Origin of the sequence: uncultured Pontibacter sp., from assembly GCF_947499215.1 — a bacterium.
Classification (GTDB): Bacteria; Bacteroidota; Bacteroidia; order Cytophagales; family Hymenobacteraceae; genus Pontibacter.
Map to the genome: position 1 here is coordinate 1,095,296 of NZ_CANMNI010000001.1, position 115,343 is coordinate 1,210,638.

The 115,343-nt window shown below is 50.5% G+C and carries 105 protein-coding genes and 1 tRNA gene (1 of these 106 cut by a window edge); 58 read left to right on the forward strand and 48 right to left on the reverse strand.

The window, feature by feature from the left end; all coding sequences use genetic code 11:
• Positions 1-441 carry the 3' portion of an SH3 domain-containing protein gene (locus Q1A04_RS04775; RefSeq protein WP_299701931.1) on the forward strand. 249 nt of this gene lie to the left of the window's left edge, so 441 of the gene's 690 nt are visible here — the last part of the coding sequence; its start codon lies off the left edge, out of view; it ends in the stop codon at positions 439-441.
• A gap of 137 nt (positions 442-578) precedes the next feature.
• Positions 579-1,856, forward strand: a complete 1,278-nt coding sequence (locus Q1A04_RS04780; RefSeq protein ID WP_299701934.1) for a hypothetical protein — start codon at positions 579-581, stop codon at positions 1,854-1,856.
• Between the two features lie 87 nt (positions 1,857-1,943).
• Here the strand turns inward: Q1A04_RS04780 and Q1A04_RS04785 are convergent, their stop codons facing one another.
• A complete protein-coding gene (locus tag Q1A04_RS04785; protein WP_299701936.1) occupies positions 1,944-2,753 on the reverse strand; it encodes an SDR family oxidoreductase in 810 nt (269 codons plus the stop codon).
• 174 nt (positions 2,754-2,927) lie between these two features.
• Here Q1A04_RS04785 and thiL point away from each other — a divergent pair, with 174 nt between their 5' ends.
• The gene (gene thiL / locus Q1A04_RS04790; protein WP_299701939.1) at positions 2,928-3,953 is read left to right on the forward strand and encodes a thiamine-phosphate kinase; all 1,026 of its coding nucleotides are present in this window, start codon (positions 2,928-2,930) and stop codon (positions 3,951-3,953) included.
• 66 nt (positions 3,954-4,019) lie between these two features.
• On the opposite strand, the gene Q1A04_RS04795 is transcribed toward thiL, so the two are convergent.
• Together Q1A04_RS04795 and rlmD are read right to left on the reverse strand one after the other, a co-directional pair.
• Positions 4,020-4,391 carry a hypothetical protein gene (locus Q1A04_RS04795; RefSeq protein ID WP_299701942.1) on the reverse strand — a complete coding sequence of 124 codons (372 nt, stop codon included), beginning with the start codon at positions 4,389-4,391 and terminating at the stop codon, positions 4,020-4,022.
• A 6-nt stretch (positions 4,392-4,397) separates the two neighbouring features.
• Entirely contained in the window at positions 4,398-5,810 is a 1,413-nt protein-coding gene (gene rlmD, locus Q1A04_RS04800; protein WP_299701945.1) for a 23S rRNA (uracil(1939)-C(5))-methyltransferase RlmD, read from the reverse strand.
• 276 nt (positions 5,811-6,086) lie between these two features.
• On the opposite strand from rlmD, the gene Q1A04_RS04805 reads away from it, so the two are divergent.
• The 5 genes from Q1A04_RS04805 (at position 6,087) to Q1A04_RS04825 (ending at position 9,385) form a co-directional block, all read left to right on the forward strand.
• Positions 6,087-6,773, forward strand: coding sequence for a hypothetical protein (locus tag Q1A04_RS04805; RefSeq protein ID WP_299701948.1), 687 nt, complete (start codon positions 6,087-6,089; stop codon positions 6,771-6,773).
• A 73-nt stretch (positions 6,774-6,846) separates the two neighbouring features.
• The gene (locus tag Q1A04_RS04810; protein WP_299701950.1) at positions 6,847-7,638 is read left to right on the forward strand and encodes a hypothetical protein; all 792 of its coding nucleotides are present in this window, start codon (positions 6,847-6,849) and stop codon (positions 7,636-7,638) included.
• Between the two features lie 139 nt (positions 7,639-7,777).
• Positions 7,778-8,242, forward strand: a complete 465-nt coding sequence (locus Q1A04_RS04815) for an META domain-containing protein (protein ID WP_299701953.1) — start codon at positions 7,778-7,780, stop codon at positions 8,240-8,242.
• A gap of 98 nt (positions 8,243-8,340) precedes the next feature.
• A complete protein-coding gene (locus tag Q1A04_RS04820) occupies positions 8,341-8,874 on the forward strand; it encodes a YceI family protein (RefSeq protein WP_299701956.1) in 534 nt (177 codons plus the stop codon).
• Between the two features lie 229 nt (positions 8,875-9,103).
• Positions 9,104-9,385: a hypothetical protein gene (locus Q1A04_RS04825; protein ID WP_299701960.1), complete on the forward strand. Its 282-nt coding sequence runs from the start codon at positions 9,104-9,106 to the stop codon at positions 9,383-9,385.
• A gap of 76 nt (positions 9,386-9,461) precedes the next feature.
• Here the strand turns inward: Q1A04_RS04825 and Q1A04_RS04830 are convergent, their stop codons facing one another.
• Together Q1A04_RS04830 and glgX are read right to left on the reverse strand one after the other, a co-directional pair.
• Positions 9,462-9,743 (reverse strand): GNAT family N-acetyltransferase, encoded by a 282-nt coding sequence (locus Q1A04_RS04830; RefSeq protein WP_299701963.1) that lies wholly within the window; start codon positions 9,741-9,743, stop codon positions 9,462-9,464.
• A gap of 28 nt (positions 9,744-9,771) precedes the next feature.
• Complete coding sequence (glgX, locus tag Q1A04_RS04835; protein ID WP_299701966.1) at positions 9,772-11,916, reverse strand: glycogen debranching protein GlgX; 2,145 nt, start codon at positions 11,914-11,916, stop codon at positions 9,772-9,774.
• A gap of 175 nt (positions 11,917-12,091) precedes the next feature.
• Here glgX and Q1A04_RS04840 point away from each other — a divergent pair, with 175 nt between their 5' ends.
• The gene (locus tag Q1A04_RS04840; protein WP_299701968.1) at positions 12,092-13,048 is read left to right on the forward strand and encodes a CvpA family protein; all 957 of its coding nucleotides are present in this window, start codon (positions 12,092-12,094) and stop codon (positions 13,046-13,048) included.
• 32 nt (positions 13,049-13,080) lie between these two features.
• On the forward strand, positions 13,081-13,311 hold the full coding sequence (locus tag Q1A04_RS04845; RefSeq protein ID WP_299701969.1) for a hypothetical protein: 231 nt from the start codon (positions 13,081-13,083) through the stop codon (positions 13,309-13,311).
• Positions 13,312-13,318: 7 nt separating this feature from the next.
• On the opposite strand, the gene Q1A04_RS04850 is transcribed toward Q1A04_RS04845, so the two are convergent.
• Positions 13,319-14,476 carry a PepSY domain-containing protein gene (locus Q1A04_RS04850; protein ID WP_299701971.1) on the reverse strand — a complete coding sequence of 386 codons (1,158 nt, stop codon included), beginning with the start codon at positions 14,474-14,476 and terminating at the stop codon, positions 13,319-13,321.
• Positions 14,477-14,558: 82 nt separating this feature from the next.
• The gene (locus Q1A04_RS04855) at positions 14,559-16,988 is read right to left on the reverse strand and encodes a TonB-dependent receptor (RefSeq protein ID WP_299701973.1); all 2,430 of its coding nucleotides are present in this window, start codon (positions 16,986-16,988) and stop codon (positions 14,559-14,561) included.
• Between the two features lie 107 nt (positions 16,989-17,095).
• Here Q1A04_RS04855 and Q1A04_RS04860 point away from each other — a divergent pair, with 107 nt between their 5' ends.
• From Q1A04_RS04860 to Q1A04_RS04885, 6 genes are all read left to right on the forward strand, one after another.
• Positions 17,096-18,082, forward strand: coding sequence for an AraC family transcriptional regulator (locus tag Q1A04_RS04860; protein WP_299701975.1), 987 nt, complete (start codon positions 17,096-17,098; stop codon positions 18,080-18,082).
• 283 nt (positions 18,083-18,365) lie between these two features.
• Positions 18,366-19,226: an ATP-binding cassette domain-containing protein gene (locus tag Q1A04_RS04865; protein ID WP_299701977.1), complete on the forward strand. Its 861-nt coding sequence runs from the start codon at positions 18,366-18,368 to the stop codon at positions 19,224-19,226.
• Positions 19,210-19,983, forward strand: a complete 774-nt coding sequence (locus Q1A04_RS04870) for a hypothetical protein (protein WP_299701980.1) — start codon at positions 19,210-19,212, stop codon at positions 19,981-19,983. The genes Q1A04_RS04865 and Q1A04_RS04870 overlap by 17 nt, the downstream gene beginning before the upstream one ends.
• A 14-nt stretch (positions 19,984-19,997) precedes the next feature.
• Complete coding sequence (locus Q1A04_RS04875) at positions 19,998-20,399, forward strand: GntR family transcriptional regulator (protein ID WP_299701983.1); 402 nt, start codon at positions 19,998-20,000, stop codon at positions 20,397-20,399.
• Complete coding sequence (locus Q1A04_RS04880; RefSeq protein ID WP_299701986.1) at positions 20,386-21,132, forward strand: DUF2807 domain-containing protein; 747 nt, start codon at positions 20,386-20,388, stop codon at positions 21,130-21,132. The genes Q1A04_RS04875 and Q1A04_RS04880 overlap by 14 nt, the downstream gene beginning before the upstream one ends.
• 14 nt (positions 21,133-21,146) lie before the next feature.
• A complete protein-coding gene (locus Q1A04_RS04885; protein WP_299701989.1) occupies positions 21,147-21,434 on the forward strand; it encodes a hypothetical protein in 288 nt (95 codons plus the stop codon).
• A gap of 78 nt (positions 21,435-21,512) precedes the next feature.
• Here Q1A04_RS04885 and Q1A04_RS04890 read toward each other — a convergent pair whose 3' ends face one another.
• Positions 21,513-21,968: a GNAT family N-acetyltransferase gene (locus Q1A04_RS04890; protein ID WP_299701991.1), complete on the reverse strand. Its 456-nt coding sequence runs from the start codon at positions 21,966-21,968 to the stop codon at positions 21,513-21,515.
• Between the two features lie 106 nt (positions 21,969-22,074).
• On the opposite strand from Q1A04_RS04890, the gene Q1A04_RS04895 reads away from it, so the two are divergent.
• On the forward strand, positions 22,075-22,275 hold the full coding sequence (locus Q1A04_RS04895; RefSeq protein ID WP_299701994.1) for a hypothetical protein: 201 nt from the start codon (positions 22,075-22,077) through the stop codon (positions 22,273-22,275).
• A 3-nt stretch (positions 22,276-22,278) separates the two neighbouring features.
• Here Q1A04_RS04895 and Q1A04_RS04900 read toward each other — a convergent pair whose 3' ends face one another.
• The 5 genes from Q1A04_RS04900 to nuoL form a co-directional block, all read right to left on the reverse strand.
• On the reverse strand, positions 22,279-23,193 hold the full coding sequence (locus tag Q1A04_RS04900) for a YihY/virulence factor BrkB family protein (RefSeq protein ID WP_299701997.1): 915 nt from the start codon (positions 23,191-23,193) through the stop codon (positions 22,279-22,281).
• A 222-nt stretch (positions 23,194-23,415) separates the two neighbouring features.
• Positions 23,416-25,308, reverse strand: a complete 1,893-nt coding sequence (locus tag Q1A04_RS04905; RefSeq protein WP_299701999.1) for an amidophosphoribosyltransferase — start codon at positions 25,306-25,308, stop codon at positions 23,416-23,418.
• A gap of 7 nt (positions 25,309-25,315) precedes the next feature.
• The gene (locus tag Q1A04_RS04910) at positions 25,316-26,854 is read right to left on the reverse strand and encodes an NADH-quinone oxidoreductase subunit N (protein ID WP_299702002.1); all 1,539 of its coding nucleotides are present in this window, start codon (positions 26,852-26,854) and stop codon (positions 25,316-25,318) included.
• A gap of 41 nt (positions 26,855-26,895) precedes the next feature.
• Positions 26,896-28,641, reverse strand: coding sequence for a NuoM family protein (locus tag Q1A04_RS04915; RefSeq protein WP_299702005.1), 1,746 nt, complete (start codon positions 28,639-28,641; stop codon positions 26,896-26,898).
• A gap of 346 nt (positions 28,642-28,987) precedes the next feature.
• A complete protein-coding gene (gene nuoL / locus Q1A04_RS04920; protein ID WP_299702008.1) occupies positions 28,988-31,171 on the reverse strand; it encodes an NADH-quinone oxidoreductase subunit L in 2,184 nt (727 codons plus the stop codon).
• Positions 31,172-31,417: 246 nt separating this feature from the next.
• On the opposite strand from nuoL, the gene Q1A04_RS04925 reads away from it, so the two are divergent.
• The gene (locus Q1A04_RS04925; RefSeq protein WP_299702011.1) at positions 31,418-31,711 is read left to right on the forward strand and encodes a hypothetical protein; all 294 of its coding nucleotides are present in this window, start codon (positions 31,418-31,420) and stop codon (positions 31,709-31,711) included.
• A gap of 376 nt (positions 31,712-32,087) precedes the next feature.
• Here Q1A04_RS04925 and Q1A04_RS04930 read toward each other — a convergent pair whose 3' ends face one another.
• The 5 genes from Q1A04_RS04930 to Q1A04_RS04950 form a co-directional block, all read right to left on the reverse strand.
• Positions 32,088-32,369 carry a hypothetical protein gene (locus tag Q1A04_RS04930; RefSeq protein ID WP_299702014.1) on the reverse strand — a complete coding sequence of 94 codons (282 nt, stop codon included), beginning with the start codon at positions 32,367-32,369 and terminating at the stop codon, positions 32,088-32,090.
• A 211-nt stretch (positions 32,370-32,580) separates the two neighbouring features.
• Positions 32,581-33,456: a universal stress protein gene (locus Q1A04_RS04935; RefSeq protein WP_299702017.1), complete on the reverse strand. Its 876-nt coding sequence runs from the start codon at positions 33,454-33,456 to the stop codon at positions 32,581-32,583.
• Between the two features lie 8 nt (positions 33,457-33,464).
• Complete coding sequence (locus Q1A04_RS04940) at positions 33,465-35,120, reverse strand: BCCT family transporter (RefSeq protein WP_299702020.1); 1,656 nt, start codon at positions 35,118-35,120, stop codon at positions 33,465-33,467.
• Positions 35,121-35,138: 18 nt separating this feature from the next.
• Complete coding sequence (locus tag Q1A04_RS04945) at positions 35,139-36,305, reverse strand: hypothetical protein (RefSeq protein WP_299702023.1); 1,167 nt, start codon at positions 36,303-36,305, stop codon at positions 35,139-35,141.
• Positions 36,306-36,603: 298 nt separating this feature from the next.
• Positions 36,604-38,787 carry a M3 family metallopeptidase gene (locus Q1A04_RS04950; protein ID WP_299702025.1) on the reverse strand — a complete coding sequence of 728 codons (2,184 nt, stop codon included), beginning with the start codon at positions 38,785-38,787 and terminating at the stop codon, positions 36,604-36,606.
• A gap of 173 nt (positions 38,788-38,960) precedes the next feature.
• Here Q1A04_RS04950 and Q1A04_RS04955 point away from each other — a divergent pair, with 173 nt between their 5' ends.
• From Q1A04_RS04955 to Q1A04_RS05005, 11 genes are all read left to right on the forward strand, one after another.
• Positions 38,961-39,419, forward strand: a complete 459-nt coding sequence (locus Q1A04_RS04955; RefSeq protein WP_299702028.1) for a hypothetical protein — start codon at positions 38,961-38,963, stop codon at positions 39,417-39,419.
• Position 39,420: 1 nt separating this feature from the next.
• Entirely contained in the window at positions 39,421-40,176 is a 756-nt protein-coding gene (locus Q1A04_RS04960) for a class I SAM-dependent methyltransferase (protein ID WP_299702031.1), read from the forward strand.
• Between the two features lie 88 nt (positions 40,177-40,264).
• On the forward strand, positions 40,265-40,504 hold the full coding sequence (locus tag Q1A04_RS04965; RefSeq protein WP_299702034.1) for a hypothetical protein: 240 nt from the start codon (positions 40,265-40,267) through the stop codon (positions 40,502-40,504).
• A 34-nt stretch (positions 40,505-40,538) separates the two neighbouring features.
• Entirely contained in the window at positions 40,539-40,790 is a 252-nt protein-coding gene (locus Q1A04_RS04970; protein WP_299702036.1) for a hypothetical protein, read from the forward strand.
• A gap of 128 nt (positions 40,791-40,918) precedes the next feature.
• Positions 40,919-41,221 carry a hypothetical protein gene (locus tag Q1A04_RS04975; RefSeq protein ID WP_299702037.1) on the forward strand — a complete coding sequence of 101 codons (303 nt, stop codon included), beginning with the start codon at positions 40,919-40,921 and terminating at the stop codon, positions 41,219-41,221.
• A gap of 155 nt (positions 41,222-41,376) precedes the next feature.
• The gene (locus Q1A04_RS04980) at positions 41,377-46,725 is read left to right on the forward strand and encodes a kelch repeat-containing protein (protein WP_299702039.1); all 5,349 of its coding nucleotides are present in this window, start codon (positions 41,377-41,379) and stop codon (positions 46,723-46,725) included.
• A 202-nt stretch (positions 46,726-46,927) separates the two neighbouring features.
• Positions 46,928-47,260, forward strand: coding sequence for a metalloregulator ArsR/SmtB family transcription factor (locus Q1A04_RS04985; RefSeq protein WP_299702041.1), 333 nt, complete (start codon positions 46,928-46,930; stop codon positions 47,258-47,260).
• A gap of 18 nt (positions 47,261-47,278) precedes the next feature.
• Positions 47,279-47,755 carry a DUF6428 family protein gene (locus Q1A04_RS04990; RefSeq protein ID WP_299703628.1) on the forward strand — a complete coding sequence of 159 codons (477 nt, stop codon included), beginning with the start codon at positions 47,279-47,281 and terminating at the stop codon, positions 47,753-47,755.
• A gap of 32 nt (positions 47,756-47,787) precedes the next feature.
• Positions 47,788-48,564, forward strand: a complete 777-nt coding sequence (locus Q1A04_RS04995) for a metallophosphoesterase family protein (RefSeq protein WP_299702044.1) — start codon at positions 47,788-47,790, stop codon at positions 48,562-48,564.
• 11 nt (positions 48,565-48,575) lie between these two features.
• Entirely contained in the window at positions 48,576-49,661 is a 1,086-nt protein-coding gene (gene arsB, locus Q1A04_RS05000) for an ACR3 family arsenite efflux transporter (protein WP_299702047.1), read from the forward strand.
• Positions 49,662-49,891: 230 nt separating this feature from the next.
• On the forward strand, positions 49,892-50,896 hold the full coding sequence (locus Q1A04_RS05005) for a fasciclin domain-containing protein (RefSeq protein ID WP_299702050.1): 1,005 nt from the start codon (positions 49,892-49,894) through the stop codon (positions 50,894-50,896).
• 85 nt (positions 50,897-50,981) lie between these two features.
• Here Q1A04_RS05005 and Q1A04_RS05010 read toward each other — a convergent pair whose 3' ends face one another.
• The 3 genes from Q1A04_RS05010 to Q1A04_RS05020 all read right to left on the reverse strand — a co-directional run bounded on the left by Q1A04_RS05010 (position 50,982) and on the right by Q1A04_RS05020 (position 53,954).
• On the reverse strand, positions 50,982-52,196 hold the full coding sequence (locus tag Q1A04_RS05010; protein WP_299702053.1) for a GAF domain-containing sensor histidine kinase: 1,215 nt from the start codon (positions 52,194-52,196) through the stop codon (positions 50,982-50,984).
• 84 nt (positions 52,197-52,280) lie between these two features.
• Positions 52,281-52,955 carry a CPBP family intramembrane glutamic endopeptidase gene (locus Q1A04_RS05015; protein ID WP_299702056.1) on the reverse strand — a complete coding sequence of 225 codons (675 nt, stop codon included), beginning with the start codon at positions 52,953-52,955 and terminating at the stop codon, positions 52,281-52,283.
• A gap of 117 nt (positions 52,956-53,072) precedes the next feature.
• Complete coding sequence (locus Q1A04_RS05020) at positions 53,073-53,954, reverse strand: LytTR family DNA-binding domain-containing protein (protein WP_299702059.1); 882 nt, start codon at positions 53,952-53,954, stop codon at positions 53,073-53,075.
• Between the two features lie 600 nt (positions 53,955-54,554).
• On the opposite strand from Q1A04_RS05020, the gene Q1A04_RS05025 reads away from it, so the two are divergent.
• Together Q1A04_RS05025 and Q1A04_RS05030 are read left to right on the forward strand one after the other, a co-directional pair.
• Complete coding sequence (locus Q1A04_RS05025) at positions 54,555-55,424, forward strand: hypothetical protein (protein WP_299702062.1); 870 nt, start codon at positions 54,555-54,557, stop codon at positions 55,422-55,424.
• A gap of 12 nt (positions 55,425-55,436) precedes the next feature.
• Positions 55,437-55,913: a hypothetical protein gene (locus tag Q1A04_RS05030; RefSeq protein ID WP_299702065.1), complete on the forward strand. Its 477-nt coding sequence runs from the start codon at positions 55,437-55,439 to the stop codon at positions 55,911-55,913.
• Positions 55,914-56,007: 94 nt separating this feature from the next.
• On the opposite strand, the gene Q1A04_RS05035 is transcribed toward Q1A04_RS05030, so the two are convergent.
• The 6 genes from Q1A04_RS05035 to Q1A04_RS05060 all read right to left on the reverse strand — a co-directional run bounded on the left by Q1A04_RS05035 (position 56,008) and on the right by Q1A04_RS05060 (position 60,106).
• Complete coding sequence (locus Q1A04_RS05035; RefSeq protein WP_299702068.1) at positions 56,008-56,949, reverse strand: DUF808 domain-containing protein; 942 nt, start codon at positions 56,947-56,949, stop codon at positions 56,008-56,010.
• A 387-nt stretch (positions 56,950-57,336) separates the two neighbouring features.
• Complete coding sequence (locus Q1A04_RS05040; RefSeq protein ID WP_299702071.1) at positions 57,337-57,702, reverse strand: hypothetical protein; 366 nt, start codon at positions 57,700-57,702, stop codon at positions 57,337-57,339.
• A gap of 500 nt (positions 57,703-58,202) precedes the next feature.
• Positions 58,203-58,286: transfer RNA gene (locus tag Q1A04_RS05045), tRNA-Leu, on the reverse strand.
• A gap of 23 nt (positions 58,287-58,309) precedes the next feature.
• Positions 58,310-58,840: a Fe-S protein assembly co-chaperone HscB gene (hscB, locus tag Q1A04_RS05050; RefSeq protein WP_299702074.1), complete on the reverse strand. Its 531-nt coding sequence runs from the start codon at positions 58,838-58,840 to the stop codon at positions 58,310-58,312.
• A 165-nt stretch (positions 58,841-59,005) separates the two neighbouring features.
• On the reverse strand, positions 59,006-59,296 hold the full coding sequence (locus Q1A04_RS05055; protein ID WP_299702077.1) for an antibiotic biosynthesis monooxygenase family protein: 291 nt from the start codon (positions 59,294-59,296) through the stop codon (positions 59,006-59,008).
• A 33-nt stretch (positions 59,297-59,329) separates the two neighbouring features.
• Complete coding sequence (locus tag Q1A04_RS05060) at positions 59,330-60,106, reverse strand: SAM-dependent chlorinase/fluorinase (RefSeq protein WP_299702080.1); 777 nt, start codon at positions 60,104-60,106, stop codon at positions 59,330-59,332.
• Positions 60,107-60,205: 99 nt separating this feature from the next.
• Here Q1A04_RS05060 and Q1A04_RS05065 point away from each other — a divergent pair, with 99 nt between their 5' ends.
• The 3 genes from Q1A04_RS05065 to Q1A04_RS05075 are packed head-to-tail and all read left to right on the forward strand — an operon-like array spanning position 60,206 to position 63,789.
• Positions 60,206-61,237: a PhoH family protein gene (locus Q1A04_RS05065; protein ID WP_299702082.1), complete on the forward strand. Its 1,032-nt coding sequence runs from the start codon at positions 60,206-60,208 to the stop codon at positions 61,235-61,237.
• Positions 61,238-61,255: 18 nt separating this feature from the next.
• Entirely contained in the window at positions 61,256-61,684 is a 429-nt protein-coding gene (locus tag Q1A04_RS05070; protein WP_299702085.1) for a GNAT family N-acetyltransferase, read from the forward strand.
• Positions 61,684-63,789, forward strand: coding sequence for a ComEC/Rec2 family competence protein (locus Q1A04_RS05075; protein ID WP_299702088.1), 2,106 nt, complete (start codon positions 61,684-61,686; stop codon positions 63,787-63,789). Before Q1A04_RS05070 ends, Q1A04_RS05075 begins: the two co-directional genes overlap by 1 nt.
• Positions 63,790-63,853: 64 nt before the next feature.
• Here Q1A04_RS05075 and Q1A04_RS05080 read toward each other — a convergent pair whose 3' ends face one another.
• The gene (locus Q1A04_RS05080; protein ID WP_299702091.1) at positions 63,854-65,188 is read right to left on the reverse strand and encodes an amidohydrolase family protein; all 1,335 of its coding nucleotides are present in this window, start codon (positions 65,186-65,188) and stop codon (positions 63,854-63,856) included.
• A gap of 24 nt (positions 65,189-65,212) precedes the next feature.
• On the reverse strand, positions 65,213-68,239 hold the full coding sequence (locus Q1A04_RS05085) for an amidohydrolase family protein (protein ID WP_299702094.1): 3,027 nt from the start codon (positions 68,237-68,239) through the stop codon (positions 65,213-65,215).
• 236 nt (positions 68,240-68,475) lie between these two features.
• Between Q1A04_RS05085 and Q1A04_RS05090 the strand changes: the two genes are divergently transcribed.
• The 13 genes from Q1A04_RS05090 to Q1A04_RS05150 all read left to right on the forward strand — a co-directional run bounded on the left by Q1A04_RS05090 (position 68,476) and on the right by Q1A04_RS05150 (position 83,345).
• Positions 68,476-69,609, forward strand: a complete 1,134-nt coding sequence (locus Q1A04_RS05090; RefSeq protein WP_299702097.1) for a BamA/TamA family outer membrane protein — start codon at positions 68,476-68,478, stop codon at positions 69,607-69,609.
• Between the two features lie 60 nt (positions 69,610-69,669).
• Positions 69,670-70,893, forward strand: a complete 1,224-nt coding sequence (locus Q1A04_RS05095) for a BamA/TamA family outer membrane protein (protein WP_299702100.1) — start codon at positions 69,670-69,672, stop codon at positions 70,891-70,893.
• A gap of 120 nt (positions 70,894-71,013) precedes the next feature.
• The gene (locus Q1A04_RS05100; RefSeq protein ID WP_299702103.1) at positions 71,014-71,964 is read left to right on the forward strand and encodes a putative sulfate exporter family transporter; all 951 of its coding nucleotides are present in this window, start codon (positions 71,014-71,016) and stop codon (positions 71,962-71,964) included.
• 48 nt (positions 71,965-72,012) lie between these two features.
• Positions 72,013-72,225, forward strand: a complete 213-nt coding sequence (locus tag Q1A04_RS05105; RefSeq protein WP_299702107.1) for a catalase-related domain-containing protein — start codon at positions 72,013-72,015, stop codon at positions 72,223-72,225.
• A gap of 294 nt (positions 72,226-72,519) precedes the next feature.
• A complete protein-coding gene (locus tag Q1A04_RS05110; RefSeq protein ID WP_299702110.1) occupies positions 72,520-72,831 on the forward strand; it encodes a metalloregulator ArsR/SmtB family transcription factor in 312 nt (103 codons plus the stop codon).
• 118 nt (positions 72,832-72,949) lie between these two features.
• Positions 72,950-73,345, forward strand: coding sequence for a rhodanese-like domain-containing protein (locus Q1A04_RS05115; RefSeq protein ID WP_299702113.1), 396 nt, complete (start codon positions 72,950-72,952; stop codon positions 73,343-73,345).
• Positions 73,346-73,524: 179 nt separating this feature from the next.
• Positions 73,525-73,842, forward strand: coding sequence for a hypothetical protein (locus Q1A04_RS05120; RefSeq protein ID WP_299702116.1), 318 nt, complete (start codon positions 73,525-73,527; stop codon positions 73,840-73,842).
• Positions 73,843-74,137: 295 nt separating this feature from the next.
• Positions 74,138-75,364 (forward strand): exonuclease SbcCD subunit D C-terminal domain-containing protein, encoded by a 1,227-nt coding sequence (locus tag Q1A04_RS05125; RefSeq protein ID WP_299702119.1) that lies wholly within the window; start codon positions 74,138-74,140, stop codon positions 75,362-75,364.
• 45 nt (positions 75,365-75,409) lie between these two features.
• Complete coding sequence (locus Q1A04_RS05130) at positions 75,410-75,946, forward strand: hypothetical protein (RefSeq protein WP_299702123.1); 537 nt, start codon at positions 75,410-75,412, stop codon at positions 75,944-75,946.
• 55 nt (positions 75,947-76,001) lie between these two features.
• A complete protein-coding gene (locus Q1A04_RS05135; protein ID WP_299702126.1) occupies positions 76,002-79,652 on the forward strand; it encodes an AAA family ATPase in 3,651 nt (1,216 codons plus the stop codon).
• Between the two features lie 215 nt (positions 79,653-79,867).
• Positions 79,868-81,907, forward strand: coding sequence for a tetratricopeptide repeat-containing sensor histidine kinase (locus Q1A04_RS05140; RefSeq protein WP_299702129.1), 2,040 nt, complete (start codon positions 79,868-79,870; stop codon positions 81,905-81,907).
• Between the two features lie 160 nt (positions 81,908-82,067).
• Complete coding sequence (locus Q1A04_RS05145; RefSeq protein WP_299702131.1) at positions 82,068-82,901, forward strand: thermonuclease family protein; 834 nt, start codon at positions 82,068-82,070, stop codon at positions 82,899-82,901.
• Positions 82,902-82,946: 45 nt separating this feature from the next.
• Positions 82,947-83,345, forward strand: coding sequence for a hypothetical protein (locus Q1A04_RS05150; protein ID WP_299702134.1), 399 nt, complete (start codon positions 82,947-82,949; stop codon positions 83,343-83,345).
• Positions 83,346-83,379: 34 nt separating this feature from the next.
• Here Q1A04_RS05150 and Q1A04_RS05155 read toward each other — a convergent pair whose 3' ends face one another.
• Together Q1A04_RS05155 and Q1A04_RS05160 are read right to left on the reverse strand one after the other, a co-directional pair.
• Positions 83,380-84,228: a universal stress protein gene (locus Q1A04_RS05155; protein WP_299702137.1), complete on the reverse strand. Its 849-nt coding sequence runs from the start codon at positions 84,226-84,228 to the stop codon at positions 83,380-83,382.
• Positions 84,229-84,406: 178 nt separating this feature from the next.
• Positions 84,407-85,474: a DUF6687 family protein gene (locus tag Q1A04_RS05160; protein ID WP_299702140.1), complete on the reverse strand. Its 1,068-nt coding sequence runs from the start codon at positions 85,472-85,474 to the stop codon at positions 84,407-84,409.
• 139 nt (positions 85,475-85,613) lie between these two features.
• Between Q1A04_RS05160 and Q1A04_RS05165 the strand changes: the two genes are divergently transcribed.
• Positions 85,614-87,095 (forward strand): nicotinate phosphoribosyltransferase, encoded by a 1,482-nt coding sequence (locus Q1A04_RS05165; RefSeq protein WP_299702143.1) that lies wholly within the window; start codon positions 85,614-85,616, stop codon positions 87,093-87,095.
• 55 nt (positions 87,096-87,150) lie between these two features.
• On the opposite strand, the gene Q1A04_RS05170 is transcribed toward Q1A04_RS05165, so the two are convergent.
• The 8 genes from Q1A04_RS05170 to Q1A04_RS05205 all read right to left on the reverse strand — a co-directional run bounded on the left by Q1A04_RS05170 (position 87,151) and on the right by Q1A04_RS05205 (position 94,297).
• Entirely contained in the window at positions 87,151-87,462 is a 312-nt protein-coding gene (locus Q1A04_RS05170) for an HNH endonuclease (RefSeq protein WP_299702146.1), read from the reverse strand.
• Between the two features lie 56 nt (positions 87,463-87,518).
• Positions 87,519-89,021 (reverse strand): carboxypeptidase-like regulatory domain-containing protein, encoded by a 1,503-nt coding sequence (locus tag Q1A04_RS05175; protein ID WP_299702149.1) that lies wholly within the window; start codon positions 89,019-89,021, stop codon positions 87,519-87,521.
• A gap of 213 nt (positions 89,022-89,234) precedes the next feature.
• Positions 89,235-89,573 carry a curli-like amyloid fiber formation chaperone CsgH gene (csgH, locus tag Q1A04_RS05180; RefSeq protein ID WP_299702152.1) on the reverse strand — a complete coding sequence of 113 codons (339 nt, stop codon included), beginning with the start codon at positions 89,571-89,573 and terminating at the stop codon, positions 89,235-89,237.
• 38 nt (positions 89,574-89,611) lie between these two features.
• On the reverse strand, positions 89,612-90,193 hold the full coding sequence (locus Q1A04_RS05185) for a hypothetical protein (RefSeq protein ID WP_299702155.1): 582 nt from the start codon (positions 90,191-90,193) through the stop codon (positions 89,612-89,614).
• Between the two features lie 75 nt (positions 90,194-90,268).
• Entirely contained in the window at positions 90,269-91,504 is a 1,236-nt protein-coding gene (locus Q1A04_RS05190; RefSeq protein WP_299702158.1) for a hypothetical protein, read from the reverse strand.
• A gap of 416 nt (positions 91,505-91,920) precedes the next feature.
• On the reverse strand, positions 91,921-93,234 hold the full coding sequence (locus Q1A04_RS05195; protein WP_299702161.1) for a CsgG/HfaB family protein: 1,314 nt from the start codon (positions 93,232-93,234) through the stop codon (positions 91,921-91,923).
• A gap of 164 nt (positions 93,235-93,398) precedes the next feature.
• Positions 93,399-93,827 (reverse strand): curli production assembly/transport component CsgF, encoded by a 429-nt coding sequence (locus Q1A04_RS05200; RefSeq protein WP_299702164.1) that lies wholly within the window; start codon positions 93,825-93,827, stop codon positions 93,399-93,401.
• A 35-nt stretch (positions 93,828-93,862) separates the two neighbouring features.
• Positions 93,863-94,297 carry a CsgE family curli-type amyloid fiber assembly protein gene (locus Q1A04_RS05205; protein WP_299702167.1) on the reverse strand — a complete coding sequence of 145 codons (435 nt, stop codon included), beginning with the start codon at positions 94,295-94,297 and terminating at the stop codon, positions 93,863-93,865.
• 474 nt (positions 94,298-94,771) lie between these two features.
• On the opposite strand from Q1A04_RS05205, the gene Q1A04_RS05210 reads away from it, so the two are divergent.
• Positions 94,772-96,028 (forward strand): MFS transporter, encoded by a 1,257-nt coding sequence (locus Q1A04_RS05210; RefSeq protein WP_299702170.1) that lies wholly within the window; start codon positions 94,772-94,774, stop codon positions 96,026-96,028.
• A 74-nt stretch (positions 96,029-96,102) separates the two neighbouring features.
• On the opposite strand, the gene Q1A04_RS05215 is transcribed toward Q1A04_RS05210, so the two are convergent.
• Genes Q1A04_RS05215 through Q1A04_RS05230 form a run of 4 tightly spaced genes read right to left on the reverse strand, consistent with a single transcriptional unit; the run spans position 96,103 to position 98,336 of the window.
• Positions 96,103-96,528 (reverse strand): response regulator transcription factor, encoded by a 426-nt coding sequence (locus tag Q1A04_RS05215; protein WP_299702173.1) that lies wholly within the window; start codon positions 96,526-96,528, stop codon positions 96,103-96,105.
• Between the two features lie 10 nt (positions 96,529-96,538).
• Complete coding sequence (locus Q1A04_RS05220; RefSeq protein WP_299702176.1) at positions 96,539-97,369, reverse strand: sensor histidine kinase; 831 nt, start codon at positions 97,367-97,369, stop codon at positions 96,539-96,541.
• Positions 97,366-97,992, reverse strand: coding sequence for a hypothetical protein (locus tag Q1A04_RS05225; protein ID WP_299702179.1), 627 nt, complete (start codon positions 97,990-97,992; stop codon positions 97,366-97,368). Before Q1A04_RS05225 ends, Q1A04_RS05220 begins: the two co-directional genes overlap by 4 nt.
• A 32-nt stretch (positions 97,993-98,024) precedes the next feature.
• Entirely contained in the window at positions 98,025-98,336 is a 312-nt protein-coding gene (locus Q1A04_RS05230) for a hypothetical protein (RefSeq protein ID WP_299702182.1), read from the reverse strand.
• Between the two features lie 106 nt (positions 98,337-98,442).
• Between Q1A04_RS05230 and Q1A04_RS05235 the strand changes: the two genes are divergently transcribed.
• From Q1A04_RS05235 to Q1A04_RS05270, 8 genes are all read left to right on the forward strand, one after another.
• Positions 98,443-99,249, forward strand: a complete 807-nt coding sequence (locus Q1A04_RS05235; RefSeq protein ID WP_299702185.1) for a bifunctional 2-polyprenyl-6-hydroxyphenol methylase/3-demethylubiquinol 3-O-methyltransferase UbiG — start codon at positions 98,443-98,445, stop codon at positions 99,247-99,249.
• 45 nt (positions 99,250-99,294) lie between these two features.
• Entirely contained in the window at positions 99,295-99,603 is a 309-nt protein-coding gene (trxA, locus tag Q1A04_RS05240) for a thioredoxin (protein ID WP_299702187.1), read from the forward strand.
• Positions 99,604-99,781: 178 nt separating this feature from the next.
• Positions 99,782-100,054, forward strand: coding sequence for a hypothetical protein (locus tag Q1A04_RS05245; RefSeq protein ID WP_299702190.1), 273 nt, complete (start codon positions 99,782-99,784; stop codon positions 100,052-100,054).
• Positions 100,026-100,478: a DoxX family protein gene (locus Q1A04_RS05250; protein ID WP_299702192.1), complete on the forward strand. Its 453-nt coding sequence runs from the start codon at positions 100,026-100,028 to the stop codon at positions 100,476-100,478. The genes Q1A04_RS05245 and Q1A04_RS05250 overlap by 29 nt, the downstream gene beginning before the upstream one ends.
• Positions 100,479-100,501: 23 nt before the next feature.
• Positions 100,502-102,373, forward strand: a complete 1,872-nt coding sequence (locus Q1A04_RS05255) for a peptidase M61 (protein WP_299702195.1) — start codon at positions 100,502-100,504, stop codon at positions 102,371-102,373.
• Positions 102,374-102,517: 144 nt separating this feature from the next.
• A complete protein-coding gene (locus tag Q1A04_RS05260) occupies positions 102,518-104,833 on the forward strand; it encodes a TonB-dependent receptor (RefSeq protein WP_299702198.1) in 2,316 nt (771 codons plus the stop codon).
• Positions 104,833-105,639: a DUF4249 domain-containing protein gene (locus tag Q1A04_RS05265; RefSeq protein ID WP_299702201.1), complete on the forward strand. Its 807-nt coding sequence runs from the start codon at positions 104,833-104,835 to the stop codon at positions 105,637-105,639. Before Q1A04_RS05260 ends, Q1A04_RS05265 begins: the two co-directional genes overlap by 1 nt.
• A gap of 64 nt (positions 105,640-105,703) precedes the next feature.
• Positions 105,704-106,429 (forward strand): CPBP family glutamic-type intramembrane protease, encoded by a 726-nt coding sequence (locus Q1A04_RS05270; protein WP_299702204.1) that lies wholly within the window; start codon positions 105,704-105,706, stop codon positions 106,427-106,429.
• 51 nt (positions 106,430-106,480) lie between these two features.
• Here the strand turns inward: Q1A04_RS05270 and Q1A04_RS05275 are convergent, their stop codons facing one another.
• The 4 genes from Q1A04_RS05275 to Q1A04_RS05290 form a co-directional block, all read right to left on the reverse strand.
• Positions 106,481-107,296: a purine-nucleoside phosphorylase gene (locus tag Q1A04_RS05275; RefSeq protein ID WP_299703630.1), complete on the reverse strand. Its 816-nt coding sequence runs from the start codon at positions 107,294-107,296 to the stop codon at positions 106,481-106,483.
• 217 nt (positions 107,297-107,513) lie between these two features.
• Complete coding sequence (gene sppA / locus Q1A04_RS05280) at positions 107,514-109,277, reverse strand: signal peptide peptidase SppA (RefSeq protein ID WP_299702207.1); 1,764 nt, start codon at positions 109,275-109,277, stop codon at positions 107,514-107,516.
• Between the two features lie 267 nt (positions 109,278-109,544).
• On the reverse strand, positions 109,545-110,813 hold the full coding sequence (locus tag Q1A04_RS05285; RefSeq protein WP_299703632.1) for a replication-associated recombination protein A: 1,269 nt from the start codon (positions 110,811-110,813) through the stop codon (positions 109,545-109,547).
• An 83-nt stretch (positions 110,814-110,896) separates the two neighbouring features.
• Positions 110,897-112,063, reverse strand: coding sequence for an AI-2E family transporter (locus tag Q1A04_RS05290; protein ID WP_299702211.1), 1,167 nt, complete (start codon positions 112,061-112,063; stop codon positions 110,897-110,899).
• 80 nt (positions 112,064-112,143) lie between these two features.
• On the opposite strand from Q1A04_RS05290, the gene Q1A04_RS05295 reads away from it, so the two are divergent.
• Positions 112,144-113,055 (forward strand): DMT family transporter, encoded by a 912-nt coding sequence (locus Q1A04_RS05295; protein ID WP_299702214.1) that lies wholly within the window; start codon positions 112,144-112,146, stop codon positions 113,053-113,055.
• A gap of 64 nt (positions 113,056-113,119) precedes the next feature.
• Here Q1A04_RS05295 and Q1A04_RS05300 read toward each other — a convergent pair whose 3' ends face one another.
• On the reverse strand, positions 113,120-115,171 hold the full coding sequence (locus tag Q1A04_RS05300) for a multicopper oxidase domain-containing protein (RefSeq protein ID WP_299702217.1): 2,052 nt from the start codon (positions 115,169-115,171) through the stop codon (positions 113,120-113,122).
• Positions 115,172-115,343: the final 172 nt, after the last annotated feature.

A 115,343-nucleotide genomic window follows, 5' to 3' on the forward strand; every position in this document is an offset into this window, starting at 1 on the left:
AAAAAGATGGAAGAACTGGGCCAGACGCACCGCCTGAATGGGTATGAATACAACGACCTGCAGTTCTTTAAAACACAATTCAGCAAGCACTACATGCGCATACTGGAGCTTATGCTCTTAGCCGCCGTGGTCACTGTAACGGTCATGTTCGTGAGCTGGCGTAAGGGCCACCGCTTTAGCCGGGCATTCAAGACCGGCTTTGTGCTATACCTCCTTTTCATCCTCTATTATATCAACTTCCTCAACCTAGGCGATGAGGGCATCATCCGAAACGACCAAGTGGCGATCATGTCGGCGCCGTCAGCCGGGGCCACATGGCTGGCAACCGTCTCACAAGGACATAAAGTGCCCATCATAGGCGAACAGGATATTTGGTACGAGATCCGCTGGAAAGGCCAGAAAGCCTATGTTCGCAAGCATAATTTGCTTGAACTGCCCTAGCATTACTCATTTTAGGCACTGACGCACTTCCTCTTAATTAGGCAGCAGGATATTTTTTTTATTAAATGCAGACAAGTATATAATTTTCAATATATTTATCAGCTTTATTAAATTATATCCATTCATCTTGCCTTTATATGAAAACAATCTTAAGTCTCGTACTTGCCCTCCTAATGGCAAACGTATGCCTTGCCCAATCCCCAACAACTAAAATTGACAACCTCCGGGTATTTATAGACTGCCAAGCCTACTGCGACACCGACTATATTAAGCGCGAGATCACCTTTGTGGATTATGTGAATGATCGATTTCAGGCCAATGTCTATATTCTGATTACCTCTCAGTCCACTGGAAGCGGAGGCCGTGAGTATAAGCTCCAGTTCGAGGGGCAGGAGAAATTTGCCGGAATGATTGAGACCAAGTCATACCTGAGACAGGCTGTCGCTACGGATGATGAGGACCGCAAAGAGGCTGTTGCAAAGATAAAACTGGGCCTCATGCCTTACCTACTCAAAACGGAGAAGGCAAAGGACATGATCATTTCCTTTAAAGACGCTAACAGCGATGCCCCCGAGATTGCCACCACCCCTGCTGAGGACCCTTGGAATTTCTGGGTGTTCAACCTCAATTTGCGTGGCCATTTCAGCGGAGACAGAAACTACTCCAGCAACAGCCTGAACGGGGGCATAAGCGCCAACAGAGTAACAGACAAACTGAAGACCAGCTTCTCCATAAACGCAAATGAGAACAACAACCGGTTTGGGGAGGGCGATGAGATGTTCACGTATACCAACAGGCGCTATAGCGCTAGCAACACCACGGTATGGTCTATCACCAACCATTTGTCAGCTGGTGGCTATGTCAGTGCCCAGAAGTCCGATTACAGCAACTACGACCTAGACCTAGCTGTAACCCCTGCTATTGAGTACAATTTCTTCCCCTACTCCGAGTCCAATAACCGCTATGTAGGCCTCATGTACAAGGTCGGTCCACGCTATTTAAACTACATAGAGGAAACCATTTTTTCTCAGATGAAGGAGTTCAGATTTCAGGAGAGCCTGTCACTGGACGTGAGCTTTAATCAGAAATGGGGGCAGATCAGCGGCTCGACTTCTTTCAGCCATTACTTCCACGACTTCTCCAAGAAGCGGCTTTCCTTTTCAGGCTACGGGGATATCCGCCTTTTCAAAGGCTTCTCCTTTAATGTGGGCGGCTATTATGCCATACAGCGGGACCAGCTGAACATTATAAAAGGTACAGTCTCTGACCAAGATTTGCTAACCAGAAGGCGCCAACTGGACTCCAACTATGACTTCTTTTTCAACTTTGGAATCCGGTACCGGTTCGGCTCTCTTTTCAACAACGTCGTAAATCCAAGATTTGACGGCGGCGGTGGCATGATGTATTTCTACTAACACTAACCTCTACTAATACTTACCACATAAAAAGAGCGGTCCGTCTCCCTAAGGCGGACCGCTCTTTTTTCTACTGTTCAGCAATTATTATTTCTTCAAAGGCGAGTCCTTCTCTTTCGCCATCACATTGTACACCAGTTTATCGGCCAAGCTCGGGAAGAGTTTGTTGATCCAAACGGCCATCTTGCCTTGGGTGGTCATCACGAGGTCGCGTTTGCGCTTGATGGTGGCTTGCAGAATGCGGTCGGCCACTTCTTCGGCGCTCATCATTTTTTGCTCATCGCGCGGGGTTTCGCCTTGTTGCTGCCCGTCAGCGGCGAGGGCGGTGTTGCGGATATTGGAGGCCGTAAAACCCGGGCAGGCGATCAGCACGTGCACGCCGGAATGCAGCAACTCCGTGCGCAAGGTCTCTAGGAAACCGTGCATCGCAAACTTAGAAGCCGAGTACCCCGTGCGGGCCGGCAGACCACGGTATCCGGCAATAGAAGAAATACCGATGATGGAGCCTTTGGCCGCCTGTATGTAGGGCAGGGCAAACTTGGTGCTGTACACCGTGCCCCAGAAATTGATGTCCATTACCTTGCGCAGCACGTCCAGATCGAGATCCGCAAAAAGCGCGCGCATGGAAATGCCTGCATTGTTGATGAGGATGTCCAGTTTCCCGTACTTGGCTACCGTCTCGGCTACCATGCGCTCGCAATCGGCCTCCACACTCACGTCAGCGTTAACAGCGAGGTTATCTATACCTGCCGCTGTCAGCTCTTGCGCCGTTTGGTCGAGGTTCTGTTGGTTGCGGCCGGAGTAGGCCACCTTCGCCCCTGCCCCGCCAAAGGCAAAGGCCAGCGCCTTACCTATACCGGATGTGCCGCCGGTTATCAGCACTACTTTATTTTTCATTTGAGTCAATTCAGATTATAAGGACTTAATTTCTTTCGTCCTTTCTCCCATCATCAAGAGTTAGCTACAAAACTACTATTTCTGAGGCAAATATTGTTTATGAATGTCGGTGATAGGTGGATTACGCCTATACCTTATAAATTGCGTACCTTTGCAGGTATAATTGAGAAAAACATGAGTGACTATACCCCATTAAGCGAAGTAGGCGAGTTTGGCCTCATCAAGCGACTAAAGGACAAAATAGAATTGCGCCAGCCTTCCACCATCACAGGCATCGGTGACGACGCGGCCATACTGGAGCCGGGCGAAAAGCAGATTGTAGTGACCAGCGACATGCTGCTCGAAGGCGTGCATTTCGACCTCACCTTCTGCCCTCTCAAGCACTTGGGTTACAAGGCGGTTGCCGTGAATGTGTCGGATATTGCGGCTATGTTTGCCAAGCCGACACAGATCACGGTTAACATCGCGCTGGGTGCCAAGTACACCGTGGAGGCAGTAGAGGAACTGTACGAAGGCATGCGCCTTGCCTGTGAGAACTACAACGTAGACCTAGTGGGCGGCGACACCACCTCTTCCCGCACTGGACTAGTGATCAGCATTACCGCGATTGGCGAAGTGGCTAAAGGCGAAGCAGTGCTGCGCAGCGGTGCCAAAGAAAACGACCTGATCTGTGTGACCGGAGACCTCGGTGCGGCATACCTCGGTCTGCAGATTCTGGAGCGCGAGAAACAGGCTTTTATGGCCGACCCGGAAATGCAGCCGCATCTGGAGAACAAGCAGTATATTGTGGGTCGTCAGCTGCGCCCAGAGGCACGCATGGATGTAATCCACGACATGAAGGAGCGCGACATCAAGCCGACTTCCATGATCGACGTGTCAGACGGACTGGCATCGGAGTTGTTCCATATCTGCGCTCAGTCAGGCGTGGGAGCCACTATCTACAAAGACAACCTGCCGGCAGACGAGCAAATGCTGGAGACGGCCATGGAGTTCAACCTCGACCCGATCACCTGCATCCTCAACGGCGGCGAGGACTACGAACTCCTGTTCACAGTGCCTATTTCAGATTACGACAAAGTAAAAAACCACCCGGATATCAGCATTATTGGCAAGATCACTGACAAGAGCGAAGGTATAAATCTAGCAAACAAACACGGGCAATCTTTCCCGTTGCAGGCACAGGGCTGGCAGCATTTTTAAGACAAACAAAAAAAGGAAAGCTTTACGGCTTTCCTTTTTTTGTTTTATGCTCTCGTGTATCTACAATCAATCCTCTGGGAATGGGATGAACACGAAGTTGGTGAAGTTCTCGCCATCCACTACAAACAGGCAGCAGAACTCATCCGGGTCTTTGTAAGCCGCGGCGAAGTCCTCTACTTTCTCCTCATCAACCAGTTTATGCTTAATGAAATCCTCCAAGTAAGAGGCGTAGATATTCCACTCCAATGCCAGTTCCTCCTTTGCCAGAAACAGCGAGCCGATTGGCACTTCTGTTCGGGAGAAAACGAAGATCGGGTACTTGGATATGTTGCGCTTGCGCACTTGGTAAGAAGCTTCGCGCAGCGTTTCGGCTACCACCACAAAGTCTTTTGAAATGGTGCCGAGGTATTTACCGTTTAATTCAGGATCGTTTTGCATACGCTTTTATTTAGCTGTTAACAGAACAATATTTTCTACGTGGTGCGTCTGCGGGAACATATCCACTGGCTGCACACGGGTAACGTCATATTTTTCAGAAAGCAACTCCAAGTCACGGGCCTGCGTGGCCGGGTTGCAGCTCACATACACAATGCGGTTGGCATGCACCTGCAGCAACTTGGCGACTACCTTCTCATCCATGCCGGCACGCGGCGGATCCGTGATCACCACATCCGGTCTGCCATGGCGCTCGATCAGCTCATCCGACAGAATGTCTTTCATGTCGCCGGCATAGAAGGTGGTGTTGGCGATATCGTTGATCTGCGAGTTGATTTTGGCATCTTCAATGGCGCTCGGCACATATTCTATCCCTATTACCTCTCGGCTCTGACGGGCCACAAAGTTAGCGATAGTACCGGCTCCGGTATAGAGGTCATATACCAGTTCATTTCCGGTCAGGCCCGCAAACTCGCGGGTCAGGCGGTATAGCTCGTACGCCTGATCGCCGTTGGTCTGGTAGAAGGACTTTGGCCCCACCCGGAAGCGTATACCTTCCATTTCTTCATGTATGTACGGCAGGCCTTTATAGCACACTACCTCCAAGTCGTGGAAAGTCTCGTTGCCTTTGCCATTCACGATATACTGTAGCGAGGTGATTTCTGGGAAAGTAGTAGCCAGATGTTCCAGTAAACCTGTCAGGGCTTCCTCGTCCTCGTGGTATACCTGCACAATCACCATCAGTTCACCGGTATTGGCTGTCCGGATGATCAGGTTGCGCAACCAGCCGGTCATGCGCAGCTTGTCAAAAAACACCAGATTGTTAGCTCTTGCATAGTCGCGCACGGCCAGTCGGATGCTGTTGGACGGCTCTGGCTGCAGGTAGCAGTTCTGGATGTCGAGGATTTTGTCGAAGCGACCCGGCATGTGGAAGCCCAGTGCCCGGCGCTCGTGCTCCTCCCCTGACTTGATCTGTTCGTTGGTCAGCCAGCCGTAGTTGGAGAAAGTGAACTCCAGTTTGTTGCGGTAGAACTTGTCTTTGGCTGAGCCCAGAATCGGGTCGAAAGGCGGAAGCGGCACTTTGCCAATGCGCTCAAGGTTATCCTGCACCTGCTTTTGCTTGTAATATAGCTGCGTGTCGTAGCCAATGTGCTGCCACTTGCAACCGCCGCAGGTTCCGAAGTGCTCACAGAAAGGCTGCACGCGCACCTCCGAGTAGGCGTGGAAATTCACCGCCTCGGCTTCCATAAAGCTCTTCTTTTTGCGGGTGATACGCAGGTCCACTACATCACCGGGGGCCACGCCGCCCACAAAAATCACCATGTTGTCATGACGGGCGAGGCACTTGCCTTCGGCCACCATCTCCTCTATTCTTATGTTTTCGAGTATCTCGAAATTGATCTTCTTCTTTTGCTTTCTCACAGTGCTGCAAAATTAGCTAAAATTCGGGAGATGTGAGAAGGAGGGTCGTATTATCCAACACACTGCTTACTTTTAAAAGGCGCTGCCCTCTTATACGCCAGCACGGACGTGGAGTCAAAACGTCGTGTTATTCAAAGAAGTGATGCTTTTTATGGAGGTTAACAGCGATTGCATACCTGTCTGGTATACTGGCACTGTTTGCTTTTGCGATACCTTGCGCTTGCTTGTTCCTTATTTGCGTATAGGCTATATCGACAAATTACAGGGAGGAGTCTTATGAAAATTATTTCGCTTGCATTACAGACAAGCCAGCCCGAGAAGCTGAAGGCTTTTTACACGCAAACGATGGGGCTGCCTCCACTAGCTGAGGCGGAAAACCAGTTCAGCGTACAGGCAGGCTTCAGCACCATCACATTCAGCACAGTGCCCGAAAGAGCAGAAGGTCCATATCACTTTGCCCTCAACATACCCAGCAACAGAATCAGGGCGGCGGCGGAGTGGCTGCAGGATCGAGTGGCCTTTCTACACGCTCCGGGCGCGACCAGTCCGATAGTGCAGCACGAAAATTGGGAGGCTTATGCGCTCTACTTCTACGATCCTGATTTCAATATTGTAGAACTCATTGCGCACAAAGCCACACCAGAAAGCCACGCACCATTTGGACCAGAACAGCTAATAGGTCTGGCAGAGGTTGGTTTACCAGTGACCGATGTCGCGGGCTTTAGTCGTGAGCTCCGTGAGCAGCTAGAACTGCCCCGCTGGAAATCGGCCACTACTCTGTTTGAGGCCATTGGCAACGAAGAGGGCATGTTCATTGTGGTTCAGGAGCAGCGCCCTTGGTTTCCGACACAGAATCTGGCCATGGCATTGCCTACCCGGGTGGAGGTGCAAACGGCTGGCACGGCCACGGTACAGCATGGTCCTTTTCTAATTGCGTCTGTAAGGGCCACTAACAAAGTATAGCCGGCCAAGGGAACACTGCCGGCTAAAGCCCGTTTAAAAAGCATAGTTGATCATCAACCCAAAAAACAAAACTATGAGAAACGACGAGCAAAATTTCGACAGAGACTACCGTAACCGGAGCCAGCGTTCCGGCCACAGGGATAACCTATCAAACTACCAGAGCCGCTACGAGGACAAAGGCAATTACTACGGTATGCCAGACCAAGGGCATGAGTACCGCAATGTAAGCAGCCGGAACCAAGACGAGCGCCGCACGCAAGGCCGCATGCACCAGAACGAGTGGGGCGGCAATGCAGACTATAACCGTGGCAGCCAAAGCAGCTCACAGGACGACCACTACCGCTACGGCGACCCAAACCCCTACATGAATTACCAGCGCCAAGGCGGCTATGAACGTGAACGCGGCACCGGCTGGCGCAGCGAAGGCGTGGACCATGGCAACCGCCGCTACGAACGTCAGGAGAACAGCTACCGCCAGACCGGCCACGGCCGCCGCTTTGACCAGTACGGTCGCGACGAAGAGTATAACTACGCACATGGCCGTCAGGACGGTCGACGCAGCGTAGATGATCCCGAAAGCCTCGACGACCGCTACTACGACCGCGGTGAGCACTCGCGCAGCAGCAGCGAGAACGACTATGGCCGGCAGTATGGCAGCAACTACGACCACCGCAACCGTGACCGCCAAGGCCGCAACGACAACTATGAGTCGCGCAGCTACCGCGACAAGAGCGAATTTGACCGCCGCAGCGACGAATCGCCTAGCCGCAGCCCAAGAGGGTACGGCTACCGCTCAGGCCCTGACTACTCGGCCAGCTCCCCTATCACCAATTACGGACCGGGGGTTCGCGGCTACCAGAAATAAAGCTTAAAACGAAGTCCACCACCCGGTGGACTTCCTGCTTTTCATGCAACATGTTTATCTTATCCTAGCTGTTTGCGTAAAAAGCATCTCAGCCCCTGCGCATCGTTCCAGTAGGGCTTATACTTAAAAATTATGCTGTATGAATAAAATGTTACGCCTTTCCTTTCTTACCATTCTACCCTTCTTGCTCGCTGCGTGCGGTTACGTCCGCGAAAAAAACCAACAGTTCGGCGAGGGCGATACTGTATTGCAGGGCTCCTACTGGATGCTGCTCTCCCTGCAGGACCAACAGTTCAAGGATAACCCGGAGACACGAACGGCCTACCTTCGATTTGAGGAGGGCAGCGATGACCTGAAAGGCTTTACCGGATGCAACCGTCTAATGGGCAAGTACCGCCTGAGCAATGGCTCCATTCAGCTTACCAACCTAAGTTCCAGCCGTGCGATGTGCCCTATCATAGAGCAGGAAAACATGCTGATGGATGTACTGGCTAAAACAGACACTTACAGAATTTCCGGTGAGGTGCTTACCCTTTATGCCCAGAATGAGGCTGTGGCTACCTTTCGAGCTGGAGCCGAACCGACGATTCCCGACACCCGCTAAACAAACCCAAACCAGACCATAACCATCTTGCCTGTGTTGCAGTATGCTTAAGACACTGGTACTTATATATATTTTCGTTCAAATAATCTACCTATACTATGGCAACAACTAAATGGATCTCAGACCCGGCGCACAGCGAAGTGCAGTTTAAAGTAAAACACCTGATGATCACCACCGTGACAGGGTATTTTCACAAATTTAATGTGGAGGTAGAAACTGATGGCGAAGATTTTCATACTGCCAGAAGCATTGTATTTACCGCGGATGTAGACTCTATCGGCACCAACAACGAGCAGCGGGACACCCACCTAAAGTCAGCTGATTTCTTTGATGCCGACAACCATTCCGAAATCAGGTTTGAAGGGAAAGGATACGAAGAGCTGAAACCCGGATTCGAGAAGCTGAATGGCGAACTGACCATACGCGGAACTACCCGCCCGATTACGCTGGATGTGGAGCACCATGGCACTGTGGTTGACCCCTACGGCCAGACCAAGGCTGGCTTTAGCGTAGACGGCAAGATCAAACGCAAAGAGTTTGGACTGATGTGGGACGCCGTAACCGAAGCCGGCAGTGTGGTGGTGAGCGACGAGATAAGAGTGCACTGTGAAATACAGTTGGTAAAACAATAAACCAAACGCTCCTATCGCACAAAATAGGTACTGTAGGAGCGTTTGCTATACCTGCAGGTCGCACCCCCCACATTTACGCTGCTTGAACTCCGTTCGCTCTGCCGCTTATGCCACGGCCCAGCGCTTCTGCCGGTTTCCGACCGCGCCGGCTACCTGACTCGAAATTTGAACCGGGCCCTGTTCGGAAAATCATCAGGCATGCCTGTTTGCATGAAATCCTCCTATTGTTATGCAAAAGAAAAGCGCCAGAAAAGCTATAAAAAACACGTTGCAGATCGACCTGAGTGAAAAAGCATCTCAGGAGCTATACCTGAACATCTGCAATTTTCTGCTTCATAAAGACGACAAGTGCTATATCAGCGTGATCAGGTATAAGTATCTATTATTGTGCGGCGAAATCAGTACGGCAGTAAGCGACTATTTGGTAATGGAGCAGCTTATTGAGAAGATGCAGTCGAAACACTCCCTTGTACTGTCCTCCCTTACCTACATTGCTCGCTATAAATCCTAAAAGAGGTATGGCCCGCCAAATAATAAGCGAGCCATACCTCTTTTTTAGATTTCCTGATCAACTATATTACTGAGGGTTACTCCTTCAGTAGCTTCTGATAGTTGGGATTCTTATGAATGAACTTCTTTACAACAGGGCAAGTGGCGATCACCTTTTTGCCATTCTCCTCGGCATAGCACAGCCCTTCTTCTATCAGTTTATTGGCCACGCCTTTGCCCCGTGCCGACTCCGGCACAAAGGTATGCGTAAAATCCAGCACCTCTTCTGAAGGAGTGGCATAGGCCAACTCGGCATCCTCCTCTCCCATATTGGCAGTAAACTGTTGGTATTCCTTATCGTGCTTTATATTCACTTCCATGATGTTCAAAATATAGTTTAGTTAATAATTAGCCTCCGACCAGCTGCCCTACGGAATGGTGCAACACCACCACCGAGCGACTTCCAATTCGAATGGTATCACCGTCGCTGAGAGAAGTGCTCTCATCACTCACTTCATAACTGTGCGTATCGAGTATTTTAGTCCACTGGGTGCCATACTTGGCATCCGGCAAGGTATAGTCGAGGTCCTCATGGTGCGCATTGAAGATAACGTAGAAACTGTCGTCGATGATCTGTTCGCCCTTGGGACCGACTGAGTGCAGACCGCGTCCGTTCAGGAAAACAGCCAGCGACTTGGCGTAATCATGGTTCCAGTGCTCGTCATCCATTTCAGTGCCGTCGGGTAAGAACCAGTTGATGTCCTCGACGCCCACCCCCTTGATAGGCTGCCCCTGAAACCAGCGTCGGCGGCAAAATACCGGATGATTGAGGCGAAGTGCGATCAGCTTCTGCGTAAATGCCAGCAAGTCCTTGTCGGCTGTCAGCCAGTTAATCCACGATATTTCATTGTCTTGGCAGTAGGCATTGTTGTTGCCCTGTTGCGTGCGGCTTATCTCATCGCCGGCGACAAGCATCGGCACCCCCTGCGACAAGAACAGCGTGGTCAGGAAGTTTCGTTTCTGGCGTTGCCGCAGTTCGTTTACCTCTTCATTTTTAGTAGGCCCTTCGGCGCCGCAGTTCCAAGAGCGGTTGTGATCGTCTCCATCGTTATTGTCCTCGCCATTGGCCTCGTTGTGCTTCTCATTATACGACACCAGATCGTGCAGCGTGAATCCGTCGTGGGCCGTGATAAAGTTGATGCTGGCCGTCGGTCGGCGCCAGTCGTCGCGGTAAAGGTCGGAACTGCCCGTGAAGCGCTCGGCAAACTCACCCAACATACTGTCGGCCCCACGCCAGTAGTCGCGTATGCAGTCGCGGTACTTGCCGTTCCACTCGGCCCAGCCCGGCGGGAACTTGCCCACCAAGTAGCCGCCCTCGCCAATGTCCCAAGGCTCGGCTATGAGTTTGACCTGCGAGATAACCGGGTCTTGGTGAATGATGTCGAAGAAGGAGCCCAGCCGGTCCACCTCGTGCAGTTCGCGGGCCAGCGTGGCAGCCAAGTCGAAGCGGAAACCGTCGATGTGCATTTCCAGAATCCAGTAGCGCAGGCTGTCCATGATCAGACGCAGCACGGGCGGCATCATGGCATTGAGCGTGTTGCCTGTACCGGTATAATCCATGTAGAAGCGCTTGTCCTCCTCCACCATGCGATAATAGGAGGAGTTGTCCACGCCGCGGAAAGAAAGTGTTGGCCCCATATGGTTTCCCTCGCCGGTGTGGTTGTATACCACATCAAGAATCACCTCTATACCTGCTTTATGGAGTTCCTTCACCATGTTCTTAAACTCCACCACCTGTTCACCCAGATTTCCACTACTGGAGTAGCGCACATCCGGTGCAAAAAAACCGATGGAGTTATAGCCCCAGTAGTTCGTCAATCCTTGGTCAGCCAAGTGGCGGTCGGTGATGAAGTGGTGTACCGGCATCAGTTCGATGGCGGTGATGCCCAGCTCTTGGAGATACTTAATGGTAACCGGGTGTGCGATGGCCGCATACGAACCACGAATCTCCTCTGGTATATCGGGATGGAGCTTGGTTAGACCTTTGACATGTGCCTCATAAATAACGGATTTATGGTACGGAATCTTTGGTTGTTTCACCCCCTCCCAGTCGTAGTTGGGGTCCACGACCACACTACAAGGTATAAAGGGCGCACTGTCGAGGGTACTCATCTTCAGGTCTTCTTCCGGGTGGCCCACTTCGTAGCCAAACATGGAATCGTGCCAGTTGATAGTGCCCGATACAGCCTTCGCGTAGGGGTCGATCAGCAACTTGTTTGGATTGAAGCGATGGCCGTTTTGCGGGTCGTACGGTCCGTAAACCCGAAAGCCATAGAGTTGCCCGGGCTTGATCTCGGGCAGGTACACGTGCCATATCTGGTGGGTACGCTCCGTCATTTTTACTTTCACCGACTCTGTTTCGTCTTCGGTCGTGTTGAAAAGGCACAGTTCCACGCCAGTGGCGTTGTCGGCGTACAGGGCGAAGTTCACCCCTTCGCCATCCCATGTGGCTCCTAACGGATAGGGGCTGCCGGGATATACAGCAATATTCATAAAATTCTAATCTTTGCGTTATCTAGATTCCCAATTGGGACTCTTCCGTCTACGCAGAAAACCGGCTAAGAGTCATAATGCACCCTCTTTAGATGCAAATGGCCAACAAAGCTTTGATTTGCACTGTTTAATCTTTATTTTAGACTTAGACGTAAAGCCCTATACCTGAAACGGAATGAACGTGCTTGACCTTCTCCTCATCCTGATCGTGCTTTTCAGTGCCTACATGGGTTGGCGGCGCGGCTTTGCCTTCAGCCTGCTCGATCTCGTACGCTGGGTAGGCAGTTTGGTGCTGAGTTTCCGACTGTACCCCTCACTAGCTGACTGGCTGAGCAGGGCTACCGAATGGAACGTGTACTGGATTCCGCCTCTCTCCTTTTTCATCATTGCCATCCTCTCCAGCATGCTCATCCAGTTTATCGGCACGCTCATACTCGATCATTTTTCGGAGGAGATGCACGCACATCAAGTAAACAAGATTTTGGGAACACTGCCGGGCTTTGTGAGCGGCATCATCACCATCGCCATCATCTCAATTTTACTCCTGTCCTTTCCTTTTCCGGAGCGTTTCCAGAGCTTTGTGCAGGGCAGCAGTGTGGCCGACAGGTTTGGGGAGTATACCCATCTGGCCGAGGATGAGCTGGCACCCGTATTTGACAAGGCCGTGAAACGCACGCTCAACCGCCTCACCATTGCACCGGAGTCGGGCCAGTACATTGAGCTGCCTTTTACGGCGGATGACTATGTTCCTCAACCAGAATTGGAGGCGCGCATGTTGGAGTTATTGAACAAGGAGCGCATTGCCGAGGGTCTGCAGCCGCTTCAGGCCGATACCGCCCTGAGAACTGTCGCACGCCGGCACTCCGCCGATATGTTCACGCGGGGCTACTTTTCGCATGTCTCGCCCGAAGGCGCCAGTGCCGGAGACAGAATTCGCGCTGCTGCCATCCCTTTTCGCACGGCGGGTGAAAACTTGGCACTGGCCCCCTCGCTCAACATTGCCCACAGAGGGCTAATGGAGTCACCCGGGCACCGGGCGAACATCTTGCACGATCGTTTTGGAAGGGTGGGAATAGGGGTGCTGCAAAGTCGCCGCCACGGGCTCATGATCACGCAGAAATTCCGGAATTAACGTATACCTAAGGTAGATCTAGGTATAACCCAATGGAGAAAGCAAGCGCGCATTTTATCAGCGTAAACATCAGCAGCGAAGAAACCCGTTCTGTTTTTATGCTCGACATAGGTAAGCTGTGCTACGTTTCCTTTAAACCCGAAACCCAACAGCAAACTGCCAAGCTCGTGCTGGACTTTGGCGCCTCCCAGAAGATATTCGAAAAACAGGATGCAGAGCAGGTATACCAAGCCCTGTCGCAGCATCCTGCTTTTCAGAAGTAAACTAAAGCTAGGCGGTCTGCACTTGTGCCGCTACTCCCCTTTTCTTCTTCAGCTTCTTACGCAGCTTGTTGATCCAGATAAATGTACCCGTTATAGGCAAACTAGTGGCAAAAAGACAAGCGATAAAATAAAGTATTTTAGAGAACAGTCCGTAAACATCACCTAAGTGAAGCGGCTTGATCATCGCTACGACCTGCTCATTGAAAGGCTTATCGGCGAAGATTTCGACTTTGAGCGGGACGCCGGTGTATTGGTCGAGCTGCACCTTGTCGGAAGCTGCCAGCGCCATGAAGCCTGTCTTGCTTTTGGTAACGACAACCGAACTGGCCGAATCGGCTGCGAAGGCAAGACGGGTGTCGCCGGCATAAGCCAGCACTGTGTTGGCCTGCTGCAAATACTCTCCAGCCGATAGGGCCACAGCGCCTTGCGCAGGTATAGCCGATGGCAGCGGCTTCTCTTTTCTACCTTTGAACACTTCGGCTCCCATTACTTTACTGAGTCCCTCCTTGTACCACTCAAAAGACCAGCATAGGCCTGTGAGCGCCATGATGAGCAAGAGAATGGAAGAGTAAAAGCCCAGCGTGTTGTGGAGGTCGTGGTTAAGGCGTTTCCAGTTGCCGCTTGTTTTGATCTTGAGCCCCTGTTTCCAGTTCTTGCGCTTCACCGGAAACCAAAGAACTAGTCCCGAAAGCACCAGAAAAGCAAAAATGATGGTGGCTGATCCTACAATGATACGGCCAGTACCGTCTTCCATCAGCAACCAGCGGTGTATCTTCATGACCGTGCTGAAAAACTCCGAGGCAGGGCCTTTCTGTCCTCCGGTCACCTCACCGGTGTAGGGGTTCACATATAAACTCTCACCGCGTTCTTCCCCCTCCTTTTTCACGGAAAGCACATAAGCGCGGGCTCTGTCTTCAGGTATAGAAATGGCCGTTACTTTCCCACCACTCTCCCGTTCAATTTGACGCACCAGCGCGTCGGGCGACAAAGCCTTGTTGCCAATTGCGACGGTGTATTTGTCGGGCTCCAGCATTTCTTCCACTTCGGTGCGGAAGGTATAGATGGTGCCGCTCAGGCAGACAACAAACAGCACGAGACCGCTGGCTATGCCCAGCCACAGATGGAGGTCGTTGAAAAACTTTCGGAGAGAGTAAGGCTTTTGCATGTGCGAATTTAATTAAGACTAAGTATAAATAAAACCCATGCAGCCAGCTCATTTTCAACTAGCTGCGCGGGTATTTTTGAGCTTATTTGAAGCGGTAAGTTAGCACCGCACTCATGTTGCGCGGATCGATGGGGTTAATGAAAGACACACGGTAAGCGTTATAGCCCGCCTCGTCCAGTATATTATTGAGGAGCAAGCGCACGCCCAGATGTTCGGTAGCCTGATAGCTTGCCTGCAGGTTTACAGTAGTATAAGGTTTCATGTACCAAGGCTTTTGGCCCGGGGTAATCTCATGGTAGTCCACGCCGGCGTTCGTCCAGTCGTTGTTCGGGCGACTGCCCACATAGTACGCGCCACCCCCCAGCGCCAGCCCTTTCAAGGCTCCATAGCGGAAGGTATAATTGGCCCAGAAGTTAGCCGTTTGGTCTGGAGTGTTGAGCGGCGAAGAATTGCGCACGAAGGTGGTGTGCTCCTTATACCTTGCGTCTATCAAGGCATAGCCCGCGATCAGTTCAAGGTTGTCAAGCACGCGGCCGGTCAGTTCCACTTCTATGCCTTTGCGCTCGTCGTTACCGCCTTTTATGTAGTAGGGCATTTGGATCAGCACACCGTTCGCGTCGCGCTCCACCGCCTGTATGTTCATGTTGCGGTTGTTAATCTTATAGAGTGTCAGGTTAAAACGCAGGCGGTTCTCCAGCCAGTCGGACTTTATACCTGCCTCCACTTGATCGATGCGCTCGGTGCCCAGCTCGTTACCGTCCTTGTCGAGACGGGTAGCCGTGCGGGGGTTGGTGCTGTTGGTATAGGATGCAAACAGGTTAAGACCTTTCCACGGCGAGACAATAACACCAGCCATGGGGTTGATGGCCTGCCCCCGCGTAACTGTGGCCGTGGCGGAGCTGCGGCTTTCGGTGGTGCTGTAACGGACGCCCCCAATGGCTTTTGCCCAATCCGTGATTGTGATCACATCCTGCAACATGAAACCCAAACTCGCCTCATTGCTCACTGTGGTAGCCGTGATCTTAGAAGCCGGCGCGAAAGGCAGGGTATTCGGTATAGGGTTGAGCACGTCGATGGTGTCGATGAAGGTAGAGGCGTAAGTCGGCAGCTCTAAGTTGACTGCGCGAAAGTCGGTACCCACTTGGAAGGTATGCTTCAGAAAACCAGTCTGCACGTCCTGCCCGATCAGGTCGAACTGCACTACTGAGTTCTTGTCGGTGCGGTTGGACTGCGTGATGGAGCGCAGGCGTCGATGGGCCGGCAGTATAAAGTTACCTTCGGTGTCACGCTTGCCTTGCGACAAGCTGGTGGTCACCTCCGGCACTTCGAGGTTGGAACGGAAGTAGGCGGCCCGAAGCGAGAAGTTGTCATTCAGTTTGCGGTTGAAGCGGGCGGCAAATGTCGCGTTTTTGGTGATGGTGCGGTCTGTCTCAAAGCCTAGGAACTGGTCGTGCGGCAGGTCATAAATAGCGTATTGATCATCAGACAGGGCAATCGTGCCCAGATCCGGGGTGCGGCTGTCGTTAAGGTAATCCATTTCCAGCGTCACGGCGGTTTTGTCGTCCGGTCGCCACTCCAGCGACGGATTCAGATAGAATTTCTCAAAAGACACCTTGCTGCGGTAGCTGTCGGCGCGTTCCAGTGCACCATTCACTCTAAAAGCGATTGTTTTAGACTCGTTCAGCGGCCCATATACATCGAAACTGGGACGCACTTGGCCGAAACTGCTGACCCGCAGCGAAGCATAGCCACCTTTCTCGAACTTAGGCGTCTTGGTCACAATGTTAATGATGCCACCCGGACCGCCAATGTCGCCGGCCATACCCTGTGTGATTGAACTGGCGCCTTTCATCACCTGAATACTCTCCACCCCTTCCATATCGGTGAGCACACCCGTTCCCCGGAAGTCGGAGTTGATGCGCACCCCGTTCTTCACGACAGGTATACCCCGGAAGCCACGCGAGGACATACTCTCGCGGCGGTTGCCGTACGTGGCGAAGTTGTACACGCCCGGCACATTGCGGGTCACCTCAGTGATGGTGAGGGCGCCCTGCTCCTGTATCAGGCGGTCTGAGATCACGGAAATACTTTGGATTTGCTCGCTCGGTTTAAGCGGCAAACGGGTGATTACTTCCAGTTTCTCGGGTTGTTTGTCCCGCACACCAAACACCTCCACTTCGGCCATTTGATTGGCTTTCGGTTTCAGCTCAAGGATCAGTTCTGTAGATTCACCCCGGTGCAACTCTACCTGTTGCACAGCACTCTCATAACCTAGCATAAGCACACGCACTTCATAGGTGCCGTGTGGCAGGTGGTGCAGCAGAAAGGTGCCGTCATCATGGCTGTTAGCACCTATGCGCAAATGCTCTATCACGACACTGGCTCCGGCAATAGGCTGACCATCGGTGTCGGTTACGCGACCCTTCAAACTACTTCCTCCATGGTGGCGCTGGGCCCATACCAGTTGCGATAAGATTAAACAGAGACAGGTAAGTAGAATATTTTTATACATTGTATTTATTTAGACTAATTATAAATAACTAACTTTGGCAAAAGTATGTACTCCACACGCGGGGTGGGTATCGGAAAAAGGAGAAAGATTAACGGTAAAAGGATTTTATGCGGCTCAGGTCTCTGATAGAAGGTATGGAAATACCCGTTTGCGATATCTCGTTCGGGGATGGTTATACCTCAGGCAGCGAGCTGATCGAGAAAGAGGTTTCGCTTCACCACCCTCTAATGCAGTACCTGCACAGCAAACAGCTCTACACCGATGGCCTGTGCATCGTCGACACACACATGAACTTTGCTGACACCGTGCGCGATCTGATCTCGGTGACGGGCGAGTGCATTATGATGGGTTTCTTTTTCAAGGGGAAGGCCTTGGCCACGATCAATTGTTTGGAGTGCCTGCGAGAGTACAACAATAACCTGCATTACCTGCGCTATACCCCCACTTTTGAGGGCGTATTTGAAATGCCGCCTTTCGTCGACTTCAATTATTATGTGATCCTCCTTTCCAAAGACTTTTATTTCCGATTACTCGATCCGTCCAACGAGTTGCACCGCGACTTTGCCGAACGTGTAAGCCAAGGTATTCATACCAACCTCACCGATGTGAACCTCGAAATTAGCCCGGCCATGAAACAGGTGATCCACGAAATCCGAAGCACCTGCCGCACCGGACTGATCAAGCGGCTATACCTAGAGGCAAAGATCATGGAGTTGCTCATGTTGCAGTTGGAGCAATTACAGCATTCTGCACAGGATAGGAAGAGCGTGCTGCGGGGCGATGACGAAAGTCGCATTCTGCAAGCCCGCGCTATTTTAGAAAAGGACTACTGCAGTCCACCCAGCCTCACACAGCTTGCCCGCTTGGTCGGGCTCAACGAGTTTAAACTAAAGCAGGGCTTTAAAGAATGTGTGGGTACCACCGTGCACGGTTATGCCGTACAGCTGCGCATGGAAAAGGCCAAGGAACTGCTGCAGGATCTGCAGCTCCCAGTGGGCGATATCGCCCTGCAGGTGGGGTATAAAAGCCCGGCTTACTTCACCGCCGCCTTCAAGAAGCATTTTGGCGTGCTGCCCAGTGAGGCGCGGGGTTGAAACTCCTTCCCACTTGCTCTCCACAACATGTCTAGCTTTAAATACAGGTCTGAAAACAGGGTGGCTAGCATTTAACGTTGTCTCTACGTGTATGTCTTTTCAGTATCCTACTGAACAACTACACGGGATGTAGGTCCCCAGTCCCCCACTTAAACCGCTTTAAATAGCTGGTAGATAGGTAATATATCGAACCGTGAATATTTTTTATAAATAATTTGGAATTGATAAAACTATATCTACTTTTGTAGTGCACTATGTAACTAATACACTAAAACATGCAGGTATGATACAGCTTGACAATCTCAGTTTCGGGTATAGCCGCAAACAGCTGCTTTTCCGCAATCTTAACCTAACATTGCGGGAGGGCCATATCTATGGACTGCTGGGCAAAAATGGGGCAGGTAAATCCACTTTGCTTAAGAATATAGCCGGGTTGGTTTTCCCATTAGAAGGGAGTTGCCAAGTTAATGGCTTTGAGGCAAGCAAGCGCTACCCGGCCATGCTGGAGGATCTGTACTTTATACCAGAGGAAATCTACATGCCGGCTATCACGGCTAAACAGTTTGTGGCCAATACGGCTCCGTTTTACTCTGCCTTCAATGAGGAAGAATTTTACCGTTACTTAAATGAGTTTGACGTGCCGGCGCACGCTGTGCTGAGCAAGCTGTCATTCGGGCAGCAGAAAAAGGCCATGGTCGCTTTTGGGTTGGCGACAAACACCAGCCTACTCATCATGGATGAGCCTACCAACGGTTTGGACATCCCTTCCAAAGTGCAGTTCCGTCGCATTATCGCCTCTGCCCTGACTGAGAATCGCTGTATTATTATCTCCACCCATCAAGTGCGCGACCTCGACAGCCTGATCGACACACTGGTGGTATTGCATGACCGGGAGATTGTGCTCAACGAATCGCTGGACGCCATTGCTGACAGGTTGACCTTCACCACCATAGCAAACACGAGTGGCGTTACTTCAGAAATCCTTTACCAAGAGGAGTCGGCTCGCGGCCAGCATGTCATTCTGCCAAACGTAGATGGGGCTTACAGCAAAGTGGATATGGAACTGCTCTTTAACGCCATTATCAGCGGCAACAAATCAATCACCGAACCCCTACAAAAGCCAGTTTATGAAAAATCACTTTAGCCTACGCCGCTTTGGGCTGCTGTTCCGCAAACATAGCGTCGAGCACTATAAGTCCTACCTGATGTCGCTGATCGTGTTGGTGGGCATCATGGCGCTTGTGATGGGCTATGTCGCTTATTCCGCAGGGAAACTCGATACCACCCTACAGGAATTATTCTTCATGCTATTCCTTGTTGGGGCAGGCACTATGTTCACGAGCACCGTATTTTCCGATTTGGGAGATCAGAAAAGAGCAATCGCCTTTTTGACCTTACCCGCCTCGTTGCTTGAAAAATATCTGGTCGCATGGATTTACTCTTTTTTGATTTACGTGCTGCTTTATGTGCCGGCTTTTTACCTAGTAGTGACCATGATAATCAATATAGGCGGAAGAGGTACTGAGGAAGCAGAGCTTCTTAAACTTTTCGGACCTAAGGGTAACTTCGACAGTTTGATCATCATGTATGCGTTTCTGCATGCTGTCTCATTAGTAGGTGCGGTTTTTTTCAGAAAAGTCCATTTCATCAAAACCATTTTCATTTTGTTCCTTGGCTTTTTCGCTGTAATCGTCCTCAACAAACTGCTGCTACAAACCATGCTGGGGCACGACAATTTATCGGCCATACCATTGAGCGGCGCGACAATCATCGAAGATGGACAGGGATATAAACTGGGGGTACCAGAAGCTGACTCATCATTTACATGGATCGTATCGATCGGATTCATCCTCATTATTTGGGCGGCGTCTTATTTTAAACTGAAAGAAAAACAGGTATAGCGCGGGAGGAAATCATGGAATTTAAAGACAACGAACCTATTTACCTGCAGATCGCCACTTACGTGAGTGAGCAGATCCTGCTGGGGAAATGGGCGGTAGAAGACAAAGTGCCCTCCGTGCGGGAGCTCGCAGTGGCACTGCAGGTGAACCCCAACACGGTGATGCGGACTTACGAGCAGTTGCAAAACCAAGAGGTGATTTACAACAAGCGGGGCATTGGCTTTTTCGTGGCGCCAAATGCGCTGCGCAAAATAAAGGTTTTGCGCCGTGAGCGTTTCCTGCAGCAGGATTTGCCGGAGTTTTTCCGGAACATCTTCCTGCTGGATATCAGCCTGAATGAGATACAGGAACGCTACGAAGCTTTTAAATCAGAAAACTACGAATCAGAAATCGAGCAAAATCATGAAAACCAGTAATATACTTCTGCTAACTGCCCTTCTTGTACTGCTGTTCACGCTAGGTGCCTACAACATGGCCCTTAAGACACAGTACACTTCGGGCGAATACAAGAACCCGCTCCAAAACCATACGCTGCTCAACTTCAAGGATTTTGATGAAATTGATGTGAGATCCGGTCATTTTCTCAGTATAAAAGTTGAGCCAAGTGACCAACACGAAGTATACCTGCAGAATACATCAAACGAACGGATTCATATCACGCAGGACGGCAATAGGTTGAACATTGAAGTGAGTCCTGAAAGCGACGGCAGACTGGACATCGCCCGACAAGGCCCCTTTAATATTATCATCAGAGTGCCCTATGTAAAAAAAATCAGAACAGATGCCATGTATATGTTCAATGGAGAGGCTCGCACAACACAAAACCAACCCCGATACCCTGATTCCTATGGTGTCACGGTTGAGGGTTTGGCACAGGATAGCTTGATGCTAGAGGTTGAAAATGGCAGTAACATACTGCTCCGTAAAAGTGAGATCGGCTTCCTGCAGGCAATAGCCGGACGCAACCCCAACAGCGAATCCAGACTGCAGCTGATGTCAAGCAACAAAGTACAACAGGCGGATATCGCCATCCTGAACAAAGGGCAACTGGTTATGCAGGATGTCGCCATCCCACAACTGAGCTATTCCTTATCCGACAGTGCCAAAGTCGAACTCTCAGGTGCTTCACTGGCCATCATCCGCAAATAACCAAACGCACGGCTATGAAAAAGATATTATTCCTCTTGGTAAGTGCTATGCTGGTTGCAAGCCTTTCACATGGCACCTTCAGCAACTCTATAGTTCACGTTGATTGCGCGTCTCTACTACATGACACGCAACCTGCAGGAGACCGCTCTGCTGAGCTTGCCATCTCCACTGATTCAGAAGGTGCAGGTATGGCAACAACCACAGCGGAAACGGCTCAGCAGATCGAAGAGCAAAGCGTTTCATTTCCAGATCGTATTGTAAACATTGTAGATACTTTTGCAAGGCTCGTAATGGTTATCTAGCAATAACTTTCGCAGATAAAAGCCCCGGTAAGACATTGTTTTTGCAGGGGCTTTTTTATTGTTCTTACGTTCCGCAGATTATACCTGCTTCACCATCTTGATGTGATCAATGCCATCCTCGTCGTATACCTCGCTGGATTGCTCAAATCCAAAACTTTCGTAGAACTTCTTGGCATATAGTTGCGCTCCAATGCGTATAGGTCCCTTGCCAAACAGGCGGTAGCACTCGGCAATGCCCATCTCCACTAGTTGCTTGCCCACACCCGTGCCGCGCACCAACTGGCTGGTCACGATGCGCCCGATCGACATCATATCAGGATAGGAAACACCTGTCGGCACAAGCCGTGCAGTGGCCACTAGCACGTGCGCTTCGTTGTAGAACAGGATGTGGTGGCAAAGCTGGTCCTTGTCATCCATATCGGGGAAAACGCAGTTCTGCTCTACTACAAATACCTCGCTGCGCAGACGGAGCATGTCATAGAGTTCGTCAGGGGTGAGTTCGTGAAAGGCTTTGCAGATTCTGGTAAGGGCCATATGCTGTGGTATAATGGTGTGAGTTATAAGCTTCGTGCAAAGATAAGGCTGCGCCTGCACTTTTATTTCTATCTTTGTGCCATACCTGTCGCAAATTCACACGCTCATGGGACAAGACATCCTCGAGGTTCTTTTTAACATCATTCCGCTGGCGCTTTTTCTATACCTGTCGCTCAGCCTCATGGGCGTGATCAAGCTCAACAAGCAAACGGCCTTTCTGGCGAACGCTTCCTTTTTCACCAAATTTGCAGTATATGGCGGCACGGTCGCCTTCGCCATCATGACGATCGCAGACCTGACCAAGTAGGCTTCACTTCCTATCTCCATTCACCTTCTCGTACTTTTCTGCAATCTCGGAGGGCTTTACATAGCGGCCATGGTTGTTGGCGTAGGCCTTGGTAACCTCGGCACCCAGCATCAGAATCACAGAAGAGTAAAACACCCACAGCAATACTACCACAAACGAGCCTGCCGCCGCATAAAAGCCCACCACCTTCACATTGCCTAAAATGTAGTCGATCACCTCTTTTCCGATCAAAAAAAGAATGGAGGTGATGATGCCTCCTGCTAACGCGTCGCGCCAGTTAACCTTGGCATCGGGCAAGACTTTGTGTATCGTCGTGAAAAACACCAACACGACCAGTATGGAGAAGGCGGCCTTAATCAACTTGATGGCCGAAGTCAGGTATTCCTCCAGCACGTCGTAGAGTTGGTCACTGTAAATCACAAGGACCGCATCGAAAACAAGGCTGATCAGCAACAGGAACCCGAGCCCGGCCACAATGGCCAAAGTCACCAATCGGTGGCGCATGAATTTCAGGTAGTTTACGTTGTGCTTCACCCGGATCTGCCAGACGGCATTCAGGGCTTTCTGCATGATAAAGAAAATGATGGTGGCACTCTTTATAACCACGACCAAGCCAATCAGAATACTCCAGAAGCCAAACGGAATTTGCGTTGCATTTTCCAGCAGGTCATTTACTTGGCTGCCTACTTCTTCGCTCATCAAATCCTCCATCTGCGTTACGATCTCAGCACGAACCGTCTCCTCCGAAAAAAACATGGAGCCCGCCAGCGTGAGCACGATCAGGATAGCGGGCAGGGAGAAAATAGTAAAGAAGGCAATTGCCGCGCTGTACACGATCGGTTCGTTCCGTTGAAAGTTCTTATAGGAGTCTTTCAGTATCTCTATGGTCTTCCCAATAAATCCCTCTTGTTGCTTCATCTATTCAAGTTTTGCCGGAATTAGCCCGCATAAGAGTAACGGGGCATTCATACTTTGGTTAAAGCAGGGAATGCACAAAATGTTCAGCGTGCCATAGCGGGTTCCACCCCTAATGGTTTGACCTTTCAAAAGGACGGCTTCAACTCTAAGTCACAATTATGGACACAAAAAAGCCTGTTCTTTTTTGAAGAACAGGCTTTTCTATTGAGTTCGGGTTACAGCTTAGTACGCTCTCACCGTCTTGTTTTCCATAAAGTTCATAAAGGCACGGTTCACCACACGCGTACCGCCCGGTGTTGGGTAGTTGCCGGTGAAGTACCAGTCGCCTTGGTGATTCGGGCAAGCCAGATGCAGGTCTTCGATGCGCTGGTAGATAACCTGTACCTCTGCGTTCACATCCGGTGCCTTCACAATCTCCGATACCTTGTCAGACAGTTCGTCGTGCGTGAACAGATCGAACAGCTCTTTCACAAAGTTGGTTTCCATGAATTCCGGGGTATGCTGCGCGGCCACACACTTGTCGTATACCTCGTCAAGCTTGTAGGACAGGTTACGATCTTTCAGCAGGCCGAGCATGGCACGGAAAGCAACGAACTCCTTCACGCGCGACATATCGATGCCGTAGCAGTCCGGGTAGCGGATCTGTGGGGCGCAAGACACGATGATGATTTTCTTCGGCTCCAGTTTGTCCAGCATCTTGATGATACTCTTCTCCAACGTAGTACCGCGCACGATCGAGTCGTCGAGCACCACCAAGGTATCAATGCCTTTTTTCACCACCTCATAAGTCGTGTCATACACGTGAGTTACCAGATCGTCGCGGCTGTCGTTGTCGGTGATGAAGGTACGCAGCTTCACGTCCTTGATCACGAGCTTCTCAGCACGCGGCTTAAACTGCAGGATCTCATCGAGCTGCTCTTCGGTGAGCTCTTGGTTTAAGATGGCTTTGCGGCGATAGGCGCGCAGGTGGTCCTCAATCCCTTTCATCATACCGAGCCAAGAGGTTTCGGCCGTGTTCGGTATGTAAGAGAACACCGTATTTTTCAGGTCAAAGTCGATGGCCTCGAGAATCTGCGGACAGAGGCGGCGGCCCATGTTCTTGCGCTCCTCATAGATCTCCGGGTCATTACCACGGGAGAAGTAAATGCGTTCGAAGCTGCAGGATTTCTTCTCGAGCGGCTGTATAATTTCCTTAAGCTCCGCATTGCCGGCTTTGTCCACAATCAACGCATGTCCCGGTGTGATTTCCTGTATGGCGCTGTACTCGATATCAAAGGCTGTCTTGATGGCTGGTTTCTCAGAAGCGATCACGACTACCTCATCATCCATGTAGTAGTAAGCCGGACGGATGCCGTTCGGGTCGCGCACCACGAAGGAGGCGCCGTAGCCCGTCAGACCTGCCATGGCATAGCCCCCGTCGAAGTCCTTACAGGCCCGCTTCAGCACACGCTGTAGGCTCAGGTTATCTTCGATCAGGTGTGTGATTTCTTTATTGGTATATTCGTCTTTGTAAGACTCAAACAGCATCTGGTTTTCCTCGTCCAAGAAGTGACCGATCTTTTCCAGTACTGTAATCGTGTCGGATTTATGCTTCGGATGCTGGCCCAGTTCGACCAGTTTCTGGAACTGCTCATCCACGTTGGTCATATTGAAGTTACCGGCCACGGCCAGACTGCGGCTGCGCCAGTTATTGTCGCGCACCATCGGGTGGCAGTTGTCCACGCTGTTGATGCCGTGCGTGCCGTAGCGCAGGTGCCCTAGGTATACATCGCCCAAGAAAGGCAGGTTCTGCCATACCCAATTGATATCCTGTGCCAGCTCCGGCTGGTCTTCCTTCAGTTTTTTAAACTCCTTGCCGATCTTGCCGAAAATGCTGTCGATGGCGCGGGTTTTTACGGAACGGAAACGGCTGATGTATTCCATGCCCGGGCCGGCGTTGATCTTGATGCTGGCCACACCGGCACCGTCCTGTCCGCGGTTGTGCTGCTTTTGCATGAGCAGGTACAGCTTGTTGACGCCGTACATGGGAGTGCCATACTTCTCAACGTAATACTCGATTGGTTTTCGGAGCCTGATTAGGGCTATTCCGCATTCGTGCTTGATAGAGTCGCTCATAGGGCAGTTAAAGGGTTTGCGCCAGAATTCGTTCGATCCAGTGCAGCAGCAGGTCCGGTTTAAAGAAGAGAACCAGCAGCGGCAGGGCGAAGAATCCAAGCAGCAGCTTATTTGACAGTGAAATAACTAAATTTTCTGCACTTTGATTCCTTTTCAGGAAAAGGTAATAGGGTATTTTGATATAATAGAACAGTGCAACGCCTGTCAGCAGGATTCCGGTGACGAGCAGCACCAGCAGCATGGTCTGTCCGGTGAGGCTATAGGCCTCCCACACGTTGCTAAAAACAAGCAGTTTGCCCATAAAGCCACCCAAGGGCGGCAGGCCTGTAAGCGAGAGCAGGTATAGCAGGACCACGATGCCCGCATAGGGCGCTTTCGGGCCAAGTCCTTTAAAGTCTTCCAATGTCTGTACACCCCATTTCTCTTCGGCCACCTGCAGGTATAGGAACAGGCCGAAGTTCATGAATAGCAGCACCGTCATGTAAAAAAGCACGCTTGTCATGTATTCCGATCCGAAGGCCAGCAGCGCCATCAGCAGAAAACCGGCATGCGACACGGAGGAGAAAGCCATCAGCCGGCGCGGGGTGCGCTGCCAAAGCGCGGTAAAGTTGCCAACCACTAGCGTAGCTAAAGCCGCCACCCCTAAGAAGAGCAAAATATCACTGAAAGCACCCGAAATAGAAGCATCCGCAAAGGCCGCCACAAAACGCATGATCACAATAATACCAGCCATTTTTGGGCCTGTGGAAAAGAGCGCCACCACGGGCATGGGTGCTCCTTGGTATACATCGGGCGTCCAGAAATGGAAGGGTGCCGCTGATATCTTGAACAGGAATCCGGCAAAGATCAGAATGGCCGCCACGGTCACCATCAGCGGGCTGGCATCGAGCAGCGACCGCCAGAAGCTGACCAAGGTATAGTCAAGCGAGCCGGTGAGGCCGTAGAAAAACGACATACCGTAGAGCATCACGCCAGCCGAAAGCGTACCGTAGAGCACATATTTCAAACCAGCCTCTACTGCCCGTTTCTCTTCTTTGAGCGTGAGGGTGAGAATGTAGGAGGCGATGGAAACCACTTCGATGGCGATAAACACCATCAGCAGGTTCACGGACTTGGCCATCAGGTTGAGGCCCAGCACCAGCATCAGAATCAGGGCATAGTACTCGCCTCTGCCCTCTTTTAATTTCTCCAGCCGTTTGTTTTGCAGCGACAGCAGGATCGTGAAGATGCCGGCGGCACTAAAGAGCAGTCCGCTATAGCGGGCCAGTCCGTCGGAACGCAGCAGGTTCAGAAACTGCACCCCTTCTGAGGTATAGCCGCCGAGCAACTGTATGGCTAATGTGGCAAAAAGACCGGTAGCCGCCAGCCAAGGCAGCAAACGCTTTATAGCTTTTGACTTGAACAAGTCGAGCGTGACGAGCAGCAGAAAGAAGATGGCGAGCAGCAGCTCAGGCAGCAAGGAGCCGGCACCGGCTAAGATGCTGTCAATGGCTTGGGTGAGTTGTGCGGCCTGTTCTTCCACGGATAGTCTTAAAGGTATAAGCATACTGGGCGCAGCGGACTCATGGACCAGAAGCGCCGGATTTGTTAGTTAATTAAAGTTGAGAGCACCATGTTCAGTTGTTCCTGCCCATTGCGCAGCACCAACTCGGTAAACCCTGCCACAGCCATTCCTATTTTGTCGAGCAGCAGGTGCGGGAAAATACCAAACAGCAGCGCTAGTATTGCCAGTGGTACCAGCATGAGGTACTCCCGGAAATTCAGGTCTGAGATCGCCGCTTTCTTGCGCAACTCCGGGAAAATCCAGTACTTGCCGAAGAACATGCGCTGCAGCGCCCACAGGTAGTAGGCCGCAGCCAGCAAAATGCCGAACACCGCCACAATCGCCAGCCAGCGCGGCAACAGTCCGGTGGCCTCCGGGGCGCTAAAGCTACCCAATAGCACCAGCAGCTCGGCTATGAAACCAGAGAAGCCCGGCAAGCCCAAGGAGGCAAAGAAAGCGATCACTACAAAGGCGGTATAGGCCGGCATGCGCTTGGCCAGTCCCCGGAAATTGAGGATGGTGCGGTCATGCGCCCGGTCATAGATTACCCCTACCACCAAGAATAGCATGGCAGAGATAAGGCCATGGCTGAACATCATGTAAATAGCACCGTTCACACCCTCGTTTGTAAGCGAGGCCAACCCCAGCAGCACAAAACCCATGTGCGACACCGACGAGTAGGCGATCAGTTTTTTAAGGTCGTTCATAGCCAAGGCACAGAGCGCCCCATAAATAATGGAGAGTACGCCCAGTCCGCCAACCAGCGTGGCGAAATAGGCCCCGGCATCCGGGAAGATCGGGTAAGCAATGCGAATAAGGCCGTAGCCACCCACCTTTAGCAGGATAGCTGCTAGCAGCACCGAGATGGGAGTTGGCGCTTCCACGTGCGCATCCGGTAGCCACGTGTGCACCGGCACCGAGGGCACTTTGATCAGGAAGCCAGCAAACACCAGCAGGAAAGCCGCAAAGCGAATCGGGTAGTCGAACAGTGTAACGCCGGAGAGCACGTGCAAAAGGCTACCCGGTATAAAGTTGGCCGGCTCCATCATGGCTGGTATGCTGAAGGTACGCACCATGTCAGAGCTGTTAATCACGCCCTGCTGCAGCATTTGTTGCATCTGCCGGATGAGATCAAAGCTAGCCGGCACGCCCTGACCCAGCATGCCCATCTGTTGCGCCGTTGCCTCCGGATCGATCACCGAGGTATACAGCCCGATCATCACGATCAGGATAAAAAGTGAGCCGACTAAGGTATAGATGAAGAACTTGATGGCCGCATACTCACGCTTCGGTCCGCCCCAGATGCCGATGAGGAAGTACATGGGCAGGAGCATGAACTCAAAGAAGAGGTAGAACAGAAAAAAGTCGAGTGCGAGGAAACAGCCCATCACGCTGGTCATGAGCAGCAGGTAGAGCAGGAAGTAGCCTTTCACGTTTTTAGTGATGTTCCAAGAGGAGATAATTCCGATGACGCCGACGATGCCTGTGAGCAGCACCATACTGATACTGACGCCATCCACCCCCACAAAGTACTCGATCTGGAAACGTCCCAGACTGCCCAGCGAGAAGCCGATCCAGTTCAGTTTCTCCACAAACTGATAGCCCGTCTGCCCATTGGCCTGCGCATTGCCATCAAAACCAAGGTATACCAGCACGGCCACTACCAATTGCAACAGCGTGCCGGACAGTGCCACTACCTTCATCGTTTTCTGAAAGCGCAATGGCAGCAACAGCACCACAAGCGCTGCCAGCAGAGGAAGAAAAATAAGGCTGGAAAGTATATAGTCCATCAATAAATCGACACAAGTATCACGTATCAAGACACACGATTACATCACCATGTATCTGCACTAATTTAGATCTTACCCAATGTTATACCGGGGAGAATTTAAATTTCACCCGAGTTGCTACACCGCATAGGCCAAGACTTATTTTGCTCGCTTTTCAAATCCAGAAATGAAAATCGGCATGTTCCAGACAGATTCGTTTTAAGGCCTGTGCATCACCTCATTTCTAATTCCTGAGAGCTCAAATTTCGAAATTCAGCATCTGCCTCCTCTCACATCATCAAACTCAAAATCTGCCCCTTCATCTTCAAATTTTCAAATCTGTAAATCTGAATCTGCGAAATTAGCATCAATTCAGCATGATGTATAGTATAATCAGAATAAATCCGAAAAGGGAGTAGGCATAGTAAGACTGCACCTTGCCACTCTGCAGTCCGCGGCCGAAACGACCTACTACTTTTGAGAGCGCACCGATCAGCCACACACTGCCGTCCACTACCCACGTATCGAACCACTTCACGATCTTGGCGAACACGACTAGCCACTTGCTGGCGTATTCCAAGGTATTGTCGATCACCCGCTTGTCGAGTCGGTAGAGCATGCGCGAAAGCCACAGCACCGGTCGCACCAGCACAGCAGCGTACACTGCATCCAGATAAAAATGATTGTAGGAGAGTCGTGCCAGCGGACCGTGCGGTACATCCTGTAATAAAGCCTCATTGCTCTTGCCCCTATACCTGCCGATGGCCAAAGCTATACCTGCTATACCCAATAAGGCCGAAAGCGCCCCGATCACTAAATGCGCTGTCTGGTTAGCAGCATCCTGCATCACGACCGATTGTATCAGATTATTAGCTAGCAAAGCACCTTCCTGCGAGAGCACCGCTATACCTACGCCCTGCATCACCCAGCTTCCCGCAAAGGAAAACGGATTAAGCGAAAAGAATATACCCAAGGAAAGTACAGCCAGCATCACCACCGGCCAGAGCATCACTTGCTCTACTTCCCGACTGAGCGATAACCTGAGTGCCTTCACATCAAAAGGCAAGCGGAAACTCCCAAAGAACATAAACCACAGATGCCGCCCCATGTAATAAGCCGTGAGCAGCACGACGGTGAAGCCGATGATCGGCACCGCAAAGTACAAGCTGTTGCCATTGGTTTGACTCATGGTCTGCGCCCAAGCCCAGCTGCCCGACAGGATCGCGTCTTTGGACAGGAAACCCGAAAACAGTGGCAAGCCCACCAGCGCCGCAGCGGCCAGCAGGTAGGTATAGAATGTAAGGGGCATGGCTTTGCGAAGGCCGCCCATGTTGCGAATGTCCTGTGGGTCCACGTCGACCGGCAGGTGTGCGTGGTGCATACCGCGATGCATGGCGTGGATGATGATACCGGCGTTGAGGAAAAGCGCCGCCTTGAAAAAGGCATGCGTGGTCAGGTGGAAAAGCGAGGCATCGTGCGCCCCCGTGCCCATACCCATCACCATATAACCCAACTGCGAAATGGTGGAGAAAGCGAGTACCGCTTTAATATCATATTGCGTGAGCGCCGCAATGGCACCCAGCAGGGCCGTGACGGCTCCGATAATAGCGATAACCGTCAACGCATCGACTGTGAAGAAAGCATAGCAGCGGGCCACAAGGTATACACCGGCCGCCACCATGGTGGCCGCGTGTATAAGTGAGGACACCGGCGTAGGGCCCTGCATGGCGTCCGGCAGCCATACCTGCAGCGGGAACTGCGCCGACTTGCCAACACAGCCCATGAACAGCCCCAGCCCGGCCAGCGTCAGGAACAGCGGACTCAATTCCACCAGCCATGGCTGCCCGTTTAAGGTATAGCTCGTTACAAAGCTACCATTGAGCCACTCTCCCACCCCGATAAGGCTGCGGAGCGCTTCCAAGTCGAAGGTCCGGAAATAGGTATAGAAAGCGAACAGACCAAGCAACAGTCCGACATCGCCTACACGGTTGACCAGAAAAGCTTTTTTGCTGGCCGCATTGGCAGCCGGCCGCTCGTACCAAAACCCGATGAGCAGGTAGGAAGAAAGCCCCACCAACTCCCAGAACATAAAGAGCAGCAGCAGGTTGTCAACCAGCACAATGCCCAGCATGCTGAAGGTAAACAGGCCCAGATAAGCAAAGTAGCGGCTATACCCTGTGTCACCATGCATGTAGCCCACCGAAAAAAGCTGCACCAGCGTGGAGATGAAGGTCACGATGACCAGCATTAGCACCGTCAGGTTGTCGAGCAGAATGCCCGCCGTGAAGTCAGTTATAAAATCAGATGGAAGGCTAAACCAAGTAGTGCGGCTATGGAACGTGCTGGTGTTCCAAGTCTGGGCGAACAGATAGAGGGAAAGTACAAATGCCAGTCCGGTTGCACCGATACCCAGCCAATCACCGTGACGCGGCAGCTTTCTGCCAGCAAGGTAGAGCACCGCAAAAGCCAACAGCGGGAGCAGGAGCACCACCGTCGCAAGCGTGGTTTGGGGCGTGCCGGCCAGCGGTTCAAGAAGTGCGGAAAGCTCCAAGGTATAGACTTCGTTTTGGGTTCGGTCTCAAATAAGGTATACCTACAGGCACCCTTTCTTTTCAGGGTGCCAATTTACATATATTGTGTCAATAATATACTGCTTTCCCGCGAAACTGCACTATTTCGCTTAAGTTGTCTTCAACCCTTCCACAAGGCTTTGGAGCCTTATTTTTGAGTTTTTGCAAACAATCACAGGCCTATTTCGTTTTCTATGGTATTGTACCATCTAAACAAAATAATAACTATGGACACACAAGATCTTAAAAGAGACGCACAAGATTTAAAAAACAAAGCAGACCGCATGAACCCACAGCATAAAGAGGGTCCCGTGGCCTCTGCTATTGAGGATTATACTTCAAAGATACCATCTGATATATTCCTATGGGCAGCATTGGGCTCTATGGCTATTTCTGCAACACTCAAAATCATGAAAAAAGATGAAGAGGCGTTGTTTGTAGGACAGTGGGCACCATCGTTCCTGTTGTTAGGTAACTACAACAAAATGATCAAGTTGGCGGGATACAACGCCGATAAATAAGAAATCCATTTTGCGGGATTCATTACAAACAAAAAACGGTAGCCTAGGCTACCGTTTTTTGTTTGTAATGAATATTAAATACCAATCGGCAATTTCATAGAGCATTAGGCTACTGCATCATTCTGCGTAGATTTAATGACATTACTAAAAGAAAGTTCAAATATTTTATTTTTTTTAAAAATTAGCACAACATATAGGTATAATTTCCCCTATATTTGCAGCGGCTAAAAGTTGAAGGTTGCCACATGGCAATCCTTTAAAGAGGCGAGGCTCCCCCACGGGAGCCTTTGCTTTTTTTAGGCCGCATGTCTCCCAAAGTAGGACAAAGACGCCCTCCTCCGGCAAGTCTTATTTTGAAATTTAATGGAGAGAAAAATTAAGCGGGCTCCGAAGATTCAACCGCATTCATTCCCTCGCTATCAGGCACTATTTCGCAGTACTTTTTGCGGAGGTTTTGTACTCCATTCCAATCAATCACATCTTCTTCACTGCTAAGCAGTGTCAGATTTTCTTTCATGGAGACATCTGAAATAAACATCCGGTCCTGATAGAGTCCATTGGCATAAAACCTACAGTATGTGCGGGTTTCGTCGGCTTCTGTCAGTACAATCAGGTCGCAGGCTTGCAGCTTGCTAGTAAAAAGTGAGTATTCGTCCATAAAACAGGCAATCGGTATTCTGAGAGCTTGGGGTAAAAATAGGATAGATTTTCCCTCCTTAACTAATGCCCCATACACTTGTTAACTCAAGGCTTACGAAGGCAATCTCAAAAGGTTGCTCTGCAAAGGGATAATATCTGAAATTATTTTTTACTGTTCTGACAGCAGTGATTTTTCCGCCACACAAGCACCTGCAAGTTAGGCACCTACATCATTTTATCACCTCCTCTGAATAAACAAGCCATAGCGGCACATGTATCTCTGAATTGTATATTTCTGTTGGCACACTGCCTAGACTGAGGGAGGGGATCGGGTTGTTGCCCTTGAGACCGAGCACAAGCAAGTCGTGGCCCCCTTTGTCCAGTTGCAGGCTTATGCGCTCGGCTATGCTCTTGTTGGCGGCGCGCACCAAGGTATAGGGTATACCCATAATTTCAGGATGCTGTTTTTGCAACCCCTCGAACTTTCCCTGCACCACCTCCTCCGCTTTCTTAATGGCCTTTTCTTCCGATATGAGCGGAAAGAACTGGCTTGGCAGCCGGTACACGTGCATGATCTCCAGTTGCAACCCCAGTTGGTCTGACAGGTTCTTGCTGAGCCGAAGCGCATGCACGGAGGTATCTGAAAAGTCAATGGGGACCAGCACCTTCTCAATGCGGAAGCCGCTCGTCTCAGGAAAGACCAGTATACTGCAAGGCAATATGCGCAACAGCTTTGTTCCCAATGCTCCGGTGCTCTTATCCCTTGATTTCTTACCGAGCAAAGTCAGCTTCACGTTATAACGCTTCACCAGATCGGCCAAGATCACCTCGGTGTTCGGCTCTTCGCTCACCAGTATCTCATGCTGGGCGGCATCGGCGAAATGCTCTGTCACGATATCAGTTATATTCCCCTCTATTTCGGTAGCCAAGTCCACGTCCCCAAACCACTCCCGAAAGTCATCGCTCAGCTCGGAGGTTTTGATATTGTGCACAAAATAGACTTTGTCCACCGGCAGGCGCCCGCAGATTGCACGTGCAAAGGCTACCAGTTTCTCATCTATGTCACTTAGGTCGAGGCAGACCATCATGGAATTTATTGCGATCATAGCGTTTCTTACTCTAAAGGTTTGCTTGGATTAGTTTCTCCTTCCGCGGGCTTCGGCACGCTTTGTTTCTGGGCTCTTTTGGCAAGCATTTCAGAAACCAGTTGCTGGTATGCCTTCCGCTCTTTGGCCTGCCCGAGTTTATTATATTCCTCTAACTCCTCGCTCAGGCCTCTGTACAGGCTGTAGCACATCGTCAGCAGGATGAGGGCAAAGGGAAGTCCGGTGATGATAACGGCTGTTTGCAAGGCCTGCAAGCCACCGCCCAAGAGCAGCACGGCCGCGATGGCACCTCCCGACAATGCCCAGAAAATACGTGTGCCCACCGACGGATTAGGTCTTCCCCCGGAGGTCAGACTCACCACCACCAAAGATCCCGAGTCAGAGGAGGTCACAAAGAAGCCGGCAATCAGGATGATGCCGATCACCGAAAGCACGGTTGAAAATGGAAGCTGCTCAAAAAAGACGAAAAGCGCCGTGGAAATGTCTGCGGCCACCGCATCGGCAATAGCTGAATTGCCCGCCAGTATATCGCGCAAGGCGGTGCTTCCGAACGCAGTCATCCACAAAAATGAGAGGAGAGACGGGGCGATGAGCACGCCGAGCACAAACTCTTTGATCGTGCGCCCCTTGGAAACCCGTGCGATGAATATACCCACAAAAGGAGCCCAAGAGATCCACCAAGCCCAGTAGAAGACCGTCCAAGAGCCCTGCCAATTGTTGGTGGAAAAGGCCTCGTTCCAAAAAGAAAGCTGCAGGAAATTACCCAAGTAGTAGCCTGTATTTTGCACATAGGAGCCCAGAATAAAAACAGTGGGCCCCAAGGCCAAAACGGCCACCAAGATCAGGAGCGCGATGCGGATGTTCCACTCGCTCAGGATGCGCACGCCCTTGTCCACGCCTGTTACCACCGAGACCGTGGCAATGCCTGTTATAATCGCGATCAGGATGATCTGTGTGGTGATGTCGTTGCTGATGACGGGGAAGACATGGTTGAGCCCTGCCGCCACTTGGCTTACGCCGAGCCCCAGCGAAGTAGCCAGACCAAAGAGTGTGGCAATCACGGCCAAGATGTCGATCACGTCCCCGATGATGCCGTGTATGCGCTCACCCAGAAAGGGGTAAAAAGCGGATCGCACCGTGAGCGGCAGTTGGCGGTTGTAGGTAAAGAAGGCAAGCGCCAGCGCGACCAGCGCATAAATAGCCCACGCATGCAGTCCCCAGTGCAGAAAGGTGAAGTTCATGGCCTGTCTTGCCGCGGCGGGCGTACCGGGGTCCCCCATCGGCGGCGTCTGAAAATGGTTGATCGGCTCGGCGATGCTCCAGAACAAAAGTCCAATGCCCATACCTGCGCTGAACAGCATGGCAAACCAAGCGGAGGTGCTAAACTCGGGCTTGGCGTCTTTCCCTCCCAGTCTGATCTTGCCAAACCTCCCAAAGGCGATAAAGAAACAGAAGGCGACAAATATGTTCACGCTTAATATAAAGAGCCAACCTGCCTTGGATGTGACGATAGCCTGTGTCTCGGTAAAAAACGCCTCCGCATCCTTCCTGAAAATGAGTACAAGCGCAATGCTGATAACCAAGAACACAATAGATGACCAGAATACAGGGCCGTTTACCTCTAACCCAAAAGACTTCTTAGCATCACTCCTTACTTTACTCATTCCTTCTATTTTAAAGGTCTAGAAATAATATCCCATGTTGATGTTGAAGCGCATGTGCCACCGGGTGTCCCCCATTGTGCCTGTGGTGAAGGCATTCTCCCACTCAGGTCCCAGCCAAGGGTGGTTGTACCCGAAAGCCGCATCGGTGTAGATGTACATGGGTCCGGCGGTGAAGAGCGCTCCCAGCACGTTCATGTGGGCATTCTCGTAGCCGCTTACACGTTTATTGTAATAACCGTAGTTGTTGTATATGTCTACGCCCTGCAAGAGGCGCGTGTTTACAGGTATGTGGTAGGATATACCGGCGGTATAGATCTCGCCTCTGTTCGCCACATTGTAGTTGGCCCCATAAGCCCCCATTTCCACAAAGTCCAGCTCGGCGCCAGCAGCGTAGGACGGCTGAAAGCGATAGAGCATGGCCTGCAGCTTGATGTTCCATGGGCTGTGCGATGACTTGTACTCATAGTGTACTGCACCGGCATAGCGGGTACCATTACGTTCGGTGTCGATGTTGTAGAGCATCCCTCCCTGTAGCGAGTAGCCCAGCTCGTGCTGGAGGCTGTCTCCCAGCCGGCGCACCAGTTTAAAGTCCAGCTGGTTGTTTTCTTTGTTCCGACCTGTTACGTCGTAGGAGTAGCGATTCGGGCTTGGTTCTGACAAGCCGAACACAAACTCCTCAGCACTTTTATAGTAAGCCGCCTGCCATCGCCATCGCCTACTGTCTCGGATGTATTTCACGCCCATGTCGTGGTCATCTTCGAAACCGACATAGTAGGTCATGTTAAAAAACCAGTTGTTGGAGTTGTACTGTTGTATGCCAAAGGGCACTTGGTTGAGTCCAATCTGTAGTTGGGAGCCTTCGTCGAAATCGTACTGGAACCAGCCCTGTTTCAGAAAAGAACCGCCAAAGGCCTGTGAGTAGTGACGGAACTCGGCATTCAGTTTAATGCCCCGATACTCCGCCTCCGCATTGATGCGAAAGAGGTCGAAGCCAAAATCTCCGCCACGCTCCAGCTGGTCTTTTTTCCATGTGGAGAGGTTGTAGTTGAAGCGCACGGCACCGCCCAGTTTCAGGTATGGTTTTTCCTCTGGCTTTTCTTCAGGTGCCTGCGCAAAGCTCGCAGCGCCAAAGAGAAGCTGTAGCGGAAAGAAGAGATAAAAACAGTATCGTAAAGCTTTTCCCAATAATACCTGCGTTTAACAGTGACCTACTACATTTAAGACGAGGCGAGATAGTAAAGGTTGCTAAAGGATTGGAGGGCAATATCTAAGAAGTAAAATTGCGGAAGGTAAGCAGGAGATTGACCATGGCAAGCACCTCGTTGGCTGCACAAAAGACAATGACCACCGGATGCTGCACAAAGGCATTTGGGACAGCAGTATATCTAATTAACCGGTCTAGGTATAGCAGATATAAAAACAGAAAAGCCGCTGATGTCAGCGGCTTTTCTGTTTTTATGATAGTACAGGCTTATTTTTTATTCTAATTTTTCGGTACCGGGAAGCCACGATCACGCATCAGCGCGTCGATGCGGGCGTCACGGCCACGGAACATACGGTAGGCTTCAGCCGGATCCATGGAGTTACGCGGCGCAAACAGGTACTTCACCAGTTTGTCGGCAACGCCTTTGTCATAGAATCCGCCCGGCGCTTCTGTGAAGGCCTCGGAGGCATCAGAGGTAAGCACGTCGGCCCACATGTAACCGTAGTAAGCGGTGGCATAGCCCTCGCCGGAAAATACGTGTCCGAAGTGCGGTGAGCGGTGACGCATCACGATCTCTTTTGGCATACCGAGTTTAGCAAGCGTCTCTTTCTCGAACTTGTCCGGGTCTAGGTTTTCCGGGTCGGCTAGGTGGAAATGCATATCCATCAGGGCTGAGGCCAAGAACTCCGTCGTTTCGAAACCTTGGTTAAAGGTAGCAGCCTTCTCGATCTTGGCTACCAGCTCTTTCGGCATCGGTTCACCAGTCTTGTAGTGCTTCAGGAACTGGTTGATCACTTTATCGGTAGACAACCAGCGCTCCAGCAACTGCGACTGGAACTCGGTGTAGTCACGCACGCCGCTATTCAGCGTTGGGTACTTCACGTTAGAGGCCAAGAAGTGTAGCGCATGACCGAACTCGTGGAAGAAGGTAGTCGCATCGTCCCATGACACCAGCACAGGTTCGCCCGGCGCAGGCTTCACGAAGTTAGAGTTGTTAGACGACAGCACATTCTTTTTGCCATCGAAAGTCGTGTGGGCGCGGTACGTCGTGGCCCAAGCACCGGAGCGCTTGCCCTGACGTGCGAATGGGTCAAGGTACCAAAGACCGATGTGCTCGCCACTGGTCTTGTCCGTCACTTCCCATACTTTCACATCTTCGTGGAACACCGGCACAGAACCTTCCGCAACTGGCTTGAAGTCGAAGTTGAACAACTCGCCAGCCGTGAAGAACATGGCTTGGGTCAGGTTGCCTAACTCGAGGTACTGCTTCACTTCGTCTGAGTCGAGGTCATACTTGTCTTTGCGCACTTTCTCTGCGTAGTAGCGGTAGTCCCAAGGCTCGATCGTGATCTTGGTTTTGCTCGTGGCGTTGGCCAGTTTTTGCATGTCGGCCACCTCTTCGCGGGCACGGGCGGTAGCGGCGGGCCATACGGCCATCATCAGCTCCATCGCCGCCTCAGGCGTTTTGGCCATGCGGTTCTGCAGGCGCCACTCGGCGAAGTTATCATAGCCCATTAACTGCACACGCTCTTTGCGCAGCTTCAGGATGTTCACGATGTTCTGCTTGTTGTCGTTCGCATCGTTGTTGTCGCCGCGTGAGTAGTAGTTCTTCCATACCTGCTCGCGCAAGCCGCGCTCGTCAGAGTAAGTCAGGAACTGGTCCATGGACGAACGGGTGTTGGTTACGGCATACTGCCCCGGCTTGCCACGATCAGCGGCGGCCTTGGCGGCGGCTTTCACAAAAGACTCCGGCAAACCGCTCAGCTGGTCTTTGGTGAAGTACACTACATACTTCTCCTCATCGGCCAAAATGTTGTTGCCAAAGGCGGTATACAGCGAAGAAAGCTCTTTGTTGATTTCAGCATAACGCTGCTTCTTCTCAGGGCTCAGGTCAGCGCCTTCCATGGCGAAGTCCTCGTATATAAGCTGCACCACACGCTGCTGGTCAGCAGGCAGTGGGTTCTTGATGGAGTTCTCGTATACGGTTTTGATACGTTGGAAAAGCTTCTCGTTCTGAGAGATCTTAGAGCTGAACTCTGAGATTTTCGGGGCCATCTCCTTCTGTATCTCGCGGAACTCCGGCGTAGACATGTTGCTGCCCCAGATGCCGTAGTAGGTGAACACGCGGTCCAGCTCTTCGCCCGATCTTTCCATCGCCTCGATGGTGTTTTCGAAGGTGGCAGGCTCTGTGCTGTTTGCGATGGCCTCGATCTCTGCCAAGTTTATGGCCATGGCCTTTTCCATCGCTGGCTTCAGGTCGGCCAGATTCATTTTATCGAAGGCGGGAACCCCTTGGTATGGGCCGCTCCACTCTTGTAGGAGCAGATTGGTTTCCGCCTGCTGCTGCTCGGTGGCAGCCTGTGTGTCCTGTGTCTGCGGCGTCTGCACTGAGGTGCAACTAGCCAGCGCCAACAGGGCCACAACGCCGGATATCTTACCGGCCGATATGATCTGTTCTTTCATAGAATTTTAAAGTGAATGAGAAATTTTCAGCACAAGTTACAAAAATTTGGCCAAAATACGCCAAAACAGCCCTGCACTATACCTAAGCCCCCTTCTGCTGCGTTGAAACTATACCTGCTTCGGACGCCCTGATCCGAAGGCATACCGTATAAGGAAGACTAATATTGATTACCATGCAAGAGCGCCCCCTTAAAGACAAACAGGCTTTGCAAAAGCTGTATGATACCATTTTGCCTGAACTGGCGAAACATATCCATCAGCACCTTGCGGATGTGATCGTTCTTTTTCACGATTTCAGGCTGGAGCGGCTTGTAGACACATGGACCCGCGAACCCAGCGCCGATGCCGGGTCTGAGGTCAGCATCGAAAAAGGCAATGTCAACCGAATGGGTCTGCGGTTGCGGTTGGAGGGTTTTCAGCGAGTAGGCGCCGATAATTTTGACCTGACCAAGGACTTGCTCTTCCGACTTGATCGCAACTTCTACACCGTGGGCCCTAACCCGGAGAATGTGTGGCTCGAAAAGGACTACCTGCAGCGCTGGGATGATGCCGAATATGAGCTAGTAGCTGAAAAGTGGACCGAAGAACTAATAGACGACCTGACCCAGCGACTCGAAAAGCTTAGCACATGATATGAAAACAACGCCTCTCGCCTCCCCCCTAACTTATCTGTTCACGCTGGTTCTACTCCTTTGCCTGAGTGGCTGCCACTCGTGTCAGGCGCAGCAGCCCCAGACGGCGGTGAAGGACGCTTATACCTACAAAAAGCCCGCACCCGGAGGCATCGGCAAGGTATACATGGGCCGGGAGATCGCGGCCATCATGTCTGCCACAGGCGGCAATTGGCTGGACCGCGACACTCGGCAAGAAGAGGAAAACTCCCCGCTCACCATCCAGAACATGGACCTCCGGCCCAACAGCAAAGTGGCTGATATCGGGGCGGGCACCGGTTTCTATACCTTCCAGATCGCACCGAAAGTGCCGGAGGGCAAGGTATACGCCGTAGAGGTGCAGGATAGGTTCGTGAAAAGCCTAAAGGAGCGACAGGAAAAAAAAGGAGCCGGGAACGTAATAGTCGTGAAAGGTGACAGTCAGCAAATCAATCTGCCGGACAGTTCGCTGGACATCGCCATGATGGTGGATGTGTATCATGAACTGGCTTACCCGGTAGAGTTGTTGCAGGCCATACACAAAGCTTTAAAACCGGGCGGCAGACTGCTCCTGCTGGAGTACAAAGCCGAGGACCCCAATGTGCGGATCCGTCCGCTGCACAAAATGACCGCCGCCCAGATCAAGAAAGAACTGGAGGCCAATGGATTCAGGTTGCAACGTCAAGAAGACTTTCTACCCCTGCAGCACTTCATGCTTTTTGAAAAAAGCACCCGTTAGCGCATAACATTTCAGATTTTCAGGCTGTTACCATACCAAACCATAACAACTTACGTAGTATAAGGTATACCTGTAAAATTTGCAATTTATGCATACAACCACATTTAAATTTAATGAGGGCAGCCCTTACATAAAAAGCCGACGCCCTATCGGACAGGAAATCCACGAGCGGCTAATGTGGCAGGCCAGACGTCTGCACCGTGAGGATATGAATAAGACTGGCTGGGAACTGATTGTCTACACCCCCATCCCCGCCTATCTGGACAAACCAACTACGCTGGAAGTGTACTGGGACTATGACAACCCAGACCAGCCTGACAGCGACTAGAATCTAACTTTCATCCGCATACGCTTAGCATACCATGAGTCTCACCTTTTTCAACACCCACACACTCGCCGGAAGACTAGAGATGATATGGGCACACGGGACTTTTCTGGCCGAACGCGGCCGTCGCGGCTACCACATCGAACTCTACGATATGGGCGGATTTTTTGCGGAGGTATGGACCAACCCCGAAACCAATTTCATCGGCCTGATCAGGGGGCTGGCCAGCAAACGCGCCTTGGAGCCTTACACTAATAAGATCGACATATTGGACATGATGTGCTGGTAAGTTCGGCACTGTCACCTTATAATCTTCCTCACTAATTAAAGAGCACAAATAGGTATAGATAAAATTTCCAATTTGCCTTTCAGCTCTTTTTAACATCCCCTTCAGGTATAAAGCATTATTTTTGGAGCGTGAACTCCATCCGGCTCAGTTACCGTTACCGCTTATACGCCTTCTCTGATTACCGCAGTATGAAGTCGGCCCTCCCCTACATGCGGCAGGTGGTGCTCGCCAAAGCACTCACTGACGTGGAAGAGTTGGATGCCAGACGGTTTGTGGCCCGCATACCCAACAAAGGCTTTCAAAATTACCTCCAACCCATCGGCGGACAGCAAACCAAGCCATCCGGCATCGACTCGCTGATCACAGCCCTGCAGCTGCTTTACAAAAAAAATGGTTTCTCAGCGAGGTATGTGGTGGTGGAGCGGGGCTAGGCTTTCTTCAGCTTCCTATCCTTATAATCTGAGGAAATTTGAAGGATTCGATTCTGTCTAGTAGTATAGAGAAATTTATATATTAAAATCGCTCACTATAATGTGCAATTGATTTATATTCACAGCCGTAAGCCCACCAGCACATTATATTATAAATGAGAACAACTTTACTCTGCCTTCTCCTCCTGTTTACTTCTTTTACCTTATTCGCTCAATCTGTCACAACGACGGGCCTTCTGAATCAGGCAAGAACCAACCATGAATCACAGGTGCTACCGGATGGCAGCGTGCTGGTGTTTGGAGGGAATGACTACTGGATTTCCAATTTGCAAAGGCTTTCCTCCGCTGAGCGTTACAACCCAAGCTCTAAAACATGGACTAGCACAGGCAGCATGAGCCAAGCGCGGGATTTTCTATCTTCTGTCTTGCTTAACGACGGGACCGTACTCGCCATTGGTGGCACGAACCAAGCAGAGGAGGTACTTGCCACAACGGAGCGTTACCTTCCTGCCACCGGCACATGGCAAAGCACAGGCAGTATGCTCAGACCAAGAGCACAGCATGATGCCGTCAAGCTACATGACGGCAAAGTACTCGTAGCCGGCGGTACAGCAGGCACTTCTTCAGAAATCTATAATCCGCTCGACAACACGTGGTCCAACACAGGGGGCATGCAAGTGGAGCATGGCGCGGGCATGCAGCTGATCTTGCTCAACAACGGCAAAGTGCTGGCGACTGGCGGACAACTCGCTCCTTACAAAGCCGAGATGTTCGATCCCGTCACACAGCAATGGACTTTGCTAACATATGGTACACAGCGCAAGCGTGAAGGCCACGCCGTGGTAAAGTTAAAGTCTGGCGATATTCTGATTGCCGGTACGCAGTCTTGGGGAGGCAATGATCAGCAGACTGCTGAGATTTTCAATCCTGCCTCACAGACTTTCTATAGTGTTCCTAACCCACTTTACTCCTTGGGAGGGGCGCGTGCCACCCTGCTCGACGATGGCCGCGTCCTGTTTTACAGCGTGGGCGATCTGTTCAACCCGACCAATACGAAATGCATTCAACTCTACAATCCCAGTACCCGGGTATGGACCACGCAAACGTACAATTTCATAGGGGCCAGTCTAGCTTCCGTACATTTGCTACAGGATGGCAACGTGCTGGTTGCCGGTGGTGCTTGGACTACCGGAAACGGAGCCTCCAACTCCAGTTTACTTATCAAGCAGGATGTTTATACCGCGTGCACACCACCCAATACGCAACTGGCCCTGCAAGGCAGCAGCACCTGCAACGGGTACGGCGGCAACATCTCATTTCCCACTTCTGAGGCGGGTGTAAGTTACGAAGCCTATATTGGAGAACAGAAAGTGAGCGATACCTACACCGGCGGAGGCCCCTTGAGCATGGCCATACCGCAGGATAAGCTCGCCCCCGGTCAGAATTTAATCAAAGTCAAAGCGATCAAAACAGGTTGTCCTGCTTACACCTTGGCCAATACGGCCAAGGTGCAAGTGCAGGCATCCAATCTACCCAAACCGATTATTGAGGCGGAGGGCCCTACTGCATTCTGCGCCGGCGGCACCGTGGTGTTAACCGGACCGGCTGGCATGGTGGGCTACGAGTGGAGTAATGGCTCCACCACCCAAAAGATAACCGTGACCTCTTCCGGCTTTTACCGCCTGCGTGTGAAAGATGAGGCGGGTTGTTTTACGGACTACTCCAATGCGATTGAGGTCATTGCCCCTCCCACCAAATTGCAGGCTGGCGCTTACGAATCGGTGTGCATTGACAGGGCGCCCTATACCTTGGCAGGTTTTTCACCGGCGGGAGGCACTTGGTCTGGCAATGGCGTGCGCCCTGATGGCACTTTCAACCCGGCCGAGGCAGGCGCTGGTGACCATGAGCTGACCTACTCGTTCTGCGGCATATCAGCCAGCAAAACCGTATCCGTGACGGCGCTGCCCAAAGTCAGTGACTTCGCCATTACGCCCGGACAAAGCAGCCTCTGCTACGATGAAAGCACTTACATAGAAATAACCGGTGCCACACAGGGCGCCAAGTATGAAGTTTGGAATGGTGACAGGCTGTTGACAACTGTGCAAGCAGCCTATAACAGCAGCTATATCAGAACCTCCTATTACAGTATCCGAAACAGCTCGACCATTACCGTGAAAGGTATACTCACAAACTGGTGCGGCGCTGACACGCTGGTACAGGAGCTCAAACTGCATTTCCGCGCCGATCCCCGATTGACTGTTGAGACCACCACGCCTTCTCTGTGTAGAAAGGGAGAAGGGTCGATTTTTGTGCGAAACACGCAGGAAGACGTTTCTTATCAACTCATGAACGGAAACGTTGCGGTTGGGGAACCACAGCAGGGCAATGGCGGAACCCTGCACTTCCTGACTGGTCCGCTGCTCGAAACAACCACGTTCACGGTGAAAGGCACTTGGAACTATTACTGCGCGAAAGACATGCTGCAGACCGTGACCATGGAGGTGGCAGGCCCGCTTTCGCATTTCACGCTAAGCAACTACAATCCGGAAATTGGCGAAGCCATACAGCTCCTGAACTCTTCTGTAAACACCGGCGGCACCTACAAATGGCTGGCCGAAGGCGGTGGCTCTTGGAAAACCTCAACAGCACAGCACCCACCCCAACTCAGCTTTGACAGAAAGGGGCCTACGACTGTAAAACTGATTTCCTTTGGCACAGAAGGTTGTATCGACACCATGTCGGTCAACTTGCAGGTGATTGATCAAGTAAACCCGACTGAAGTAACTTATTCCGTTACCTCCACTTACGATAAAAATGCACAGGCACAAAGTTTAACCTACGATGCTGCCGGAAATAGCTTCCTACTGTTTAAAGGCCTTTATGACTACTATAATTACAGCGCTAAAGGAGACAGTATGCATTTAGTTTTTGATGACACTGAAAACGAAAACTACGAATACAAGCACACCATACTGAAGTATAACCCGAAGGGCACCGTGCAATGGGCGGCATACCTGAGGCATCGCGACAATTGGTCACACGAAGGGGATATCACCACAGATGCGCAAGGCAATGTATATGTCGCCTATTTCCATGAACAGTATTTAGGGGATGTGCGTGTGTATTCTACAGACGGCAAGTATGTCACCATCAAACCTCCCTATACTAGCCATGGACACTACTCTGTTATCATTCTTAAATTCGACAAGCACGGCAGATTCCAGTGGCATAACACTTTCTTATCGCAGTACACGATAAACAAAGTGGCGCTTGTGGTGGATAGAGCAAACAACGTGTATGCCAGCAGCGATAACACGCTCTACAAATTTGATGCGAATGGCCAGTATGTATGGCACAGGGATGTTGGCTACGCCGATCTGAAGCTCGACGCGACTGACAAACTCTGGGGTGTCAGGGCAGAGACGCTGGTGGTAGACCTCTACAGCGCCAACGGCGAGCTGTTGCTCAGCTCGGAAGTGCCAGTTCAAGTCGGTGAGCATAGGCTGATCATTACCCCGATGTTTTTGAACATTGACGCAAAAGGTGACCTGTACGTATCGGGCAAATTTCTGGGGGAATTCCGCTTCGGCAGTGACAAGGTATCGGATATATATCTCTATGGCAGTTTGCACGAGGACTTATTCATTAGCAAATTTGGCAAGAGCGGCTCCCAACAATGGTTGAAACAGCTGAAGGTGGATAAAGCGACCTTACTCAAAGGCATGGACCTGCGGGATGACAAAATCATCTTTTTGGGAGGCGCTTTTGATACAAACCTGCAATACAATTACATACCGGGAAGCGGATACAATGACTTCCTTAAAATTGACTATGGGAGCTTCTTAGGCACCGTGGACACGACATCCACCAGCGACATGCGTCTGGTGCAGATCACCGAAGGAGCTCTTCCCACACTTACAGTTCCTGACCGCCTCATCGCCTTTTCCAAAACCTCGGACAGAGTTCTGTTTAATGTCCCCAAAGGCGATGCGGGCGTACTTGGGAAACCTATCTCAACAAGAGCTGTCAGCGAAGGTCAATCGGATTTGGTGCATTTCAGCACTACGTATAGCGCCATTTTTCCACCTGTTCCGCCTAGCTCTAAGTTTTCGGTGAGCGGATCGCGCTGTGTTGGATCGACGGTCACATTCAAGGACCTGTCTGGCGGAAAACCAACTGCTTGGAACTGGACAGTTACCGGACCTTCAAATGCTAGTTCTACCCAGCAGCACCCGACATTTACCTTTAGCCAAGCTGGCGTTTATACCGTCACCTTGGTTGCCTCCAATGCCAACGGAACAGGCAACACTTTTAAGCAGGAAATCGTGATCAGCGACTTTCCGGTCGTGACAATTACACCGGCGAGCGTTTGCGAAGGGCAAAGTATTACATTAACCGCAAGTGGAGCGGAGCAATACAGATGGGGAAGCGGGCAAACCGGGGCAAGCCTCACGATCTCCCGTGTAACCACTGACACTTTGATAAGCGTAGTTGGCATCTCCAGCACAGGTTGTGAAACTACGGTTTCACACCAAATCAAGGTGAACCCATTGCCGCAAGCCAAAATCCTTTCAGGTATAGCACCCCTTTGCCGAGACGCCGAAGCTGTAGACTTACCGGAAGCCACACCGGCCGGGGGCAACTACAGCGGCCCGGGTTTGCTAAACGGAAAGTTTGATCCCGCCTTGGCACAGATCGGTCTGAACACTTTAACCTATACCTATACCTCTCCCAGTGGCTGCACAAGCACGGCTACCATAGAGGTGATGGTACAGGGCATCCCGCAAGTCAGCTTCTCTCCTATGGGTAAGCTTTGCAGCAGCGCCGCCGCTATTGCCTTAACAGGCGGTTCTCCCGCAGGCGGTGTATATAGCGGTACGGGTGTAAAAGACGATTTTTTCAACCCTGCCTTAAGCGGCGTGGGTGTTTTCGAGATCACCTATACCTACACCGATCCAAATGGCTGCACCGCTTCTGCCACTGCGGCTATAGAAGTAGTGGCCTTGCCTCAAGTTACCTTCGGGCCTCTTGCATCGATCTGCAAAAGTCAAGGTCCTCTTACCTTGACCGGAGGCTATCCGGAAGGCGGGGAATATACAGGTCCCGGTGTTTTAAACGGGGTGTTCATACCTGACACCACAGGTGTGGGTGTATTCCCTGTAACGTATACCTATACCAGCAATGGCTGCACCAATTCCGTCCAGAGCCAGATAGAGGTAACCACATGCACCAGCGTTGCCGAAGAAGCCGACAAGCAACTCCTGTCCGTGTACCCGAACCCAACTGCCGGAAGCGTTACCATTCAATCAGAATGGATAAAAACACAGTCGCTCTCGCTTGGCGTGTATAACACGGCAGGGCGCAGCATATTGCGGCAAACAATCGGACAGCAGCTGGCTGGCAGGCATGTGTTAGACTTATCAAGCTATCCGAAGGGCATGTACCATGTTCAGTTGATTGCTAAAGACGGGAAAGTGCTTCGCGGCAACGTCATCGTCAATTAGCAAACAGCTAGGACATTTACATTTTGGCCTGTAGAGGGGCTGTGGGACATCTCACAGCCCCTCTACTTTTACCTCATGTTTTCTAGCATGCCCAAAGTGATGCCGCTGCTAAAAACTGACTCAGGCACAAACCAACAACCACATTAAACCATTTGCTCTTCTCAATCGTTAATCGTAATATTGCAATCAAACGATTAGAGAGATGGGACTGACCAAAACCGAGTTTTTTACAGAGAGCCAAAACAAGACCGCCATGTTGCTGAAGGCATTGGGTCATCCGGCTCGGGTGGCAATTGTTGAGCACTTGCTCAAGGTGAAAACCTGCGTCTGCGGCGATATCGTGAACGAACTGCCATTGGCCCAGCCCACGGTTTCGCAGCACCTCAAAGAGCTCAAGATCGCTGGTATCATCAAGGGCAGTGTGGAGGGCACGTCGGTTTGCTACTGCCTTGACGAAAAGGCCTTCGAGAGCCTCAGCGCCTATTTCACAAATGTGCTGACCGACCTTCAGAATCAGAATTCAACTTGTTGCTAACATCTTAAATATACCATGATGAAACTTTCAGAAATCAAACATATACTGCAGACTGCCGAGGCGGTGAACTTCGAACTGGAGAACGGCACGCTGGTTCCCGAGCATTTTCATGTCACCGAGGTAGGCGTGATCACCAAGCACTTTATTGACTGCGGGGGCACGGTGCGCAACGAGAAGGTGGCCAACTTCCAGCTGTGGGACGCCAACGACTTCGATCACCGCCTGAAACCGCAGAAATTGCTTAACATCATCGCCCTGTCTGAAAAAGCCTTGGGTATGGAAGACCTTGAAGTGGAAGTGGAGTACCAGAGCGACACCATCGGTAAGTATGACCTTGGCTTCAACGGCCAAAACTTCGTGCTGCTGAGCAAGACGACCAACTGCCTCGCTTCAGACAAATGCGGTATACCTGCTGATAAAATTGAGAAGCCGAAAATCAATTTGAATAACCTGATTGTGGGTAATGCCTGCACGCCGGGTGGCGGCTGCTGCTAAAACCAATTTTTGAACCAACCTATAAAGACACGATGAGTAAAATAGCGCTGTTCAGCGATATTCACGCCAACCTGCCTGCCTTGGAGGCCTTTTTTGCAGACGTAGACGCCCGCAAACCCGATTTTATCTACTGCCTCGGCGACTTGGTGGGGTATAACATCTGGCCAAATGAGGTGATCGATGAGATCCGGAAGCGCAACATCCCGACCATTGCCGGCAACTACGACTTCGGTATTGGGCGCGCGACGGACGATTGCGGTTGCGCCTATAAAACAGAGGAGGAAAAGGCCAATGGCTCGGTTTCCATCTCGTTCACCAACGACATCATCAAGTCGGCGCAGCGCAGCTACCTGCGTTCGCTGCCTGCGCACATCAAAGTCGAGTTTCAGCTCAACAACGACAATCTCAACCTCCTGCTCGTGCATGGCAGTCCGCGCAAGATAAACGAGTACCTGTTTGAGGACCGCGACGAGAAGAGCCTGCTGCGCATTATGAAAGACGCCGACGCTGACATCTTGTGCTTTGGCCACACGCACAAGCCTTATCACCGCATATTGGATTCTGGCGAAGAGGGACAGCCGCATTTCCGTCACGCGATCAACATCGGGTCGGTGGGCAAGCCGAAAGACGCCGACAACCGGGGCGCCTATGTTATGCTGACCATCGACGAGAACAGCTCGGTACTGGACAGGAACAGCATAGAGGTGGAGTTCATCCGCTTCGCCTACGATTTTGAGAAGGCCGCACGTGCTGTGGAGGAGTCTATTTTGCCAAACGCCTATGCAGAGAATCTTCGCAAGGGCTGCTAACCACTATTATTATGAGTGCTAACAACTGTACCCCCACCTACCAGCGGAAAAAACTCCGGTTTTTCGACCGCTACCTTACGCTCTGGATTTTTCTGGCCATGTTTCTGGGCGTAGGCATCGGCTACTTTATACCTGAATCCTCTGGGTTTATAAACTCCTTTTCGAGCGGCACCACCAACATCCCGCTGGCCATCGGTCTGATACTGATGATGTACCCGCCACTGGCCAAGGTCAGGTATGAGAAAATGGGCGAAGTGTTCAAGAACGTGAAAATCCTGAGCATGTCGCTGTTCTTAAATTGGGTGATCGGCCCCTTCCTGATGTTCTTTCTGGCCATCCTCTTTTTCCATGACCAGCCCGAGTACATGATCGGCTTGATCCTGATAGGTATAGCCCGCTGCATTGCCATGGTGATGGTTTGGAATGAGCTCGCCGAAGGCAACCGGGAGTATGCGGCTGGTTTGGTGGCTTTGAACAGTGTCTTCCAGATTTTCTTCTACAGCGTGTATGCCTACCTTTTCATATCGGTGCTGCCGCCGCTATTCGGTATCCAGAGCGCTGAAATCAACATTACCATCGGGCAGATTGCGGAGAGCGTGCTTATCTACCTCGGCATACCTTTCTTTGCGGGCATCATTACACGCTATGGGCTGATCAGCTTAAAGGGCTTGGACTGGTTCAACAACAAATACATTCCGTTCATCTCTCCTATCACGCTCATCGCACTATTGTTTACGATCGTGCTCATGTTCAGCTTGAAGGGCGAACTGATGGTCGAAATTCCGTTTGATGTGCTGCAACTGGCAGTGCCGCTGGTGTTATACTTTGCCCTGATGTTTGTAATCAGCTTTATATTGGGCAAGTTACTGGGTGCCGATTATTCCCAAAATACGGCCATTTCCTTCACGGCCACCGGCAACAATTTTGAGCTGGCTATTGCGGTTGCCATCGGCATCTATGGCATCAACAGCGGACAGGCCTTTGCCGGCGTGATCGGTCCGCTGGTGGAAGTACCGGCGCTAATCCTGCTAGTGAATGTCGCCTTCTGGTTTAAGCGGAAATGGTATAGCCGGGAGAAAGAACTGATCAACTCTTAAAAGTATAGCCTATACCTACAATCACAGCGAGCTGCTCTTAAAATGGGCAGCTCGTTTTGTTTTTATGGAATCCTAAGACTCTCCCTGTCCAACCAAATCCTATAACATTGTATAACAGAACGATACAGTCATAAATTTTGAAAAATATTTTTCCTAAGCACAAACAATTGAAAAGTCTGCGGGTTGAGAATAGTAAAATAATATAACGCTTACTAAAAAAAATTAAAACCATGAAAAACCTATCAACCTTCTCCATTTTCCGGAATAAGCTGGGCTCTCTGGCTTTCCTACTGACTCTGCTTTTCGCAGTTTCGGGTTGCGACAAGCAAGAGGATGTAGTGCCTCAAGCAGAACTGGAGTCTGCAGAGGACATCGCAGCCACGCTGGAAAACTTTAATCAGCTAAAGGCCGAGAATAACAGTGCCCTACACAAGAACAAGCGCAGACCAAGTTTCAGCACCCTCGTGGTCGCCTTAGCAAAAACAGGCCTGTTAAGAACTGTAGCCACTGAGCAGCTGACTGTATTCGCTCCTTCCGATGAAGCTTTTGCCAAACTTGGTCTAAATCCTTTTAATATTGGCAACGTGCCCAATCTGCGTGAGATCCTGCTCTACCATACCGTACAAGGGAAAGTATTCTCCACTGACTTGACGGCGGGCTACGTGCCTACGCTCAATGGTGCTGCTGTAAATATTACTTTAAATGGCGGCGTTCAGGTAAACGGTGCCGATGTCGTCTTGGCCGATGTGCGCGCTTTGAACGGGGTGATCCATGTAATTGATGAGGTGCTGATGCCGCCAACGCAAAACTTAGTGGAACTGGCTCTCAGCTTCGATCCTGAGTTTTCGATATTGGTGCAGGCAGTCATAAAAGCCGGCCTAGCTGAAACACTGGCCACTGGTGGACCATACACTGTATTTGCACCAACGAATGATGCCTTTATAGCTGCTTTGGGAGATCTGGGATTCACCAGCCTAGACGCAGTTCCGGATGATGTCCTCAGACAAATCCTGCTATACCATGTAGTGGAAGGCCGTGTGTATTCAACTGACCTGAGTTCGGGTGATATAGGCACCGTGAACGGAGAATCTTTCTATGTAAACACCAGCAACCTGACCCTGACCGATACGCAGGGCAGAGTTGCCAACCTCATACCTTCTCTTTTGGATGTGCAGGCCACTAACGGTGTGGTGCATGTTATTGACAAGGTAATCTTGCCAAATCTTGGCAGCTAATTTAGCTTACCTCCAAAAAAACAGGGACATGGATGAAAATCCGTGTCCCTGTTTTCATATTGTGAGGCGACAGGTATAGAACTTCTTAGAAAATGATCGTGAACTTGGTGCCTTCACCCTGTGTGCTCTCCACTAAGATCTTTCCTTTCGCCTTATCCACCATTCTTTTCACGATGTACAGGCCAATGCCGCTGCCCTCCACATGGTCATGCAAACGCTTAAACATTGTAAAGATCTTCTCCTCTTTGCCAGCAGGTATACCCAACCCATTGTCTTGAATGGAAAGATGCGTTTTGCCACCCAGTTCCTCCATCTTCACGATTACTTGCGGACTTCTGTCAGGTGAGCGGTATTTGATGGCATTGCTGATCAGATTACTGATAATACTTTTGAAATTCTTTCGTGAAAAGCCCGCCAGATGCCGTTCTTCAGCCGACACCTCAATTTGGGCATTAGACTTCACAATCAGGCTCTGTAAATCCTGTCGTACGGAGTCAACGATCTCATAAAGATCAAGTGCCTCGGATGTTTCGTCTGCACTGGTTTTGTCGATCTCGACTATAGCGGTGAGGTCCCTGATCGTAGTGGAAAAACGGTTAAGCGAGGACTTCATCATAGCGGTGATCTGTTCGATCTCTTCCCGGTCCAGCTCCTCTTTCGAAACAGCATCGGAGAGGATAGAAATAAGGCCTTCGATGTTGGCAATGGGTGATTTCAGGTCGTGGGAAGCGGTCACTACAAAGCTATCTAGATCGAAATTCGTATTGGCCAAGTCCCTATTTTTATACTGCAGTTCGAGATTAGCTTTGTGACTGCGCTCCAGCAAGTCCAGACTCTGCAAATGAAAGGCCAACAGCTCTGCAAACATTTTAAAAGTGTTGATCACTTTCGGATTGTTTACCCGAGCGGGTTTTGAGTCGATGGCGCAGAGCGTCCCAAAAAAACTCCCGTCCTTCAGGATAATAGGTATGGAAATGTAGCTTTGGAGTCCGTAGATTTTAGGGGTGTGGTGCGCTTTGTAATGCTGGTCTTCCGAGACATTGTCGATCACAATGGGCTGGCGGTGTGCCCTGATCTCATTGCATAGTGTGGTTTCCACTTCGAGTTCCCCACCGGCTTCCAGCCCAAACTCCACCTCGTCCCGCACGCTGCACGCCAGCCATCTGTCTTCTGTTACGCGGGCAACGGCGGCAAAGCCCATCCCTGTAACCTGACAAATAGTTTCAAGCATGGTCGGCACAATGGGGATTTGCCTCACAGCTTCCAAGTCTTTGAGTAAGTTGTCTTGGATTTCAATCATATAGAAAAGCCTCTTTCTGATTTGCGGATTTTCTAAATGCTAAAAGCCGCTGATTCTTAATTTCTTAAATTTAATAAAAAATTATTAAAACAGCGGGGGCATGAGCAGGAAGAGCGAAATATCCACCAGAAAATGGCAAATGATGTTAAGCCACAGGTTGCGCTTCCAGAAGTATAAGATCGTCAACAGAACACCCCCCACCGTAACGAAGAGCAGGTGCGCCATTCCCCAAGCCAAGTGCGATATGATAAAGATCAGCAGAGGCAGCACAACGGCTACCACTTTGCTATTGGTGAGTAGCAGCAGGCGTTCAATCAGAAAGCCTCTGTTCAGGATCTCTTCCGTTACACCGGCCCGAAGGGCTAACAGAAGCAGCACGGGCAACGGCAGCGCCCCTAAGGCTTTAAACATTTCAGTGGCTACCGGCACCTCCAACCAGATCAGCGTGCCATAGATTAACGGAAAGGACAGAAACAAAGCGACAGCGAATACGATAGCCCAGCCTGCGTCACGAAGTGAAAATCGCTTAGAGCCGATAGAGTACAGAGGCCTGCGCTCCCAAAAGCGCACCAGCGCAAGTATGCCGATGGCAAGACCCCAGAAGAAAAGCTCTGACCCTATAAAGCCCAACTTTAGGTAATTAGACAGCAGCACTAACAAAGTGGGCCCTAGCAAGGCCAGCACCACCCCCGAAACGGTGGCCATGCGGGTATGGGTTTTTACCTGAGACTTGTTAATGGTTTTAACATTTGTGATCATTGTCTTAAAGTTTTGGTGTGAAACAATGACCCAAAGGAAAAAGAAAAAAACACTGATTCAGAAGAATCAGCCCAGTTTTAGACTGAATAGTAGGCAATATCCGCCTGAATGGTAAGGCTAATGGGGCTGGGGCGTTTCTCCCTTGAACCACTCCCTGAACTCAGCTGCCTTGTAGCGGCTGACCGTCTCTACTTTTACCGGTTTCCCTTCTAGCTGCAGCTCAACCAAGAGCTTGTAATTGGCATCTTTGCGCACCGATCTGATGGCTTGCCGGTGCGCTATGATCTGGCGGCTGATCTTAAAGAAAACGGCCGGGTCCAACAACCCCTCCAACTCTGCCAAGGTGTATTGGGTAATCAACCTTCTGCCTGTTCTTGTCATGGCGAAAACCACCTTCTGCTCGGAATAGAAATAGGCAATCTCCTGATAAGGCAGCTGCAGTTCCTCGTTTCCGGTTTTAATATACACACGGTTCTGGCTATACCCTGTCTCTTCTGGTGGCGCTTGCGCTGCATCAGCTGGAGCGGCCATACTAACGGGAGGTACATGCTGTGACTTGAACTGCCAGTATCGGTATACCTGCAAACTAAGGAAAACCATGTTGATCAGCAGCGAAAACAACAGCGACAGCAAAAGCCCGATTAAGAAGGCGTACCCGCTAAACGGCACCCGGTATACCCAGACCGTGACACTGGGGGCAAACACAGCATAGAAAAAAGCGGTGAAAGCGATGTTGACGGCCAATACCTGCCAAACCAGCTTCAGGGAGAAGCCCTCTTCGTAGAGTTTCCGCTCATAGAGGTGCTTGAAATTCCAGATCTGTATCTCCCACAGAAAGAGCGTGCCCAGAAAATGGACCAAGAAGTCCTGCAGGGGAAAGGTGTAGCTGGGACTGAAAGGCAGGTTCTCTTTTGAGCGCAGATGCACTACCACCAATACCAGCACAGCGATGAGCAGGATGTACCCCCTACCGCTCAGAAACCTCCTACTATTGTTCACAGCCTGCATTGACAGATATCTTTAAGCCGTATTTACGCAGCAATCGATGCGCCACTTTTTCGGCAGGGTGCTCAACTGAATAATGGCTAGGCCAGGCGTAATAACCTCGGCCCTTACCCAAAGTATGGTCGGCGCTATCATAATCTTTAGGACAGCTTCCAAGCCTCTTTGCAATTTGTCTTGAATCTCAACCATACAAGAAATCAATCCCTGATTATTCGAATTCATTGTAAGACAAGCTGTTAATCACTGTTTGCTTAAATCTAACAAAAAATTGCTAAAACAGAATAAAAACCGGGAAGGGTGTGGTCATCAGTCTGCCGCCAGCAGCTCTCCAGCCCGAGCAGCCCGTTTCCTTTTTGAATCAGTTCAGTTCAACATCAAAATACCCATTTGTGGGTATTGTAGTCTAAATTAAGCCCAAGCTATCTTTGTTGCGCAAACCAACATATACCTAAGTTACCCATCTCTATACCTGCAGTTCTTTCTGCATGACAGCGCTTGCAAAACCAGCAGGCGCAGAATCTATGAACATACCTGACAGTGGGGCTGCCATGCAGCCCTGAACAATGTAGCATCCACCCTTTATTTAAATCAAAAATGAAAAATTTTTACCTATTGTTTTTCGCGTTCCTGACTGCCTATACTTTGCAGGCGCAGGATGTGATCACTAAAACCGACAAAACCGAGATAAAAGCCTTGGTTATGGAGATATCGGACGAGGCGATCAAATACAAACTGTTCGACTTTCAGGAAGGGCCTGTGTATAATCTGAAGCGTGCGGAGATTTACAAAATAGTGTATTCAAACGGCAGAGAAGAAAAGTTTAATGCACTGGAATCAGCTCCTGCAAACACAGGATCAACAGGAGGCAGTTTGCTCGGAAAACTGGCAGAGCAGCCGGCACCTACTGAAAAGCCCACGACCAAGGCCGAGAACTTAGGCCGCACATTTATAGGGGTAACCTATTCTAGACACCTGACATTCTCTGAAGAAAGCTATGATTTTGAAACATCTCCAATCTTTGGTTTCAGTGTAATGTTGGAGAAGTATTTTGAACCAAAGCAGGGCAGTACTAAAGCGCCTTCCAAAGGCTTTGGTTTAGCCTCCACCAACTATTTCGGATACTCTGAAAACCTCGGCAGCAATGAGATCTATAATGGATCACGTCACTATGCCACTGCTTATCTGTTCAAGGAAATCTCTATCAAAAAAATTGTGACACTGGGTGGTCTGGCCGGGGGAGGCCTTTGCTATACCTACGGCACGGCAGACGAGGACAATGAAGTAAACCCGGGTGAATCGGCAGGTGTGTTCGGCGGCGGCGGTCATCTTGGCCTATTCGCGCAGCGTTCACTCACGACAAACGCATCAGGCAAACCCACTACTATGCTACGCCTCGGCTACGACATTTTTATCATGTCCAATGCAAACAGCACCCTAGGAGCAAACCTATCCATTAGCTTTTAATTTAATTTGAAAATGAAGAACATATCTATCTTATACCTGCTTATAGCCCTTATTTCATTCACTTTTTCCGGTTGCGTCAGCGATGCGGAGGAGGACTTCATGGTAATCGCCCAAAAGATTAAGGACGAAGGACCAAGCGGAGGCGGCTCCTGCCCTGTTGGCAGATGGGGCACACCAACCTGCAACGGCTCCGGTAACTTGATCTACTTCTTTAAAAGCGATGGTACAGGGTATAGCGAGAATCCCGATTGCAATGGCATTTGCTCGCCGCTCAGGTTCCACTTTGAATACAAAGTTAGCGGCAACACGATCTCCTATACCTATACCGAAACCGATGATGTGATCTGCTCAGGTACAAACAAAGGACGCCCTAATGTGCCAACCGGCAGTTACTCAATTGAATTCACTTGTCAGAACGGTGGCACTGAACTCGTAACGGAGGTGACTACTAACGGTGTGAGGCGTACGACTGTGTTTACACGCATGTAAGAGGTCGGAACGATTGTTCAAAAAAAACAGGGACAGCGAAGATAACGCTGTCCCTGTTTTTTTTGAAAGCTACATTCATAGCCACGGCACGAAATCAATGCGCCACCTTCTCGGCAGGGCGCTTGAATAGCTTTTTGGCAAGGGATACCACCTGCGCAATAACAGCACCAAGGAGCAAACCACCTAAGGCCAGTACCAGTACTTTTACAAACCAAGCAAGGGCAGGTATATCAGCGAGGGAGTGCTCCAGCGCCTCCAGCGGGTGGTGCATAAACGGCAAACCATGCGCGATGATCTCTGCCCCTACCCACAGCATGGCCGCTGTACCTACATACCCCAGTATAACTAGGAACGTTGGCATGGACTTCACGATGCCGCGCCCGATCTTTTGGGTGGTCGGGTGGAATTTGTCCTGCGCCATGTGCACCCCAATGTCGTCTGCTTTCACGATTAGGGCCACGAAGCCGTAAACAGCAACAGTAATAAAAATCGCCACCGCAAACAGCACCACAATCTGGTTCATAATAGGGCTATCGGCCACGGTGGCATAGGCAATAGCCATGATCTCTGCGGATAGTATAAAATCTGTACGCACCGCACCGCTCACTCGCTCCTTCTCTAGCTCTTCCGGCGTGATCACTTCCATTTCTTCAGTTGGCTCATCCGTTGGTTCGTGGGTTTTGCTGAACATGGAGTGGACTTTCTCATAGCCTTCGAAGCACAGAAAAGCACCCCCTATCATCAGTAGGTAAGGTATAACTACTGGCAAGAAATAGCCAAGCACCAAGGCAGCCGGCCCTAGAAAGATCGCTTTGTTGATGAGTGACTTTTTAGCGATCTGGAAGATGATGGAGAGTTCTCGCTTCGGATCGAGGCCCACCACGTACTTGGGCGTCACGGCAGTATCATCGATGACAATGCCGGAAACTTTACCTGTTGTTTTTGCCACCTGCGTCGGAACGTCATCCAAGGTTGCCGCGCTGACTTTCACCAGCGCCGCCACATCATCCAAAAGTGCGAGAAGACCTGTCGCCATTATGTATTCTTTAGTTTAAGGTATAATTCATTTTTGTGTTGCCTACTCTGTACGGATTAAGCGTAAGAGCGGTCTTTTACACGATCCTAATTTAAGGGAAAGTTGTGGGATTATAATGAAAGGATGGACGACGATAGCTATTCCTACACATTTGTGGGCTATAAACAAGCAAAAGCCCTCCAAGTTAGAGAGCTTTTGCTTGTTTATAAGAACTAATTTCGCTTCTACTTTAGCCGTGCATTTGGGCTACCTAGTTTAAGACAAATGTGATGTGGCTGCGCAGCGGTACAAGCATGGTCAGATTACAAGTGGTGTGGCAAAAACGAATCGCACCGTCGTTTCTATACCTGCACTGTCGACACTCTCGGGCATAAATTTAACGCTTTATTAATCCTCGTTCTGCTTTCCAAAAGCACCCGAGCTATATTCCAACAGCCATTCTTTCGCTTCTTCATAATATTTAAACTCGCTGAATTGAAACGGTAGCCCAGAAATATCAAGCTTGCTTTTCATGCTGTCAGAACTCATCTGACTAAAGACATCCTCAGACTGGACTCTTGCCATTTTTTCGATACCGGATGCAAGCGGCAGAAACTTCGGGAACCACTCCTTCGCAGCCCACTGCTGGTCTTCCATGCGTATCACTTTGCCTAATCGGTAATCGCCTAACCATAGCTTCACGTCATGCTGCCGCACGGCATTCAAGTATTGTTCAAGCCCTTCCCTATACGCTTTGCTCGGGGCGTATGCCAACCACCGGGTTTCTATAAGTTGGTATTCAGGGTAATAGTATATTTCAAGATAATCAGACGCGTAAAACACCATAGTTATAAGCCAATTAATTAGGTACGTGTAAGCCCAATGAAGGAAATGGATTGCAAATTTATCTGCTTACGTAATTAATCAACGGATTCTCGTAAATCCAACTCTTTTTATAATTAGTATCGGTTTCTAACAACTACGTTTCACTATACAGGAGAAGTCCTTGAACTTAAGAATGGAACTTTTGATGTTAAGTACAACCAATAATAGCTAATTCATGGATTTAATTTAAAACCTTTCTGTTTATTAATAAGCCTGCTTGGATGTAAGTCAATTTATAAAAATTAAGTAACAACATACAACACAGTTCACAATTTAAGACTCGGCTCAACCTCATTATGCGCGCGCAGGCAAAATCATCTCCTTATACCGACTCCAAACAAAAAAATCCCTGTAAGCAATTAACTTACAGGGATTTTCATTTGTACTTGTACCTTGGGCCGGAGTCGAACCGGCACGAGTGTAACCTCACAGGTGTTTGAGACCAGCGCGTCTACCAATTCCGCCACCAAGGCATTACTAAATCCCCAATCGAATATCAGGAACGTGCTGCAAACTTAGATAATGTTTCTTGAATACGCAACAGATATTTTTTCTTCAGATAGTAAGTTTTTACCTCTTGCAGGGCCTCTTCTTTGGTAACTCCGTGAAGTTCAGGGTATCGCTGCAAAACTGGCAAAATATCATTTTCTAAGGTAGCCATAATGCCGGAGCTCTTCTCCCCTATTTCGTGCAGTTTGGCTGCGTCAAAGTCGAACTCCAACTCCATCAATTCCTCGTTCAACTCCATCATCTCCATCAAAAAGTCGCCCGGCAGCTCGTTTTTGCCCTCCTCCAGCAAACCGTGCTCCTTCAGGATGTACTGCATGCGCAGATCGGAATCGCTCAAGGTGCGGTAGGCGTTGGTGTTGCGCGTGGACATCTCTAGTATCTTGTTTTGCGTGCCCAAGTCCTCGTTGGCATAAAAGTCCGGATGGTACTCGCGGCTCAGCTGGTAATAGCGTGCTTTAATCGCCTTCTCGTCCGGCAAAAAACTCTCAGGTATATGGTAAAACTCGAAGTAATTCATTTTTTACAGTAATCAGTTTTTTCAGTAAACAGTTAACAGTTACCTTTTAAGGTAAACAGTATACGTTGCAAAAGTACAGGAAAAGCAATGGGAATGTTTAAACTATCGTAAACATCCCACCTTTACCTGCGGATTGTTTACTGATAACTGATAATTGCTCACTGTTCAAATGTTCACTGAAACGTGGGACCACGCCTGTGGCTTGTCGGCGAAGAGGGCTTTAGTGTCTTTCCATACCTGCCCGAAGAGTTCGGAGTCGCGGTAGTTATTGAGATGTTCCTCGGAGTCCCAAAGGCTGTAGGTGCTGTAGATGTTCGGATGGTTCAGGTCCTGCAGGAGCTCCACATGGTTACAGCCCTCAAAAGCCAGAATCTTGTCCTTGGAATTACGAAATATCTCCAGAAAATCGGATGTCTTCTCCGGTTGAAACGTCATCCGGACAATACGAATTAGCATAGCTTTATGATTGTGAATTTCACTCATTCAAAATTAATTCCCCGGATAAAACCGAACATCCACTTGCGAGTCAAACCCTAGGCCGAGCAGCTCGGCGGCATTGCCTTTGTTGATGCCGATGCTGAGTTGGCCGAGGTGATTGTAGAGGCAGCAGCAATCGCCGTCGTCTACCTGTGTATAGTTCTGGTGTATGCGACCCACGGTTTCGCGACCAAAGTGAATGGTATAGGTACGGCCGTGCGCGATCGTATCCACACTGTCTTTGGTGATGTTGGTGATGAGATTGCCGTAGCGGTCCACGTGAATGACGTGCCCTGTTATGGAGTGGTCGTTGAGGCGCAACTGGCGGTTCATGAGCTGTTTGTAAGAGGTGGTGCGCTCGCCCAGTATGTCGATGTCGCCCCCTTTAGCCAAGAACAGCGCCGCTGGTGCCAATAGCTCCTTTGCCGGGAAAGACAACAGTTCCTCCTCGGTCTGTAGCTCTACCACTACCTCAGGCTCCCCGTCGGTCAGCAGCGAGAGCAGGCCATTGTCGGCCATTAGAAAATAGTGCCCTTTGTATTTTGCAGCATGATATTTGCCCTGTTTGCAACCGTGGGTGTCTACGGCGATCAGGTGCACGGTGCCTTCCGGAAACTCATGGAAAACGGACCCGATGACGTACTCGGCCTGCGGGATGTTGAACGGCTCAATGCCATGGGAAATATCCACAATGCTAGCCTGAGGTTGCAGCGACAGCATGGCCGCTTTTACGGCAGCTACGTAATGGTCGGTGTAGCCGAAGTCTGAGGTGAACGTAATTACAGCCATAGAGCGAACTATAATTTAAGTAGATTTGTAATCATTATGTAACAATTTTAGCTAATTTACAGAATATATTACCAACGTACTATATATAAGCATAAACATTTGGTAGAGAAAGTAATAACATTAGAGAATATCTCTCTTATCGATTTTCTGGGGACAGAGAATCAGAATATCAAGCAGCTGGCTGCCGCTTTTCCAAGCAGCAAGATCATATCCAGAGGTAACGAGATTAAGATTCAAGGGCAAACGCCTGAGATCACCAAGATACATGAGATCCTTTCTTCGCTGATCGATCACTATCACAAGTTCGGAAAGATTACGCACAACAGCGTAAATAGATACCTTTCTTCTGATCCTTTTACGGAAGAGGATGTGATTGTGACATCGCCGGACGTGATCGTGTATGGCAGCAAGGGTGGCATCATCAAAGCCAAGACGCCTAACCAGAAGAAACTGGTGGAACTGGTGGAGAACAATGACTTGGTGTTCGCGCTGGGACCCGCGGGTACCGGTAAGACCTACATCTCGGTGGCCATGGCCGTGCGTGCGCTCAAAAACAAAGAGGTAAAGAAGATCATCATTTCCCGCCCTGTGGTGGAGGCTGGTGAGAATCTGGGCTTTTTGCCGGGTGACATGAAGGAGAAAGTGGACCCATATCTGCGCCCGATCTATGACGCCCTCGAGGACATGATCCCGATGGAAAAGCTCAAATACTATCAAGAAAGCAAGATTATTGAGATCGCTCCGCTGGCTTACATGCGTGGACGCACCCTGAGCAACGCCTTTGTGTTGCTGGATGAGGCACAGAATACGACGCCGGCCCAGATCAAGATGTTCCTGACCCGGATGGGCCCTACATCTAAGGTGATGATCAATGGTGACCGTTCACAGATCGACTTGCCGCACAGACAGAAGTCCGGCCTGATCGACGCACTGCATACCTTGCGAGATATTAAAGGTATCGGTTTCATTGAGATGCAGCCGGAGGACGTGATGCGTCACCGCCTCGTGCGTGACATCGTAGAGGCCTATACGCAGGCCGACGAAGCCCGACAAGCCGCCAAACTGGAAGCCGAAGCTGCTGAGAACGGGACACCTGTAAAGGTGAACGGACGCAAAAAGAAGGTTGAATAGCTGATTGCATAACACAGGATGATTCAGGTTTTTCGTGCTGTAAACGAGCAGGATGTAAACACAGCCTTTCGCATACGTGAGCAGGTTTTTGTGCTGGAACAGCAGGTACCCCGCGACGCTGAGAATGATGTCTTTGAGTCAACGGCCAGTCACTATGTGGCTACCTGTGAGGGTGTGCCCTGCGGTGCAGCCCGCTGGCGCGTGACGGACCAAGGTATAAAGCTGGAGCGCTTCGCTGTGTTGCAGGACTACCGCAACCGAAACGTGGGTGCTGAATTGCTCAAGTTGGTGCTGGAAGACGTGCAGGCCAAGCATGCAGGCAGCAAGGTATACCTCAATGCGCAGCTACCAGCCGTTAATTTCTACAAGCGTCACGGTTTTGTTGCCGAGGGGGATATGTTTACGGAGTGCGACATACAGCACTTCAAAATGGTGTATAAGGGCTGATGAAGCGGTGGGCTCCCTACCCTTTTGTCCGCATTACCCTTAGCTTTATAGCAGGTATACTTCTATACCTGCACACAGGCAAGGAGTTCAGGTATAGCCTTGAACTCCTTGCCTTTTTTGTTGCCCTATACCTTGTGCTATACCTGTTTTCCCGCAGAGCCAAAACCGTGGAGGCCAACACTCTAACAGGTATAACCGGTCTCATGTGTTTCATGGCCGGCGGTATGTGGGCTACGGATATGCATACTGCTGCCAACCGATCTTTGCACCTTAGCAATTTGTCAGGTACGCCAGCATACTATGTGGGTGTGGTAAACGATTATGTGGTGCAGAAACCCGGCTACCAGAACACCGTGCTACAAGTGGAGCAGGTGCAGGTAAACGGTCAGTGGCAGGTTGCGGAAGGCAAGGTGCAACTCTCCGTGCCCCATGATTCGAATCGTGAATACGAACTAGGCTACGGCGACAGGTTGCTGGTCAAAGGCGCGCCTTTACGTGTCGCTCCTACTGCCAATCCCAAGCAATTCGACTACCGCGCATTTCTGGCCAACAAACAGATTCATCACCGACACTTCCTGCAGGCGCACCACTTTCAAAAAGTTGGCTCCGATCCGAGTAACCCTGTGCTAGCCTTTAGCATATACCTGCGCCGTAACCTTGACGCTTTGCTGAAAGAATCCATTAACGAGCGGCGGGAATATGGCATTTCCTCTGCTTTGATTTTGGGGGTGAAAGACGAGCTGGACAACTCCATTCGGGACGCGTACGCCCAGACCGGTACTATGCACGTGTTGGCCGTGTCGGGTCTGCACGTGGGGTTGATCTATGGCGTGCTGGCCTTTTTGTTGGCTGGTTTCAAGCGGACCAACAGGCAGCGCATTGTGTATGCCGCCGTTATCTTGAGTGTGCTCTGGCTCTATGCCTTTATTACGGGCCTCTCCCCTTCTGTGCTGCGGGCGGCTTTCATGTTCAGCCTTGTAACCATTGCGCTGGCCTCCCGTCGACAGCATAACATTTATAACACACTGGCCATTGCCGCTTTCGGCTTGCTGCTCTATAACCCTTATTACCTGCTGGAAGTCGGTTTTCAGCTTTCCTTTCTGGCCTTGCTGGGTATTGTGTATCTGCAGCCGCGCTTCTACAATTTGATGGTTTTTGATAACCGGATACTGGACAGAGGCTGGGCACTTTTCACGGCATCGCTAGCGGCACAGTTGGCCACTTTTCCGTTAGGGCTTTACTACTTTCATCAATTTCCGGTATACTTTTGGCTGGCAAACCTGCTGGTGGTTCCTGCCGCCATGGGCGTGTTGTATTCCGGAGTTGCCGCGCTCCTCTTTTCATGGGTACCGCTGTTGGGCTGGCTCCTGTTCAAGCTGCACTTCGGCCTGACGTGGGGAATGAATGAGTTTAATCTTTTGGTCAACCGATTGCCTCAAGCTGTGATTAACGGCATTGACATTAGCACCACGCAAACTTGGCTGCTCTATACCCTGCTGCTGTTGTTTATTCTGTTCTTTGCCTTCAAGCAGCTCCGCTATTTTGCGCTGGCAACAGGAGTAGTCGCTATTTTGGCGGTTCAGGAAATGTTCGAAATTAAAGAACGGCAAAACCAGCGGAGTCTGGTGGTTTACAGCATGCGCAACGCCACGGCTTTCAGTTTCCTGCAGGGGCAACAGGCTACGGTAATGAGCAACGCTGCGCTCACACCAGAGAACTATACCTTCAACATACAGCCTTACCTCTGGCACAAAGGGGTACAGCAAGCGGCGCAACATACCTTTGTTAGTGCACCATCTGAAGGTATAAGCCATGCACTACTGCCCGATAGCAACAGTTTATATGTTTGGCAGGGAAAGCGCGTCTTGGTGGTTTCTAAGCCTATCAAGCTACAGCCTATGCAGAACTTTGAAGTAGACTATTTGCTGCTCACGCAGAATGTCCGGGTGAAACCGGAGGAGCTAAAACCTTTCCGGTTCAAGCAGCTAATTCTTGATGCTTCCAACGCACCGTGGTACCTACAGCGGTTAAGGCCACAATTGGTTGAGGCAGATATAGCGTTTTATGATGTGACGGAAAGAGGAGCGTTGGTGGTAGAGTTGTAGGCAAACAAAAAGCGCCGCCTCAGACGGGCAGCGCTCTTTAGTTTAAGGTGAGTAAGTAAAGATCTTAGTTCTGGGCTTTCGGGCCCTCCGTTTGCTTCGGCTGTTCCGCCTCGTATTTTCCGTTGAACTTCTGGTACAGGTACTTCTGCTTGTCATTCAGGTCGATCTTTCGACCGGCGATGAAAGCGTGTGTCACGTTGTTGGTGCGCATATCCAGCAAGTCGCCGGCAGACACCACAATGGTCGCGTCTTTGCCCACTTCAACAGAACCAACCTGCTGGTCTATACCTAGAATCTTGGCGGTGTTCAGCGTGATCGCAGCCAGCGCCTGCTCTTTGTCCAGTCCGTGCGCCACAGCCGTACCAGCTATGAAAGGCAGGTTGCGGATACCGTGCGTGCTCAGGTCATAGTCCAGTGCAAAAGGTATACCCGCCTGCTGCAACAGATAAGGTGTTTTGTAAGGCATATCCACATCCTCGTCCGAACGGGAAGGCAAGGCATGCACGCCCGAGTAGATCACAGCAATGTTGTTCGCCTTCAGGAAGTCGGCCACGGCCATCGCGTCGCGGGCGCCAACTACTACGATATCCTTCACCCCGTGCTGCTTCACGAAGTTCACGCTTTCGATGATCTCCTTACCGTAATTGGCATGGATGAATAGTTTACGCGATCCGTCAAACAGCCCTGTAAGGGACGACAGCTTCAGGTTCTCTTTTTCGTTCTTGGCTTGCTTGTATACAGAAGCGTCGCGAAGCAACTGGCCTAGATCGGCGATTGCCTGCTCACGCTGCTGCCCCATGTTCGCCATGCGCGGATTGGGCTCGCCCCCTGTGTTGATGATCATGTTCGGCCAGTTCAGGTGTATACCTCCGTCAGCTTTCACAATCGCGTCTTCCCAGTTCCAAGCGTCTAAGTGCACCACCGACGACGAACCGGAAATGGTGCCACCCACCGGTGTTACTTGTGTCAGCAACACACCGTTGGCACGGATGGTCGGCACGATGTCAGAATCCGTATTATAGGCCACTACGGCTCGCACGTTCGGGTTAAACTGCCCTACTTCGCGCATGTCCAAAGTAGCACGCACACTCTCGATCTCGTTCAGACCCAGCTGTGAGTTCGGCTGAATCAGGCCCGGATAAATGTGCTGTCCGGCCACGTCTATCACCTCATGTCCGTTGCGGTTAGCGCCGCTCAAAGGGCCAGCATACGTGATCTTGCCATTTTCAAAACCAACGGCGGCATTCTCTACCACCTTGCCGTTACCTACGTGCAGGGTAGCGCCCGTCAGCAATACAGGTTTACTTTGCTTCGCAGCCGGCACCGGCACCTGCGCAATGGCAGGCACGCTCAGCAGAAGCGCCACGAAAGCCGAAATATATCTTTTGTGAATTTTCATCTTCTCGATTGTTAGATTGCCAAATTAATACGCCATATAATCTTCTTCCTCGTGATGCTCCACATCCTCGCAGTGTACCACAGACGCGCGGCCCCTTGGAGGAGCCTGTGTTCTGGCGCCGGAAGTTTTGGCCTGCAGCATTTTCTGGATCAGGCGCATGCGCTCTTTCTCCAAGTCTGCACGCATTTGCGTGTCACGCTCCAAGTCGTAGTAAGCGATGCCATCCACAAAGGTCTTCTCAGCACGAGCATAAATCGACAGCGGGTGATTGTTCCAAAGCACCACATCGGCATCTTTGCCCACTTTAATGCTGCCCGTGCGATTGTCGAGGTGCAGGAGTTTGGCTGGGTTCAGGGTCACCATTTTCAGGGCGTCCTCTTCGCTCACACCGGCGTACTTCACACTCTTGGCAGCTTCTTGGTTCAAGCGGCGGGCCATCTCGGCGTCATCGGAGTTGATAGCAGTCGTCACACCCAGCTTGTGCATGATGCCGGCGTTCTGCGGGATGGCGTCTTTCACCTCCATTTTGTAAGCCCACCAGTCAGCGAAGGTAGAACCGCCGGCTCCGTGGTCGCGCATTTTGTCGGCTACTTTATACCCTTCCAGTATGTGCGTAAAGGTGTTCACCTTAAAGCCCATCTGGTCGGCCACCTTGATCATCATGTTGATCTCAGACTGCACGTAAGAGTGGCAGGTGATGTGGCGCTTGCCATTCAGGATCTCCACCAGTGTCTCTAGCTCGATGTCGCGGCGCGGCTCGCCAGCAGCGGCTTTCTGCTTCTTCGACATTTTGTTGTAGTTCTTCCAAGCCTGCTCGTATTCTTTCGCACGCTGGAAAGCGTCTACGTATACTTGCTCCACGCCCATACGGGTCTGCGGGAAGCGCACGTTATGCGAAGGCGCACGGTTGGAGTGCTTCACGTTCTCACCCAAAGCGAATTTGATAAACTCATCGGCATTCTCCACCAACAGCTCGTCTGGGCTCTTACCCCAGCGCAATTTGATGATGGCAGACTGACCACCAATCGGGTTGGCAGAACCGTGCAGCAACTGCGAAGTTGTCACGCCACCAGCCAGCTGACGGTAGATGTTCGGATCTTCGTGGTCTACCACATCCTTCATGCGCACTTCAGCGGTCACGGCCTGTGTACCTTCGTTCACGCCATTCAGGGCGATGTGCGAGTGCTCATCGATAATACCCGGTGTCACGTGCTTGCCAGTGCCGTCTACAATGCGGGCACCTGACTCGCTGAGGTTCTTGCCAACTTTTGCGATCTTGCCGTTTTTCAACAGCACATCGGTGTTCTCCAGTATACCGTCTTTCTCGTTGGTCCAGACAGTTGCGTTCTTGATCAGCACCACTTCCTGCTTTGGCAGTTCAACCTGACCGAAGGCTTTGAACGGATACACCATGTTGCCAAGAGCTATAGCCTGCTTCTCTTTTGCAGCATCTTTCTTAGCCTTCTCAGTCATGGCTTCAGAGAACTTGGCGTTCCACTTCACCGGTGTTGCATCCGGCAACTGCCCTTCGCCCTGCAAGGTTTTATCAGCGTACCAGCCGCTCAAACGGATGGCTTCTTTGCTCTTCTTGTCTTTGTTGAAAGAGAGCGTTACCAAGTTGCCGTTGAAGGTAATTTTGCCTGTCACAGTATCCTGACCGATCACTTTCAGTTCTGGTTTCTCAGGAGTACCAGCAATCTGAAGTCTACGCTCTGGCTGCTGACCGATCTTCAAGGTATAGACGCCACGATAATCGGCTGGTACTTCAGTGATCTTGTATTGATTGCCCTGCACCCAGTTCTCCAGAATCACATTGTCCTCAGCGAACAGGTTGCCGCTTGTGATAATGAAGTTGGCCAGTTTGCCTTTGTCAAGGCTGCCCACGTGCTTGTCGGCTTTCAAAAGCTGGGCCGGAGTGGTAGTGAGGGCTTTCAGGGCCTCCTCTTCTGACAAGCCATATTCGATGGCTTTGCGCAGGTTTGGCAGGAAGTCTTTTTTATCTTTCAGGTCAGCTGTGGTGAAGACGAACGGTATACCTGCCTTCTGCAGCATGGCCGGGTTGGCCGGGGCCATTTCCCAGTGCTTCATGGCGTCAAGTGGCACACGACGGGCGTCGTAGGTATCCTCCACGTTGTAAGCCTCCGGGAAATTCAACGGCACGATGATCGGAGCCTTAGTCGCTTTGATCTCTTTGATCATTTGGTACTCGTCGCCGCCACCTTTGATGATGTACTGCTTCTTGAACTCGTCGCCCACCTTGTCGGCGCGCAGCACGTTCAGTTTGCTGTTGGCTTCAAAAATCTGCGGAAAGCTGTTGGCGTTAGTGAATGCGGCCAGCGAGATATTCTGCTCACGACCCGGGTTCATGTTGTTCCACTGCGCGTCGAGGTACGTCTGGCGCAACAGGGCGATAGAACCCATCAGTGAGTTCGGGTAGTCTTGTGGCGAAGATCCTTTTTCGAACGAAAGCGCACTTGCTGCTTTGTCGAGCAAGATCACTTCGTTTTCGCGCTTGTCAGCCAGTGTTACCAGCGTGGCTGTACCGCGGGCAATGCCGTCGCGGTGCACGGCCAGTACCGTACCAAAGCCCAGCTTCCGCATTTCCTCTGCCTGCTTTTTATCCACTTTGAACAGTTCCACAGCATTGGTTTCCGGACGAATCGCTTGGTTCCAGTTATAGGCGCCCTGCTTGGTTGACTCCTCCTGCGGTGGTGAGGTCCAGCTGCGTCGCTCTGCCTTCACCTCTGGTAGACCATAGCTGGTGTACATATCCACCAGACCCGGGTAGATGTGTTTGCCCTTAGTGTCGACCACTACGGCTCCAGCGGGTATTTGTACTTTTGTGCCCACGGCTTCTACTTTTCCGTTGCGGATCAGAAGGGTGGCATTCTCAATTTTAGTTTTATAGTCGGTGTGGATGGTGGCGTTGGTGAGTGCTACCAGTCCGGTGCGCTCGTCGTACACGCCATTGCGCGGAAAGGTCTCCTGCGCCATCGCACTGCCTGCTGCTCCCAATGCAAGGCAGGCTGCAATGGTTAAGATTTTTCTCATGTGTCAGATTAAGATGATAGACTAGATTGTGTTAAGGTTTGAACACACAATATAGCCATCTTCTTTCTAAAAATCCATGTCCAACGTGCTTAAAATATTCAGCCTCATTATAAAAAGGCCTTTTTGAATGTATAAACATCAATAAAACAAGACCGCTCCGAACCGGTTTAGACCCGAAAGAGTACTTTACGTATGTATTCCTGATATTTTGGACTCTTGTAGAAACACCTGTTTGCATGCGCCTATACCTTTACTCCACTTTCTTGCTACTTTCCCTGATGGCTATAACCGCCACGCCACTTTGGGCACAGGAACAGACGTCAGAACAAAAAACCAGTACCCCGCCCGAGCCAGAAATGCGGAGCGTGAAAGGTCTTATACCTGCACCCGTTCTCTACTATACCCCCGACACCCGACTTGGCTTCGGCGCTTCGCTGCTCGGTTACTTCCGCCTCCGCAGCTACACCGACACCACTTATACCCGCCTCTCATTGGCCCGGTTGGTAGTGGACTATACCTTGAACAAACAAACGGACCAGTGGCTTTACTGGAACATATTTACTAGGGAAGAGCGCCTGCTGCTACGCGGCGAATTGCGCCACCGCATTTACACTGACCGGTTTTACGGCATCGGCAACGACACCCCCAAAGGAGATCGCGAGATATACGATTACGATATGCTCAGCGCGAAAATAGCGGTGCTTAAAAACGTGGGATTCCGCAGCTTTCTGGGTCCGGACTTGCAGATCACGGAGTACTACGACGTGGAACTTGAGGAAGGCAGCCAATTGCTTTCAAAGCAGATACCCGGCTACCAGACCGGGCGCAACGTGGGACTTGGTGCTATATACCTGATCGACCACCGCAACAGCACCGCCTACCCCAGCAAAGGTTTTTACCTCGAAATCTCGGGCTACCACTTCGGCAAGACCTTCGGCAGCGACTTTCGGTATAACAACTTCAACCTAGAATTTAACCGCTACTACGGTTTGGGCAATGACCGCGTGCTGGCCACCAATACCATGCTTAAACTGAACGACGGTGAAGTGCCTGTGCAGCGACTGGCCACCGCAGGCGGCGACAAGATCCTACGCGGCTACGCCCGCAACCGCTTCCACGACGATAACTTTGTTGGCTCGCAGGTGGAGTACCGTTTTCCGCTGTTCTGGCGACTCGGCATGGTCGCTTTCGCAGGTATAGGCGACGTGTTCGATAAACCCTCCGACATCGGTTTCTCGACAATAAAATATTCTGTAGGAACCGGTTTGAGGTATGCGATCAGACCGGAACAGAAGCTGAACTCAAGATTGGATGTAGGCTATGGCCGGGAAGGGTTTAATGTGTATTTGATGATTGGGGAAGCCTTTTAAGGTTAAAAATATTTACGCTGTCAGCAGCACCAATCAATCCTTCTTTTTGCTACATTTCTAGTGGCAAAGTCCTGCTTTATACCTGTCATAACACAGAACCTGCCGACATACCTCACCTTATACCTGATCGGCTTTATGAATCGTCATCTACTCATCAGTTGCGTACTGGGGCTTTGTCTGGTGCTGGGCACTTGGGGCAAGGTGCAAGCGCAGGAACAGCAGGCAAACGCCATACCGGATACCACACCTCCGAAAGCTGAAAAGACACGGGGGGTGATCCCAATCCCGGTGCTTTACTATACCCCCGACACCCGACTCGGATTCGGGGCTGCCCTGTTAGGGTTCTTTAAACTGAGAAACAGCGCGGACGAAGGCTATACCCGCCTTTCAACCGTGCGTCTCATCGCAGATTATACCTTGCGCAAGCAAACCGACCAGCTCCTTGACTGGGCCATTTTCACCCGCGACGAGAAATTCCTGTTGCGCGGAGAGTTGCGCCATCGGGTATACACCGACCGCTTCTATGGCATCGGCAACGACACCCCACTGTCAGACGAAGAGATTTACGAATACGACTATGTGAGCGCCCGATTGGCCGCGCTTAAAAAAGTAGGAGCCAAAACATTCCTCGGACCGGATTTCCAAATTGCCAATTACTACAACACCAAGCTAAACCCCATCAACGAAGACCGCGAGAGCCAACTGCTCACGCAACAGATTCCGGGCTACCAAGGCGGCGTGAATAGCGGAGTCGGGCTAATATTCCTGCTCGACAGTCGCGACAATGTGGCTTTTGCCAGTAACGGCACCTACCTCGAAATGTCCGGTTATCGCTTTGGCAGCACCTTCGGAGGAGACTTTGGCTACAACAATTTCAACCTCGACTTCCGGAAGTATTTCCAACTGAAGCCGAACCATGTTTTGGCGCATAACACGAGTTTCAACCTTAACAACGGCGACATACCTGTCATGCGCATGGCCATGGCCGGGGGTGACCGCATTCTGAGAGGCTACGCCAAAAATCGTTTTCTGGAAGACAACTTTGCCGGCACGCAGTTGGAGTACCGTTTCCCGCTTTTCTGGCGCTTTGGCATGGCCGCTTTTGCAGGTATAGGCGATGTGTTTGACAAACCAAAAGACGTGAGTTTCTCTACTTTAAAATATTCAGTTGGCTCAGGCTTGAGGTATGCTCTGAATCCGGAGCAAAAGCTGAACATCCGGGCGGATATAGGGTATGGACGTGAAGGCGTTAACTTTTATGTGATGATCGGGGAGGCTTTTTAGTCGAGCTAGACCTACTGTAAGGCCTTACAATTTCGTTATTTGGCATAATGCGACAAAAGTCACATACCTAAAACACAAAGAAGCGTAAATTTGTCTGCCATAAGCCAATAGCCCATCAGCATGTCCAAACTTTTTCCGCTCTCCTCTCCCCTACTGCAGAAAACGATTTTTATTGCCTTTGTTCTCCTGATCTTGTTTACCCCGTTACTTAACTCGGCTTTGGCTTTGGGAGCAGGTTTAGTGATAGGGCTTCTGCTGGGCAATCCTTTTAAAGCGCATACCGGTAAAATTTCGAAGTACCTCTTGCAGGCTGCTGTCGTTGGCTTGGGCTTTGGCATAGACCTGTACCAAGTGGCCGAAACCGGACTAATTGGCGTGGCCTATACCTTGGTGTCGCTGGCCGCTACGATGGTCATTGGTCTGTTGCTTGGCAAGTTATTCTATACCCCTCCCCGCCTCACGCACCTTGTTTCGTCGGGCACGGCCATTTGCGGGGGTAGTGCTATTGCGGCGGTGGCTCCGGCTATCAAAGCCAACGATCAGGAAATTTCGGTGGCGCTCGGTATTGTGTTTGTGCTGAACGCAGTAGCGCTTTTTATTTTTCCGCCTATCGGTAATGCACTCGGACTTTCGCAGGAACAGTTCGGCATTTGGGCAGCCATTGCCATACACGACACCAGCTCAGTAGTAGGCGCCGCCACCCGCTACGGCGACGAAGCTTTGAAAATTGCGACCACCCTCAAACTGACCCGCGCGCTTTGGATCGTTCCGTTGGTGCTGGTCTCTAGCCTGATGTTCAAAGACGGGAAAAAGAAACTAAGCATCCCGACCTTTATTCTGCTTTTCGTGCTGGCTTCGGTGATTAGCACCTTTATACCTGCTATGGAGATTATTTCTCCGACTATCGTCATGCTGGCCAAAAAAGGACTGCTCCTCAGCCTTTTCCTCATTGGTGCCAACATTAGCCTGAGCGCTTTAAAGGCAATTAGTCCGAAGCCTTTCTGGCAGGGCGTTATCCTGTGGCTCTTTATTTCAGTGGTCTCGCTGACTGTCATCTACGGTCTGGGCTAAGCTTGACATATCATAAACAAAAACTATCATATCATAAATTTAATTTATTTGAACTATATAATTAGGAGCTATACTTTTGAGGCATTCAAACACAGCAATATCGTGGGAGCCATGCAAGGTATAGACGGACCGAAGCGGGCAGAGATTATAAACCGTCAGCTGTGTCACTTCTTCCGCGCCGACATTGGTTTTGGACTAGGTATAGCGCAGGGATTGGGTGTGGATGTGAGCGCCCTTACTGGAGGCGTGCAGGCCCACTAAATTGACACTATATTTTGTGCTATGGAAAAGCCGGCCATGTGCCGGCTTTTTTGTTTTACTAGAACTCGAGCAGTTCAATGCCTGCATCTATGCATAATCTGGATATACCTACTGCGCTAGTTTTCAGGTCCGACTTTCAGTCCTCATGCTGCTAAAACCTGAGACACCAGAACGATTAGTCCCTTTATACCTTAGCCCCATCCTGCCCGGAACCTAAACCCAATTAAAATTGTATTAATTTCAAACACATGAATACATGTTCATGTATTGCAATTACCTATTATTTATACCTGCATGACTGACCTGAAAGTAAGGGTAGACAAAAAGAAATTGGAGAAGACAGCCTATGTGCTGAAATGCGTGGCACACCCGGTACGCATCAGCATTATTGACCTATTGGAACAGCAAGAGCAACTTACCGTGAGTCAGCTGCAGGAAGTACTTCAAATTGAACAGTCGCTGCTCTCGCACCACCTTACCAATATGCGCGACAAGGGTATTGTAGAGACTCGTCGGCAAGGCAAGCATGTACTTTATTCACTTACCGACTCTTCCATCTCCAGCATCATTGATTGCATCAAAGGCTGTAAGCCGGTGCAACAGTAAGAATATGCAAAAATGAAATTATTTTCATATACTTACCGGTTACAGCCCGTACAAATTTGGCTGGAGCACCAAAAGTTGACTAAAAACGTTAGTATAAAATAAGATAAACCGCACCTTTATGAAACTCTTCCTAATAACTTTTTTGGCAGCCGGTATGATGAGCTGCACCAGCCCGCAGCAGGGCGAAGGCAGTGTTAAAACTATATCTGCCACCGAATACAAAGAGCACCATGAAAAAATCGACAACCAAGAAGTTATGCTGGTTGATGTTCGGACTCCTGCTGAGTTTGAAGCGGGACACCTCGAAAACACCCAGCACGCCGACTTCCTAAGCGGACAGTTTGAAAAAGAAATGCAGACTTGGGACAAGGACAAAACCTACTACCTCTACTGCGCCAGCGGCAACCGCAGCGGCAAAGCAGCCAAACAGATGGAAGAAGCCGGCTTTAAGAACGTCTACAACATCGGCGGTTACTCAGATCTGAAAGCAGCCGGACTGCCTGTGAAGGAGTAATTGTCAGCAATTGGTATAGCAGCATGAACGTCAGTTAGTATTTATGCGTACCTTTACATGATCTATTTGACATCATGCTGCTAAAACATCCCCCTTTTCAAACTGTATTCTCTTCAGATTTCTACAAAATAAAAATTGACCAAGAGAATAACCTGTTGCTAGCAGAGTGGCAAAGAGCAGTGAATAGGGACGAAATGATCATGGGAGGCACCAAGCTTTTCGAGGCTCTACGTGACACGGGCATTACCAGAGCTGTAGGAAATGCTGAACTGCTCACCATGTTAGACGCTCCAACTAAAGAGTGGATGTCCACAACATTTTACGAACTGCTTTCTCAAACCTCACTTCACAAACTGGCAAGAGTGCTGCCGAGCAGCCTTTTCTCCAAGCTAGCATTGGAGGCAGTCGCCACGCGGGCAGAGGCCCAGAATATCAACAAATTCCTGTTTAAGAACTTCTCCAGCCAAGAAGACGCCCTGATCTGGATTAACGAGTAAGCCCAATCGGCCAAGCTTGATCCTGCAAATTATTGGGCCCTGTAAAGCACTGCTGTCACTGCATTCCGCTGTTATTTTAGGTCTTCATATAAGAAACAACCTAGCCAGAATATCCCTCTTCCTTCGCAGCTAAGCCGCGATCCAAATCTTCTCCCCCTCCATCAATAAATACTAAGTAACCCTAATCCAATATAGCAAAACCTCTATACCTAGTCCGGAAAAAATTATATAACAAACTTGCAGTATAGGTATACCTTAATGTAACTTGTGGTGCAAAGGAGAAAGGAATAGGGATATGCGCGTACTACACACTTCAGACTGGCACCTTGGCCAGCGCCTCGTCAACCTCGAACGGACCGATGAGCACCAGCATTTCCTTGACTGGCTCTTACAAACAATTGATGCTGAAAAGGTTGACGTGCTCCTGATGGCCGGCGATGTGTTTGACACCGGCGCTCCTTCCAACACCGCACTTAGGCAATACTATACCTTCTTGACTAAGGTATGTGCCACCTGTTGTCGCCATATCATCATCACGGGCGGTAACCACGACTCCGTTTCGACATTAAACGCTCCCAAAGAACTCCTTGATTGCTTTAACATAAAAGTGATAGGCGGCGCCACCACTGACTTGCTGGACGAACTGATCGAACTGCGGGACGAAAACGGTAACTTGGAGCTGGTCGTTTGTGCTGTGCCTTTTCTGCGCGACCGCGACGTGCGACTGTCCGTTGCCGGCGAAAGCTACGAAGAACGGGAACAGCGCATCAAGCAAGGTATAGCCGCGCATTATGCCGCCTTCGTGCCGCATGTGCAGTCTTACAAAACTCAAGCTATACCTGTCGTGGCGATGGGTCACTTATTTGCGGCTGGCGGCTCAGCTTCCGACAGCGAAAAAGAAATCCATGTAGGCAACCTCGGTCAGATCGGGGCGGATCAGTTCCCGAAAGAATTTGATTATGTGGCCCTTGGGCACCTGCACCGTCCGCAACAAGTTAACAAGAGTCACCACATCCGCTACTCTGGCTCCCCTATTCCACTTAGTTTTAGTGAAGTGGCTGATAAAAAAGTGGTCTTTGTGCTGGACTTCGAGGCCGGAAAACTCTCAGACCTGAAAGAGATCGCTATACCTACCTGTCGCAAGTTGGTGCGCTTTAAAGGCGAACTGGAGGAGGTGAAACAGAAAATTGCGGTATACGATAACAGTGGCTATACCATGCCGGCGTGGGCTGAACTACAAGTGGAACTGGAGGCCCCTATACCTGACCTGAATCAGCAATTAGAAGAAATTTTCAACCTTAAAAACAAAGAGCTACAGTTACTGATCCACCGTCCGCCTATCATCAAAACAGTCCGACAAACACTGGAGCAGCAGGTGCAGGAGGAAGTGGACCTGCATACCCTGAGTGAGAAAGACGTGTTCCTGAAGCGCTGCGAAAGCGCTTTTCCCGAAAGTGACCATACCGAGTTAATGGCTAATTTTTCAGAACTGCTTGAGTTGATGCGGCAGGAGGAGGTTTAGCCCCCTCAAAGACTAGTCACTGCTGTGAAAACAAAAACAAAATGCATGAAGTCAGTTCTAGAACTTAAACATTGGCAGGTTTTTCTAACCATTACCATTGCTTCCTTTTTTTCGGAGATTAACCCTGAAAGTTTTCCGTTCATTAATGCGATCCTTTCCCTAACAGCGGTATTGGCCATACTACTTTGGCCACTTTCGCTTGGATATGAAATGAATCACCTACTGCCATCAAAAATAAAACTATCCCCCACATTATTTATTCTGAATGGCTTTTTAGTTGTGGCTCTCTTAAGTGTTTCAACAGTTCTTGGAGAAGAGTTAAGCTATAGCGGCAATGGATTTAAAGCAATACCTGTATACTACGGTTTATTCGCTATACTGCACTTATTTGCTTTTCCTGCCAAAATGCTGAAGTCATTAGAACTTGGGAGGAAAGCTCAATTTGGAGATTATGCAGGAGATTTTTTCCTGATGTTCTTTTGGCCTATTGGTATCTGGGTGATCCAGCCGAGAGTCAATAAAATCAAAGAGAAAATGGACATACAAGAGCTACTCGCTTCCTCCAATACAATTCAAAACTAAGCACAACCCATTACCCCGAAAACAAGCTCAAGCATTTACCCAAGTCTTTTAGCCCATGAAAATCCTCGTCGTCCGCTTCCTGAACCTGAACTCGCTGAAAGGTGAGCACGAGATCCGTTTCGACCAGAGTCCGCTGGCTGATGCGGGGCTGTTTGCGATTACCGGTCCGACCGGGGCGGGCAAGACCACCATTCTGGATGCGATTACGGTAGGACTTTACGGGCTGGCCCACCGCCACAGCAACGACCGTCCGCTGGAGCTGATGACCCGCCATACGGCCGAGTGCTATTCGGAGGTGGAGTTTGAGGCCAATGGCAAGGTATACCGCTCCAAATGGCATCTGCGCCGCAGCCGTGGCAAGGTGGAGGGCCGCATACAGGCCGTGCACATGGAGCTTTATGATGCGCAAACCAATGAAATATTTGACCTGAAACCCAGTCAGGTACCGGGCAAGGTAGCTGAAGTATGTGGGCTGGACTACGACCAGTTTCTGCGGTCGGTGATGCTCTCGCAAGGCGATTTCGCGCGCTTCCTGAAGGCGGATGAAAAGGACCGTAGCAGCCTGTTGGAAAAAATTACAGACACCGGCATCTATTCCGACATCTCAAAATTCGCTTTTGAAAAAGCCAAGCAGGAACGTCAGAAATACGAAGGGCTAGAGCAATTACTCAAGAACACACAGCTACTGCCAGAGGAGCAGCGTGAGGCCTATGAGGCAAGTATAAAAGAGCTGACTGAGCAGGAAACCGCACTTCAGGGCGACTTGGCCAAACTGCAGGAAAAAGTGCAATGGCTACAGCAGGTGGCACAATTTCAAGCGAGACAAAAGCAGCATCAAGAAGCTTTGCAGCAGCAGGAGCAAAAATTGTCAAGCCTTCAGCCTGACTTTGCGAAACTGGCGCAACATCAACAGGCACATCAGTTCGTGGGCGAACTGGCCGAGATCCGCAGCGCCAACAGCAAAGTAGCGGAGGCACAGGAGCAATTGCAGACCTTGCAAAAGCGCGTACCTGTACTTCAGACTGAACTGGAGGCCGCCGGAAATATGGCCATTGAAGCCACCAAAGCCTATCAACAGCAAGAGGAGGCTTTGCACAAGCTGGAGCCTATCCTATCGCAAGTTACCCTGTTGGACCATCAGCTAAATAGCGTTCGTGAATCTTACAGCAAAAATAAAACCGCCTATGTAGCTTTTGAGCAGCAACTGCAGCAAGAGCAGTTACAGTTGCAGGCCAAGCAGTTGGAGCTAGAGAAACTGACGCAAGAGGCTACCAACATAAAGAACTGGCTGGAGCAACATGCCAAGTTACAGGATCTGAAGGAGCACCTGCCCGAGTTCAAAGCCACACTGCGTGACCTGCAGGAGGTGGAGCAGCGCATCCGTCGCTGCCAACAGGAACAGCAGGAACTGAACCGACAGCAAATGCAAGAAGCCAAAATACTGGCCGAACTGCAGGAGCAGCAATCCCAACAAAAGGTGCAGCAGGGGCATTTGCAGCAGCAAAAAGAAGAAAAACTAAGTGCCCTGCAAGGTATACTGGCCGACAAAAGCATGGAGGAACTGGAGCAGGAAGCCCAATCACAGCCAGCTTTGCTGGCCCGCTACGAGCGCCTGCAGGAACTGGCCCTACAGCATGCGGCACAGCAGCAGAAACTCCAAGGTATAACAGCGCAATTGACACAGTTGCAACAGCAACGAGAAGAAACAGTAGTAAAATTCCAAGAGCATCAGTCAAGGTATACCCAAGCTGATGAGCATTTGCAAACACTCCAGAAACTCGTGGCTCTGCAACAGCAGATTCAGCAGTATGAGGAGGCGCGCCATACCCTGACTCAAAACGAGCCCTGCCCCCTTTGCGGCTCCACCCACCACCCTTTTGCCGAGAACGGCTATACCTTCGATCTGCCCGAAGAAGTCCTAAAACGAGATAAGCAGCAAGAAGTGGTAAAGGAATTGGAACGTATCATGCACCACCTGCAGTTGCAGCAAAGCGCTATGGAACAGCAACAACAACTGGGTCTCAGCGCCAAAACCGAAGCTGAAACTGAACTTAATCGCCTGCTCTATACCTTCGAACAGCTTTCCGAAGGACTGCCGCAAGGGATAGGTATAGCAGAGGCCGAGCAGTTGACGCAGTTGCGAAAGTCACAGCAAGAATCTGCCACGGCATTGCAACAGCAGTTGGCACAGGTCCGCACTCTAAGTCGTGAGTTAGAGGGTATAAACCAGCAGCTTCAGAAACTCCGCGAAGCACAGGTGCAAGCCCAGTCCAACTTTAACCAGCTACAGGCCTCTGACAAACTCCTGCAGACACAACTGCAGAAACTCCAGCTCAGCCTCACCGATGAGCAGGAGCAACAGCAGGCACATACCGAAACTGCTGAGTCCTTTGCCGCCACGTTCGAGCTGCAATATAAGGCAGAAGAGCGCCATACCCTGCTCCAGACATTGGAGCAGCAAGCCACAGCCTTTACCCAAAAGCAACAGGCGCTGGAAGGTATGCGCGAGAAATACATTGAGCTACAGCAATTGGTGAAAAACCTGAAGGCAAACGAAACCCAGAAGCTGAAAGAACTGGCGGAACGGAAGCAAGCGCTCAAAGAGGAGCACGAACAGCTCACGCAACTGAAAACCGAGCGCCATACTCTGTTTGGCGACAAGGACCCTGAGCAGGAGCGCAAGCGATCCCGGGAAGAGCTAAACGCCCGGTCCAATCAGGCCGAAGAAGCACGCCGCACCCAATTGCGGAAACAACAGGAACTGCAGGAAGCCCGCACCCGCCAGACCGAGTGTCTGCAGAAGCACCAGCAGAACACATCGGTGCTGGAGGAACTGCGGCAGGGTTTGCTACACGTGTTGCAGCAGAAAGGTATTGAAACAATAGAAGCGCTGGGCCAAATGCTGTTGCACCGCGACGAAGCCGACCGCTTGGCCAACCTGAAAGCGCAAACAGAAAAGCACCTGACCGAACTACGCAAGAGCCTGAGCGATGTACAGCAGGAGCTGACGCAACTACAGGAAAAGCAGCTGACCGACGAAGGTATAGAAACGCTGAAACAGCAGCATCAGCAGAAAACAGCACAGCAGCGGGAGCTTATCTCGCAGCGCGCGCGCCACCAGCAGTTACTGGAGCAGGACGCCCAGCAGCGCGAAAAGAACAGGGAACTTGCCGAACAACTAAAGTTGCAGCAGCAGGTATGCCACCGCTGGTCACAGCTTGCCGAGCTGATCGGATCTGCAGACGGCTCCAAGTTCAGCCGCTTTGCGCAGGGCCTCACCTTGTCCCGACTCGTGGAGCTGGCCAATCGCCACTTGCAGAAACTCAACGATCGCTACCGCATTCTCAAGTCATCCGAAGAGGATCTGGAACTGCTCATCGTGGATACATTTCAAGCAGAGGCTGTGCGGCCGATGAACACCCTATCCGGGGGGGAGAGCTTTTTGGTTAGTCTGGCCTTGGCGCTGGGCCTGTCCGATCTGGCCGGTCGTCGCACCCAGATCAACTCACTCTTTATCGATGAGGGCTTTGGCACACTGGATGCCGAGACGCTGGATGCCGCTATATCCACGCTTGAGAATTTGCATGCCGCCGGCAAAATGATAGGTATCATCTCACACGTGGAGGCACTTAAGGAGCGCATCAGCACCCAGATTGTTGTAACCAAAAAAGCCGGAGGGGTAAGCACTGTCACAGTGGTTGCCTGACTTTACTATAATCCATAACATAGGACTACAAATCTAATGGTAGGGTAATTACACCTTTAAGCACCATAAGGGAGCATATTTAAATTTCAGTTAATTGTATTTTTTAAATAAGCCATTTTATACCACGCACTATATTAGCATTTTACAGCATTAAATTCTTATATTGCTCCTTAATACTGAACCAATTATAGTGTCTAAACCATATAGTGGTCCTTATGCTTCTATTATTTCTGACTAGGTTCTTCCTTCTGTTTACAGCCATGCAGCCGCAGCACGAAGTTATGATAAAGAGCCTCCGTGCCGAGCTGGAACAGACCGAAGATGTGACCCGTAAGATCGAGCTGTACTGTGAGCTGAGTAAGGCGCACAAAAATATAAACCCCAAAACTACCATTGCCTATGGCAACAAAGCTGTGGCGTTGGCCAGAAAGGTAGGCGATAACAAATTGCTGGCTACCGCCTACAATACCACTGGTTCCGGCTACTACCTGCTAGGCGATATAGACAAGGCTGTGCAGTTATACTACCGGGCTCTGCGTATTCGCGAAAAGCTGAATGATCCCTCTGACCTCAGCATTAGCTACAACAACATCGGCAACGTATACGCTGACCAAGGGAATCATAAAGAGGCCCTGCCATTGTACAAGAAGGCCCTTTCCCTTGCCACTACCGCCCAAGATACCCTGATGATGAGCAGCGCGCTCAACAACATCGGCGGTGTGTATATAGACCAAGGCAAGTACGATCTGTCGTTGGTTTACTATCGTGAGGCACTCCCAATTAAGGAGAAACTGAACGATAAACAGGGCATACTGGTCTCACTGATTAACATTGGCAGCGCCTACAATGGTAAAAACGACTACCAAACGGCTCTTTCTAATCTGAATAAGGCCCATGTGCTGGCTAGAGAGATTGGCAGTCCGCACGACGAGGTGTATGTGCTGCGCGGCAAAGCCGAGGCGTATCTCATAGCCAAGGATTATGAAAAAGCACTGGACAATGCCCTATCCAGTATGGAAATGGCAAAAGTCTACGAGGGCAAGTATGAACTAAAAGAGAACGCAGCCCTGCTTGACAGAATCTACACCGCAAAGGGCAATTTCGAGCTAGCACATCACTACCTCACTTTACACACCGCCTATAACGACAGCCTGCACAACGAGCGAGCCGCTAACCGCATCGTACAGGAGCGCGTGAAATATGAAACCGCTCAAAAAGACAAGGAAAACCTGCTGCTACGCGCTGAGCAGGAACTCAACCTGCGCAAACTGGAGCAGCGGAGCATAGTGCAGTACTTCACCATCGCCCTCCTGTTGTTAGTGTGTGCGGTAGCCTATGTGTTCTTCAGAGGGAGACAGCACCAAAGCCGCGTCAACACCCTGCTCAAGCAGAAGAATGAGCTGATCATGCATAAGAACGAGGCCCTCAGCCAGCACCAGAAAGTGCTTACAGAGCAGGCTGAGCAACTTAACACGCAGAAGGAAAAACTAACACAACTCAACACCATTAAAGACAAGCTCTTCTCTGTCATCGCACACGATTTACGGGGTCCGCTTGTAGCGCTTAAAGGACTGCTGCACGTAATGGCGATGGGGAAAGTACCCGCTGACAAGCAGGAGGGCCTTTTCAACAGTTTGGTGAAAGGCCAGCAGAATGTCCTTTGGATGCTTGACAACCTCTTTGACTGGGCCAGAGCCCAAATGGAGGGCTTCGAGTCCGATCCTAAACCACTGCCGATGCGAGAGCTCGCAGAAGAGAATATCCGCCTGCTACAGCCTGTTGCCAGCAGCAAGGAGGTGCAGTTGGAAAATAGCATTGCACCTAACTTATTAGGCTGTGCCGACAAAGAAATGATCCGCCTTGTGCTGCGCAACCTGATCTCCAACGGAATTAAGTTCTGCAAAGCGGGCGACAAAGTCACGCTATCAGCCTCCATTAAAGAAGAAATGCTACTGGTGGCGGTGAAAGACACAGGTATAGGCATGAACTCTGAAATACAGCAAAAGCTGTTTGGGGGAGGCAGCTACTCCAGCCGTGGCACCGCCAACGAGAAAGGCAGTGGACTTGGCCTAGCTTTGTGCCGAGATTTTGTGGAGCACAACGGAGGTTCTATCTGGGTGGAGAGCACGCCGGGCATAGGCAGTACCTTCATGTTCACGCTCCCGCTCCCTCCTGCCATAGTCGACGAGGATGGATCCACAGAACTGGATCAAAAGCCAGAGCATATAGAAGAGGAAAAGCTAGAACTTGTTTGAAATACAAAGCCCAATAAATAGGCTGAATTTCACTGACCAAAATACTTCATCCCTGCGCTGGCCGATTTAGACCATTGGCGCAGGGATTTTTATTTAGCGAAAGTCCACAAAACAAATACTAAGGTTTGCGGTAAAAGGAGATTAGCAGCACATTTGCCCCATGAACAGACTCATTTTCCATCTCCTCTTATTCTTCAGTTTTGTAGCTGTCTCCGCCTGCAAGCAAGACAGTGAGCAAGCGCGTGAGGAATTCCGCCAGCGACGCGGGCCAATTGAGCAGTCCGCAGAGCAGACAACCACACAGCAGGAAGACCCTGAAAGGCCGACTGTAGTTCCGCCAGATAATACCCAAGCGACCCCGGAATCTGAAACGCCTGCCATACCCGGCGACAGAGTGGTGGGGGTGAAAGACGGGGATACTTTTGAGTTGCTGCGAGGCGGACAAACGGTTACCGTACGCCTATACGGGATAGACACGCCCGAAAAGAACCAAGCTTACGGACAGCGCGCCAAGCAATTCGCCTCGGATCTCGCTTTTGGCAAAAACGTGCGCCTGATCGAGCACAACAAAGACCGCTATGGCCGCACGGTGGGCACGATCATACTACCGGATGGGCGCAACCTGAATGAGGAAATGGTACGTGAGGGTTATGCTTGGCATTACACCGCCTACTCCAAAGATAAAAATCTGGCGAACTTAGAGGCCGATGCCCGCCGATTTAAACGCGGGCTGTGGCAAGACCCCAATCCTATTGCCCCATGGGATTTCCGGAAACAGAAACCAGCACCCGTTGACAACAGCAAAGCCCCTATACCTGCTGGTGCCACCACCCGCAAGGTATACCTCTGCGACAGCTCCGGATCTGCCGTATATCACTATTCCAAAAACTGCTCTGTGCTAAAGCGCTGCAAGGAACAGGTACTGACCGTGACAGAGGCCGATGCCATCCGGAAGCACAACCGTCGGGCCGACAAAACTTGCAGCCCTAAATAATTCCACTTATTTTTAAGATAACTACCTATTTATTATATCATCATCATGCTTAAACACACCACAGCAGGTATGCTTTTCCTGCTCATCTCACTGGCCGCCTGCCAGACACCCGATAAAGATACACAGCAAGACGAAACGCAGCAGACGATTGCCGAAGCAGACACCACACAGCGCCAGCCTCGCCCAAAGCCTGAGTTTTATTCATTTAAGGGAGTTGAGAAAAAGCGGGTATTCATCTGTATGGACCCCACGGATGATACGTTCCATCAGCAGCACGATTGCCCGGTGCTGGTCGCCTGCAAAAGCACATTCAGAAACCTCACACTGCCACGCGCGGTTGAAAACTTTGACCGCTACAACTGCGAAACCTGCAGCAGTGATCTGGCTTATGTCTTCGACGAAAATGCCGCCCAGTTCGAAACTGGCTTTGGCGATAAGCGATAAAACAGCAAGGGCTCCATCAGGAGCCCTCGCTGTTTTATTTTCTTCCTTTTAAGACTAGGAGTGGCACTTCTGCCTGATACGTCATTTTCTCGGCCAAGCTCTGAGAGAACAGCTCCCGCAAGAAGCCTTTCTCGCGACGCAGGATGGCCACCATATCCGCACCAGAAGCATCAAAATACTCTTTTATGCCATCTGCACGGTGCTTGTTCACCACTTCCTCAAAACGCAAAGGTGCTCCCGGAAAAGCGGTTTCCAGATCTTGTAGAAAACGGTCTTTATTGCCATCTTTTTCGCGGCCTTCTTTGTTCACGTGCACCACATCCACCTGCGCCCCAAAAAGGCTGGCAAAGTTTAGCACTTCACGCAGGGTGGCAATGTCATCCTGAGCGTAGTCGGAAGCATACACGATCTTGTTGATGCGCGGATGCTCAGACGTGGAAGGAACAGAAAGCACCGGGCACTTCACTTGTTCCATGACCGCCTCGGCGTTACTGCCAATCAGCAGTTCCTCTAAGGCGTTGCCCCCACCGGTGGTACCCATCACGATCAGGTCGTAGCCACTGGTTTTGGTGAGATGCTCTGTAATGTCGGTTAGCAGTGCCTCTTTTAGAATATAGTCGCAGGTAAAACCGCCTCCCCTATTTGCACCATGCCGTTCTTCCATCTCGCGACAAAGCGACACTAGCCTCCCTTCGGCATCGCGCATCTGTTCGCCTAGCAGCTCGCTGGCTACTAAGGCAGTTTCGGAGGTGTCCACAATAGGCAGGTGCACCACGTGCAGCAAAGTAAGGTGCCCACCGGCCTGCCGGGCTATATGGGCGGCATATTCCACAGCCTTGGAGGCCGTTTTAGAGAAGTCGGTAGGACAAAGGATTTTCTTCATGACGTTTTAAGGTTGGGTTGCGTTTTGGGGCGTTTTATATCACAGTTTCCCTATGTATACGTGTGTATGCAAAAATGTGCTTTATTCCTGTTATTAAAAATGATTTACATCATATCCGAGCCCCTCTTTCAAAACCGCTATCTACCTTGTACAGCTCAATCAGAGTTCGCGATTGTGTCTAAAGAGCAGGCTTGCGATTGATCGCCTTCACTTCCTCCCACTTCCAGAAACGCTTGGACGCTATACCTGCATAGGCTTTCTTGAAATAAGTTACGATTTCTTTTTTCAGTGCTTCAACAGGTATAGACGACGAGAATATCTCTCGAGAACTCGGGTTATCATACCGCTCCGTGCGGGACAGTTCGCCACCCTCCAAGCGCAGCAGTGGGCCTGTTTCTGTTATGCCATCTGCGGTCCAAGTGTAGCCTGAGGTTTCCAAGGCATTGAGTTGTGCGGCAAGTGGTTCCAGATCAATGCGGGGTAATGTCGGTCTAGAGGCGATATCCACCCAAGTGGTGTACTTATACTCGAGTTCGTATCGGTTGTCATCGTAACAACTAAGCACGATATCAAATCCGATGGTGCGGCTGAACAGGGCATAGTAGTGCATGGGACGGTGTGTCTGTATAATGATCAGCCCGATATCCGGATGACGTTCCAGTTTGGTGTCGGGCTTGTACATGTCACGGTAGCCTAGCAGCACATCAGCCACTTCTACTTCCCATACAGGCTTCTCCCAGTCGGGGTCCTGTAGCACGCGACCGAACTCACGCAAGAAGTACCGGAACTTGTCGACGCAGCGCTTCGCCTCCTTCTCTTCGGTTTCGTCGGCGGCAAAGGGGGCGTAAAACATGTCCCGCTCACGGGCATTGATCCAGCAGACCAGCTTCAGCGCCTCGCCAGCCAAGGGGTGGTTAAGGTCCAATTCCCGGAAGTCGCCGATGAGAGCCATTTGACGCAGCAGTTCCTCATTCTCAAGGGCCCTTTCAGGATGAAGTAGGCTCCATACGCCTACAAAACCGTCAATATCGAAATGGTTGGCGGTTACAAAAGGCAGGTCCAAACCGGGCAGATTAAGCCGAAGGGCGTGCAGCACCATGGCCGCGCTGGTATCGTCGCGCACCTCGGGCGGTGTGGGGGCGCCCCGCCAGTGCGACAGCACCAGTCCGTTGGGGTGCATGCTATCCACGATGATGGCTTTTTTCTCCTTTACCTCGCCGAAGGGTATAAACTGTCGCTTTATCATGCGATAAAGATAGGTAAATCTGAGATGATACCTTAAATTCGGGCCAACAAGAAACCCGGTTAAGAGCAGTACAAAATTCCGGATTTCAACAGCACCGGCTTTCGTTTCAGCTTTGCAAACTTCATCAAAACACAGCACCATGAGCCTCCAACAGATTTACCGCACCTCCCTTTCGCTTCTCACCGACTTGTACCAACTGACCATGGCCTATGGCTACTGGAAAGAGGGTATAGCCGAACGCGAAGCCGTTTTTCACCTGTACTTCCGCAAAGCTCCCTTTAAAGGCGGCTATACCATAGCGGCCGGTCTGGAAAATGCGGTAGAGTACCTGCAACAGTTGCGGTTTACGGAAGAGGACTTGGCCTACTTAGGCGGGCTGCGCAACGGCAAGCAGGGGCCGCTTTTTGAGCAGGGATTTCTGGACTACCTGCGCGACCTGCGCTTCACCTGCGATGTGGACGCCATACCTGAAGGTAGCGTGGTATTTCCGAGCGAACCGCTAATACGGGTGCGTGGACCCTTACTCCAAGCCCAATTGGTGGAGACCACGCTACTCACTATTATCAACTTCCAGACACTCGTCGCCACCAAGGCGGCCCGTATAAAAGAAGCTGCCAAAGGCGATCAGGTGATTGAGTTCGGCATGCGACGGGCGCAGGGTATAGATGGGGCGCTGTCAGCTACAAGGGCTGCTTATGTGGGTGGTATAAACGCTACTTCCAACGTGCTGGCGGGCAAGCTGTACGACATACCTGTAAAAGGCACCCACGCCCACAGCTGGGTACAGGCCTTTGAAAATGAGCAGGCTGCTTTTGAGGCCTATGGGCAGGCCTTTCCGCAAGATTCCGTTTTTTTGGTCGACACCTACAACACCCTCGAAGGCGTTCGCCATGCCATTAATGTGGCCAAAAAGCTAGCTCCCACCGGCTTCCGGCTCAACGGCATTAGACTAGACTCCGGCGACTTGACCTACCTGAGCATAGAGGCCCGCAAACTGCTGGACGAGGCAGGCATGACCTATACCAACATCGTGGCCAGCAATGACCTGAATGAGAGTATCGTAAACAGCCTAAAACAAGAGGGCGCCAAGGTGAATGTTTGGGGAATCGGGACGCAACTGGTTACTGCTTATGATCAGCCGGCCTTGGGCGGTGTTTATAAACTAGCCGCCCTTCAGCAGGAAAACGGCAATTGGACCTATAACCTGAAACTGTCGGAACAGCTGGAGAAGACCTCTAACCCCGGTATACAGCAGGTGCGCCGCTTCTACGATGAGCAGGGTTACATCGCTGATATGATCTTTAACGAGGCGGAGCCCCTGCCTGAGAAGATTTTGATTGTGAACCCGCTTGACATCACCCAGCGTAAGGCTATACCGGCCGGCACCGCCTACAAAGACCTACTCCAGCCTGTTCTCTCAAGAGGCGAACTCATACAGGAACTCCCTGATCTCAAAACAATACGCCAGCACCGGGAAACTGAGATAGACAAACTGCACGAAAGCATAAAGCGGCTTTTGAACCCGCACAGCTACCCGGCTGGCCTCGAAGCAGGCTTCCAACAAGCCAAAACGGATCTGGTGCTGGCTATACGGGAGAAAGGCGAGCCTGCTATCAAATAACAGCCGAGCACAGCACCACTCAGGTATAAGAAAATTCGTAACACAGGTATAAAAATTAGCGCCTGCGGCCACGCCTGTTGGAGATGCGCTCGATGCGTTTGGTGCGCACCCACTTGAGGTACTTCTGTAAGTCCTCGGCCTCTTGCAGCGCAGGTATGGAATTATATAGAGTGGCCAGTTCGCGATTGTTGAAGGTGAGGTGCAGCGTGCTGTGGCAAGGCTGGCATAGTTCCGCCGTGGCCCCATAGCGGCCTCCCTCCTCGCGGGGCACAAGGTGGTGCCGGGTCAGATATAGCACTTCCCGGCCGCACAGTTCGCAGATTAGCTGTTCCTCTTTTTTGGCCATACTCCTTCTACTGTTGGCCATAATCGCAAGTTGCAAGGCCCTGATGCAGTCAATGGCTTGCCAAGGTATAAGCGCCCTTACTTATAGTCAGGCATAGTGGCGTTTTCAAACAAACGCACCCGGTTCCTGCCATTCGACACATCCATCATCCAGACTGAGCTTGGGCCCACCCCGTCGTTGGGCGCATTCGTGAAAACAATTTTTGATCCGTCCGATGAGAAGCGTGGAAAAAGGTCGTTTGTACCGTCAGGTTTGCCGTTAGAGAGATTCGTAACACGGGAAGTCTCTAAATTTTTAATGAAAATCTGCGCGTTAAGCTGTCGCCCCGCCGCATTTTCGAAGCCTTCCACATCCCGGGTATACATCACATTTCTGCCGTTAACAGAGAAAGTGGGACTTTCTATTCGACCGGGAAGGTTTTCCACCAGAAGCGTCATATTGCCGCCATCTGAATCCATGATATAGATTTCAGAGTCATTGATATTGGAGCCGATAGTCTGCACAACAATCTTATTTCCGCTAGCCGTCCAGTCAATCATCCGGAAGTGCCTGTTAGCGGGGGCCTTTGCTATTAACCGCAGACCTGTTCCATTTCTATTGATCAGATACAGGTTGTCATAATGGGCATAGAGCAGCTGCCCACCGTCAGGAGACCATGTAAACCCTATACCTTGGTTATGATAGCCAGCGACGGGAATGGTTGTCAACTGCCGTTTCTCTGAGCCGTCCCGGTTCATAGTGTAGATGTGAATATCAGTACCCACATTAGAGGAGTAGGCTATACGGTCCCGTATCGGACTGATGACTGGCCACCACTCGCGGCTGAACGAAGAGGTAAGCCTGAAAACATTCGCCGCTGTGCCGTCAGAGCTATAGATATCATAATTTCCCTCTTCTTCACGGGCAAATACAAAGCGTGTTACCGGCATTGCATGGGTAGTAAAGCTCCATACAGGTCCGTTGGTTACGGCTCCACGCTTGTTCTTAACCGTCACCTGCCAGAAATAGGTCGTGTTAAACTTCAGATTTGAGGCGACTGTCGTCGTGTCTGTGATGTTCTGCACTAACAGCTTCTTCTCCGCCACCCCAGACTCATAGAGGTATACATTGTAAGTCAGACTGTCACCAGAGCGGGCTTCGGGGCTTGTCCACTTAAGCGTTAGCGATATGTTTTGGTTTGGTGCATTATCTGATGGGTCTACAAGTGAAGGGGGACCGGGCGCAAAGGTGGCCGGATTTTCAGGCACCATCAGGATGGTAACGAATGTACGATTGTCATTTTTAACAGCAACAGCTACGCTCTCTGTTTTGTACCCGCTTTTTCGGGCCAATAAGGTATAGTTACCTCCAGCAACAGGTTCAAACACAAACCGGCCGTCCTCATCTGAGGCGATAGCCGATGTAGCCGGATTGCTGGTTACAGCTACCCCGGCAAGAGGTTCACTTGTGTCAGCGTCTCGAATTTCCCCTCCAATAGATCCCTCCCCCAATGGTTCGATGGTATCCTCGTTGCAGGCAGTAAATACGATCAGAAAAAAAAGAGCACAAAAAAGCCTAAGGGTGGTGGTTGCTTTGAGCATAAAAGCTGACGGTTAGAACAATAAAATCAACACGGACGCACACTTACTTTATGTTTCCCAACAAAAAGAAAAGTCTAATGCAATCCATATATATTTATATACGAATAAAATATATAGTTGTTCTCCTTATTGCTGCATACTGATAAAGTGAACACAGCGAAATTGAGACACGGTATTACAACTCATACTTATAAGGAACTAGAAACTGCAACCTTATAATTCGGGAACTTTGAGTTCCTGTTTAGCGACTAACTGATTCCCGTCATAAATCTCCAGCAACAGATCGTAGCTATCGGTAGGCCTGATGGACAATGCTGTTTTTGAGAGAGATATAGTTTGGCCGGAAGCGGCCACAAAGCTGCCTGATTGGCTATTTGCTGACTTGCCTGTTGCAGATACACGAATGCATCTGAATTTGTAGGTCAAGTATACCGTCTGCTGACTATTGTTTTCAAACATATTAGACACTAACAGCAAACCATTTTCGCGCTGTGTATCCATTTGCGCTACATATTGTGACTCTGTCTGAGTCATATAGTTTACATCGTACATAATTATAAGGGAGTTAAAGATTAAAAGTATATAAAAGATCATTTCTTACCGGTTACAAGTGGTAATGCCCAATTGCTTTGCTCAATGGTTATGTTCATGTTATTGCCTTCCTGCACCACTTTATAAGACTTTGAATTCAAGCCCGTTTCCACTTGGTTGATGGTGTTGTTGTTCCCGAGTTGTATGAGGGTATGCTCTAAATTGATGCCGCTGATGGTCTGGTTTATGTTGTTGCTTAAGCCCTGCTGGTGCACTTTGGTCGTGTTATGCATGCCGTCCACTTCACCGGCGTAATTATTATTCACGCCAATCTGTCTGGCCTCCGTGCGGTTTCCGATGCCCTGCTGGTGCAGGCTAGCCCTGTTAAAATCCCCGACCTGCATAATAAACGCCCCATTGGACTGTGAAGAAGAGTTTCTTTGCATAACTGCCGCCTCGTTCGCATTCCCAATCTGGTGTACCTGAGCCCCTTCCCGAATCAGGCCCTTGGTCGCGGTGTTAGCTTGCTGCTCCGTCCTCAGTTGCTCCAATAGCTCTTCCTCATTTCTGGTCCCTTGTCCGAAGACGGTCATCTGTAGGAATAAAAAGGAAGAAATGAGTAGTATTACATGCTGTTTCATAGCGGATAGGCTTTTCTTGTATTAAAAAACTCTTGGGTGTGCCGCTTAGCACACCCAAGAGATGGTAAACTTAAATTACTGGTTGATGGTAGACACGTTGCCTGTACCATTTTGCATCACGGCGGCGCTGTTCATCATACCACCCTGCGTAACAGTGGAGATATTACCGGCACCCATCTGCATGGTAGCACTTGTTCCTAACACTCCAGTTTGGGTAACACTAGCACTGTTGCCTACGCCAGTTTGGTAAGTTAGAGCTCCGTTACCCATTCCTGATTGATCAATCACAGCGCTGTTGGATGTACCTGCTTGAGCGGTTCCAGCATAGTTGCCCGAGCCTGACTGGTTAGTAACTACCGAGTTCAGATTACCCACCTGCATTGTACCGGCCACATTGCCAACACCGCTTTGGTTAATATCGCTGCTGTTGGCGTTGCCCATCTGAATTGCATCAGCTGAGTTTAAATCCCCAACTTGGTTAATAGAGGCATTATTATCCAGTCCGCTCTGTAGCACCAGCCCAAGGTTGGAATTTCCAGCCTGATCGATGTACGCACTGTTTCTGGCACCGCCTTCCTGACGGGCATAAGCCGTATTTAGAGCACCATCTTGCCTTACTTCGATGCTATTGTACTCGCCACCTATCTGGTCAGTACCTGCGTAGTTGTAATCACCGTCTTGGTCGATGTCAGTGCTGTTGCGGTAGCCGTCCTCCTGATAGGCATCGATATAGTTGCCCTCGCCCATCTGGTCGATGCCCACGTCATTTCGCAGGCCGCCCACTTGGTCGACGTAGGAGATGTTACCGTCCCCGTCTTGGTCCACTCTGGCTTCGTTTCTCTCACCGCCTACCTGCGTCACCCAGGCCTCGTTGGCGGCACCGTTCTGGTCAACCTCAATTGCGTTGCGCACACCGCCGTCCTGAACAATAACGGCCGCGTTCCCCACCCCATCCTGATCGATGTCAGCGTTGTTGTCGGCACCGTTAGTTTGGGTAGCAATCGTCAGATTGTTGTCACCGTCTTGGTCGAGATCTATGTGGTTGGACTCGCCACCCTCCTGCAGAGTTGCCGCATTGTTTCCCAGACCAGCCTGTCTGATGTCGATCAGGTTCCCAACGCCGCCGTTCTGCACGGCAGTGGCTGCGTTGCTGACACCTGACTGCCTAACCCAAGCCGTGTTGGCCGCGCCCCCAGTCTGCGCTACGGTCGAGGAGTTCAGCTGTCCCTGCTGCGCAACGACCCCTGTGTTCATGGTGCCCAGCGTCTGGGTCGTGGCGGAGGTGTTTGACGCCCCGGTTTGTGATGTCATAGCTGTATTACCAACCTGAGCGGAGGCTGAGCTGACAAGGAAAAGTGCCAAAGCACTCGCGCAAATAAATGATTTTTTCATAGTAAATAAATTGTAGATGAGTTAGAAATTTTTATATTCTGTTTATACCCCTCTATAATTTTATAGTTTCATATCTCGATTAAAAAATTATATTTTTTATAATTTTTTTATAAACATAAATTTATTAATACATTAGCGTATAATAATATTTATATTAATATATTATAACAAAACATCTGTCTTTTGTTTCATCTATAGATGAAAACACATTATTTGATCTAAAACCTAGATTATTAAAAACTAGAAATTAAAACATCTTTAGAAATGATCATGAAAGGCTGTTTGGGATAGCTGCATTTTTCTAAATCAAAATTTAGGCTCAAGCTATAGTTTGGCTACTTGTAAAGCCCAAAATACAGGTTTACTCCAACTTTTCCCGTGTAGAAATAATCATTAAACCTGCCTTGTTCCAATCCGTCAATCCTATCGTTGAACATATAGGAGCTCGACAAGCTGAGATCGATGCCAAGGCGGTTAGTGAGCAAGTACTCCATCCCAACTCCTGCTTTTACATAGGGATGCCATCCATTGGACCTGAGGTCGTTAAAGAACTCCTCTATATCGTCTCCTCTAACCAAGACCCCGGCGCCAAGCTGTAAATAAGGAGTATACCTCAGTTTTGGGAACAGGCTATAGTTGATGTTTACCTCTCCATAATTAATGGTCTGGGAGAAGTTCTGCTCTGCGGCCAACATTCCTCGGCCTATTCTGGAGTCAAAAGCTATGTTACGATTGGTACTAGCCTTGAATCCTAACTCACCCATCGGTCTGATAGCCGGGTTCTTATAGTCTCCGTGGTACTGCATAAGTCCGGCGGCTGCGCTAAAGCCGATCAAACCCCGACGGTTCTCCATCTTTTGACCATGAATGCTGGCATGCTGTACTTCTTCCCGCTCCTGATAGTAAGACTGGATGATCGGATGCTCCAGATCGTCATTGTTCTTGAGCTTCCAGTAGCCCGACTGTATACCTTCAATAACAAGGCTCTGTACCGCTTTGTCTATTGCTTCTTTCACAGCTATTTCAGAAGGCTCATTGTACGTAAAGCCTGTTTCGGCCTCCAGCAATCGCTTGAACTTCACATACCTGAATATGCCAAAGTCTACTGCCTGTGAAAGTATCGTTTTGGAGGTATAGACCGTTTTAAGAATCTCACCGGTACTGGTGGAGATAGCCCTTAGGTATACAGTCACTTTGTCTTCGCGGTACTGCCCGGAGCCGCCTGCCCCAAAATAGCGCAGGCCGGCGCCACCTGTCACCACATTGGCATCGTATGAGATAATGCCTCCCTCTAAGATGATCCCGGCAAACAGAAGACCGGGTAGGATGGGCTCTCGCTTACCGGTAATCGCCTCCGCCTCCGCCCTTGTCGAGCGGATGATCTTCCGTTCGTTCAGCAGATTGCCAAGATTTTCCCGCTCAATAGGTGAAAACCAACCCGACTCCTCGAGCGACTTCAGCAGTATGGTGGTAGTGCCCTGCGTTATGGCTGTCGACCAGTTCGCGCCATTTAAAGAGGGTTTATATTGGCCGGTTTGATCTCTGAATTTATATACCGCCGCTACAATTTTTTGCTGGGGCGGTGGCAGGTTTACCAAGTCTTCGTTACCGGGGGCAGGCACTCCCAGCGAGGCTCGGCTCGTTTGCATGGGCTGGTTAAAATAAGGGGCACAAGCTGGTACAGCGCACAGAGAAATAAAAACTAAAAAGGCGTAAAAGCCTCTCCACATAAACTTCAGCATAGATCAGGGTGATATATATAAGGGTAGGGCAATAGAAGTAAGAGCTCACAGAGGCAAGCGCCTGTTGGAGACTAGTAGTAAGGTATGGTAACCGATGTCCTATTGCCGGTGCCCTTATCCAAAATGTTGATGTTAATTCCAGACATCCCCTCAGACACCTCAATCTCGTAGTCTCCGATGGTGTAATTGCCCGGAGCTAAGCCCTCCTCCCCAAACTGCGCCGTCACCAGCTGCCTAGACAGCTGGTTTAGTATCTGTCTGTTAAGGCTTTCTTGAAAATCCTTTAATGGATCCCTATTAAAGGGGCTCGTGCTGGCTTCATCGGGGTCTTTGAGCTTATCCTGCGATTGGGCAGAGCTCTGCAGCCACTGATAGTTAAAGGTTTCGCCTCCAAAGGCTGGGTTTTTGGCTTGGTACAATAGATCTTGCCCTTTGGCATTTCCGGCGCACAATAGACAGAACATAAAGACAAGGGGAAGGGAGTAAACAAGTTTTTTCATGAGAGCAGTTTGACTATAGCGTTAGGGTAATTCTACTAGAAAACATCTCGGGCTTTCCTGCCTTCGGCTTCTAATTGCTGATTTAACTGATTATTGACTACATACTCAGTAATAATGGTGACCGCATAGGTCGAGACTTCTTCCACCATATCGTAGCGGGGCTGCAATATGTATTCGAAAACCGGTTCGTCGTTAACGACTATCAGCACATAGGCGCCATTGCCCCGCGTTGGTCTTTCCTGTATCAGGATGGTGTAGTTCTTAACATTCGGGGGTGTCTCCCACTGGCGGTTAAACAGATCGTAAAAATCCCTTCCTATCTTCGTGATTGTCTCGTCCACAATTAGCCCGTCAACCTCCAAGTCAGCTGATCTGACAAATCGCTCAAGCGGCTGATCTTTCTGCTCTATTCTTTGCTGCTTATCCTCATAGAAAATAGTATCCTGTGGAATCGTGTCCTTAGGAGCCATCTTTACAGGCGGCTTTACTTGAACCTGAGCTGTAGCTATTGAGGGCATGAAATAAATCAAGCCTATACTCAGCATACCAATGAGCCTAAACTTCTTATACCTTAATAAATTAGCAAACAACATACTATGGTATATTAACAACATACTATACGCTTATACATTACTATAGTCAAAAAGTTTCTAATTAATGTATAAATTATTCTATTCCACCTCCTGTTGATGCTGTCTCTAATTCGTGGGACTGGTCTATGATGAGGCTATGATTGTGGTCATGTTATTTAGCGGAGAGTAAAACTCTGTTATGAGTGGCTGGAATATGATAAATGGATTTTAAGAAAGGTTCTAGTGATTACTTCTCCATAAAACATTACTGACTATTCTCTGGTTTAAATAGCCTGTGCCAATATGAATTGGATATTGAAGACCAAGATAATTCGTACATTGGCAGCTTGTTTCAAGAACAATGTTTAACCGATGAATGATTTTCAGGAAAGCAATCCTGTCTCCATAAATACTCCTGCCCAAGAGGGCGTGGTGCCCAAAACGGTGATCCGGGAGGGCCTGCTAATCTTTCTGCTGGCGGCGATTCAGTTTACACACATGATGGACTTTGTCATCATGATGCCGTTGGGACCACAGTTGATGCGGGTATTTAGCATTTCGCCGCGGGAGTTTGGGCTGCTGGTATCGGCCTATACCTTCAGCGCTGCCATCGCCGGCTTTGTGAGCGCCCTTTTCATAGATCGCTTCGACCGTAAACCCGCCCTGTTAGTACTGTACTTAGGTTTTATCATTGGCACGCTCGGCTGCGCCATAGCCCCTAGCTATACGCTACTCCTATCAGCCCGTGTGGTGGCCGGTGGTTTTGGCGGTGTGCTGGGAGCACTGGTGCTGGCCATTATAGGCGACGCCATACCGGAGCAGCGGCGAGGTGCCGCCACGGGACGCGTCATGGCTGCTTTCTCTGTGGCCTCTATCGCTGGTATACCCATTGGTCTATACCTTGCCAGTGAGATGAACTGGCACGCCCCTTTCTACCTGCTGGTGGCTCTGAGCCTGATCATTCTGCTGGTGGCAGTGCGCTTTTTGCCCCACATGCGCGGACACCTGACCAATGCCCGCCCCGGCAATCCGTTTCGGGCGCTCAAAGCCATGGTGGTGCAGCCAAACCTGCAATGGGCCATGGCGCTCACCGTGACCCTTACCATGGCCGGCTTCTTAGTGGTACCATTCATCAGCCCCTACATGGTGGCCAATGTAAGGTTCACCGAGCGTGATCTGAGTTATATATACCTCTTCGGGGGACTGGCAACAGTCTTTACCTCTCAGTGGGCCGGTCGGCTGGCTGACAAACATGGGAAACACCTCGTGTTCAAGTGGGCGGCCATCCTTTCGATCATCCCTATTGTGCTGATCACCAACTTGCCACCAGTGGGAATGGTACTGGCGCTTACTGTCTCCACGCTCTTTTTCATCCTATTCGGAGCCCGCTTCGTACCGGCCATGTCGCTTATGACCTCCAGTGTGGAGCCGGAGCTGCGTGGCAGTTTTATGAGCATCAACTCATCTGTGCAGCAGTTGGGCGCGGGTATAGCCGCCTTTGTCAGTGGCTTGATTGTGCAGGAGGCGGCAAATGGCACATTAACGCATTTTAACTGGGTGGGCATCATGGCCAGCGTGGTAACGTTAGTGGCGGTGTGGGTCGTGCGGCACATCCGTGCGGTTGGCTGAGGTTAGGCCTTACAGCCTACAAACAGCAAAGCCGCTATAGGTATAGCGGCTTTGCTGTTTGTATATCATATCTGTTAATTTCGCGCGGCAAAAAAATTCGGGGAGAAAACTGGGTAATGCTTTTTGCCACATCTGAGCAACTGCAGCACATCGCGGAGCTCTTCTGGGTCGGCGCTTTTGAGCAGGTAACCGTGCACACCCTCATCGAGCAGTTTCCGCACGAGTTCTTCTTCCCCATACATTGACACCACCAGTATTTTGACTTTGGCGTATTTGCTGAGCACGTAACGAGCTACGGCAATGCCATCCATATCCGGCATTTCGAGGTCCAGCATAATGATGTCGGGGAGGTTATTCTCTATTTTTTCGAGGAGTTCGACGCCATTACCGGCATCGCTGGTCACAGTGATCTCCTCGAAACCCTTCAGGATCTCAATTACCCCTTTTCTGAAAAGGGTATGATCATCAGCGATAGCAAGCGTAAGTGGTTGCAGCTCCATATAGCAAACCCTAAATTATTACACCAAAGTTATAAAATAAAATGAGAAAATAAGAAACTGGGATAATGATTTCGGCTTTGATACCAGCCCCCAGCCTAGAGAAGAACTTGATAACCCCGTTGAGCAGGTCAACTCGGTTTTGCAGGTTTTTCATACCTAAACCACTGCCACTCACACTCAAATTCTGAGAGGGGTCGAACTCAAAGCCTTTGCCATTATCGGCATAGTGCAAAGTCAACTTATCACCCTCGCGATGCAGGTCAATCGTAATACGGGTGGCTTCGGCGTATTTTAGCGTGTTGTTGACAAGCTCCTGCAGAATACGAAACAACAGCAATTCCTGTCGTGCTTCGAGCCGGTTTTTCTCAAGGTCATGCGTAAACCTCACTTCCAATCCGCTGTCGGGTGGCACGGAATTCACCAGACTGTTAATGGCCTGCACCAATCCCATTTTGTCGAGTACAACAGGCAGCAGATCGTGCGAGATGCGGCGCACGCTGTGAATGGCTTCGTCGAGCAGTTCTTTGGAGCGATGCGCTGTTTCGGCCGCGACCTCGTTGTCGGCGCACTTACGCTCTACCTGTCCGATGTTGAGCCGGATGAGGGCGAGCATACCGCCTACCTCATCGTGCAGGTCGCGGGCCACACGGCGACGTTCGGCCTCTTGGGCATCAAGGGCAGCCTCCAGCATCTGCCGCTGGCGCAGCTCCTGCAGTTCGCGCAAGTGCTCTTGGTGCTGCAGCATGCGCCGCTGGTACGCAAATACGAACACGATAATGCCGATGGCCAGTATCAATAGCACTGGCGTAATGATCAACAAAGGGGTTAAGGTCTCAATCATGCGGCCATCCTCCTTAGGATAAATGCATGGCTGACGTAAAACAGAATATTCAAAATCAATATAATTGATAAACAGATACGCGCCATATCGTAGGAAATTGCCAGCGCCTCATTGAAAATCGCATAAGACATACTCGTACCAGCATAGTAAATAAGGACTACACAGCTCAGCAAGAACATCGGATCGCGGTCCAAGTAAATGACTTTCCCATTATTTGCGACTTTGTAAAAGTAAGTGATCGCCATTACAATCAGCATCGAACTAGCGGCTATTCTGGATAGGGAGTTCATCTTCGCTAATCCATCCGTTACAAAGGCATCATAATAAATCAAACAGAAAAGCCCTATTATCCCTCCTATAATGGCTCTTTTAAGCAAGGGCCTGCTAAAGCTAAAATAAAAAACACTTGCCAGTACACTGAATGCCAAAAAGGTATATAAATGACCCAGCCAAAGATTATTCTTGGTCCCCAGCATTAATGTTATCAGCGACGCCGCTTCTGTTAATATGCCTATGGTTATGAATAAGAAGAGCAGCCTAAATTGCATATTCTTCTGTCTTCTGATAAACCACAAGCCGATTAGAAAGGGTAAAACAGGGCTAGTAACGGCTCCCCATTTCAACCAAGGGTAAATATGTTCTATGAAAAACCCCATTAACCGGCTAACTCACCTCCAGTCGTACAATCAGGAGGGCAAGGTGTAGAGTGATCCAATATTTCCCCTTCCACCAGATCATTACCATCGGCATCGGTACCTACCAGCAGTAACTGCTGCTCACCGTTATCATCTAAGGCGTAATAGATACGCATACCTACGCAACCATCCTGTTCCAACAGTTTTCTAACGGTTTCTCCCCCAAACAAATGGGCATTCGTTTTGCCTCTGCCACTCGCTCTGTAGCTGGCCGTCCATCGCTTTGCCTGAGCACGGTCAATGGGTCCACCCTCTTTTCCTGTGATTTTCATATGTTTCGATTTTATATACTCGTAGAATTGAGCTTTTCAAATATAGCTAATTTCAAATAAAGACACTTATCTTCATATTTTAAAATAAGAAATTATAATTTGCGGTATGACTGAAAAGGAAGAAAGCTATTTTGAAGCCAACCGCCAAGCTTGGAACCTGCGTACCACGGTGCACAAAGACTCCGACTTTTATGATGTGGCCGGTTTTAAGGCGGGAAAAACTTCACTTAATGCCATAGAGCTCGAAGAACTGGGATCAGTGGCCGGCAAAAGCCTGTTGCACCTGCAGTGCCATTTCGGACTTGACACCCTCTCATGGGCCAGACTGGGCGCCGACGCCACAGGTATAGACCTGTCGGATGAGGCGATAAATGAAGCGGAGAAACTAAATAAAGAACTTGGCTTGAGTGCCCGCTTTGTGTGCTCCAATGTGTACGATCTGAAAGAAAACCTGCAAGGGCAATTCGACATCGTGTTCACCTCCTATGGAGTCATCGGCTGGCTGCCTGACCTGAACCGCTGGGCCGAAGTGATCGCTCATTTTCTGAAGCCGGGCGGTACGTTTTACATGGTCGAGTTTCACCCCTTAGTGTGGATGTTTGACAATGACTTTCAGGGTATAAAGTACCCCTATTCCAATACGCCGGAGCCAATCGTGGAAGATAGCACCGGCACCTACACCGATCCTGATGCCCCTATTCAGTACAAAGAATACACTTGGAACCACAGCCTGAGCGAGGTGATGACGGCGCTGCTAAACCACGGACTGAAATTGGAGCTATTCCACGAATTCCCCTACTCGCCCTACAACTGCTTTAGCCACACGGTGCAGGGACCCGACGGCTACTGGCGCATCAAGCACCTGCAGGATATGATTCCGATGCTCTATACCTTAAAGTGCACAAAGGTATAATCCTTTGCTTGCTCACGTCGTAAAATAGGTATCAAAAAGAGAACTATGGCTAAGAAATCATTCGCTGAACTGATAAAAAGCCCGGGCATGCCGGTGCTTGTGGACTTTTACGCCGACTGGTGCGGCCCCTGCAAAACCATGAACCCTGTGGTGGAAAAGCTTGCCCAAGACTTTTCGGGCAAGCTGAAAGTCATCAAAATAAATGTGGATAAAAACCAAGCCGCCGCACAGCAGTACCGCGTACAGGGCGTGCCCACTTTTATGCTTTTCAAAAACGGACAGGTAGTCTGGAAACAGGCCGGTGCCGTACCCGGTCATCAACTTAACCAGATCATACAGCAACACACTAGCTGATTAGGTAAAGTATCGTGCTAATTTAACCACATAAGGCTCTCTGAGATTAGGGGGCCTTTTGTGTAAGGTGTAGCAACTGCTCTTCCTCCATATTTTTTTAAAAAATATTTAAACACCGAAGCATCCTTTTTGCCTCAGAATGCATCTATAGAATAGATATCACCACAAAAAGGAAAAAATGAACAGTGCCATTGCCGCTTTCTTCGCTTCGCTTATATCCGGTGCCCTCAGCTTCGCCGACTTTCGCCCTGCCCTGTCTGACATGGTACAGATACTCACCGGTGTGCAAATAACGCAGCAAACCACACTGGAACCCCACCAAGTAAAAGACTGCAGTACCGAAGTAAGATCGAAAGAGAATCATTTATACATTAGTTCTGATACTACCACAGACGAAGAGGCGCGATGTAACGAGACAGCCTATGAGCAGGGACCCATTTACATTCTTTAGGCGTCATCGGGACTATGGAGTGGTGTTCCTGCGGTTTGCCATGGGGATTTTTCTGATTTATGGGGTGCAGGATAATATACTGAGTTGGGAGCGTATGCTCGAGTTCCGGGATTTTCTGCAGGCGCATGGGGTGCCTGATCCGCTTTTGGCCGCTCATCTTTCGGTGTATACCCAGTTCCTGATCGGCGTGATGCTCCTGTTGGGTTGGGGTGTCCGCATAGCCGGCTTGCTGCTCATTATTAATTTCATGGCCGCCATTGTGATCGTGCACATTGGGCAGTCATTTCCACAATACTATCCCGCCGCTGAGCTTATTTTCGCCGGTTTCTTTTACTTATTCAACGGTGCCGGCCCCGCTTCTGTCGATTCTCTGTTAGAGAACAGGCAACAGCAAATCCAAAAGCAGCCTGCAGCCGTTAACTAGGTGTTCACTCACGCCCGCGCTACATGAAATTAACCAAAACGATCCTGCTCCTGCTGCTTAGCCTGCATTTCAGCTGCTCCTCAGTTGCCACACAGTCCAGCTCAGAACCTCGTTACGCCGTCACAATCGACCTCACCCAAGTAAAAAACGATAAATTACCAGTGAGCCTCCGCCCACCAGCCATCAAGCAGGGCGAGACCATTTACAACATGCCCAAGATCGTGCCGGGCACCTACTCCGTGTCCGACTTCGGAAAGTTTGTGTCCGAGTTTCAGGCGCTGGACAAGCAGGGCAAGCCGCTGCCCGTAGAACGCATCGACACCAACCGCTGGCGCATTTCGCAGGCTCAGAACCTAGACCGGATCACCTACTGGGTAGACGACACCTTCGATGCCGAGAGGCGGCAGGACGTGCTGTTTGAGCCGGGAGGCACCAATATTGAACAGGGTACGAATTTCCTAATCAACACCTTTGGCTTCGTAGGTTATTTCGACGGGCTCAAGCAGGTACCTTATGAGCTCACCATTACCAAACCCCAAGGCTTTTACGGCTCTACGGCACTGCAGGCCACTTCTAGTACCGCCACAGCCGACACTTATAACGTGCCCAACTATGTAGAACTGGCCGATTCCCCTTTGATGTATAATAAACCTGACACGACAGTACTCAACTTGGGCGAGACAGAAGTACTGGTATCAGTCTACTCCCCTACCGGTCGGGTTACGTCTAAACCAATCGCCGACAACATCCGCGACATACTGGAAGCGCAACGCAGCTATCTTGGCGGCACGCTGCCCGTAGACAAATACGCCTTCCTAATCTATGTGCCGCAACGTCCGGGCAAATCTGGCTCGTATGGGGCGCTCGAGCATGCCAACTCCTCGGTTTACTACCTGCCCGAGATGCCCGAAGAACGCTTCAACAGCACCATGCGCGACGTGGCGGCTCATGAATTTTTCCATATCGTGACACCGCTTTCCATACAGTCCGAGGAGATCCACGATTTCGATTTTATCAATCCGCGCATGTCCAAACACCTTTGGCTGTACGAGGGCGTGACGGAGTATTTCGCTTCGCATGTGCAGGTGCACGAGCAATTGATCTCGGTGGATGAGTTTATGCAGAAGATTCGGGAGTACCTGTTCAGCTCGATGGCCTACAACGACACGCTGGCTTTTACGGAGATGAGCTCCCGCGTGCTCGACGAGCATGAGAAAGAGTATGGCAACGTGTACCAGAAAGGTGCTCTGATCGGCATGGCTCTCGATATACAGCTGCGTGACCTATCGGACGGTCAATACGGACTGGTGGACCTGATGCAGGATTTGGCGAAAACGTATGGCAAAGGAAAGCCTTTTAAAGACGATGAGCTTTTTGACAAGATCACCGAACTGACCTACCCTGAGATACGCACTTTCTTCGCCCGCTATGTAGAAGGCAGCGAGCCCTTACCCTTAAATGAACTGTTTTCAAAAGTGGGCGTTCAGTACGAAGCGGTGTCAGAGCAGCTCGTTAACTCCTACGGCGGCTTCGTGCCGGGCTACGACCGGGAGGCTGACAAGATAACCGTGGCAGAAACCGATGAGATGGACGAGTTTGGGCGGCAGATGGGTTTTAAGGAAGGGGACCAGTTATTGGCTTTCAATGGCAAAGAAATCACTCCGATGAACATCCGGGAGATTATTGGAGAAGACCTGCAACAGGCCAAACCCGGCAGCAAAATAGAATTCACCGTGGGCCGAAAAGACGCCAAAGGCAATGTAAAGCCTAAAAAGCTCACGGGCAAAATTACCCAGTTACGCCGCGAAGTGCTGCACCTTCTCGAGCCCATGGAACAGCCCACCGACAGGCAATTGCGTTTGCGTGCCGCATGGCTCAACGAAACTATGCCTTAGACTGCCTCTACAATCAAGCCCAATCACCATTTTTGTTCGAACCGCTTTAAACAATCAGCCTTTCAGGGCGTTACTAAGGCATATCAGGTTTATTGTTTGTACCTTTATACCTGATTTCAAAGCCAAGGATTTAATCTTCTTTACATGCGTTTACCAGCTTCTGCTGTATTCTTTTTCTGCCTGCTCAGCCTTTTCGCCTCGAATGCGTTCGCACAGAGCTCCTACACTATCAGCGGCTTCGTGCGGGGTACCGGAAGTGAGGAGGCGCTTATAGGAGCCACCGTAGCGGTTCCTGAGCTGCGCACCGGGGCCGTAACCGACGCACGGGGTTTCTATACCCTGCAGTTGCCCCAAGGTTCCCATACCTTGCAAGTCACCTACATTGGCTACGAAGCGGCCACTCGTACCATTGAAGTCAGTGACCGAAATCTTACCATAAACTTCGTCCTTCTTGCGGCCAACAGCCAACTGCGCGAAGTGGTGGTGGAAGCTAATTCCCTCCAGCAGAAACTGAACGCAAACCAGATGAGCGTCGAGACTCTAACCACACGGGAGGCCAAGCTGTTGCCTGCCATCTTCGGGGAGGTTGATCTGATCAAGACGCTGCAGCTCAAGCCCGGGGTGCAGTCAGGTGGCGAAGGGGCCTCAGGCCTGTACGTGCGCGGTGGCGGTCCTGACCAGAACCTCGTGCTCTTAGACGATGCCGTGGTCTACAATGCCTCTCACCTATTCGGTTTCTTTTCGGTGTTCAATCCTGATGCCGTGGAAAGCGTGGAACTCTACAAAGGCGGTTTCCCGGCTCAGTTCGGCGGCAGGCTGTCTTCTGTGGTTGATGTAAAAATGCGTGATGGCAACAAGGAGCGCATCAGCGCCACTGGCGGTATTGGCCTGATCGCCTCGCGCCTAACCGTGGATGGGCCAATTGTAAAGGACAAGTCCTCCTTCATCATCTCGGGTCGCCGCACTTATTTTGATATTTTCACCCGCCAGATCAACCGTTTACAGGAAGGCAAAGAGGATTTCAGTCCTATACCTGACTATTACTTCTACGACCTCAATGGCAAAGTAAACTACAAACTGGGTGAGAAGGATGAGCTCTTTCTGAGCGGCTATTTTGGACGCGACTTCTTCGGGTTTAATGACGAGGATTTTCAGTTCCGCTTTGACTGGGGCAACAAGGTGGGAGCCCTGCGCTGGCAGCACAAGTTCAACCCACGCTTTCAGGTGAACACGACTCTTTCGGGCAGCAGCTACCAGTACAACATCAACAACAAGATTGACGTCTTCAGCTTCAACCTGACCTCTGACATCCGCGACGTCGCTCTTAATACCGACTTTAGCTTGATCTTGGACAAGGGCCATACCTTGCAATTCGGCGCCATGGCAACCCGTCACGGCTTCACGATTGGCCGGCTCAACTTCGACTCCGACGACAACCGGCTCTCCTTCGGGGCGGGCAACGATTACGAGGCTACTGAAGCCGCCGCCTACGTATCTGATGATTTTCAGGTAAGCAACCGACTCTCGCTCAATTACGGGCTTCGGCTTTCGGCCTTCAACAGCGATGGCAAGACCTATGCCGCCTTTGAGCCGCGCGCCTCGGCCAAGTACAACTTGAGCGAGAGAACCGCCCTGAAGGCCAGCTACGCTAGCATGATGCAGTACATTCATTTGGTGGCCAACTCCGGGGCCTCGCTGCCAACCGACATCTGGTACCCGTCCAATGACTACGTGAAGCCTCAGCGCTCCCAGCAGGTGGCTGCAGGTATAAGCCATCTGTTTGGCCAAGGCCGTTTCATGATCACCAACGAACTGTACTACAAGTGGATGCACCGCCAGATAGACTTCCGCGACGGGGCCAACCTCTTCGTGAATGACGATCTGGAAGAAGAGTTTCTATTTGGAAAGGGCGAAAGCTATGGTAATGAGGTATACCTTGAGAAGATAAAAGGCCGCACCACCGGCTGGGTCGGCTATACCCTTTCATGGAGTTACCGCCAGTTCGACGGTATAAATGATGGCCGCCGCTTCCCGACCCGCTACGATCGCCGACACGATCTGAGTGTGGTGCTGCTGCACAAACTGAGCAAACGGATTAACCTGACTGGTGCCTTTGTGTATGGCACCGGCAATGCCTACTCACTACCGGTGGCCCGCTTCGCTTTTCAGGATGTGGAAGGAAAGAGCGCCATTGTGGTGCCTGTGTACAGCGACCGCAACAGCTTCCGACTGAATGCATTTCACCGACTTGATCTTGGCTTGGTGCTCAAACTCAAACCCAAGTGGGGCGAAGCGGACCTGACCTTTAACGCCTACAACGCCTACAACCGACGCAACCCTTACTTTGTGTATTTTGAGCAGGTGAAAGACGAGGAAGACAACGAAACTCTCGGCTTCAGGGCCAAGCAGGTCTCGCTCTTTCCGGTTATCCCTTCTGTTACCTATAATTTCAAGTTCTGATGAAAGCAGTTTTCTATACCTTGCTGTTGCCACTACTCTTCTTGCTGGTCGCCTGCGATCTGGAGCAGGAGGTGGAAGTGAAGCTGCCTCCCCACGACTCCCAACTGGTGGTGGAGTGCTACTTGGAGCCCGGCAAAAATTTGCGAGCCGTGGTGTTGGAAAGCGTGAGCTACTTCAACGAGCCGGACCTGCCCCTTGTACCCGATGCAGAAGTTTTCATCACACACCAAGGCAAAACTATTAAACTGCCTTTCAGTCCCTATCAGGACCAGAAAGCCGGCAAATACTTCACGCACCGCAGGAATGAACAACTGAATCTGAGTCCGGGAGATGTGGTGACCTTGGAGGTAAGGGACAGGAAAGGGCGCCATGTGACGGGCACGACCACTATTGTGGGGCCGGTGCCGATAGAGGCGGTGGAATGGAAATTCAACGACAAGGAGAAAGCCTATCTCCTTACCTCGTTTCAGGATGATCCAAACGCCGAGAATTTCTACCGTTACATGGTGCACCGCGACAGCCTTACCAACGACTCGGAGCGCGACTTCGTATCCAGCGACCGGCTTACCAATGGCAAGCGTGTGTCTTATGGCTCTGCTTACGATTACGAGCGAGGCGATACGCTCGTCGTTTCGCTATTCCATATCGAGAAGCAATATTACGACTTTCTGAGCTCTGTTTCTGATGCCCGTAACGCCAACGGTAACCCCTTTGCGCAGCCGTCCCGCATCGTATCTTCCGTGCAGGGTGGTATTGGCATTTTCACCAACCTCTCTTACGACCGGAAAACAGTGATAATTGATTAGAAAGGCAGCGGAAGTGGAGACAGAACTAAACTCTGATCGGCGAAGTGAGTCCTCAAAACCGCGCATGAAAGATACGGTAGCGGTCTTTTGGCAATTTTTAAGAGCCCCGCAACAGTCGGATGCCCTTCACGAGAAGCCAACACAGGTATGGCGACCATTCTTACAGCTATTTGTGCTCAAACTGGTGCTGGCGATAGTGCTATCGGCGCTGGTTTACGGCCTGATCAGGTTGATGGGCCACAACCCTTTTGCCAGCCATCGCCTAGATCGGTTCCTGCAGGACAACAACCCGCTGTTGGTGCTGCTAGCCGTCGCGCTCATAGGCCCCGCCGTCGAAGAGTTTTTCTTCCGTGCCCCCTTGCGCTTTACCCGCATGCGGCTATTCGTCGCTTTTATGGCCATCATCTTTTTCGTGCTGCCCACCCTGTTAGAACTGACCCGCATCAGCACGCTGATCAGCGTTATCATCTGGATGGGTGCACTCATGCTGGCCATTTGGGTGGTGACCTCTGACATACGGACTTGGCGCATGCGACGCCTGTGGGAAAAACATTTCGGCGATGTGTTCTATACCTTTACGATCATATTCGCACTCACACATTTAGCAAACTACGACAACCTGCATTTGCCTGTGGCCCTCATGCCATTGCTAGTCGTGCCGCAGTTCATCGGTGCCCTGTTCTGGGGCTATATCCGCCTTCGCTTCAGTTTGACTTGGGCCATGGTGGCACACGGGATGTTCAACACCCTACTGCTTGGACTGGCTTACCTGATGGCACTACTTCTGTAAAAACAGAAAAGGGCAGCTCAAGAGCTGCCCTTTTCCATAAAATCTATGCTGCTATTGCTGACGCACCAGTTCTTTGATCAGCATGGTCATACGTGGTTCTGCAACAGCGGCAGCCTCCAAGATGTCGGCCAAGATCACTTTCTTGATGCGGTCCGGTGTGCCCATGTCAGTTATAACGGAGATCCCGAAGATCTTCATCCCCATGTGGCGGGCTGCAATGGCTTCTGGCACGGTGGACATACCCACTACATCGGCACCGATTCGGGCAATGTAACTATACTCCGCTAAGGTCTCCAGCATCGGGCCGGGTACGCTGGCGTATACCCCTTCACGCAAGTCAAAGCCAGCGTCTTCAGCGATCACCATGGCCTGACGCACCATTTTTTCGTCGTACACGTCGCTCATATCTGGGAAACGCGGACCCAGTTCATCAATGTTCGGACCGATAAGTGGGTTAGATGGCTGCAGGTTAATGTGGTCGGTGATCACCATCAGGTCTGAAGTGTTGAAGGCCGGATTCAGGCCGCCGCAGGCATTGGAGATAAAGAGTTTCTGTACGCCCAACAGTTTCATTACGCGCACCGGGTGCACCACTTGGTTCATCGTGTAGCCTTCGTAATAATGGAAACGGCCCTGCATCACGATCACACGTCGACCCGCCAGTTGACCCAGAATCAGGCGGCCGGAGTGACTCTCCACCGTAGATACCGGGAAGTGTGGTATATCAGCGTAGTTAAGGCTGTATTCTATCTCAATCTCTTTCACCAAAGCGCCCAAACCGGTGCCCAGAATAATTCCGAACTCAGGTTTAAAATTGCCCGTCTGGTTTTGTATGTAAGAAGCGGACTCTCGTAGTTGCTGCATCATATCGTTCATCGTTTTGTATGCTATTTTTAGGGTTCGCGAAATAGGGTATAAATTCTGACAGAATAAATGATTTAGGTCATGTATTCCCGCAGTATTTTCCCCAACCCGCTATACCTGCAATTTGCAAAAATTGGTCGGAACATAAAAAAAGCCCGTTGGTTTGTACCAACGGGCTTTCTAGTATTTCATTAACAGCAGGTTATACCTGCCAGCCTTGTTATTGTATTATCAGTTCGTACGGCATACGTGTCTGGATACCCTGCATGTTCTCTACCTTCTTATACATCTTGTACACAGGGTATAGCTGACCGAGCTCAGCTTTCACGGCACGCTCCTTCACTTGTGAGCCGGCTTCGCCGAACATCTCCTCAAAGAAGGTCTTGCGGCGTGGCAGCTCTTTCAGACGGTAGTCGTCCTCTATACCTACGCGCGCGGCGGCAATCTCAATGGCTTTCTCCAAGCCCCCATGCACATCCACCAAATTACGCTCTTTGGCTTCTATACCTGACCACACACGGCCCGAAGCGAATTTCTTCAGTTCGTCCTGAGACATGCCACGGCCGTCGGCTGCTTTCTGCGTGAATACCTCGTAGATCTTGTTGATCTCGCGCTGCACTATCTCTTTCTCAAACGGTGTCATGGCGCGAGTAACAGTTGGCAGGTCAGAGTGCTGGCCTGTGCTCACACGGTCCACGGTGATGCCCAACTTGTTTTTGAAGAAGTTTTCGAAGTTCGGAACAACGCCAAACACACCGATACTGCCCGTAATAGTGTTCGGATGAGCCACAATCGTATCGCAACCCATAGCCATATAGTAACCACCCGAAGCAGCCACATCAGACATAGAGGCGATCACAGGCTTCACTTTGCGTGTCTCCTGAATCTCACGCCACATCACGTCAGAGGCTAGTGCGCTACCCCCCGGTGAGTTGATGCGCAATACCACGGCTTTCACGTTCTTGTCCATGCGGGCATTGCGAATGGCCTCTGCATAGCGCATGCTGCCAATTTGATCATCGTCTCCTTCACCGTCCACAATGTCGCCTTCGGCATAAATTACGGCGATGCGGTTTTTGGCTGAGCCACTCTTCTCAGAGTCATCCACTTTCTTATACTTGGCAAGACTCACTAGCTGCAGTTTCTTGTCTTTTTCAACACCCATCTGCTCTTTCATGTAATCAACAGCCTCGTCGTAGTAGCCGATGTCAGTTGCCAAACCATAGGTTTTAGCATCCTCTGCCTCACGCACCAGCACCTCGTCCGATACTTTTTTCAAATCTTCGTAGGTCTTGCCACGCGCCTCCGCGATTTTGCGCAGCTGGTAGTCGTTGATCGAGTTCAGGAACGAAGTCATCTGCTCACGGTTGGCATCGCTCATCTTGTCGAGGAAGAAAGGCTCCACGGCGCTCTTGAACTCACCTACCTTAAAGATAGTCGGCTCAATGTCGAGTTTCTCGAGTGTGCCTTTAAAGAAGAACACCTCTGAGCTAATGCCGTTGAACTCCAGTGTGCCCATCGGGTTCAGGTATATTTTGTCGGCCACAGAAGACAGATAGTAAGCCTTCTCGTTGGTCATGTCGCCATAAGACACGATGAACTTTCCGGACTCCTTAAAGTCGATCAATTCGTTGCGTATTTCTTCGAGCTTACCCATACCGGCATCTACGAAGCGCATGTTCAGGAAAATACCCTTTACGTTATCGTCAGTCTTAGCACGGCGTATAGAGGCTTTGATCTGGTCGAGGCCGTCTCCGCTGTCAAAAGAGAAGAAGCCGAGCGATAAGTCACCAAATGGGCTCTCTTTTTCGCGTTCTACAATGGCTTTATCAAGCTTGAGCTCCAGCACCGAGTTTTCGGCCACCGTAACATCGCCTTTGGAAGCTGATGCCGCAATAATGCCCACCATGATCAGCAAGCCCAAAAAGAAAAATATGAACAGGCCAAGAATGGTAGCCAGCACATATCGGAGAAAATTCAACATAGGTTCTATTTAGAGTTAAGGTTCTGTTTTTAGTCTCGGGAGATATAGGTCCCTGCATACAATAAACAAAAATAGCGCTTAAAGTTCAATACTACTCCTCCACAAACCGCATACTCGACCAATCGGGCCATTTCATAGACTAAACTAATTGTTAAATTGTTGGATGGTTGATTGTCAATATAGTTGAATAGTTATTCCAGTGCACGATTCGGACAGGCCGCGACCAGTCCCTACAAGAACCTCTCTTAACTCAAGAATTCGAGACTCCTAATACCGATACTTCTTCCCCCACTGCGCCTGCAGTTGCTTGAGCATGTCGCGTTCGCGGGCGTTGTTGCCGGGCTGGTAGAGGGCGTTGTTAGTAAGTTCCTGCGGCATGAACTCCTGTGCCACAAAGTTACCCTCGTAGTCATGGGCGTACTTGTAGTTGTTGCCGTAACCGATCTCCTTCATGAGTTTGGTAGGCGCATTGCGGATGTGCAGCGGCACGGGCAGGTTGCCGGTTTGTTGCACCAGTTGCCGGGCCTGTTTGATAGCTTTGTAGGAGGCGTTGCTTTTCGGAGAGGTGGCGAGGTATACCGTGCACTGCGACAGAATGATTTCTGCCTCCGGATAGCCAATCATCTGCACCGCCTGAAAGCAGGAAGTGGCCATGAGCAGAGCATTGGAGTTGGCCAGACCGATGTCTTCGGAAGCGGCGATGAGCAGACGGCGGGCAATGAACTTAGGGTCCTCGCCGCCCTCAATCATGCGGGCCAGCCAGTAAACCGCGGCATTCGGGTCGGAGCCGCGGATGGATTTGATGAAGGCCGACACCAGATCGTAGTGCATCTCGCCCGACTTGTCGTACATCACGATGTTCTGCTGGGCCACTTGCTTCACCAGTTCGTTGGTCACTACCACCTCATCAGCTTTCACGCCTTCGGCCACGATCTCGAGCAGGTTCAATAGCTTGCGGGCATCACCTCCTGAAATAGTCAGCAAGGCCTCGTATTCTTCTATCCGCACCTTACGGTGGCGCATCCACTCGTCCTGTTCCAGCGCCTTGTCCACCAGCTCGATTAGCTCGTCTTTGGTGAGGTGCTTGAGGATGTACACTTGACAGCGTGACAGCAAGGCCGATATCACTTCAAAGGAAGGGTTCTCGGTCGTGGCACCCACCAAGGTCACCGTGCCTTTCTCCACAGCCCCCAGCAAAGCGTCTTGCTGCGATTTGTTGAAGCGGTGAATCTCGTCGATGAACAGCACGGTACCCTGTCGCTTTTTGGCTTGCTCAATTACCTCGCGGATGTCTTTCACACCCGCATTGATGGCACTCAGGGCCACGAAAGGCACTTTCATCTGGTTGGCGATGATGTTGGCCAGCGTGGTTTTGCCTACGCCCGGAGGTCCCCACAAGATCATGGAAGGTATAACGCTGCCCTCAATGTAGCGACGCAAAATACCGGTAGGGCCTACCAAGTGCTTTTGTCCGTAGTATTGGTCTAAATTATGCGGCCGCATGCGCTCGGCCAAAGGTATGTTCGGGTGAATCATCTGCTCTTTTCTCTCTTCGGAAATCGGTCTAAACAAAGTTACGAATTTGAAGGCAAAGCCGAAGAACTGAATTGTCCGCGCCCCTATTCCTTCCTCTCTCCCTCTTCACCTTCAAACGGCTGCTCAATCTCGTTTTCCTCTTCCAGTTTCCGGCGGACTGCTTTGGTGTCCCAGCGCAGCACAGGTATGGCCATGGGGCTCATGGAAGGGCGTTCGTCCCCGAAGAGCACGCCCCACTGCTTGAACTGATCGGTGCGATCGAACACGACCTTGAGCAGGGCCAACACAGGTAGCGACAACAACATACCGGTTATACCCGCTATCTCACCACCCACAATTACTCCCACAATAGTAGCCAAGGCGTTTATCTTTACTTTAGAGCCCACAATGCGCGGCATCAAGATATTGTTGTCCAAAAACTGTACGGCGGCAATGGTACCCAACACGGCCAACACGGGCCAAAGTTCTTCTGATGAGGCCAAGGTAAGCAGTACCCCAATGATGTTGCCCAACAAGGCGCCTACATAGGGTATCAGGTTCAGGAAAGCGAAGATCACCCCGATCAAAAGCGCGTGCTTAATTCCGATGATCATGAGAATGCCGCCTAATAAGATGGTCATGTACGTGATTTGGATGAGCAGACCGAAGAGATAACTCTTGATGATGACCTGCATCTCACTTAATGTCTCTTCCACTTTTTCGTGTTTCTCCCGCGGGAACCACAGAAACACGAAGCGCAGCAGCAGGTTTTTGTAGAATAGCAGCAGGAAAATATAAATCGGCAGCAGACCGATGAAAATAATCGTGCCCGTCACTCCTCCTGCCACACCGCCCAGCAGATTGCCCGCATAGGTGAGTAGGTTATTGCTTTGTTCCTTTATAAAGCCCGTCTGCTCTTGCGCCGAAAAAGGCGTTTTGCTACCGATCCATTCGCTCAGAGATGTCAGGTGCCTCATCACGTTTTTCTGGATCATCGGAAAGTCTTCAATCAGAATTCGCATTTGGGAAGAGAAGAACCAGACAATGCCGCCGAGCACGACAATGAGTGTGAGCAAGCTGATGCCAATAGACACCGCATCCGGAAAATTGCGTTTTTGGAAGAAGCGATAGATCGGCAGTAGCATGATGCTGATGAAGAAAGCAACTAGCAAAGGGGCCAGCAGATCGCGACCCAGCACAATGATCCAGCCTAGAAAAAAGAGTCCTGTAACCTCGATGGCCCTGCGGACCGTGAGTGGCATTTTATTCATGCAGAGATGTGGTTTGAACGTATAGGTTTAATTGCCACTCCTTATACGGCACTTACAGAATAAGCATGTAATTTTGCAGCATGAATAAACAGGCACAGGTGCACGCATCGCTTTTTTTGGTGGCGCTCATCTACGGGAGCAATTACAGTATCGCCAAGGAAGTGATGCCCGAGTACGTGGGCCCTTTTGGTCTCATCCTGATCCGGGTGGTGTCGGCGGCGCTGTTTTTTGGCATATTTGCCCGGCTGGTGGTGAAAGAGAAGATTGTAGGAAAGGCCGACAACATCCGAGTGATACTCTGTGGGGTGACCGGAGTGGCCGTGAACCAACTGTGCTTCTTTGCCGGATTGAATCTTACTGCGCCCATCAACGCGGCGCTTCTCATGGTTATTGTGCCGGTGGTGGTGCTGGTCTTTTCGGCCCTGTTGCTGCGGGAGCGCATCGGTAAACGTAAGGTATCCGGTATAGCCTTGGCCTGTGTTGGCGCTTTTCTACTCATCTATACCTCCAAGGGAGAACAGACTACCGGCAATCTGTGGGGTGATCTTCTTATTATCCTGAATGCCACTTCTTTTGGCCTCTACTTGGTGCTGGTAAAGCCACTCATGCAGAAGTATAAAGCCATCACGATTGTGAGCCGGATTTTCACGGTGGGGGCCGTGCTGGTGATTCCGTTCGGCTGGCAACAACTCATGACTCCTGACTACAGCGCATTTCCAGTGTCTATCTGGCTGGCTATTCTATTCATGGTCTTTGCCGTCACCATTGTCGCCTACCTGCTCAATACATGGGCACTGCGCTACGCCAACCCCTCGCTGGTGGGCGCTTACATTTACCTGCAGCCGGTTATGGCCATTCTGATTGCGGTTGGGGTGGGGAAAGACGTGTTCACGCTGCAAAAGGCTTTCTATGCGCTCCTGATTTTTGCGGGCGTATACTTGGTAAGCCGAACGAAACAACATATAGTGCAGAAAGCGGAAACCAAGCTATAGCGTAAGAAAGCACAAAGCCCCGCATTGTACGGGGCTTTGTGCTTTCCATCATTACAAGTCATCTTTATCGGGCCAGCACCACTTTGCTGCGATACATTTTGTTGTCAACCGCCACTTCAAACAAGTACATACCGGTCTGCATGTCAGCGCCGTTTATTTCGAGTTGGTGTTGTCCTGCAGGCAGGCGTTGCACTGGTACTTCCCGTACCAAGCGGCCGCTAAGATCGTAGAGGCGCACCCCTACCGCAGCCGGTTCATCCACTTTCAATCGTAGGGTTGCTGCACTGGAGAAAGGGTTCGGGTACACGCTGAACACGCCATTCGACTCCTCATCCAGTTCTTGCAAAGCCTGACTGTGACTGGCCAGCATGTGATCAGGCATGTCACCGACATAGAGTGGCCGCATCATTTCATGGTCTTCGTGCGATAGGATGTGGCAGTGCCAGACGTAGCGTCCCTCCCGATCGAAGGTGGCGATCAGGCGCGTTACTTCTCCGGGTGCAATCGGATATGTGTCTTTCTTTCCGTCCTGCCCGGGCTCGGGCATTTCGAGGGATCCTAACAGCTCTATGTTAGTCAAACGACCATCGTCGTCCACATCACCCGTAAACGCCTGAGAGCTCAGCACTTTGAAGAATACCAAGTGCAGGTGAATAGGGTGCGAGTCAGGTGTTAGGTTGTAGATCTCCCATATCTCTGTGCTGTTCAAAGCCGGATTTTCCGTGATCGGGTCCGTAAATTCCAAGGCCCCGTCTTCCACTGTGCCCAGCATCGGCTTCAGCCTTCCGTATTCATCCTCCCCTTCAAACAAGATTAGTTTCCTGACATGGTCGGCAGTTGGAGTTTTGGGCAGCGGTTTGTTTAAAGAGGAAGGGATGTAGGTAAGTGGATAGGCTCTATTTAATGGAACATCCACTTTAAAAGCCATGATCTGCGCTGCACCGTCACTTGGGTTTACAGGGTCACCATCTGGGAAAGGCGTGTTGGCGTCATTGGTAATGATGATCGTCTTCCCTTTTGCACCTGAGAAGTCGATGATTACATCCATGCGCTCGCCGGGGGAAATCAGCAGCTCACTATGCTCCACCGGTGTGGTCAGAAAGCCCTGATCAGAACCGATTTGCCACATTCTCACTCCCTCCGTCAACTTCAGGTTATAAAATCTGGAGTCGGATCCGTTTAACACCCGGAAGCGATATTGTCTTGGCTCCACGTTTAAGACTGGCCACGCCTTACCGTTTACAAGTATGATGTCTCCGAAAAACTCAGGCAAAACTGTTGGATTGGGAACATCATGTACGTCTGACATGGCGTGTGACCCGTTTTCTTCGGGCTCGGAGGGGTAAAACAATTGGCCATCGGTGGTAAACAGTCGGTCCTGAATAGCCAGTCCGATGTCATACTTGGGGTCTGGCAGCCTTTTGCTTTTCCTGAGTCCGTTTTCAAAACCATCTGTGAGCAGGTAAAAGCCAGCGAGGCCTGCGTATACGTTCAGCCGCGTAATACCAAGGGTATGGTCGTGATACCACAGCGTGGCAGCCTCTTGGTCATTGTCATAGTGGTAGGGAATATTCTCGCCTTTGACGAAAAAGGGGCCTTTTTCCTTTGCATAAGGTGTGTACCAAGCTCCCGGCAGCCCATCGCTCTCGGACTCCGAGTGCCCGCCGTGCAGATGGGTAACAATAGGGACACCGGTGCCTTCCGGATCTGCCCAATGGACTGATTTGTCGACTGGCAGTAAATGCGGCAAAGGCATGCCTGTGTCATCCACTAGTCTGTTCAGCCATTTCACTTGAATGGCTTGGTCTTTTTTGGCAACAATGGTCGGACCAGGGTATTGCCCGTTGTAACCCCACACAGTGGTCAGTACAGGGTTACCTGATTCATCCTTCAACCCAAGTCCAAGGTCTTGTTCAAATTGAGAAATAGTCATGGTGATTGACCTGTTGCCAGAGTTGGTGGCATCAATCACGGAAGGGATAGGAAGTTTGTTAACAAACTTGGGAACGGAGGCCGGGTCTAACAACTCCTGCGCGTGGAGCGGTATGCCTGTCAGCAGTAATCCTGTAAGGACACTTAGCCACAGCTGCTTTTTTATAAATAGTAGAGGTCGCATTATTCATAGCATGAAATTTTAGGGAGAATAAAGCACAAGCAAGAACAGCATACTGTTACAGAGAGTAGGAGCGTCTCTAAAATTATACTGTGCTCGGCCCTTAAAAAATGATTAAAATCATAAAATTTAACGACACAACAATATTTATTAGGGATTATACCTAACAAACTGG

Excerpts from the sequence above, each read along its gene's own strand:
- Q1A04_RS04780 (WP_299701934.1), top strand. The coding sequence starts at position 579 with ATGAAAACAATCTTAAGTCTCGTACTTGCCCTCCTAATGGCAAACGTA.
- Q1A04_RS04785 (WP_299701936.1), bottom strand. The coding sequence starts at position 2,753 with ATGAAAAATAAAGTAGTGCTGATAACCGGCGGCACATCCGGTATAGGT.
- thiL (WP_299701939.1), top strand. The coding sequence starts at position 2,928 with ATGAGTGACTATACCCCATTAAGCGAAGTAGGCGAGTTTGGCCTCATC.
- Q1A04_RS04795 (WP_299701942.1), bottom strand. The coding sequence starts at position 4,391 with ATGCAAAACGATCCTGAATTAAACGGTAAATACCTCGGCACCATTTCA.
- Q1A04_RS04805 (WP_299701948.1), top strand. The coding sequence starts at position 6,087 with ATGAAAATTATTTCGCTTGCATTACAGACAAGCCAGCCCGAGAAGCTG.
- Q1A04_RS04810 (WP_299701950.1), top strand. The coding sequence starts at position 6,847 with ATGAGAAACGACGAGCAAAATTTCGACAGAGACTACCGTAACCGGAGC.
- Q1A04_RS04815 (WP_299701953.1), top strand. The coding sequence starts at position 7,778 with ATGAATAAAATGTTACGCCTTTCCTTTCTTACCATTCTACCCTTCTTG.
- Q1A04_RS04820 (WP_299701956.1), top strand. The coding sequence starts at position 8,341 with ATGGCAACAACTAAATGGATCTCAGACCCGGCGCACAGCGAAGTGCAG.
- Q1A04_RS04825 (WP_299701960.1), top strand. The coding sequence starts at position 9,104 with ATGCAAAAGAAAAGCGCCAGAAAAGCTATAAAAAACACGTTGCAGATC.
- Q1A04_RS04830 (WP_299701963.1), bottom strand. The coding sequence starts at position 9,743 with ATGGAAGTGAATATAAAGCACGATAAGGAATACCAACAGTTTACTGCC.
- glgX (WP_299701966.1), bottom strand. The coding sequence starts at position 11,916 with ATGAATATTGCTGTATATCCCGGCAGCCCCTATCCGTTAGGAGCCACA.
- Q1A04_RS04840 (WP_299701968.1), top strand. The coding sequence starts at position 12,092 with ATGAACGTGCTTGACCTTCTCCTCATCCTGATCGTGCTTTTCAGTGCC.
- Q1A04_RS04845 (WP_299701969.1), top strand. The coding sequence starts at position 13,081 with ATGGAGAAAGCAAGCGCGCATTTTATCAGCGTAAACATCAGCAGCGAA.
- Q1A04_RS04850 (WP_299701971.1), bottom strand. The coding sequence starts at position 14,476 with ATGCAAAAGCCTTACTCTCTCCGAAAGTTTTTCAACGACCTCCATCTG.
- Q1A04_RS04855 (WP_299701973.1), bottom strand. The coding sequence starts at position 16,988 with ATGTATAAAAATATTCTACTTACCTGTCTCTGTTTAATCTTATCGCAA.
- Q1A04_RS04860 (WP_299701975.1), top strand. The coding sequence starts at position 17,096 with ATGCGGCTCAGGTCTCTGATAGAAGGTATGGAAATACCCGTTTGCGAT.
- Q1A04_RS04865 (WP_299701977.1), top strand. The coding sequence starts at position 18,366 with ATGATACAGCTTGACAATCTCAGTTTCGGGTATAGCCGCAAACAGCTG.
- Q1A04_RS04870 (WP_299701980.1), top strand. The coding sequence starts at position 19,210 with ATGAAAAATCACTTTAGCCTACGCCGCTTTGGGCTGCTGTTCCGCAAA.
- Q1A04_RS04875 (WP_299701983.1), top strand. The coding sequence starts at position 19,998 with ATGGAATTTAAAGACAACGAACCTATTTACCTGCAGATCGCCACTTAC.
- Q1A04_RS04880 (WP_299701986.1), top strand. The coding sequence starts at position 20,386 with ATGAAAACCAGTAATATACTTCTGCTAACTGCCCTTCTTGTACTGCTG.
- Q1A04_RS04885 (WP_299701989.1), top strand. The coding sequence starts at position 21,147 with ATGAAAAAGATATTATTCCTCTTGGTAAGTGCTATGCTGGTTGCAAGC.
- Q1A04_RS04890 (WP_299701991.1), bottom strand. The coding sequence starts at position 21,968 with ATGGCCCTTACCAGAATCTGCAAAGCCTTTCACGAACTCACCCCTGAC.
- Q1A04_RS04895 (WP_299701994.1), top strand. The coding sequence starts at position 22,075 with ATGGGACAAGACATCCTCGAGGTTCTTTTTAACATCATTCCGCTGGCG.
- Q1A04_RS04900 (WP_299701997.1), bottom strand. The coding sequence starts at position 23,193 with ATGAAGCAACAAGAGGGATTTATTGGGAAGACCATAGAGATACTGAAA.
- Q1A04_RS04905 (WP_299701999.1), bottom strand. The coding sequence starts at position 25,308 with ATGAGCGACTCTATCAAGCACGAATGCGGAATAGCCCTAATCAGGCTC.
- Q1A04_RS04910 (WP_299702002.1), bottom strand. The coding sequence starts at position 26,854 with ATGCTTATACCTTTAAGACTATCCGTGGAAGAACAGGCCGCACAACTC.
- Q1A04_RS04915 (WP_299702005.1), bottom strand. The coding sequence starts at position 28,641 with ATGGACTATATACTTTCCAGCCTTATTTTTCTTCCTCTGCTGGCAGCG.
- Q1A04_RS04925 (WP_299702011.1), top strand. The coding sequence starts at position 31,418 with ATGGACACACAAGATCTTAAAAGAGACGCACAAGATTTAAAAAACAAA.
- Q1A04_RS04930 (WP_299702014.1), bottom strand. The coding sequence starts at position 32,369 with ATGGACGAATACTCACTTTTTACTAGCAAGCTGCAAGCCTGCGACCTG.
- Q1A04_RS04935 (WP_299702017.1), bottom strand. The coding sequence starts at position 33,456 with ATGATCGCAATAAATTCCATGATGGTCTGCCTCGACCTAAGTGACATA.
- Q1A04_RS04940 (WP_299702020.1), bottom strand. The coding sequence starts at position 35,120 with ATGAGTAAAGTAAGGAGTGATGCTAAGAAGTCTTTTGGGTTAGAGGTA.
- Q1A04_RS04950 (WP_299702025.1), bottom strand. The coding sequence starts at position 38,787 with ATGAAAGAACAGATCATATCGGCCGGTAAGATATCCGGCGTTGTGGCC.
- Q1A04_RS04955 (WP_299702028.1), top strand. The coding sequence starts at position 38,961 with ATGCAAGAGCGCCCCCTTAAAGACAAACAGGCTTTGCAAAAGCTGTAT.
- Q1A04_RS04960 (WP_299702031.1), top strand. The coding sequence starts at position 39,421 with ATGAAAACAACGCCTCTCGCCTCCCCCCTAACTTATCTGTTCACGCTG.
- Q1A04_RS04965 (WP_299702034.1), top strand. The coding sequence starts at position 40,265 with ATGCATACAACCACATTTAAATTTAATGAGGGCAGCCCTTACATAAAA.
- Q1A04_RS04970 (WP_299702036.1), top strand. The coding sequence starts at position 40,539 with ATGAGTCTCACCTTTTTCAACACCCACACACTCGCCGGAAGACTAGAG.
- Q1A04_RS04980 (WP_299702039.1), top strand. The coding sequence starts at position 41,377 with ATGAGAACAACTTTACTCTGCCTTCTCCTCCTGTTTACTTCTTTTACC.
- Q1A04_RS04985 (WP_299702041.1), top strand. The coding sequence starts at position 46,928 with ATGGGACTGACCAAAACCGAGTTTTTTACAGAGAGCCAAAACAAGACC.
- Q1A04_RS04990 (WP_299703628.1), top strand. The coding sequence starts at position 47,279 with ATGAAACTTTCAGAAATCAAACATATACTGCAGACTGCCGAGGCGGTG.
- Q1A04_RS04995 (WP_299702044.1), top strand. The coding sequence starts at position 47,788 with ATGAGTAAAATAGCGCTGTTCAGCGATATTCACGCCAACCTGCCTGCC.
- arsB (WP_299702047.1), top strand. The coding sequence starts at position 48,576 with ATGAGTGCTAACAACTGTACCCCCACCTACCAGCGGAAAAAACTCCGG.
- Q1A04_RS05005 (WP_299702050.1), top strand. The coding sequence starts at position 49,892 with ATGAAAAACCTATCAACCTTCTCCATTTTCCGGAATAAGCTGGGCTCT.
- Q1A04_RS05010 (WP_299702053.1), bottom strand. The coding sequence starts at position 52,196 with ATGATTGAAATCCAAGACAACTTACTCAAAGACTTGGAAGCTGTGAGG.
- Q1A04_RS05015 (WP_299702056.1), bottom strand. The coding sequence starts at position 52,955 with ATGATCACAAATGTTAAAACCATTAACAAGTCTCAGGTAAAAACCCAT.
- Q1A04_RS05025 (WP_299702062.1), top strand. The coding sequence starts at position 54,555 with ATGAAAAATTTTTACCTATTGTTTTTCGCGTTCCTGACTGCCTATACT.
- Q1A04_RS05030 (WP_299702065.1), top strand. The coding sequence starts at position 55,437 with ATGAAGAACATATCTATCTTATACCTGCTTATAGCCCTTATTTCATTC.
- Q1A04_RS05035 (WP_299702068.1), bottom strand. The coding sequence starts at position 56,949 with ATGGCGACAGGTCTTCTCGCACTTTTGGATGATGTGGCGGCGCTGGTG.
- hscB (WP_299702074.1), bottom strand. The coding sequence starts at position 58,840 with ATGAATTACTTCGAGTTTTACCATATACCTGAGAGTTTTTTGCCGGAC.
- Q1A04_RS05055 (WP_299702077.1), bottom strand. The coding sequence starts at position 59,296 with ATGCTAATTCGTATTGTCCGGATGACGTTTCAACCGGAGAAGACATCC.
- Q1A04_RS05060 (WP_299702080.1), bottom strand. The coding sequence starts at position 60,106 with ATGGCTGTAATTACGTTCACCTCAGACTTCGGCTACACCGACCATTAC.
- Q1A04_RS05070 (WP_299702085.1), top strand. The coding sequence starts at position 61,256 with ATGATTCAGGTTTTTCGTGCTGTAAACGAGCAGGATGTAAACACAGCC.
- Q1A04_RS05075 (WP_299702088.1), top strand. The coding sequence starts at position 61,684 with ATGAAGCGGTGGGCTCCCTACCCTTTTGTCCGCATTACCCTTAGCTTT.
- Q1A04_RS05080 (WP_299702091.1), bottom strand. The coding sequence starts at position 65,188 with ATGAAAATTCACAAAAGATATATTTCGGCTTTCGTGGCGCTTCTGCTG.
- Q1A04_RS05085 (WP_299702094.1), bottom strand. The coding sequence starts at position 68,239 with ATGAGAAAAATCTTAACCATTGCAGCCTGCCTTGCATTGGGAGCAGCA.
- Q1A04_RS05090 (WP_299702097.1), top strand. The coding sequence starts at position 68,476 with ATGCGCCTATACCTTTACTCCACTTTCTTGCTACTTTCCCTGATGGCT.
- Q1A04_RS05100 (WP_299702103.1), top strand. The coding sequence starts at position 71,014 with ATGTCCAAACTTTTTCCGCTCTCCTCTCCCCTACTGCAGAAAACGATT.
- Q1A04_RS05110 (WP_299702110.1), top strand. The coding sequence starts at position 72,520 with ATGACTGACCTGAAAGTAAGGGTAGACAAAAAGAAATTGGAGAAGACA.
- Q1A04_RS05115 (WP_299702113.1), top strand. The coding sequence starts at position 72,950 with ATGAAACTCTTCCTAATAACTTTTTTGGCAGCCGGTATGATGAGCTGC.
- Q1A04_RS05125 (WP_299702119.1), top strand. The coding sequence starts at position 74,138 with ATGCGCGTACTACACACTTCAGACTGGCACCTTGGCCAGCGCCTCGTC.
- Q1A04_RS05130 (WP_299702123.1), top strand. The coding sequence starts at position 75,410 with ATGAAGTCAGTTCTAGAACTTAAACATTGGCAGGTTTTTCTAACCATT.
- Q1A04_RS05135 (WP_299702126.1), top strand. The coding sequence starts at position 76,002 with ATGAAAATCCTCGTCGTCCGCTTCCTGAACCTGAACTCGCTGAAAGGT.
- Q1A04_RS05140 (WP_299702129.1), top strand. The coding sequence starts at position 79,868 with ATGCTTCTATTATTTCTGACTAGGTTCTTCCTTCTGTTTACAGCCATG.
- Q1A04_RS05145 (WP_299702131.1), top strand. The coding sequence starts at position 82,068 with ATGAACAGACTCATTTTCCATCTCCTCTTATTCTTCAGTTTTGTAGCT.
- Q1A04_RS05150 (WP_299702134.1), top strand. The coding sequence starts at position 82,947 with ATGCTTAAACACACCACAGCAGGTATGCTTTTCCTGCTCATCTCACTG.
- Q1A04_RS05155 (WP_299702137.1), bottom strand. The coding sequence starts at position 84,228 with ATGAAGAAAATCCTTTGTCCTACCGACTTCTCTAAAACGGCCTCCAAG.
- Q1A04_RS05160 (WP_299702140.1), bottom strand. The coding sequence starts at position 85,474 with ATGATAAAGCGACAGTTTATACCCTTCGGCGAGGTAAAGGAGAAAAAA.
- Q1A04_RS05165 (WP_299702143.1), top strand. The coding sequence starts at position 85,614 with ATGAGCCTCCAACAGATTTACCGCACCTCCCTTTCGCTTCTCACCGAC.
- Q1A04_RS05170 (WP_299702146.1), bottom strand. The coding sequence starts at position 87,462 with ATGGCCAACAGTAGAAGGAGTATGGCCAAAAAAGAGGAACAGCTAATC.
- Q1A04_RS05175 (WP_299702149.1), bottom strand. The coding sequence starts at position 89,021 with ATGCTCAAAGCAACCACCACCCTTAGGCTTTTTTGTGCTCTTTTTTTT.
- csgH (WP_299702152.1), bottom strand. The coding sequence starts at position 89,573 with ATGTACGATGTAAACTATATGACTCAGACAGAGTCACAATATGTAGCG.
- Q1A04_RS05185 (WP_299702155.1), bottom strand. The coding sequence starts at position 90,193 with ATGAAACAGCATGTAATACTACTCATTTCTTCCTTTTTATTCCTACAG.
- Q1A04_RS05190 (WP_299702158.1), bottom strand. The coding sequence starts at position 91,504 with ATGACATCACAAACCGGGGCGTCAAACACCTCCGCCACGACCCAGACG.
- Q1A04_RS05195 (WP_299702161.1), bottom strand. The coding sequence starts at position 93,234 with ATGCAAACGAGCCGAGCCTCGCTGGGAGTGCCTGCCCCCGGTAACGAA.
- Q1A04_RS05200 (WP_299702164.1), bottom strand. The coding sequence starts at position 93,827 with ATGAAAAAACTTGTTTACTCCCTTCCCCTTGTCTTTATGTTCTGTCTA.
- Q1A04_RS05205 (WP_299702167.1), bottom strand. The coding sequence starts at position 94,297 with ATGGCTCCTAAGGACACGATTCCACAGGATACTATTTTCTATGAGGAT.
- Q1A04_RS05210 (WP_299702170.1), top strand. The coding sequence starts at position 94,772 with ATGAATGATTTTCAGGAAAGCAATCCTGTCTCCATAAATACTCCTGCC.
- Q1A04_RS05215 (WP_299702173.1), bottom strand. The coding sequence starts at position 96,528 with ATGGAGCTGCAACCACTTACGCTTGCTATCGCTGATGATCATACCCTT.
- Q1A04_RS05220 (WP_299702176.1), bottom strand. The coding sequence starts at position 97,369 with ATGATTGAGACCTTAACCCCTTTGTTGATCATTACGCCAGTGCTATTG.
- Q1A04_RS05230 (WP_299702182.1), bottom strand. The coding sequence starts at position 98,336 with ATGAAAATCACAGGAAAAGAGGGTGGACCCATTGACCGTGCTCAGGCA.
- Q1A04_RS05235 (WP_299702185.1), top strand. The coding sequence starts at position 98,443 with ATGACTGAAAAGGAAGAAAGCTATTTTGAAGCCAACCGCCAAGCTTGG.
- trxA (WP_299702187.1), top strand. The coding sequence starts at position 99,295 with ATGGCTAAGAAATCATTCGCTGAACTGATAAAAAGCCCGGGCATGCCG.
- Q1A04_RS05245 (WP_299702190.1), top strand. The coding sequence starts at position 99,782 with ATGAACAGTGCCATTGCCGCTTTCTTCGCTTCGCTTATATCCGGTGCC.
- Q1A04_RS05250 (WP_299702192.1), top strand. The coding sequence starts at position 100,026 with ATGAGCAGGGACCCATTTACATTCTTTAGGCGTCATCGGGACTATGGA.
- Q1A04_RS05255 (WP_299702195.1), top strand. The coding sequence starts at position 100,502 with ATGAAATTAACCAAAACGATCCTGCTCCTGCTGCTTAGCCTGCATTTC.
- Q1A04_RS05260 (WP_299702198.1), top strand. The coding sequence starts at position 102,518 with ATGCGTTTACCAGCTTCTGCTGTATTCTTTTTCTGCCTGCTCAGCCTT.
- Q1A04_RS05265 (WP_299702201.1), top strand. The coding sequence starts at position 104,833 with ATGAAAGCAGTTTTCTATACCTTGCTGTTGCCACTACTCTTCTTGCTG.
- Q1A04_RS05270 (WP_299702204.1), top strand. The coding sequence starts at position 105,704 with ATGAAAGATACGGTAGCGGTCTTTTGGCAATTTTTAAGAGCCCCGCAA.
- Q1A04_RS05275 (WP_299703630.1), bottom strand. The coding sequence starts at position 107,296 with ATGATGCAGCAACTACGAGAGTCCGCTTCTTACATACAAAACCAGACG.
- sppA (WP_299702207.1), bottom strand. The coding sequence starts at position 109,277 with ATGTTGAATTTTCTCCGATATGTGCTGGCTACCATTCTTGGCCTGTTC.
- Q1A04_RS05285 (WP_299703632.1), bottom strand. The coding sequence starts at position 110,813 with ATGATTCACCCGAACATACCTTTGGCCGAGCGCATGCGGCCGCATAAT.
- Q1A04_RS05290 (WP_299702211.1), bottom strand. The coding sequence starts at position 112,063 with ATGAATAAAATGCCACTCACGGTCCGCAGGGCCATCGAGGTTACAGGA.
- Q1A04_RS05295 (WP_299702214.1), top strand. The coding sequence starts at position 112,144 with ATGAATAAACAGGCACAGGTGCACGCATCGCTTTTTTTGGTGGCGCTC.
- Q1A04_RS05300 (WP_299702217.1), bottom strand. The coding sequence starts at position 115,171 with ATGCGACCTCTACTATTTATAAAAAAGCAGCTGTGGCTAAGTGTCCTT.